Below are 115,343 nucleotides of genomic sequence, written 5' to 3' on the forward strand. Positions count from 1 at the left end.
CCCGTATCTAATAATCAGGAAATACCACCATATACTATTGCAACAGCCCATCAAGCTGGGTGGATTTGGGATATAGGGTTACAGACGAGACGAGGTACAGGTTTTGTATATTCATCAAAGCATTTATCACATGACCAAGCTCGAGCTAAATTTGAGAAGTATTTAGGGCTTTCTTTAGATTCGGTGATGACTAAACGTATTCCCATGAACATTGGTTATAGAGAACACTTTTGGAAGAAAAACTGTGTAGCTATAGGTCTGTCTCAGGGTTTTGTTGAGCCTTTAGAAGCAACGGCTATTCTTGTCACTGACTTTTGTGCAAGACACCTAGCTGAGCGTTTTCCGCATACATTATCAGAATCGGAAAATCGAGCGAAAACTTTCAATAGAAATGTAAAATATACTTGGGATAGGGTTGTAGATTTTATTCAGCTTCATTATTACTTGTCAGACAGAAATGACTCTCAATTTTGGCGAGACTGGAAGAACAAGGCACTTCTTTCGGACGATTTACTTGAGAAACTAGACTTATGGCGTACACACCCTCCTATATCGACTGATTTTTCTTCAAAGTTTGAAGTGTTTGACGTCGAAAATTACTTATATGTATTGTATGGGATGCGTTTTAATACACAATCTCCAAGTTTTAATGATAATGATGCAGCACTGGCGGATGATATTTTGGCAATGGTAGATCAACACGCTGAGGTATTAAAATCAAAATTACCTTCACATAGAGAGCTGTTAGAAAACATTAATAAATACCCAATGCCAAAGGTATAAAGTTATGCCCCATAAAGGGGCAAAACAACTTTATTTTATGTAGCTTTCTATGAGCTTTCGGTTAGAGTGTAACTTTTGTTTAGCACTTTCAACTTTAAGTTGAATTGACTCAAACGCTTTATCAATTAGCGCTTCTGGTAAGGGGGCGCTTTCTACATACTCTGGAAGGAATTCAAGACCATAGATGATATATTGCCAGCTTGCTAGCGTGAAAAGGTCATATTTATATGGTAAATCACCATCCGTAATTCCATAGTATTGCCAAGCTTGTAGCTTTTCATTTAGAGATTCAGGCAATGTTTCTTCAGAAGTATGCTCTTGCCAAAATTTTGAATCCCTTCTTTTAGATAAACAATAATGTAATTTAATAAAATCAATGATGTTATCCCAACGAGAGGTAAAAATTTCGTTGTATTGCTTTTGACGTGTCTCCATTGCAGCTCTATGTTCAGGAAAACGTGCAGCAAGTGATCTAATACCTGCTTCTACCATTGCTATAGCGGTAGCTTCAAGTGGTTCAACAAAACCACTTGAGAAACCGATAGCGCAACAGTTTTTATACCAAGACTTTTCTCTGTAACCTGTTTTGAAGCTGATATGTCTTAAAGGCGCTTGGTAATAATCTTGGCCTAAATAGCTCTTTAAAACATTTTCAGCTTGTTCTTTAGTTGAGTGTTTTGAAGAGTAAACATAGCCAGTGCCTCGCCTTGTTTGTAGAGCAATATCCCAAATCCATCCAGCTTCTTGAGCTGTAGAAATTGTATGAGTAGGGATGGCAATGGCTTCATCTGCGTAATTTATTTGGCAAGTTACAGCAGTATCTACAGGTAAATATTTAGATTTATCTACGAAAGGGACATTCAGTGCTTGAGATAATAGTAGAGAGCTAAAACCTGTACAGTCTACAAAGAAATCAGCAGCGTATTGTTTGCCTTCTGCACTGACTATTGAAGCAATGTAGCCTTCATCGTCTAATTCAGCACTTTCAATGTCATCAAGAATATGTGTTATTCCAAGTTTGTTTTTACCGTGATCTCTAAGTAGTATGCCTAATTTACTTGCATCTAGGTGATAAGCATACTTTGCTAGCCACGAATACTCAGGTGTTTGCAGTTGTTTAGGTGCTAGATTTTCATCACATAATGTTGCCTGTACACTGGTTGAGTGTGCAAAATCTAGTGGTGCTCTGTTTGCTTTTTTTCTTTCAACCCAATAAGCACTTAAATCTATACCTTTTGGCATCTCAGGGGGATCAAATGGATGGTAATAACTATGTGCCTTTTCTTCAGGATCGTGTAACCAATTTTTGAACAGTGCGCCTTGTTTAAAGCTTGCATCACAACAAGATAAAAACTCTTTCTCAGATAAACCTATCTCATAAAGGGTACTTACAATTGTAGGAAAGGTGCCTTCACCGACACCGATGGTAGGGATATTTTCAGATTCAATTAAAGTAACTTGAATATCTCTTCCAGTTTTTTTAAAACTGCTTGCTAGATAGTTAGCAGATAACCAACCTGAGGTGCCACCACCGACAACTATTACTTTTTCTACATTATTCATTCTGTCAGTCCGGATGTATTATTTTGATATTAGATTTAAGCACAGTTAGACAGCGTTGTCATAAATTTAAGCATCTTAAAATTATTTTGAATAATTACCAAAAAAGCGAAATTTTATCCTTCCATTTATCTTTTAAAACCTTTAGCCTAAGCGCACTAAAAGTAATAATTACGTAAATGAATGGAGTAGTATTATGGCGGAGCAACAAGTGCAGCCTCTACATAACGAGAAGCATGCCAACATTAAAGTAAAAAACGGCATCAACGTTGAATTTTTAAAATCACAGCACTTAATGCCAGTAGTAGCGCATGAGTTTGCGCGTGTTGCCACTGAATTCCCAATGGCGTTTGTTAAAAACACTGAGAATGGTCAATTCCAACCAGTTGTCATGTTTGGTCTTGAGCCTGGTGAAAACTTATTTGTACAAGACGGCAAATGGACAGCTGGTTTTGCACCTTTAGCTGCTGCTCGTTACCCGTTTGGTCTTGTGAAGCACCCTGAAGAAGATCAATTCGGTATTGTTATCGATGAAGCAAGCCCATTAGTTGGTGAAGAAGAAGGTAATGCGTTATTTGCTGACGGCAAAGAAACAGAATACCTTGAGCGTCGTAAAGAAGCACTAGTAAACTATGTTGAGTTTGCACGTGTAACTGAAGCGTTCACGGCTTACCTAGCTGAGAAAGAGCTTTTAGTTCAACAAACTTTAACAGTTGAAATCGCTGGTGAGAAAAAAGACATCAACGGTATCTACCTTGTTGACGAACGTAAACTAAACGAATTAAGCGATGAAGCATACCTAGAACTACGTAAGCGTGGTTACCTTGCTCCTATTTTTGCTTTCTTAACGTCTACTCATCAAGTAGCTCGTTTAGCGCGCTTAAAAGCACAGCGTCAAGCTAGCTAATTATAAAGCGTTTGAAAAAAAGCACCTGAAGGTGCTTTTTTTGTGCCTGCAATTTGGTTAATTAAGTTTGACTCGTTTTGTTGCTATTTAGTTACAAACTTCTCAAGATGAACTAAAAAAGTCCAAGGATAAAATATGAATAAGAAACCTCTATTAGCGGCTATTGGTTTTGCTATATCGAGTTTTGGTACGATGGCACAAACGCAACCTATTGCAATCGCTATTCATGGTGGTGCGGGTACAATTGAGAAAAGTCGTTTTACACCTGAACAAGAAAAAGCCTACAGAGCTAAATTAAGAGAAGCAGTGGAAATCGGTTATAAAGTACTTGAGTCGGGTGGTGAGAGCCTAGATGCGGTAACAGCGGCTATCAATATCTTAGAAGATTCGCCTTTTTTTAATGCCGGCAAGGGCGCTGTTTATACATATGATGGTTCTCATGAGTTAGATGCATCCATTATGGATGGCCGCAATCGTCAGGCAGGGGCAGTTGCGGGGGTAAGAACGGTTAAAAATCCGATAGATTTGGCTCGCTCAGTGATGGAAAACTCTGTGCATGTGATGCTGAGCGGATCAGGTGCCGAGCAATTTGCAAAACAACAAGGCTTCGATTTTGTAGACAATAGTTACTTTGATACTAAACATCGTTATGAAGCGCTTATCAAAGCCAAAAAAAAACTAGATGTGGCTAATAAAACCAGCAAAGCCTACCAGGCTGCACACCAAGCACTGGCGGACGAATATAAAATGGGCACAGTCGGTGCCGTTGCTTTAGATAAAAATGGCAACCTGGCTGCTGGCACATCAACGGGCGGAATGACTGCAAAGCGCTTTGGCCGCGTGGGTGATTCACCAGTAATAGGTGCGGGTACATTTGCTGATAACCGCTCATGTGCTGTTTCGGCGACTGGTCATGGCGAGTATTTTATTCGTTACAGCGTTGCCAGTGATATTTGTGCAAGGGTCCAGTATCAAAGAAAGTCAATTGAACAAGCGGGTAAAGAAGTGATCAACGATGTTCTCATGCCTATCGGTGGTACAGGGGGGGTGATCATTGTGGACACCAAAGGCAATATCAGTATGCCATTTAATACCAAAGGTATGTATCGAGCCAGTAAGTCGTCGTCACAAGATACTCAGATAGGTATTTTCAAAGACGATTAACCTTTAATTTTTTGAAAATACAGGCAACTCCATGATAGCCAGCTATATTTAACTTAGCTGGCTTTTTTAATGGAGCGAAATAATGCATTCAATCAAAGTAAAAGACTATCTAAATCATCGTCCAGTTACCTTCTCTCAAGATATGCGCATAGAAGCTGCAGTAGAAAAACTATTGCAAAGTGGTCAGTCGGGTGGCCCCGTTATTGATGAGAATAAGAAAGTAATAGGTTTTTTGTCAGAGCAAGATTGCTTAAAAAAAATGTTAGAAGCAACTTATCAAAACGAGTCTCACAGTGTGGTGTCTGATGTCATGAATGCAGAGCCTTTTTGCGTTTCGGCTGATGACAGCATTGTACAAATGGCCGACAGAATGACTGTGAATACTCCTAAACTGTATCCAGTTTGTGATAGTGATGGCATTTTAGTTGGGGTAATTACTCGGGCACATGTTTTGTTAGCACTTGATAAACATCTGCACGATAATTATGAGTCCGGTCATCGATATGTGTGATTTGCACGGATAGCAATTGATTAAATAATCGTTTAATAGAACAACGACTTCAGTAATAGGCTCAGTAAACGGTTTTTGATATACTTGCCGCTGTTTTATTTTTAAAAGAGTGTCGTGGAAGTGAGTGTAGGACCGTTATTTACTGAGCTAAAAACTTGCCTTAAGAAAGATCAGTTTATTTTTAAAAAACGCCTGCATGGTGTTAAAAAAATAAATGACGAGAATAAACAAACCAAAGTTATTGCTTCAATTAAGAAAGATATTGAGGCCAGTCAGTCGTTGCGTGTTACTCGCTTAGAAAACCTACCAAAAGTAGATTACCCTGAGCAACTTCCTGTTAGCCAGAAAAAAGATGAAATAAAAAAAGCCATCGCTGAAAATCAAGTTGTGATTGTGGCTGGTGAAACGGGCTCGGGTAAAACCACACAGTTACCAAAAATTTGCCTAGAGCTAGGTCGTGGAGTCGACGGCTATATTGGTCATACTCAGCCTCGTCGATTAGCAGCAAGAAGCGTTGCAAATCGTATTGCCGAAGAACTAAATTGTGATTTAGGTGAAGAGGTTGGTTTTAAAATTAGATTTAGCGATCAGGTTGGCGACAACTCGTACGTTAAACTTATGACCGATGGTATTTTGTTGGCGGAAATTCAAAATGATCGTTTTTTGAATCAGTACGATACGATTATTATTGATGAAGCCCACGAAAGAAGCCTTAACATTGATTTTATCTTAGGTTATCTAAAAAACCTTTTACCTAAGCGCCCTGATCTAAAAGTCATCATCACATCTGCAACCATTGACCCTGAACGTTTTTCAAAACACTTCAATAATGCACCTATTATTGAAGTATCAGGAAGAACCTACCCAGTTGAGGTACGATATAGGCCAACACTTGATTTAGCAGGCAATGAAAGCGAAGCAGAAAACGACCAACTGCAAGGCATTTTTGATGCGGTTGATGAGTTATGCACGGAAGGTCCGGGTGACATTCTTATTTTCATGAATGGTGAAAGAGAGATCAGAGATACCGCTGATGCGCTAGGTAAGCGAAATCTAAAGGGGGTCGAAGTCCTACCGTTATATGCCAGACTCTCAAATGCGGAGCAAAATCGTATTTTTGCCCCGCACAGCCATCGACGCATTGTCTTATCTACTAACGTAGCTGAAACATCACTGACTGTACCAGGCATTCGTTATGTGATTGACCCAGGTACTGCACGTATTAGTCGTTACAGTTACCGAACAAAAGTACAGCGTTTACCTATCGAGGCTATTTCTCAAGCCAGTGCTAATCAGCGTAAAGGCCGCTGTGGTCGTGTGGCTTCAGGTATTTGTATTCGCTTGTATTCAGAAGAAGACTTTTTAGGTCGTCCAGAGTTTACAGATCCTGAGATCCTTCGTACAAACTTAGCATCGGTTATCTTGCAAATGCTTGGCTTAGGACTGGGTGATATCAGTGAGTTTCCGTTTGTACAATCACCTGATAGCCGTAATATCAATGACGGTATTGCCTTACTAGAAGAACTCGAAGCGGTTCACCCTTCAAAAAGAAGACAGCAGACTAAGCTCACTCAATCTGGTCGTGCTTTGAGCCGCTTACCGATCGATCCTCGCTTGGCGAAAATGGTGTTGTCTGCTGAAAAGCTGGGCGCATTGCATGAAGTCATCGTCATAGTTGCTGCCTTATCGATTCAAGATCCTAGAGAGCGCCCACAAGATAAAAAAGGTGCATCAGATGAAAAACATGAGCGCTTTGCGCATCCTGATTCTGATTTTTTAGCATTCTTAAATTTATGGTATTACTTAGAGCAACAACAAGAAGAGTTAAGCCGTAGCCAATTCAGAAAGCTTTGTCAGAAAGAGTTCTTAGCCTATATGCGTATTCGTGAATGGCAAGATATTGTTTATCAGTTGACCACAGTCTGCGAAGAAATGGGGATGAAACTTACTGATAATCAAGCCGAAGTAGATAACATTCATCAAGCCTTGCTCAGCGGTATGTTGAGTCATATTGGCTTCAAAGATGAAAAGCAGGTCTATAAAGGGGCGCGTAATAGCCAATTCCATATTTTCCCAGGTTCTAGCCTTTTTAAAAAGTCGCCAAAGTGGCTGATGTCAGCAGAGTTGGTTGAAACCAGTAAGCTGTATGCCCGCATGAATGCGAAAATTGATGTGGCTTGGGTGCCACCGATTGCTCAGCATCTAGTGAAGCGTAGTTTTAGCGAGCCTCACTGGGAGAAAAAACCAGGCTGTGTGATTGCCTACGAGCAGCAAAGTCTATATGGCATGCTCATCGTCTCTAAGAAGCGTACCGTATATAGTCAAATTGACCCAGTTGTCAGCCGCGAATTATTCATTAAAGAAGCGCTGATTGCAGATCAACTCGGGCAACAAGAAGGCTTTTTGAAATATAACCAAGATTTAATTGATGAAATCCACACGCTTGAGAAAAAAGCCCGCCGTAGAGATATCTTAGTCGACGAAATTACTTTGTTTGAGTTCTACGATGAGAAAATTCCACAGGACGTTAATAACCGTGCTGCGTTCAACCATTGGTGGAAAAAACAAAAGCAAAAAGATAAGCGCTACCTACATATGTCTCGTGATTATTTGATGCAGCATGGGGCGGAGCAGATCACTGAGTTTGATTATCCTGATACGTGGCAACAAGGTAATTTGATTCTGCCGTTGAGTTATCATTTTGAGCCAGGACAGCCTGTTGATGGTGTTACGGTTAATATTCCTTTGGCACTGCTTAACCAAGTTCAAGATGAAGGGTTTGACTGGCATATTCCTGCACTCAGACACGAACTCATATGTGGTCTTATCAAAAGTTTGCCGAAAACGTTAAGAAGAAATTTTGTTCCAGCACCAAATTATGCTGATGCGGTTTTAGCGAGTGTTGAGCCGATGCAAGGGCGCTTAATTGATGCACTTAGCAATCGACTACTGAAAATGACAGGGGTTCGTGTTGCTGAAGAGCAATGGGATATCAGCACGTTAGATACCCATTTAGTGATGCAATTTGAAATCGTTGACGAGAAAAATAAAGTTTTAGCTCACGGTAAAGATTTGCTGAAATTAAAAGCGCAATTACAAGGTCAAGTAACAAGTACGCTGTCTAAAGTGGCAGAGCAGGGCATTGAACAAAGCGATCTCACACAATGGGAGTTTGGTGAGTTACCAAAAGAGTACACTAAGAAGCAGGGTAACTACGAAATCAAAGCATTCCCTGCGCTGGTAGATAAAAAGTCTAGTGCTGCCATTGAATTATTCGACAATGAATTAAAAGCACACGCTGCGCATCAGCAAGGGTTAAGGAGACTAGTGTTATTAAATGTACCGTCACCAATTAAATACTTGCAGCAGCATTTACCAAACAAGGCCAAACTGGGCTTGTACTTTAACCCATTTGGTAAAATACAAGACTTGATTGATGACTGTATTGCCTCTGGTGTGGATGCCTTGTTACAAAAACATGGTGATATTCGAGACGAGCAAGCGTTTGAGCAGGTAAAAGAGTTTGTCCGTGGTGAGCTAGGTGATGCCGTAGTTGAAATTGCCACTCAGGTAGAACAAGTGTTAAGCGTTGCACATGCTATTAATAAGCGTATGAAAGGCAAGGTTGATTTAACTATGATCACCGCTCACGGTGACATTAAATCCCAGCTCGAATCTCTAGTTTTTAGAGGGTTTGTAAGTAAACATGGTGCTGAGAAACTCAATGATTTACTGCGGTATATGAAAGCCATTGAGCGTCGTTTAGAAAAACTGCCCGTTGATCCAAATAGAGACAGATTGTGTACATTAGAGTTAGATAAAGTAGCTCAAGAGTACCAGAAAAAGCTGGCGAAAATTCCAAAGGGTTTACCGGTACCAAAAGAGCTTGAAAATATTTTTTGGATGCAGCAGGAACTAAGAGTGTCTTTGTTTGCTCAAACATTAGGAACACCTTATGCAATTTCAGCTAAGCGTGTACTTAATGCACTTAAAGAGTGTGATTAATTGTCAATTCGCCTTGCAATTTGAGCTAGGCGAATTACCTTAATAAGAGGAACTAAATTGAGTATTGAAAAGGAAGTAGCATTGCCAATGACAACTCAAGTAAAAGCAAAACCAACGCCGCATGTGTTGGTGGTTGATGATGAATATTTTAATTTTGAAATGCTCACCACAGCGCTATCGAGTAACTTTGAGCTCAGTTATGCTGACTCAGGCAAGTCGTGTTTGTCATCGGCTATCGCGAACCCACCTGATGCTATTTTACTAGATGTCTGTATGCCTGGTCTTGATGGCTATGATACTTGTCGGCTATTGAAAAATACGCCAGAAACAAAAGACATTCCAATAGTCATGTTATCAGGGCTTGAGTCTGAGCAAGAGCAACAAGCCGGATTCGAAGCTGGGTGCGATGCTTACGTAGTAAAACCTTTTTCAATGCAACAATTACTAGAAAAACTAAAATCAATGGTTTAGGAGTACTCTATGTTGCACGAAGATAAACGCCGCTTTATGCGTATGATGGTTAATGCTGAGGCAAAAATTTCAGTTTTAGAACAACAGCTCAATCTGGTTGGTAAATGCTTAGATTTGAGTGCGACAGGTCTTTCCATTGCGGTTGAACAACCATTAGAAGTCGATACCATACTAGATATTCATATTGACTCAAGCAGTGCCAGTATTCCACCTTTGAATGCCCACACTAAGGTTGTGCGTTGTGCGCAAGATGAGCAAGGTCAATATGTACTGGGTGTTGAAATCGTTCAATTCAATTAAGAAGATTCTTTTTGATTCAGGTGATTGAAGATGCTTCTTAAACTCTCAATCACCAAATCTTACTTAAAACGTTTCTTTTAACAAACCGAGTAATTCTTGCACACTCAGTGCATCTATTGCATTCCCCTCATCAAGTAACTTATCCGCAAGTTCTTTTTTATGTTCATGTAGGGCGAGGATTTTTTCTTCAATGGTTTGCTCTGCGACTAAGCGATAAACCGTGACAGGCTTTGTCTGTCCAATGCGGTGTGCGCGATCAGAAGCTTGCGCCTCAACCGCGGGGTTCCACCACGGATCAAGATGGATAACATAATCAGCTGCGGTAAGGTTTAATCCTGAGCCACCGGCTTTCAAACTTATTAAGAATATTTCACCTTCACCGCGTTGGAACGCATTAACACTTTGCTTGCGCTGCTCTGCAGGGGTTGCACCATCAATAAAATGAAAAGGTATTTGCTGTGCTTCTAATAGCGCTTTTACCGCTTGCAAGCTACCGATGAACTGGCTGAATATCAGGGCTTTGTGTTTATTTTCTCTAAGTTCACTCAGCAACAGAGCCAGTTGCTTCAACTTTGAACTTTCGATGTCGGCATTTGGTGATACTAAAGTGGGGTTACTACACGCTTGTCTTAGCTTGGTTAGCTCAGCAAAAATCTGCATACGCTGTGTTGCGATACTTTGCTCTTTTTGAATTGCAGCTAGTTTCTCGACGGCATTGACTCTTATTGCTTCATATAAATGTCTTTCTTGCTCATTAAGTGGCACATGAATATCTATATGTGTGCGTGGCGGCAGTTCAGTTAATACCTCAGATTTTAGTCGTCTAAGAATAAAAGGCTTAAGCAGAGTTTTTAAACCAAAGGCGGCTTTTTTGGCCTTTATTGGGTCCTCGTCACTTTGCTCAATAGGTTGAGCGAAACGGCGGTTAAAGGTTTTTAAGTTGCCTAATAAACCGGGGTTTACAAATCTGAATAAGCTCCATAGTTCACTTAAGTTGTTTTCAAGCGGCGTACCTGTGGTGATCATTCTAAACTCGGCCTTTAAAGCGCAAGCAGCTTGTGCTCTTTGCGATAACGGGTTTTTAAGTGCTTGTGCTTCATCGGCAACAACAGTTTGCCAGGTTACGGGTTTAAGTATATCAATATGGCGTTGCAACATGGCGTAGCTGATAATCAAACATTCATTGCCTGTGAGCGCTTCGACAAATTCAGAATTAGGGTTGTCAGCAAAATTAAAAACACTCAAAGTGGGTGTAAATTTCTTTGCTTCTTGTTGCCAATTAAAACAGACCGAAGTGGGTGCAATGATCAACGTTGCTCCCTGTGATGCGCGAGCTTGGATCACAGCTAGCGCTTGTAATGTTTTACCTAAGCCCATGTCATCCGCCAAACATGCGCCTGCACCCCAATGAGCTAACTTCATCGCCCACTGAAAGCCTTCAATTTGGTAGTGGCGTAAATCAGCATTTAAATAAGGCGAAAGCTTGGGTTGCAACTTTTCAGCTTCAAACATACGCTGGGTTTGCTGCTCCCAGCTATGTAAGGTTTTCATGCGCATACCAGACATGGCTTCATTCATCACTTTGCCTGCAAGGGGATGAAACTGTCCATGCTCACTAGCCATATTGATGGTATCGAGTCGAGCTTTTAATTGCTCTGACAAGCACAGTACTTGGGCAGACTCTAGCTTGATAAAGCGACTGCTACTTTGTTCGGCTAATTGCAGTAAATGCTTAACGGCTATGACTTTGTCATCATCTAGCTGAAGCTCGCCTTGCAAATTAAACCATTCATTTTGACGGTACATTGCAAGCTGTAAATGCTGCGTTTGTAGCTCTGGTGATAAAGAAAGAGTTTTACCTTTCGGCCATCTTAGTAATAAAGGTAAGGAAGCCTGCTCTTGTTTGCTTAACTCTTCAAGCTTTAATAACACTTCATACGCATCTTGAGGTACTGAAACTTTTAGCTGGTTATCTGCCATCGCCTGAAAGGCGGGGCAGAGTACATCTAAACGCTCCAGTAACTGCTGTTCAAGCGCTAAGTCTCGAGATGTGGTTAGCCGCTCATGCTTTATTAATGCAGAGATATGCTTTGCGCCGATAGCCGGTTTAAAAGCTGGACCTTCTTCACCTAAGGGCATCACGATACATGTAAACACTAAACCCTCTTGATAGGGTTTTATGTTGATGATGAGCTTATTATTCGCAGTGATTGGTTTGGTGGATGATGCTTGGCTATCTGCTACTGATTTATTGTCTAAACTACTTTGAATATCAATCAAAGGCGCTATGGCTTGCACACTTTGCATCAGCTCTACTTCGGCTGAAATAGGCAGAACAAGCCCTTCTTCGCGGATGATACGAGCCACTTTTAAATGTTCACTTTCATAGATGCTAAAGCCATATTCATCAGGCTGCATTTGATAAAAAGAGAAAACAGGGGCTTCGCGTTCTAATGATTTTGGTAAATGACTGATTGAAACATGGATCTCTTGTTGATGCTTGTCGATGAGCACAGCAGGGGAGTGCTCAGAAATACTGATTGGCATCGTAAAGTCATCGTTGAGATAAATGTTCGGTGCGCCTTTGATTGCCCTGAGGGCTTTAAGACCTGTTAACTGATACTGAGTGTCTGTACCTCGGTAATCTTCATAAGCAAGCTTTTCAATAGCTTGAATGATGGTTTTGTCTTTTGCAGTTAAGCAGTTTAATGAACTTGATGAATCTACTAACCGTTTGGCTGAAATTGGTTTTCCTTTACTCCACCCTTGAGCTGACCTTGTTTGTATTCGTGCGGTGAAATAGGAATGTTCACCTGCAAAGTGAAATTCCCATATTAAACGCTCATCGCTATTTGATTGAGCACTATCGGGTTGAGATAGGTTAGTTAACGCTTTCAGTTGCGATAAGGCTCTATCCCATCTTGGCTTGGCTTTAATGCTTTGGGTAAAATCAATCGCAAGTGGCGTCGGTTCATGACGTAACTGACGAGCAAGATTAGCAAATAGAGTCAGCTCGCATTGCTCAAAATTGCACACGAGCGTATTGATTTGTTCTTTATTTAAACTTGCAGTTTTAACAGTCCAGAGCTGAGCAAAGAGGGTGAGTAAAGCCGCGATATTCTCTGATAATGCCGAATGTTTAACGTTGTTTATCACGTCATGTAAATAAGCAGGTTCAGTCTTCTGAATAGCTTGAGTCAGTTCAATGAATATAGACGCTATGAGTATGTCGAATGAGTCTGAGTGCTTATTATTTTTCTGTTGTTTACACAACTCAACGAGTTTTATCAGCTTACTTGGCTGATTGTCGACACCTTGTGATAGCAGCGAAAACTTTTGGAATAACCCAAACACACCAAATAAGTAGTCTGACTTTTTCCCGTAGAGCTTATTTTTAAGTTTGATTGCTTGTTCGAATTCGTCGGCTGATTCATTGACTTTCCCGCTGAACAAATTAATCGTGGCCAGTATTTGTCTGTAATACACCGACTTAGCTTCGCCAGCTAATAAAGCTTCAGCTTGTTCAAATTTACCTTGGAGCACTAAATGCTCGACATAGAGCAATTTGAGCGGTAAGCATTTGCAATCTTGGAGCACACTTTTTAGCAAACTCAGCGGGTAGCTGAGTGATGCGCCTTTTTGCTTTCTAAACGCTAACCACGTCGCAAATGCTTGATATTGAATGTTTTCAGGAAGTTCTGTAAAAGCCGATTCATTGAACGGCATAAAACAACATTCAAGGAGGACTTGGTTTCGTTTATGGTCGATTACTTGGGGGTTTTTATCTAGACGAAGATGTTTTTCTAGGCTCTTAAACTCTTTGAGATAGAAATAGTCGCGGGCGAGCCTTTGCTCATCTTGGAAGGTTTTCTCCCAATCATATAGCTGTAAAACGGGCACAACGTCTTCAGCGAGCTTTAGAATGGGTAAAAAGCTCCCTTGATGAATACTGAGCTCTGTTAATTTATTTGCTAGAAGCGGGTTGACCTTGTGAACATCGTCTTTTGCACTGAATAGTCCACTTTGGGCTAACATTTCAATATCTTGATTGCTCAACCGTAATAAGCTAGCTGGCCAATCAATTTGAGTTTGGTTACTCAGCTTTCTGCAAAGTTGATTGATATGTCCGCGACTCAACGGTTTATAAACGACGGCTAATACCAGCAACAGCTTTTGTTGTTCAATATTGAGTGTTTCGTATAGTTGAAACAATAGATTTTGTTGCTGTGCAGTATGTTCTGAAATAAGCATGTGGGTTGGCGTCGTTTGAAAAAATAAACCCCAGCATGCTGGGGTTTAGAGTAATTATATTGTTTATCTGGCTTTATGCTTCATTAAGCGCTCTTTATCGCGTGACCAGTCTTTGTCTTTGATATCGGCGCGCTTATCGTGCATCTTCTTACCTTTGGCTAAATGGAACTCCAATTTAACCCAGCACTTTTTCCAATACATTGCAGTTGCAATAAGTGAAAAGCCATCGCGCTCAGTTGCACCAATCAATCTATCTAGTTCACGCTTCTTGAGAAGCAATTTACGATATCGCATTGGGTCACAAATCACGTGAGTTGATGCACTGTTTAATGGTTGGATCTGAGCACCAAGTAAAAATGCTTCGCCGTCTTTAAGATGAATATAAGTATCAGAGATATTTACTTTACCTGCTCGGATACTTTTAACTTCCCAGCCTTGTAGTTCAATACCTGCTTCGAACTTATCGTGTAAAAAATACTCGTGTCGCGCTTTTTTGTTTAGCGCGATGGTATTGCTGTTTGCTTTTGGTGATTTTTTCTTTGCCATAATGGCGTAGTCTACCTACAAATGATCTGATTAAACAGGGCTTTTTTAGCTTTGTTACTTATTTTTACCCACTCATGCTTTGTAAACAAGATAATTATTAAAAAGCTTGCTAAAATCGCGTCAAAGCAAGTGGAGTAGCTATGCCGCAGATTGAAAAAAGTGCGCTGGTGATGTACAGCAGCCAAGAAATGTTTGACCTAGTCAATGATGTAAATGCGTACCCTGCATTTTTACCAAATTGTTCCAACGCAAAAATTATTTCTGAGGATGAGTCTTCAATGACCGCCAGTTTAGAAATATCGAAAGCAGGCCTTAAAAAGTGGTTCACAACAAATAACCGTTTAGCAGGTAACAAAGTTGAGATGAAATTGGTCGACGGCCCTTTCAAATCATTAAATGGTTATTGGGAGTTTACAGCGCTTGATGAGCAAGCATGTAAAGTGTCTTTAAAACTAGAATTTGAATTTGCCAGTAAACTGATTGAAATGGCCTTCGGGAAGGTATTTAACGAAGTCGCCAAGAACATGGTTGTTGCGTTTACACAACGCGCTAAAACCGTATATGGGGTGAGATAATGATCAAGGTTGAAGTTGTTTTTGCATTACCAGACACTGCAACCTCGCTGTCTGTCGATGTGGCTGAAGGGTCGACGGCTGAGCAAGTTGTGTTGCAATCAAGTATTGCTGAGAAGTGCCCTGAAATCGATCTGTCCAACCTGTCACTCGGAATTTGGAACCGAACCGTAAAAAATCACCAGGTAGTGAAAGAAGGAGATAGAATTGAAATCTATCGCCCTTTAATTGCCGATCCTAAAGCGGCAAGAAGGCAAAGAGCTGAAAAAGCGAAAGAAGAAGGTCGTGCCAATAAAATAACGGGTGGTCGAGCGTGATACCAATCCTCAATAATACTTAATCATTTTAAGGGATTAAAGCTGCCGCTAACCACGTTAAAAACTTTTCATTTAGAACAACTAAATAGCAAAATTTCGCCTTGTTATCTACAAGCTTTCCTTGCCTCAAAATAGATCATTTAATTAAGAGGATTGGTATTAATAGCAATCCACAATACTCTTACAGTATCAAAAAAAGGGCTTAAGCCCTTTTTTCATTTATAAAATCAATTTAAAAAATCGATTATTGTTCTAGCGGAATATTAAACTCTTCTGGCTCTTCAAAATCACCACTAATTCTCGCAAGAAGGCCATTCTCAAAATAAACGACTAAAGATTTTCTATGCTCAGATTCACGACCAATATTTAGCGTGTAGCTATAGTGCCAGCTGTCATTTGAAAAAGCATCTTTAGCAACTGGACTACCCAAAACATAAAGCACTTGCTCTTGGGTCATCTGAACGCGTAGTTTATCTACGTCACTTTGTTCTAAAAAGTTGCCTTGTGGAATACTAATTCGATATACCCAACTTGAACAGCCAGACAACATAACAGTCATAACTACTGCACTTAGCCAAACAGTGAGGGATTTTTTTACTAGCATTTAATTTTTGATCCTTATTCTTTTATAGTTTGCATCATACCGATTGCGTACAGAAGGTAAAGTTTCTTGATACACTTTGACGGTATGAAGTTAAAAAAGTTTCTTAATAGGTAAAAAAATTGGCCCAAGATATAAAGGTTTGGTCTGTTTACATTGTCGAAAGTAGGCTGGGGCATTGGTATACAGGGATCACCAACAACGTTGACGCTCGAGTAGAGGCACACAATGCAGGTAAAGGCGCAAAAAACCTAAAAGGCAAAGCGCCCATCAAATTGATTTATAGTAAAGCAGTCGGTGATAAAAGTACTGCTGCTAAATTAGAATGGTATCTTAAAAAGCTAAACAAATTTCAAAAGATTCAATTCGTGGAGTCTAATGGTACTTGCGCTAATGAGACAATAAAGTCACTGATAGACTCAACCACGGTTTGATACTTTTCAAAGTTCATATTGTCTAGTGTATCTTTTTTAGTGTGGTGTTTATCATCCATCCCCATACCAAAGTAGATATATGGTATTTTCTTTAAACTAAAGGCGTAATGATCACTGGCTTTATGCCAGTTGATACGATTGTCATTGAGCTTTTTGTGTAGTCTAAACTGAGACGAAGTAGAAAATACCCTAAATGGATTTTCTTGTTGTTTAAATTGCTCAATGTATTTTTTCGCTTTTTTATCATGAAGTGCGTACAGGGTGTTTCTGTTATTAATGGCTAACATGTCTAAATTAATATTCAAGGCATAACTATTTGTGTCAGTCTCACTTACATAATGCTTGGCACCATAAAGTCCTTTTTCTTCTGCGTCGGTAGCTAAAATTATAACTTCACTAAAACGAGTATGTTCTTTTAAGGCTTCTGCTATTGCCAATAATGCAGCCGTTCCAGTTGCATTATCATTGGCGCCTGCATAGTAGCTATTTTCTCGCCCTCCTAGGTGATCATAGTGGGCGGTGATGATGAGCTTTTTACCACACTGTTTGACAGTGCAGGGTAACGTCGCGATGACATTGTGGCCTAGCTTTTTGCTAAAGAATCCACTTTTAAATTCAAAGCTTTGATAATTAACTTTAATACCTAAACTTTGAAAACGCCCGTATAAGAATTTAGCTGTAATATTGGGAGTCGGGCTGCCAGCTTCTCTTCCTTGATGCTTAGGGCTGGTCAAAACGCTCATATCTTCGTATAAACTTGCCGATGCGCGGGCAGTATTTGTGCTAGCGACTAGCCAAATACTTAAAAGCAGCCAGCTTACCTTCATAACGTCGTTTATCGTGAATGAACTCTGCATTTTTAAGCGCCAGTTTGAGATAACGTTCTGCACGACTAAGATTTCCTTTGTGGTAATAGACTTTAGCTAAGCCAAAATAACTGTGATGAAGGTCATTATCAAGCTTCCTCGCTTCATTAAAAAAGTATAGTGCTTTACTTAGCTCATTTTTGGCGATGGCTTCATTACCTTTAACTATCATATAAAAAGGATTATTTTTTCGCTTGTTTTCTAACTTAGTTTCTATTTCATGCGCTAATTTATCACGGTTAGTTAAACGGTATAATAGTGCGGTATTGCCTAAAGCTGTGTTGTTATTTGGGTCAATAATCAGAGCGTGTTGGTAAGTTTTTTCTGCAAGGTCGTGCATGTTATTTATACGATATAGTATCCCTAGATTTCCCCAAACACCAGAATAAGCAGGATCCAGTTCAATTGCCCCCTTAAAATAACTGTAAGTTAAGTCATACTCGGCTCTGATCATATGCATTGCACCGCGGTTGTTGTAAAACATAGCGGTGATCCTATCTTTACTGATTCTGCTCGTTTTAAATTTCTGCTCTCTACTATTTGGGTCAAAATCTACTGTGACCGAGGTGGGCTCTAAAAAGAATACTTTATTTGCTTTTTCTCTTTGAGGGGCTTTCTTTATAACAAGATTAACGTGACCAGTGAGCAGGCTATAACCTTGACTTTGATCCCAGTACTCTGGGATGTGAACACGTTGAAATTGTGTTGAAAGACCTAGATGTTCAGCAAGGCTATGCGCCAAAATCGAAAGAGAAAGACAATTTGCATTGAGGTTATAGAATGTATCAGATGCGACTAAATTGGCACCACTTTGATAGGCTAATGTGCTGTCACCATTGTCCATTAAAAATTTGAGTAGTTGTCTTGCTTGTCGTATTGGGGATGCTCTGTCATCTATATAGTGATCAAGTTGCGATTTTATGTCTTCACTGAGCGCAAAAATGTCATTTTGAGAAACAATCTTCTTTTGTTCAAATGTTGCTGTATTTAGTAAAGCGTAATTAATAACAGGTGTTTTGGATTGAGTGCTCTGACATCCTGCTAAAGTGATTAACAGCAGCAATGTAAATAGTTTTGATGAAATGTGCTTCATACATAACCCCTTACAGCTAGTTATTATTTAAGCCTAGATGAAGAAATGGGGTTGTCGTATTTTTAATCGTTACAAATTATTATTTGTTATGCTTTATTATATAAAGAAAGAGCAGTTCTAGTGCTGCTCTTTTTATAAAATGTAAATAGTTTTTAATTACTTACTATCGAAACTAACAACTAACCCATCGAGTGTTTTCGCTGACTCGGCAAGAGCTTCAATAGCTTGTGAAATTGCTTGTGTTTCATCAACAACGTTATCGCTAGCAGCGCTGATTTGCTCAATGTTTAATCCAACTTCAGCAACAACATTGCTCTGCTCTTCGGTCGCAGCAGCAATTAGGGTTGTCATATCATTTATCTGGTTTGATGTTTCGCTGACGTCTTTTAGAAGATCCACTGAGTTTTGCATACTCATAACACTATGCTCAGCTTGACTTCTAGACTGCGTGATCTGCGATACAATATTTTCTGCAGCTAGAGTGAGTTCATTAATGGTATTATGGATCTCATCAGTAGATTGAGATGTTCTGCTTGCCAATGCACGCACTTCATCTGCTACCACCGCAAAACCTCGACCGTGTTCACCAGCTCGAGCTGATTCAATCGCAGCATTGAGTGCCAGTAGGTTTGTTTGCTCTGAGATCCCTCTGATCACCTCTACAATGCTTGCAATTGAGCGGGTTCGCTCAACGAGTGAGTTAACTTGTTCTGCCATACTATTAATGTCATCGGCAAGTTGCCCTAATGTGATCTGAGATTGGGCAATTTCTTGTTCACTGTGCTTAACCGTATTTTTACTCGATTCAGTTAATTGTGCAGAGTTATTCGCATTGCCTGCAATCTCTTGCACCGTTGCGCCCATTTCATTAATCGCTGCCGCTACAGATAAGGTCTGAGATTTTTGTTCATTGAGGGCATGGCAAGTTCGATTGCTTTGCTCTGTGAGTTTTAGACTAGTGGCACGAATTTCATGGCTTTCATCTGCTACTTGTTTGATGGCTTGTTCTATCTTGGTAATGAACTGATTAAAGCCATTGCTTAACTCTTGAAGCTCGGGCTGAGTAGATTCTGGCAATCGATAATTTAATTTTGCATCGCCACTGCCTAAGTTGGCAAAAAGTACCGCAATTTTAGAAAGTGGCGCTGCCAATGTACGCGCTAAGAAAAAGCTGATTAAACAGGCAAAAATGGCAATGATACTGGCATACCCTACAATCTGCCATTGTAGACTGCGTATTTCTGTATAAACCTCATGCTCTGGTACTTGTGCTACGACATATAAGTTAGTGCCTTTAATTGGCTGACTTGCAATCACTTGCGCTTCGTTATTTAAAGTAACATTAATCAGGTTAGATGCGTTATTTTGTAACAGAGCGTTGGAGTTTGTACTGCCATACAAGTCTTTCAAGGACTGTGCTTGAGTTGAGCGACTATCAGGGAACAACTTAATTTCGCCAGTATTATCAACTACGAAAACAAACCCAGTTTGCTCAAGTGTGAATTGACTGAGCATGCTCTGCATATCAGTGACACTTTTCGCAAGGCCAGCCAAACCAGTACCATTCAACTGCTGGTGGTTCACGAACATATTCACAGCGCCAGTGGTTTCTCTGAAAATACTGATGGAGTAAGCTTCACCTGATTGCGTGAAGCCATAAAACCAGCCGTCTTCTTGATGGTTCAAAACGCGCAAGAATCCATGTTGATTCCAATACTCAGCAGTTTCACGGTTTGCCCATGACGCGGTTGCTAAGTCAAACTGTTTTGAAATACGTTGTAATTCAGAGACGAGCAGGGTGTCATCCTGTCGGTGGTTTTTAGCATTGGCTAGAATAAATTGATTGCTTGAAAGCAGCTCTGCAGCATCTTTCATTTGCGCAATTTGCTTTTCAATCGATTTGCTTATATTTTCAACTTTGCTTGGCAATTCAGAGTGTAACATGCGTCTTTCGACCATGCCTTTTGCCTGATAGGTAGAGATAGCCCCAATGAGTGTTGCAACGATAATTGCAATTAAGCTTCCAAGGAGTGAGATTTTTACTGTAATGGATAAACTATTCGCTTTCATATTACTTATTTTGATAACGAGTTAAGTAATTATTCTAGCATAGGAATTCTTATCTACTATTGAAGTTTATTTAAAATTGTAAACAAATAGTAAAAAAGCCCAAAACTTTGCAGTTATTGGGCTTGGTTTCTAACAAGCGAAACGTTTCTAAACAATCTTTTTCATTGCTGACATGTAACCGCGTAATGTCTCACCCACTTTTTCTACAGGGTGATTGCGAATTGCGCAATTTACCGAGATTAATGCTTGGTTATCAACAAAGTTATCTGAACTTAATCCTTCACCAATGACATCAGTTTCAATCTCTTTCATAAAATCTTGCAGCAAAGGTAAACATGCATGGTTATATAAATAACAACCGTATTCTGCCGTATCTGAAATAGTACGATTCATTTCGAATAGTTTCTTACGTGCAATTGTGTTTGCAATTAACGGCGTTTCGTGAAGCGACTCATAATATGCTGATTCTTCAATAATGCCTGCGGCTGTCATGGTCTCAAATGCAAGTTCAACACCTGCTTTTACCATAGCAACCATTAAAATACCTTTGTCGAAGAAAGCTTGTTCAGAAATTTCTTCAGCCGTATTTTCTTGCTTTTCGAATGCAGTTTCAGCGGTTTCTGCGCGCCACGAAAGTAGCTTGGCGTCGTCTTCTGCCCAATCGGTCATCATGCCGCTTGAGAATTCGCCGCTGATGATGTCGTCCATATGCTTGTTGTACAGTGGACGCATGATTTGCTTTAGTTCTTCACCTAGCTCAAATGCTTTCACTTTTGCTGGGTTACTTAAGCGGTCCATCATATTGGTGATACCGCCATGTTTTAGTGCTTCTGTAATGATTTCCCAACCGTATTGAATAAGTTTTGACGCATATGCCGCATCAACACCTTTTTCTACCATCTTATCGAAACAAAGTAATGAGCCTGTTTGTAACATACCGCAAAGGATAGTTTGTTCACCCATTAGGTCTGACTTTACCTCGGCAATAAACGATGACTTAAGTACGCCAGCTCTGTGACCACCGGTACCTGCCGCATAGGCTTTTGCTTGCTCAAGACCTTTACCTTCAGGATCATTTTCAGGATGAACGGCGATAAGTGTAGGTACACCAAATCCACGTTTATACTCTTCACGTACTTCAGTGCCCGGACACTTAGGTGCAACCATGATCACTGTGATGTCTTCACGTACCTGCATACCTTCTTCAACAATATTGAAGCCGTGAGAATATGCCAGTGTTGAGCCTTGTTTCATAAGTGGCATAACAGCTTCAACGACACTAGTATGTTGTTTATCTGGGGTAAGGTTAAGTACTAAGTCCGCAGTAGGAATAAGTTCTTCATAAGTGCCAACGGTAAAACCGTTTTCTGATGCATTAACGAATGAAGCACGTTTTTCTTCAATCGCAGAATCGCGTAGGGCATAACTGACATCTAGCCCTGAATCACGCAAGTTTAAACCTTGGTTTAGACCTTGTGCGCCACAACCAATGATAACCAGTTTTTTACCTTCTAGGGCTGCAACGCCGTTTTCAAATTCTTTTGGGTCCATAAACTCGCATTGAGCAAGTTGTGCTAACTGTTCGCGTAAAGGAAGAGTATTAAAATAATTCGCCATGTTAGAGCCTTAAAATAAATAAGTGTTTGTCTAGATACGAGTTTGAGAATAGAGGGTAGTTTAAATTTCGTAAAATGATATATTTGAATTACTGTATTTCAATTTTTGAAATGTAAAATGGACCATAAACAACTTAAGTATTTTTTAGCGCTAGCAGATACCTTACATTTTGGCCGAGCAAGTAACCTTTGCTTTATTAGTGCGCCAACACTGAGCCGACAAATAAAACAATTAGAAGAAGAAGTCGGCGTACCCTTATTTATTAGAGATAACCGCAGTGTGTCATTAACTTCTCAAGGAAAAGCCTTTGTTGACTATGCTAATGCAACGCTAAATCAATGGCGGCTTTTTAAAGGGCAATGTCAGACTGAACAACAGGTTTTATCGGGGGAAGCTGACTTATATTGCTCTGTGACGGCTAGTTATAGTTACATATATAAATTGTTTGCGGCATTTCGTAAAAGATACCCGGATGTAGAGTTGAATCTAAATACTGGCGACCCCGCGCTTTCAATATCGAACGTCCAAGCTGAAAAAGCGGATTTAGCTGTTGCAGTTAAGCCAAGAGAACTACCAGCAGGCCTTGTTTATACAAAACTAGGTGAAGCTAAGTTGCTGATGATAGCGCCGACAATGGAGTGTCCACTCTGTGAAACTATAAATGCAATGCCTATAGCGTCACTAAAGTGGTCAAAGCTCGAATATATTGTACCTGAGCAGGGTGTATTAAAAGAAAGATTAGATGAGTTCTGTGCCGAACAATGCTTTAAGCCGAAAGTCTATGCGCATGTATCAGGTCATGAGGCAATTGTGGCTCTTGTTAGTTTAGGGTTTGGTATCGCTTTAGTACCAGATGTTGTTTTATCTCAAAGCCCTTTTAAGCAGCAAGTGAGAGTATTGCCTATTAATAGCGGTAATACTGATATAGAAATTGGCTTAATAGCTAAATCTACAAGGTTAAAAGATCCTGTTAATTTGGCTATTTGGCAGACTGCTCAGCAAATATTTAATGATAGCATCGAGAATAATTGATAATAGCACAATAAATATAAAGTAATTGATATTGATTCTCATAAAGATTATTAAAATTTATTTTTTGAGTTTTTTGTTATTGTGTTGATTTTTAAGTGGTTAAATTGAACCTTTATCTGGGTTGGTTGTATTTTGCACACTCTTTTTGACAAAAGCACTATTTATGACAGTGTAAATAATATTGATTGTTATTTAGATACGTGTATACTTTGCTGCAATTAAAATTTAATAATATTTAATATTTTTCAAAGGACAATAAGAATGACCCTTCGTAAGTCTCTGTTAGCTACATCTATCCTAGCTGCAACATTAGGTTTAACTGCGTGTGGCGGTTCAAGCAACAAAACAACTACGCCAGATACAACTACGCCAACAAACGCAGCACCAACGAACATCACTCTAACAGCTTCTGAAGCTGGTGTTAAAGAAAACGTATCTGTTGCTCAAGAAGTAGGTACTTTAGCTGCAACTGATGCTGACTCGACCTCTTTCACATTTACAACAGCTGATGAGCGTTTCACAATTGAAGGTACTAAGTTATCTGTTAAAGAAGGCACTGTATTTGATTTTGAAACAGCCGCAACTGTTGAAGTTGAAGTAACGGTTAACGATGGTGAAAAAGATTTCACAAAGAAACTAGAAATCAGCATTGTAGATGAAATGGATTACGATTTCCGTAATGAATCATCTGGTGAGTCGAGTGTGGCTTACTCTGGTCAAGTAGCACGTCACGTTTTATTAAAAGAACTTTCAAATTATATCAAAGGTGATTTCGCAACTGATATAGCAAATAGCGAAGACAAAATTAGTCTTTATTACGATATCTCTTCAGATGATTATGAGAATGTTTGGGGTTCTAGAGAGCTAACGCTGTCTGCATTTGATGGTGCAGTTCAAACTACTCTTACTGAGATTTCAGGTTCTCACAAAAACCTGAAAGGTAAACTAGCTGGTAATGACGCAAAAGGTCAATACAAAGACTGGAATGCTGAAAACGCATTACACGGTTGGTCAGGTATAGAAGCAGCTCAAAATACGCCGACAGGTTTTACAGAGCATTTATTTACACTACTACGTGAAAACGCATTAGAAGTTCAAGCTGGTAAAGCGGTAACAACGCACGGTTTAGAAGTTGGTAAAGTATATGTAACGCCTGAAGGTGTTGACTTACAACAGTTAATAGAAAAATTCTTAAACGGTGCTGTGCTATTTTCACAATCGGCAGATGACTACCTAGACAATGATGGTGGTAAAACAACTAAAGGCCTACTTTCTGATAACCTTGAGTTTGGTGATAAAGCTTACACAGCATTAGAGCACCAATGGGATGAAGGTTATGGTTATTTTGGTGCTGCTCGTAACTACTTAAGCTACTCTGACGATGAATTAGCAAGTAAAGTGAAAGACGACGAAAGTAACGGTCGTTTAGCGTTTAATGGTAAAAACGATACAAATGCTGATGGCAAAATTGATTTACTTGCAGAGTACAACTGGGGTAATTCAACTAACGCGGGTAAACGTGACCGTACCGATGTTACAGATTTAAGCACGCAAGCTTTCACTGCATTTTATAATGGACGCAAGCTTTTAAGCGACAATGCCGGTACTGCGTTAACTGCTGAGCAAATGACTGAACTTGAAGGTTATGCAACTGAAGCACGATTAGTTTGGGAACAAGCAATTGTAGCCACATCAATTCATTATATTAATGATGTATTAAACAACGATGATGGTGATATAGATGACATTGCTTCAGGTGATTACACTCATGAACAATTCTATGCATTTGCTAAGCATTGGTCTGAGATGAAAGGTTTCGCACTAAACATGCAGTTTAACCCGGTATCACCATTCGTTAACGTTGACCGAGATGCAAATACTGGCTCAGTAACTGAACAGTTTACTAAATTGCACCAGTTCATGGCTAATGCACCTGTTATTGAAGGTGCTGATGCTGTTAATGCTTATAAAGATGGCTTGATTGAAGCTCGTAATATTCTTCGTGATGCTTATGAGTGGAAAGATAAAGACGGTAATGTTTTAACTGGTGATGCATTAGAGGCATTAGTTGCTGGTTGGTAATACCTTAACAGTTTTGATTTAGTAGAAAGGTTAGTTCTTTGGAGCTAACCTTTTGTCATATTTATCATTTGAAAAAAGAGGCTTTAAATGGCTTTGAGATTAAAACCTTTATTACTGGTAACTAGTATTGCGCTAGTGCTCAGTGGTTGTGGTGAGAGCGTGTCTAGTAATAATGGCGAAGGGCATGCTCAGCAAAAAGTGAATGAGAATCAGAACCAAGGGAATGGCGACAATAGCAGTAATGGTGGCGATAACGGCAGTGGTAGCCAGACTCCTATATTCGACGAAGCAAGTCTACTAACAAGTTTAGTTGATAACGTTATCACTCCAACTTTTACTGAGTTCGATAGCAAGGCTAAAGCGCAGCCCGCTATTGTGAAAGCGTATTGTGATTTAGAAGCAAGCTATGACCCAACAATGGGTGATGAGGAAGCTAAAACTGCATTAAATGATGCAAAAAATGCAGCTCAAAATGCATGGAAAGAAACCATGGTAAGTTGGCAACATGCAGAACTTATGATTGTGGGCCCGCTTTTAGCTAATGACAAATCACTAAGAAACCGTATCTACTCTTGGCCAAACGCCAGTACTTGTAGTGTTGATCAAGATGTTGTGTTTTTCTCAGCAGGTGACATTAATGGCAATGCTTACGACATCAGTAAGAGAAGTGATAAGCGACGTGGTTTAGATGCCATGGAATATTTACTATTTAATGAAAATATGGCGCATAGCTGTTCAGCTAATGCAGCAGAGTCATTAAATGATTGGAATACTCAATCTGAACAATCACGAAAAGTTGCACGTTGTCAGTTTGCTGTTGAAGTAGCAAAAGATTTATCGGATTCAGCTACTGAATTGCTGTATGAATGGTCGGGTGAAGATGGTTACTCTTCTAAGTTCAAAAATGCTGGACAGCCAGGCAACCCATACTCAACGACATTGAATGCGATTAACGAAATATCTGACGCATTGTTTTATATGACTGAAGAGTTGAAAGACTACAAGCTTGCTACGCCATTAGGTTTGTTTGATAACAGATGCGGTAACATTGCTTGTCCTGAAGAAGTAGAATCAATCTACGCAAAACATTCTATCGAAAACATTCGAGCAAACATTGCAGCGTTTGAAAAAATCTTCTTAGGTGGCACAAGTGATAATACGGGCTTTGATGATTTTCTTGATAGCAACGATGCAACAGACACAAAAGAGTTAATGCTTAAAGGGATCACAGATGCAAAAGCAGCGGCTGATGCGATTTCTACTGACCTTCAAACGGCATTAACTAACGACACAACTGCTGTTGAACATAACCATGCAAAAGTAAAAGATGTGACCGATCAATTAAAGAATGATTTCATCAATAAACTTGCTCTAGAACTACCTAAAACATCGGCGGGTGACAATGACTAATACTCATATTCTTAGAAAATCTGCGTTAGCAATCGCGTTGGGCTTAGCCTTACCTACTGCATTTGCGCAAGAGTTAAAATCTGATCAAGCTAACGATGAGCTAGAGCATATTCAGATCCTCAGTCACTACGATAAGCTTAGAACAGAGGCAGGCTCTGCAACGCTTATCACTGAAGCTGATTTAGAAAAATTTGAATATGACGATATTCACCGCCTTCTTTCTAAGGTACCGGGTGTTAACATTCGTGAAGAAGATGGTTACGGACTTCGTCCAAACATTGGTTTTCGTGGTGTTACACCAGAGCGTAGTAAGAAAATTACAATTTTAGAAGACGGTGTTTTGATTGGGCCTTCACCATATTCGGCTCCTGCTGCGTATTATTTTCCAGTTATTACACGTGTCACTGGGGTAGAAGTATTTAAAGGTCCTGCTGCAATTAAATATGGTCCACAAACGGTTGCGGGTACAATTAACCTAGTCACGCGTCAAATCCCGGAATTTACAGAAGGTGGCATTGATGTCGCTGTTGGCAGCGATGGATATCAAAAAGTTCATGGTCATTTTGGTTCTGTTGTAAATAATGTGGGCTTTTTACTCGAAGGTGTTTCACTAAAAGCGGATGGTTTCAAAGAAATTGACGGTGGTGGTGATTCAGGTTTTGAAAAAAATGACATCCTAGCTAAGTTTAACTATCAATTAAGCGAAGATGGCATTGATCATAAGTTTGGCTTAAAACTGTCATACGCTGATGAAGTTTCGAATGAAACTTATCTAGGCTTAACGGATGACGATTTTGCTCAGAATCCTTACCGTCGCTACGCGGCCACTCAGCCAGCTTTGATGGATACTAAACACACCCAAGTGATTTTTAGTCATAATCTTGAATATAAAGACTTAAGTGTCACATCTCGATTATACCGAAATGACTATGAGCGCGCTTGGCTTAAGTTAGGTGGTTTATTAGATCGTCGCTTAAATGCATTAGATGCATCATTATCAAGCATCTTAGCTAAACCAGAAAAATATGAGCTTGAATATGCGGTCATTACCGGTAAACAAGATTCAGTAAGCGATGGTCAGCCTGAAATTTACTTAAATATGGGCACTAATGACCGAGCTTATTATTCGCAAGGTTTACAAATTGATGCGACTTATGAGTTTAAGTTATTCGACACCGAGCATAAACTGTCATCTGGGTTACGTTTTCACCAAGATGAAATTGAGCGTAAGCATTTTGAAGAAACTTACGGTATGCGAGCAGGTAAAGCGTTTAATCTAGGTCAAGATATTCGCCCTACAACACGCAATGTTGAATCGACAGATGCATGGTCAGTTTATCTAGAAGATCAAATTACCTTTAATGCATTAACACTTGGATTAGGTGTGCGTGGTGAATTAATGAAAATGCATCACCATGAAAATACTGATGCAAGTAATTGGTTAGATAAAACAACGCGTATCTGGCTACCGGGCTTAAGCGGTTTTTACAAACTCAATGAAGAGTCAGGCTTGCTATTTGGTGTGCATAAAGGCTTTGTGCCTTCAGCACCTTCTCAAACAACGAATATTGAACTTGAAAAGAGTATCAATTATGAGTTTGGTGGTCGTTTTAACGATGGTGTGACTGAGTTTGAAGTGGTTGGCTTCTTTAATGATTATAGTAATCTTAAAGAAAGCTGTGGTTTCTCAAACTGTGGCAATATTAATCAGCTCGATCAAGAGTTTAATGGTGGAGAAGTTGACGTATATGGTGTTGAAACGCAATTTGCACAAACATACCCTTTAAACTTGCAAGTTGATATTCCATACAGCTTTGTTTACACCTATACCCATGGTGAATTTAAAAATAGTTTCAAATCTGACTTTGCTCAATGGGGCAACGTAACAGCTGGTGATTCATTACCTTATGTGCCTAAGCATCAATTTTCTTTTAACATAGGTTTAGAATCAAGTAATTGGAAGCTTAATATGGCTATCAGTAACATTGCTTCATTAGAGGAAATGGCAGGCACTGTGGCCGATATTGATAACCCAAGTGAACAAGTGCGAGCTGCAAAAACAGATCGAACAACAACGGTCGATTTATCTGCAAGTTATGATTTTGATAAATACGGTAGAATTTACGCAAAAATTGATAACTTATTTGATGAAGCAAACATTGTAAGTCGTCGTCCTTATGGTGCGAGACCGGGCAAACCTAGACAGTTTACAATTGGTTATAAATACCAATTTTAATACCTGTATTAATAAATATATTAAGGGCCATTCGTGGCCCTTTTTTGTAAAATAATACCAATCCTCTTAATTGAGTGATCTATTTTGAGACAAGAAAAGCTTGTCGATAACTAGGCGAAAAATTTGCTATTTAGTTGTTATAAAAGAGAAATTTTTAACGCCGTTAGCGGCAGCTTTAATCCCTCAAAATGATTAAGTATTATTGAGGATTGGTATATCCCTTAATAACAAAGCTGTCTTTCAACCCGATGTTGTGTTTTTCTTTAAGTGTTTTAGGAGAATGTGTGTTAGAGCAAATTTGGCAAGACTTATCAGCATTGCCTACCTATTTAATTGACGCAAATAAGCGCATATACATTCCATATTTACTTAGCGCGATAGTTATGGCGTTTTTTGTTTATGCACAAATTGAAAAATCAAAAAGTGGCAAAGGGTTTTTGCGTTTTTTATTTCCCAGAGATGTGTGGTTGTGTAGAAGTGCGAAATTAGATTACACACTGTTGATAACCAATAAAGTAATTAAAGCAGCAACGTTTGCACCCATTGTACTCACCATGGTGCCTGTCGCGATAACTGTAACAGATTTTCTGGAGTGGGGTCTCGGCAAACCACTTATGTTGCAATGGCCAGAAGCAAGTGTGATTGCTTTTTTTACACTCATACTATTTTTGCTCGATGATTTCACCCGATATTTACTGCATTTATTGCTTCATAAAGTCCCATTCTTATGGGAGTTTCATAAAGTTCATCACTCAGCAAAGGTGCTAACTCCATTTACTATTTATCGAACCCATCCTTTTGAGAGTTACTTATACGCCTGCAGAATGGCGGTGACTCAAGGTATCGCTGTTGGTGTGGGCTATCACCTATTTGGCACTTCGTTAAGCATGTTCGACATTCTAGGTGCAAATGCTTTTGTATTCTTGTTCAATATTTTTGGTGCTAATTTAAGACACTCCCACATTTGGGTTAGCTGGGGAGATAAATTAGAAGGGTGGTTTATTAGCCCAGCTCAACATCAGGTTCATCATAGCGATAACCCTAAACACTTTGATACTAACTTGGGCTCTGCATTGGCTATTTGGGATAGGCTAGGAGGGACTTTAATAAAAGCATCTGAGGCTGGTAAAGTAAGTATTGGCGTTGGTAAATATGACGCTAAACATGATTCTGTTTATGCTATTTATTGGTTACCAATAAAGCTCGCTGTTCTCAGTCTTATACCTAAGAAAATTATCAAAAAAGAAGTATTGAAAGAGAAAGAAATAAGCAAGTAATACTCAGTAAAAAGAAGATAGGCTGGCGACGGGCATTGCCAGCCTATGAGTCGGAGAGTAGGCTCCCCATTTAATTAATGAACGATTTTACTTCGCTTATAAAAACCAAGGTCATTCAGAGTTTCAATTATTTTCGGGTCATCTAATCTAGATGGGGCTGATTCTTTTCTCAAAAAATGATCGGCGGGAACACTGTGCATATCTAACATTTTATTAAATAAAACAGTGCGAATTGTCAGCGCTGTCATTCCATTGTCTTGCAACTCGTCAAGTCGGCTTTGCAAATCCATGAAAGGACTTGCTTTAACGTCATCCACCACGGCTGAAAAATTTAATTCTGCCTTACTTTTACGCATCAATGCCTCTCGCTTGCCAAAAAATCCAAAAAAAATACGAGCATAAGATTAATCATATTTAAACAAAAATTGTGTTTAAAATAGAGACTTAGCTCATAAGACCGTTCCAGTTTACTCTTTTTATGAGCATGATTTCTACGGCCGATGTAAAGCTTTGTAAATCGGCTTGCATTATTAGGAACAAGGGGAGTTAGACGTCTAGATGTAAGTTGTTGAGAGGAAAATAGAAATAGTTATCAGTACCTGCTATGGTACTGATAACTTTTTAAGTTATGAATTAAATATTTTTTGACTAACGTGTTCAGCGAAACCACTACCGGCTTCTAGATAGAAGTTATAGGTAAATTCTACGCCCATTTCTTCTAATTCACGTTGTTGATCTGGGTAATATGCGATGGCGCTTACACGGCCACTGAAACCCGATGCTCGAAGTTGCTCTAGCGCAAAAATGTTTTGCATATGTTTAGGCATGGCTAACATTACCATATCAACGTCAGAGTGGTTCATGCGTTGCCAGAAATCAGGATCGGTCGCATCGGCGAGTAAAACACGACGGTTGCGCTTCACATGCTTATCAACGACTTCCGGTTTGATATCAATACCAGCTACTTTACCTGGGTGCGACGCTTCTATTGTTTCATAAGCACCCGTTCCAATTCGGCCCATACCAAAAATAACGATTTTGGTATCTGTTAAATTAACAGGTAATTCTTCTTCTAAGCGTTTGTCACTCTCAAATTTTAATAGCCAAGGCTCTAGCTTAACGTATAACTCATTGGCACGTTTATTTAGCGGAGAAGCTATGACAAAGGTGATGGATACTGCAATGGCAACAACGGCTAACCAATCGCTGGTAATGAGGCCTGTTGAAGCTGCTACCGCACAAACGATTAATCCAAACTCACTGTAATTTGACAGCGTAAATGCACTCAGTAGAGACGTACGCGCCCTGAGTCTGAAGAAGTTAGTTAACAGGTAATAAAGCATAACCTTGATAGGCAACACTAAGATAAGCATGACCGCAACTAATAGTGCATTAGGTGTAATATTCGCATTTAAACCAATATTTAAGAAAAAGCCGACAAGTAAAATGTCTTTCACATTGAGTAATGATTTAGACAACTCACTGGCTTTTTTATGTGGGGCAAACATCATACCTATAATAAGTGCACCCAAATCACCTTTTAACCCTGCAAACTCGAAAGCATGGTAGCCAATTACCAAGGCGAAGAAAAAACCGAAGAGAGGTAAAAGTTCACCATGCTTAGAGCGATTAAGTACCCAGAACATGATAGGTCTAAATAAAGGCAGTGCGACTAAAAGTCCAAGCGCCCAGATATTTGGCATTTTACCTGTGCTGACAGCTAAAAAGATAACCGCGAAGATATCCTGCATAACCAAGATGCCAATGGCTATTTTGCCATGTAGGGCAGACATTTCACCGCGCTCTTCTAATACCTTTACTGCAAATACGGTACTAGAGAAACTAAAAGCAAAACCCACAAGCAAAGCACTTGAGGTATCTAATGAGCTAAAGAGGGGCAGTGAGGCTGCACCTAATAATAATAATAGGCTGGCAAAAAATGCAGTGCTTAAAACAATGTGAAGTGTTGCTGGACCCCACACTTGAGGCTTAACTAAATTACCAACTTTGAGTTTTAGGCCAATACTAAATAGTAGTATTGTAACACCCAGATCAGCTAACTGTGTGAGTAAGTCAGTTGTCTGGTGACCCATCAGGTTTAGGATAAAGCCGGCCATTAAAAATCCAATGAGTGGCGGTAGCTTGAGTTGGTAAATAGAAAATCCGCATGCAAATGCGACAGCAAAAAACAACAGTTCCATATTCAATATAATTAAGCGAAATTGATTTAGCATATTAGCAAAACTAACTGATTTATAAATCAAAACTTTAGGCTAATAGTGCGTAAAATTTGACTAACTTGTTATCAGTGAAAGATATTTGCATTAAAAACACAAATTTTCGCTGACAAGATTTAATAAATGTGGTTAAGATGCAGTTAGAAGGAATAATCTCTACAGGAGAGGCGATGTTTAAAAAAATCCTTGCATCTGTGGGTATCGGGGCTGCGAAGGTCGATACTATTTTAGAAACTGAACATTTATATCCAGGTCAAAAGTTTCAAGCACAAATTATTGTTGAAGGCGGAGATGTTGAGCAACAGGTTTCCGGCCTAGAATTAGCACTGATGACGCGAGTCAAAGTTGAGTCAGATGATGGTGAATATTTTACCAATCACGTTCTAGACAAATGGCGTATCTCAGAACAATTTGTAATCGCACCAGGTGAAAAGAAAGTCATCCCATTTGAAGCTAGATTGCATTCAGAAACCCCGATTACTGAGCTAAACGCTGGTTATAATCATTCGTTTGTTTGGGTTGAAACTGGTCTTGATATTGATTTGGCCATTGATCCTAATGACAAAGATACGTTGCACATTTACCCGAATGAAGCTGTCAAAGCCTGTATGCAGGCTATGGATAAGCTCGGATTTAGCTTAGTAAAAGCGGATGTTGAGAAAGGGTATCTAAGAGCCTCTAGTTTTCAATCAACGTCTGGTTGCTATCAAGAGTTAGAATATAGGCCGAATATGCGTTCGTTATTTGGCATTCAAGAGATAGAGTTATCATTTGTGCCTGAAGCTCACAAAACTCATGTGTTAATCGAACTTGATCGTGCATTTAGAGGTGATGGATATGTTGATTTAACTATCGAACATGACCATGTAAATGTGTCTCAACTGTGTGATCAATTAGAAAGACTATTTAACTAAATTCGTACGTTTTAATTTATTAAAAGCCTAGCTAGCATAGCTAGGCTTTTTTATCGGTGAAAAACATGAAATGGTATGTAAAAAAATTCTCTGAATTAGATACTTTAACATTCTTCAAATTAGCTAAAGCAAGGGTAGATATTTTTGTTGTTGAGCAAGAGTGTGCTTACCCTGAATTAGATGACGTTGACATTCTAGAAGAGGCTCGACACATTTATTGTTTAAATGGTGATGGAGAGGTTGTCGCTTATTCACGTTGTTATCTAAAAGCATCGCAAGTTACTGCGATTGGTAGAGTCATTATTACTGAGCCTAATAGAGGAAAGGGGCTAGCATCAAAATTAATGAATGAGTCATTAAATGTATGTAAGAGCCTGTGGCCTGACTGCAAAGTACAATTGAGTGCGCAAACACATCTAACCCTTTTTTATGGAAAGTTGGGGTTTAAAGCGATATCTGACAGTTATCTTGAAGATGGCATTCCACATACTGATATGGAATTAGCACAATAAAAAAGCGAGTTGGATACTCGCTTTTTTTATAGGTCGTGAGCTCTGATTAGAACGAATGTATAAACACCATAGCAATTGCTAATGGACATACAAACTTGATGTACCAAGGCCACACTTTCCAAAATAGTGTACTTTCAGCTTCTTCATGACCATTCTTAATCTCGGCGAGCAGTTTATTTCTGTGCCAGATCCAGCCAACAAAGATACAACAAAGCATACCAATTAATGGCTGAGAGAATTGTGTTGTCAGACTTACTACAAAACCAAACAATGCAGAGAAATTAAAAATAATAGTGAAACTGACAAGAGAAATGATCCCGCCAATTATCCAAGTTGCTTGGACTCGGCCTAAAGCAAATTTTTCAACAGCATAAGAAACGGGCGCTTCAAGCATTGAAATAGAAGACGTAAGGGCTGCAATACTCATCAGTGCAAAGAAAGCAAAGCCGATAAAGTAGCCAATATCACCCATGCTTGAGAACAGAGCAGGCAATACTTGGAATACTAATGTATCTTCAGATAGTAGGGCGCCAGATTCTGAGAAAATAGCCACGCCTTGCGCCTGTGCAACATACATAGCAGGAATAATCAAAAGGCCTGCTACGAATGCAATCAGTACATCGATAAGTGTGACGTACGCACCCAATGAAACTAAGTTTTCTTTTTTGCTTATATAAGAGCCATAAATAATCATCACACTTGTACCTAAAGACAGTGAGAAAAACGCTTGTCCAAGTGCGCTAACCAAAAGTTGCGGATCTAACAAAGAGTTAAAATCTGGCACTAAATAAGCCTTTAAGCCTTCCATTGCGCCTTCTTGAGTCATTACATAGATGATAAGTAGTCCTAAAATACTCAGTAGAGCTGGCATTAGGCGCTTTGACCACTTTTCAATGCCGTTTTCAACGCCTTTACTGATGATGGCAATGGTTAAGATAATGAATAAGCTAGTAAATATAAGGTCGCGTGGAAATGACTGAGTGTTAAGCCAAGTTGATGTACTTTCTAGGCCTGTCACTGCAGCAATTGGCTCTGCGGTAGCACTGAACATCCAACCTGCAACAATGGCGTAGAAGCTAAGGATCAAACCCGCACAAATAATACCGCCAAAACCGACGATGAACGCGAATTTTTTCTGTAATGGTGAGTTAGCTAATTTTTGTAAAGATGACACGGCGTTCGCTTGGCCATGACGACCAATGACTAGCTCGGCCATTAATGCCGGGTAAGCTAAACAAAAAGCCAAAATTAGATAAACTAGGACGAATGCAGCGCCACCGTTAGAGGCAGTTTGAGTTGGAAAGCCCCAAATGTTACCAAGTCCAACAGCCGATCCTGCTGCAGCCATAATAAAGCCAAAGCGAGAACTGAACTCGCCTCTAATACTACTCATATGTTGTTATTCTTTTATATTCTAAGGGATGGCTGACAATCTACTGCAAATGATGAAAAATAAAAAGACCTTGTCTGAAATCAATACACCATAAATGATGATCAGTTAGATCTTTTTGGCAGTTGTATTGTAAATTTAGCACCGCCTAAGCTCCCAGACTGAGAAACAGAGACTTTCCCATGGTGCCAATCTACCACTTTACTGACAATCGCAAGTCCAAGTCCATAGCTTTTCCCTGCACGATTTCGGTGATTTTCTTCTTGAAAGAAAGGACTAAATACTTTGTGCCAGTTCTCTGGTGCTATACCTGGGCCATCATCTTCTATTTCTATATATATGTATTGTGAGTCATAGTAACTAGAAATTTGAATGTGCTTGGCTGCAAAATCACAAGCATTACTGAGTAAGTTAGTAATGGCACGTGCTAACCAATGCAAGTCTGCGGTTATTTCGAATTTGGCATTTAGTTCTGTAAGTAACGACAATTCAGCTTTTTGTAATTTAGGCTGTATTTGCAAGCTTACATCATGTAAATAATGAGAGGCTTGTGTCGTTTCGAAATTTAATAAATGAGACTTTTGCTCTAAGGTTGCAAAGGATAAATATGACTTCAGCATATCTTCCATTTGATCTAAATCTTTTTCCATTCTAAGCAGAATTTCATTCACCTTTTTATTGTCAGGCTCGTCTATGGCTGCATCTAAAGCGAAACGCATACAGGCAACAGGTGTTCTAATGTCATGAGATAAACTTGAAGCCATAAGTTTGTTTTCTGCCATCAGCTTTTCAATTTTGCTCGCCATGCCATTAAATGTAAGCTCTACGTCTTTAATATAAGTAAAATGGTTTGGCTCAATACGAGCCGAAAAATCACCGGCAGCAAACTGTTTCGCTTTACTCGTTAATACGTTTAACCTTTTTGCAAGCGGTGACAATATGAACCACATAAAAGTACAAACGCCAGAATAAAATAACAAGGTCAGTAATACATCACTGTTTTGCTCTTGTTCTGGTTTGGTTAGACGCAACTCGACATAATCTGGCATAAGACTTTTAGATGACTTAAGTAGGTAAAAGCCTATCTCGTCTTCAAGCAATAAACCTTGTGGGGTAAACATTTCGTCTTTTAACTCAGAGGGCAGAGCAAGACTTTGCCCATCTTTATAACTTACATCTAGTGAAAACTCTTGACTGATGGTGTTGGCAAATGAAGCTCGTAGCTTAGCAGGTTGTCTTTCTAACTGTTTGATAAACCCACCCGTGATATTACGTTGCCACATGAAGTTATCATCTGGTGAGAAAGCTTGTTGATTAAACGTATCGATTAACCATCCAAGAACCACAATAGACAATAGCGCACTAGCGAGTAAATAAAGGTAAAGTTTTTTCAAATTGGCAACACCAAATTATAGATAGAAAAAACCAACATGATTAAGCATGTTGGTTATAATGAATGTGGCAGGCTTACCAAGCCGTAGGGACCATCAAGTAGCCTTTTCCCCAAACAGTTTTGAATTTTTCTGGATGCTGAGGGTCGTCATTAAACTTCTTCCTAAGTGCAGAGATAAGAACATCGACACTTCTGTCTAAGCCATCATATTCTCGGCCTTTAGTGGCTTTAAATACTGCATCTCGAGAAACGACTTCCCCCGCATTACTTGCTAAAAAGTGCAGCAATAAGTACTCAGCGCTAGAAATTGCAACTTCAGTTCCGTCAATCGTTACTTTTCGTGCGAGTGTATCTATGTGTAATGCACCCACTTGAATGTTGTCATCATCGACCTCGGTTGTGGAAGATGATTGTTCTGCAGCTCTGAGTAGAGATTTGATCCTTGCAAGCAGCGCACGAGGTCTAACAGGTTTGATAACATAATCGCTTGCACCTACTTCTAACCCAATGACTTCATCCATCTCTTCATCTTTGGCAGTCATCATTACGATAGGTTTGTTATAGAATTGACGCAGATCTCGACAAACGCTTATGCCATCTTGCCCAGGCAGCATAATATCAAGCAATACAATATCTGGAGAGACGTCTTTTACCATAGCAACAGCTTTATCGCCTCTGTGGCAAATATGTGTTGTATAGCCTTGATTATCTAGGTATTCAGCAACCCATTGAGCCAAAGATTCATCATCTTCAACAAGTAAAATAGTGGCGTAGTTTTCCATGTTTCCCTCACTAAAACCAATCACTTAAAAATGTTCTATACATTTACAGTGAAAGTATTCAGGCAATTTTATTGTGGCTTAATTATAAGAATTATAAGCAATAAAACCGCTTGAATACTGTAAAAAAATGTTTAGCGCACCTTTAGCTTGCCCATTAACTCGGCAATGAGGTGAGCTTCGATGTCATTTGTCACTGCAGAAACTTCTTGATTAGTGCACAAACCAGACACTTTAATTAAAGGTGAGGTTTGATAAGCGACTTGATATTTAGGTATAGATACTTTTTGCTCAAATCGCTGTTTACGTGCAGTTTCTGTATTATGCAGATTGATGAAATCTACAACGGCCTGTTCATTTTTAACTACCTGTTGCTGAGTAAACTTGTATATTACGGGCTTATTAATAAATGCATGGCTGGATATACTCGCTTGTGCAATCCAAACTACATCAGCACTTTGCTTGTGATTTAAGCGAAAGCTTACTTTGACTTCATAGTTGCTGCATTGTTTTGATTGATTACTTTCTATAACTGGCGCAGTGTGAGACATAATCTTTTTATTTGTTTCGAGCTGTAAGTCTATGTCATTGGTTCTTTCTACTGAAAGTTGCTGCACGTTTAAAATGTAATCGGCATCTTTACTATCGGCTACTACTAATCCGAGCTCAGATAGCTGCTTTACTACAAGTTGGTATTGTAACTGCGTTAATTGAAGAGACTTCGGATCAACCCAAACACGGTTGTTTTTGTAAATAGGGTGTGCTGGAAGCTGCACAGATTTTATTTTTACAGGGTTTTGCTTAGCGTTGTAGGTTAGGAAAACAACTTCTTTTTTTAATAAAGGCTTTTTAGGTAAAGTAAGTTCTGGCGCCAACTGAGGGGTAAAACTACATGCAGAACTAAGTAATAAACCAACTCCAAGTATCGATAACTTACGCATTAAAATTCCTCAGATTAATAATTTATGCCCAAACACAAGACAACAAACGACAAAATGTTAGAATGCCGTTATGAAAACAGGAGCAATTTTTATGAAGACCCTGATTTACGCAGTTATGGGGCTCTTCACCGTTGAATGTTTGGCATTAAATAAAAACAACAACGCCGAGCAGCAACAGTGGCAGCAATTTGTAAATCGCTATTCTAAGCAAGTCGAAACAAAACTAAAAGAAAAATCCATTCCTGGTGCGGCATTAAGTATCGTTCAAGGTGATGATAGTTATTTTCAAAAAGGATTTGGTCGAACAAAAGTCAAAAAAGGCAGAAAAGTTGATGCGCATACACGATTTCGTTTGGCGTCAGTATCCAAAACCTTTGCAGGATCTCTGACCGCTAAATTAGCAACAGAAGGGAAAATCGACCTAGACCGTGAAATCAGTCATTACCTACCACAAGCGCGCGAGTCAAAGTTTGAAGATTTAAAAGTTTACAATTTATTGAGTCATTCTAGCGGCATAGTGCCTAATGCCTACGATAATCTAGTTGAATCTAGAATGAGTTATTTAGATATCACAGATAAGCTTTTTGATATTCAACCAATATGTAAACCCAGTATCTGTTACGGCTATCAAAATGTTATGTTCAGTCTTATTGATAGGGTAATACAAACAAAAACAGGGTTAGATTACAAAACCTGGGTTGAAGAGTTTTTATTTGCGCCTTTGGGTATGCGAGATGGTGGTGTTGGTTTAGAAAATTTAACCAAAGACAAAAATTTTGCAGCGCCTCACGTGTTAGGTAGAAAACGTTGGCATACAGCTAGATTAAAGAGCAACTATTACAAGGTACTGCCTGCAGCCGGTGTAAATGCGAGCGCTGCTGATATGGTCTTTTGGCTAAAAGCGCAACTTGGGCATTTTCCGGAAGTACTTTCATTAGATGCATTGACTGTGCAATCTAGACCTTACGTGCAAACAAAAAGAGAGCTTAAAAGAAGAATTTGGCGCAAGCACGTTAAAGAAGCGCATTATGGTCTAGGTTGGCGCATCTATGACTTTGAAGGTACTTTAATGTTCTATCATAGTGGCTGGGTACAGGGTTATCGGACTGACATTGTGGTCATCCCGTCAATGAACATAGGCTATAGTATGTTACTTAACGCTGAGAGTGGTTTGATAAATGAATTAACAGTTGAGTTTATTAAGCAGGCGATTGAGTGGAAGGAGACGTCAACAGCAAATGCTGTTGACGAGGAAGCTTAGCGAGGAAGTTGAATTTTTTTCTCTTCGCTTTGGCGATATAACACGATAACGTGACCAATCACTTGTACTTTATGCGCTTTTGTTTCTCTTACAATTGCGTCAAAAATGAGTTGTTTTGTCTCTCTGTCATTCGTAGGTACTTTCACTTTGATTAATTCGTGAATGTCCAAAGAATGATCAATTTCTAACATTACGCCTTCAGTTAGCCCATTTGCACCAAGCAAAACAACTGGTTTTAGTGGGTGAGCTAGACCTTTTAGGTACTGTTTCTGTTTATTTGATAATGTCATATTGGTAATATTTACTAATCTTAGGCTTGAATTATCGCTATTCTACCGCCATCTACAGAATATTACTAATGAGTTGCAGTTAATATGGCAAATAAAAAGCACTCAGCGAGCTCAAAACGCTGGTTAAAAGAACATGTTGATGACCCTTATGTTCATGAAGCACAAAAACGTGGTTTCCGTTCACGTGCGATTTTCAAATTAGAAGAAATACAGCAAAAAGATAAATTGCTCAGACCTGGTATGACTGTAGTGGATCTGGGAGCTGCGCCAGGAAGTTGGTCGCAATATTTAGCTGAAGAAGTGAGTGATAAAGGCCAGGTCATAGCATGTGATATCTTACCAATGGACTCACTGGCAGGCGTAGACTTTTTACAAGGTGACTTTAGAGAAGAATCTGTACTCGATGCATTATTAGAACGTATTAACGGTAAAAATGTTGATGTTGTCTTTTCTGATATGGCACCGAATATGAGTGGCAACATGAGCACTGACCAAGCTGGCAGTATGTATTTAGTTGAGCTAGCGTTAGATATGTGCCATCAGGTATTAAAACCAAATGGTGCATTTGCAGTAAAAGTGTTCCAAGGTGAAGGTTTTGATCAATTTGTACAAGAAGTACGTAATTGTTTTAAAGTAGTCAAAATTCGTAAACCTAAAGCATCGCGTCCACGATCTAGGGAAGTATATATAGTGGCGACAGGCTACAAACTGTAGTACAGTTGAAGTGCATTATAGTTGAATTTAAATAATTTTTAGATACAAGAGGTTAACTCCTTGAGCGACATGGCAAAGAACTTAATACTCTGGTTGGTTATCGCAGTAGTGCTGATGACAGTGTTCCAGAGCTTCAATGGAAACGATCAAATCGATCGTCAAACGAGTTACACGCAGTTTGTTAAAGAAGTGCGTAGTGGTGCAGTACGTGATGTCAATATCGACAGAAGTACAGGCACTATCTCAGGTGTTAAAGGAAACGGTGAACGCTTCCAGACGATCATGCCTATGTATGATGAGGATTTAATTAATGACTTGCTTAAAAATGATGTGAACGTTAAAGGTGTTGCACCTGAAGAGCAGTCATTCCTAGCAAATATCTTTATCTCATGGTTCCCAATGTTACTGCTTATTGGTGTATGGATTTTCTTCATGCGTCAGATGCAAGGCGGTGGCGGCAAAGGTGCTATGTCATTTGGTAAGAGTAAAGCGCGTCTAATGGGTGAAGATCAAGTTAAGACGACATTTGCTGATGTTGCTGGCTGTGACGAAGCAAAAGAAGATGTTACAGAGCTTGTAGACTTCTTGCGTGATCCTTCTAAATTCCAAAAATTAGGTGGTAGCATTCCTAAGGGCGTATTGATGGTTGGCCCTCCTGGTACAGGTAAAACACTACTTGCAAAAGCCGTTGCTGGTGAAGCAAAAGTACCTTTCTTCACAATTTCAGGTTCTGACTTTGTAGAAATGTTCGTCGGTGTTGGTGCATCACGTGTTCGTGATATGTTCGAACAAGCTAAAAAAGCCGCGCCTTGTATCATCTTCATCGATGAGATCGATGCAGTTGGTCGTAAGCGTGGTGCTGGCATGGGCGGTGGTCACGATGAGCGTGAACAAACACTTAACCAGATGCTAGTAGAGATGGATGGTTTTGAAGGTAATGAAGGTATTATTGTTATTGCTGCGACTAACCGCCCAGACGTACTTGACCCTGCACTACTTCGTCCTGGTCGTTTTGACCGTCAAGTTGTGGTTGGTTTACCAGACATCAGAGGTCGTGAGCAAATCCTTAATGTTCACATGCGCAAAGTACCTCTTGATGAGAATGTACAAGCATCAGTGATTGCACGTGGTACACCTGGTTTCTCAGGTGCAGACCTCGCAAACCTTGTTAACGAAGCCGCATTATTTGCTGCTCGTGGTAACAAGCGAAAAGTGAGCATGGCTGAATTTGATGCTGCAAAAGATAAGATCATGATGGGTGCTGAGCGTAAGTCTATGGTGATGAGCGAGCACGAGAAAGAAATGACTGCTTATCACGAAGCAGGTCACGCAATTGTTGGTCGTCTAGTGCCAGAGCATGACCCAGTTTACAAAGTATCAATCATTCCTCGTGGCCGCGCACTGGGTGTGACAATGTACTTACCTGAGCAAGACCGAGTAAGTCATTCTAAAGAACATTTAGAATCTATGCTTTCAAGCCTATATGGCGGTCGAATTGCAGAAGCATTGATTTATGGTGATGACAAAGTAACGACTGGTGCGAGTAACGATATCGAGCGTGCAACTGATATCGCTAAGAAAATGGTTACTCAATGGGGTCTGAGCTCTAAACTTGGTCCGCAAATGTACTTAGAAGAGCAAGGCGAAATGTACATGGGTGGCGGTTCTCATCGCATGTCAGGTATGTCTGATGAAACAGCTAAGCTGATTGATGCTGAAATCAAAGACTTTGTTACTCGTAACTACGACCGTGCAGAACAAATCCTAAAAGACAATATGGATATCCTGCACAGCATGAAAGATGCGTTAATGAAATATGAAACCATCGATGCGGGTCAAATTGACGACTTGATGGAACGTAAAGAGGTTCGTCCTCCTCGTGATGCGCATGATCAGAAACCGGAGCCGAAAGCGAAGGTTGACTCTAAGCCTGAGCCTGAATCAAACGAGCCAGAGCCAGCATCGAGACCAACAAATGAGCTTGATGATAGCAAAGAGTAATTAATCTCAATAAGAGCCCCGATTTATCGGGGCTTTTTATTTTAATTTCTTCACTTAACATATAGAATTGCGTTTAGTAATTTTTACCTTTTATTTCGAAACTTCTTTTGAGAATTAGGTGAAATAAATACGTTAAAGGACGCTTCTAAATCACATGATCCAATTATCTCTTCCAAGAAACAGAACGCTTGATTTAACCAAACCGATTATCATGGGTATTGTTAATGTTACACCTGATTCATTTTCAGATGGTGGCAATTACAATTCTGTTGAGGATGCGTTTAAACAAGCTATGCGTTTAATTGAGGAAGGGGCAGAAATTCTAGATATTGGTGGTGAATCGACTCGACCCGGTGCACCAGACGTTGCCCTTCAAGAAGAGCTTCAACGTGTTATACCGGTAATCAAGCGTATTCGAGAAGCCTCTGATTGTGTGATTTCAATTGACACCAGTAAAGCTGCTGTCATGGAAGCGGCCATTGAAGCCGGTGCAGACATTATTAATGATGTAAGAGCGCTTCAAGAGCCTGGTGCATTAGAAGTTGCAGCAAAACATTCCGATGTACCTGTCTGTTTAATGCATATGCAAGGTCAACCTCGCACGATGCAAACAAACCCAACTTATGAAAACCTTATTTCAGAGATAAATCAGTTTTTTGAAGAGCGAGTTTTAACGTGCAGTAAAGCTGGCATTAATCAAAACAGGATTATACTTGACCCCGGCTTTGGTTTCGGCAAGACACTGAATCATAACTTTGAAATTTTAGAAAAATTCAATGAATTTTCGACACTAGGTTTGCCACTATTGGCAGGGCTATCTCGAAAATCTATGTTTGGACAACTTTTGAATAGAGAAACAAGTGAACGTGTTGCCGCCAGTTTAGCTGGTGCATTGTTATGTGCTCAAAAAGGCGCGCATATAATTCGCGTTCATGATGTGAAAGAAACGGCTGATGTCATTGGTGTATGGCAGGCAGCAAGAAATGGAGTAACACCCTTATGACAACAAGAAAGTATTTCGGCACTGACGGTGTTCGAGGTCTAGTCGGCGAATTTCCAATTACGCCTGAGTTCGCACTTAAATTAGGCTGGGCAGCTGGTAAGGTTTTATCTAAATCTGGCACTAAAAAAGTAATTATCGGTAAAGACACCCGTATTTCTGGTTATCTTCTTGAAACATCACTAGAAGCAGGGCTAATTGCTGCGGGTATTGATGTTGTATTACTTGGCCCAATGCCGACGCCAGCTGTTGCGTATTTAACACAAACATTTCGTGCCGAAGCCGGTATTGTGATCAGTGCATCTCACAATCCATACCATGACAATGGAATTAAGTTTTTCAATGGTAAAGGTTTAAAGCTTGGCGATGAAGTCGAGCTTGAAATTGAGGCTATGCTGGATGAAGAAATGACGTGTGTGCCTTCTGAGAAGCTGGGCAAAGCACGTCGCCTGGACAACGCAGATGGCCGTTATATTGAATTTTGTAAGGGCTTATTCCCAAATGAATTGTCTCTTGAAGGTTTAAAAATTGTTTTAGATTGCGCAAACGGTGCAACTTACCACATTGCACCTGACGTAATGCGTGAATTAGGCGCAGAAGTCATTTGTCATGCCTGTGAGCCAAACGGCACAAACATCAATCTAGAGTGCGGTGCAACGCATGTTGATAGTTTAAAGCAAAAAGTGTTAGAGCATAAAGCGGATGTCGGTATTGCATACGATGGTGATGGTGACCGTGTAATGATGGTTGATCACAATGGCCGAGTATTTGATGGCGATGACATCGTGTATATCATCGCTTGTCAGGCACACCAAGAGAATAATTTAGGCGGTGGTGTTGTTGGTACTGTGATGTCAAATATGGGCCTTGAAAACGCATTGAAAGCCAAAGGTATTGATTTTGCACGAAGTAAAGTTGGTGATCGTTACGTTATTGAGCTTCTGAAAGAAAAAGGCTGGAAAATTGGTGGTGAAAGTTCAGGTCACGTACTGAATCTCGACCTTATTTCGACTGGTGACGGTATTGTCTCAAGTTTGCAGGTATTGACGGCCATGGTCTCGCAAAATAAGACATTGAAAGACTTAGGTGCGGGTTTCCAGAAGTACCCAATGAAAATGATCAATGTAAAGTATCAAGCTGGTACTGATCCAACACAAGCCGACGAAGTAAAAGCTGCAGTAAAAGAAGTAGAAGCTGACCTTGCTGGCAAAGGTCGAGTTCTTCTTCGCAAATCTGGTACAGAGCCTGTTGTACGCGTCATGGTAGAGGCGGAGCAAGAGAAGCAAGTACTAGACTTCGCTCAAAAAATTGCCGAAGTTGTTGAAACTGTGAGCAATTAAACAAAATTTCAATTTTATTTCTTGTAACTTTGGGTGAGGCGAGTTAGTATCTCACCCGCTTTTGATGCGGAGTATCGTATGTCGCAACGTAAGCCAATTGTCGCTGGTAATTGGAAAATGAATGGTTCAGTAGAACTTGTTGAAGAAATTTCTTCAAAGGTACTAAGCCAAATAGAAGAAAAAGCATCTCTTATTGTTTTTCCTCCAGCAATGCTTTTAAGCTCGGCAATTGAAAAAGGTTTTGTAACTGGCACGCAAACTGTATCTGAAAACAACTCAGGTGCATTTACAGGCGAAACTAGCGCAGAACTAGCAAAGCAACTTGGTGCAGAGTTTTCTCTTGTAGGACACTCTGAAAGACGTAGCCTTTTTGGTGAGTCAAACGAAGTTGTAGCAAAAAAATTTAGCAAAGCACAAGAAAATGCCTTAACACCGGTTTTATGTGTAGGTGAAACAGAATCTCAAAGAGAGTCTGGACAAACAGAACAAGTTGTTGCTGAGCAAATTAAAGCTGTAATTGAGCATTCAGGTATAGCATCACTGTCAAACTCTGTGATAGCATACGAGCCCGTTTGGGCAATTGGTACTGGTAAGACAGCATCACCTGAACAAGCACAAGCAGTGCATAAATTTATTCGAGATATGATTGCCGAGTATGATGGTCATATCGCAAATGAGCTTCGTATCCTATACGGTGGAAGCGTTAATGATTCTAACAGTGATTTGTTATTTGCACAGCCAGATATAGATGGTGGCCTAATTGGTGGCGCAAGTCTTAAGGCGGATGCTTTTTTAAGTATTTACAAAAGTGCATTAGGGAACGTATAAAATGTACGAGATATTATTGGTTGTTTACCTAATTATTTCTTTAGCTTTAGTTGGTATGATCTTAATCCAACAAGGTAAAGGCGCAGACATGGGCTCTTCATTCGGTGCAGGTGCTTCTGCGACAGTTTTCGGCTCTTCAGGTGCAGGAAACTTCATGACGAAGACAACAACAATCCTAGCGACTGTTTTCTTTGTACTGAGCATCATTTTAGGTAACTTAACAGCTGGTCAAATTAAAAAGACTGATGAGTGGGAAAACCTTTCAGCACCTGTTGCTACAGAAGCAGCTCCTACTGATACAGACGTACCAGCTTCGAACAATAATAACTCTGACGTTCCTAACTAAAGAATTTGCGGATGTGGTGGAATTGGTAGACACGCCATCTTGAGGGGGTGGTGGCTTCGGCCGTGGGGGTTCAAGTCCCCCCATCCGCACCAATTTTAAAAACCAGCTTAGAGCTGGTTTTTTTGTGCCTGAAATTTACTAATGTCGAAATCGATAAAAATACTTTGACTATTCAATAGCCTTGATTAACATAAGACACCAAATTGCTCATTAAACTGTTATCTTGATCTTCCAAAATACTGCTGTATCACTTAGAAATAACCTCAAGGCGATTGAGTTAAATGAAAGCCATCTCATTTTACAATTACATAACGATACGCTTGCTTATTCATGGCAGGTTTTACAGTGTGCGCCTAAATTACATAAAACCCCTTTTAGCCATGTGATTGAGATACAGCTCAATGCTGATGATACTTCTTACAAGCACCGTTTTGCAGCTCACAGTGATTGCCAAGGCCAACTAGACAACTATTGGTGTAATGCAAATAAAGCGGATTTGGTTAATACAATTTCTAAAATTGAAGCACTGTTAAAGCAGTCATTTTTGTCACATCGAAAATGGTTAGCAATAAAAGATAAAGTGAATGCCTTGGCTGTAAACTGGCTTGCTCGAGATCTAAAGTGCCAATTAACGTGGGATATACAAAAAGCACTGGCATCTTTAAAAGAATTAGTTAGTTGGACTGAAACAGATATTTCAGAGTTTAAAAACAGCTTTATTAATTACAAAATGCAGGAGCATAGCTCCTTTTTTGATAGGCTTGAGCAACATCCGCTGACTGAAGCGCAGCAGCGTGCCTGCATCATTCAAGATGATAGACAGTTGTTGTTAGCAGGCGCGGGTACAGGAAAAACCAGTGTCATTACAGCGAAATTTAAATACTTACTTCACACCAAGCAAGCCGAAGCAGCAGACCTATTGGTATTAGCTTATGGCAGCGATGCCAGTGAAGAATTGCAAGCGAGACTTGAAGAAAAAGATCAAGTAATGACTTTTCACAGTTTGGGCAAGCAAATCATAGCTGATGTTGAAGGTAGTGTGCCTAAGGTGTCTGAATTATCTACTAATCTACAGGCTAAAACTGCGTTTATACTCGATACTTTACAAGCGCTATACCCTGACAATTCATTTAAGCAGCTGTTAGTTGCATTTTTGCGAAACAACTTTGCCTACAAATTTGATGGTGAAGTAAGTACATTTTTAAACTCGCCATTAAAAAATAAGTTTGTACAAACCATTTTCACGCTGATAAGTTTCTACAAACAAGCACATGCACTTGACAAAATATCAGAGCTAGAGACGACGTTTTCAGATGATTTAACCCTACTGAGACATTTTCTAGCCGAATATAATCTCTATTTATCAAATGAAAATAGCATCGATTTTGATGACATGATCATTCGTGCCAGACAATATACGCTAGGTGGTCAATATACTCCGCAATGGAAGTTTATTTTAGTTGATGAGTTCCAAGATATTTCACCAATTCGTGCTGAATTGGTGAAAGACTTATTGGCTAATAAGTCGGGTAGCCAATTATTTGCAGTGGGAGATGATTGGCAATCAATTTACCGCTTTAATGGCGGCGATATTCGTTTTACCACAGAGTTTGCAAAACACTTTGGCCATGCAACGACTACCCAACTCGACAAAACATTTCGTTATTCTCAGGCTTTACTTGATTTATCTACTGAGTTTGTCTGTGCTAATCCACATCAAATTACCAAATCAATACAAGCTTTCTCATCAAGCCCATTGCCTGCTATTAAAGAAGTCAATTACACTTATCAAATGCAAGGGGTGTCAGAAGCATTCGGGTACATTGCAAATCAAGCACCGACCAATGCCAGTGTATTAATCTTAGCGAGAAGTCATGCTGCGCTACTAGATAAATCAACTCTACAAGCAATTGAGAGCCACTATCAGCAACTTTCTATAAAACAGATGACATTCCATGCTGCAAAAGGAAAAGAGGCCGATTACGCGGTTTTAATTGGCTTAGACAAGAAGTCATTGCCTTCAAGAGTAAAATCAGCACCTTTAGTTGAGGCTTTACTGCCTCAAGTAGAGCGATTCAAAGATGCAGAAGAGAGAAGACTGTTCTATGTCGCATTAACACGTGCCAAAAAGCAGTTAGTGCTACTTATTCCTGAGCAGTCTCCGAGTGAGTTTGTGATGGAGTTAAACTACTAATACCAAGCCGCAGTAACACATTATTATGTTGAGGGAGGGAAACTGACGTTAACTTCGTTAAAAGTTTCTTATTTAGAATAACTAAATAGCAAAACTTTTGCGTCGCTATCGACAAATTTCTCTTCCCTCAAAATAAAGCACTTAGTCAAGCAGATAGGTATCACTTACAAAATCACAAATTACTGATCTTTTTGTCGAGTTGATAACCTTCATCAGTCACAATTTTTTCTAGTGTTTCAATGCGGCTTTTCAAAGATGCGATTTCATTTTTCATTTCATCTGTGCCCGCGGTATGTTTAAGTGTTTTTTCTTTGAATGCGAGATAGCGTTTTACCCACTCTCCAACCATCCCTAATCCGACACAAATGAAAACGATCATCACGACCATGGTTGTTCCTGACATAACTGACTCCTACTAACAATTCTAATTTTAGAATAGCAGTCTTATTGATTTAAGTTAGTGACAAAAGTCAAAGAAGGGAAGGTGATAACTAGAATGAGGTTAACGGATTGTGCAACTGCAGTAGGTGATTGCAATTGCACAAAATTGATAATTAAGCTTCGTAAGGAAGAGGGTCGCTTGCGTTATTTAATGAAAATGCTTCTAAGCGCTCTTGGCATGCACCACATTTACCACAGGCTTTTTCACGACCGTTATAGCAAGTCCATGTGTTGCTATAATCTAAGCCCATTTTTAGACCATCGGTTAAAATTTCAATCTTTGAATTATTTAAATACGGACAAACAATTTCAACTTCTTCGTAGTTAGCGATGCGACACACGTCACTCATCTTTTCAACGAACTCTGGGCGACAGTCAGGGTAAATTGCATGATCACCCGAGTGTGCACCATAAAATACTTTGTTAGCTTTTAGTGATACCGCATAGCCAACAGCCAAAGACAGTAAGATCATATTACGGTTAGGCACAACCGTACTTTTCATACTTTCTTCTTCGTAATGGCCTTCTGGCACTTCAATATCATCGGTAAGTGATGAGCCACCAATAAGCTGATTGATTGCAGAAATATCAACAACCTTATGGTGTACATTTAAATCAGCACAGACACTCGCAGCGACTTCTAGCTCTTTAACATGGCGTTGGCCATAGTTGAACGATAACGCATACACGTCAAAGCCAGACTTAATTGCTTTGTTTAACACTGTGTAAGAGTCCATTCCACCAGAATAGATTACGACGACTTTTTCACTCATAAGATTATTGCCTCGAATTTGATAGAGGTTTGCTTCAGGGCGCGATATACTACACGGCCGCTGAAAAAATAACAATTTTCACGGCCGATTTTTTGAGTTTGCTATGTTGTATTGGAGCTGCTTTGTACAAAGTTAATGAGATTTTTGAAACCATCCAGGGTGAAGCAAGTTTTACTGGTGTGCCATCGATATTTTTGCGTTTGCAGGGCTGCCCAGTGGGTTGTGCTTGGTGTGATACTAAACAAACGTGGGAAACAAATGACACTTATCTTGTAACTTTAGGCGAAACAGTCGAAAAGAAAGCAGATTCTGAAAAGTGGGCCAATGCCAGCATTGATGACATTATCAATTTGTTCAAAGAACGTGGCTATCTTGCTAAGCATGTTGTTATTACAGGTGGCGAACCCTGTATGTACGATTTAGTGCCTCTTTGCGAGCAACTACATGAGGCCGGTTACACCACACAAATAGAAACCAGTGGCACCTTTGAAATATTAGCACCTGAATCAACCTGGGTAACTGTATCGCCAAAAATCAACATGCGCGGCGGCTATGATGTACTGACGTCAGCCATGCTAAGAGCAAATGAAATCAAACACCCAATCGCGATGCAAAAGCACGTTGATGAACTTGAAGCGCTATTCGAGCAAACAGGTGTGAGACCAGAACTGATTTACTTACAGCCAATCAGCCAAAAAGCCAAAGCAACTAAACTGGCCATCGAAACTTGTTTAAAGAAAAACTGGCGTTTATCGGTGCAAGTACACAAATACATTGGCATAAATTAATTATTATTTTGCTTAATGCTCAAAAAGAGAAAGCCCGTTTTAAACGGGCTTTTTTGTGTAAGATTTAAATTGAGTAAGCGCTTAGAGGCTTTGAGCGTACATGTACAAAGATTTTAATATGCTCATTTTCTTTTCATTACCATCATGCTGATGCAATAAATTCTCTAGCGTTAACATAAAGTCTTCTGCGCCGATAGAAGGATTATCTTCACCATGCATCAACTTATTCTGGCAATATTTACGCCATACATCTAACTCGTGTGGTGTGAGCGTGTGCGGCCAGTTACGCGCTCTGTATCTAAATAGCATAGCGGTGAATTTGGCGTCATCAAACTCTAAATCGAATGAACCCAGTGACTCAGGCGCTGCGTCTCTGATCATCGCAAACTTGGCTTTATCTGCTTTTGACGTAAAGCCGTTATAAAGCTGGTAATCAGGATTAGTCGTGCTGCTAAAGTCCGCTTTATCGTTAAACACTTCTGCTACTTTGTCTCTTAATTCAGGGTGCGCTTTTAGCACTTTTAAATTCTCAAGACACTTTTCTCTGTCTATGCCTAAACGTGCTGCATTTTCAGGAAGCAGAGTTTTAGCAGGCGCCAAAATAGGGCACTTGTTTAAATGCACCAACTTAAGACCTACCGGTAATTCATCTTCGCCTAAATCAGCATGCTTTGTATAAAGACGCTCACGCAACTGCTCAACGTCTAAATCAAGCAGTACTTGAGGGTCCTCTGTTAAGTTAAAGCACACCACGGCATTTTTATTAACTGGGTGAAAGCTCATTGGTGCGATCCAGCTTGTACAGCCTTGAGTCGCAGGAATACGCGAAGAGGTATGTACCAGTGGTTGCATGTTATAGACATCAACAAGATCAGCTAACGCCTTCTTGTTTCTTAACCCAAAGAAGAAGTTGAATAGTTTTGGCTGTTTTTCTTTGATTAACTTAGCCAGCGCAATCGTCGCAGTTACATCACTCAGCGCGTCGTGCGCAGCTGCGTGTTCGATGCCATTGGCAACGGTTAGCTCTTCTAATTTAAAACTTGGCGAACCATCTTCTTTTAATGGCCACTCGATACCTTCAGGTCTTAATGCGTAACAGGCACGCACTAAATCAATAATATCCCAGCGGCTATTACCGTTTTGCCATTCTCGCTCGTAGGGGTCATAAAAGTTTCTATACAGAGAGTAACGCGTTACTTCATCATCAAAGCGAATGCTGTTGTAGCCAGCCACACAGGTATTAGGGCGGCTAAACTCAGCATGGATCTTCGCCATAAATTCAGCTTCAACCAGACCATGTTTAAGTGCATGTTGCGGTGTAATGCCAGTGATCAAACATGCTTCAGGATGAGGCAAATAATCAGGAGCAGGTTTGCAGTATTCTATTAAAGGCTCACCGATAATATTTAAGTTGTAATCGGTGCGAATACCTGCAAATTGACTCGGGCGGTCTTTTTGTGGGCTAGCCCCCCAAGTTTCATAGTCATGCCAATAGATAGTAGGGATATCTTCAACGTTTTCTTGTGTGTGTAATTGATTGTTTTCTTGCATAAATCTTTAGCTATCTATGGTGCTTAATTGTTGGTATTTAACAAAAGCATAGTAACACATATGAAAAATAGCTTCGATTCTAAATGAGCTAACCTTCTTGCATTAAACAACGCTTGCTTTAAGCAAATAGAGTAAAAAGCGACTAGACGGTATATACCAAACTTTTTACCAGATACACTTAGGCCAGTTTATTTTTTTGGCCACCAAGCCAAAATCATAGAGCCTAAAAAAGAATACACCGAGCATTTTGCGCATTCGCTCGCCCAAAAACAAGCCGATGCCGAGCGGTACTAGGTACAACAAACAGCAAAAGCGAATTGGGACGTACTCAACGACGAGCAATTAGCAGAACTGCAGCATAAAGGCCATGTGCTAGTTGGCCGCAGGCTTACCACATGCAAGACGGTAAATTAACTTCGTTCAAAAAAGTTGAGTTTAATGACCTAGAACAATTTATTCCTGCTCAACCAACAACAGAGCATTGGTCACACGCAAGAGAAGTGATAGAGTTGGCTTTTTCCTCTGTAGAACAAGAACAAAGGGAATTACCGAACTTGAGTTGGCTGAGTTGGTTCTACAAGGTAGAGCTTCAGCAATAGGCCAAGACGACTGGTGGGATGTGGGGCTAATGGCTTAATAAAGGAACATTAATGAGCATAGATGAAATTTTAATTAAGTTGCTTAGTTTCATTTTAGTTATTTTGCTTCTTCAGATTGTCTTTGAATTCTTTATTCGTTTAGGAACAAAACTGAATTTTAAGAAAAATACTAAAAAGTTTAAGGAAGTTAACTTGAGTTTCTATAAAAATTTAAACATAAAATTAGCAGCTTAAATTTATCAAAGGTAGTATCTTATTTTTTTATTTTTTCAGTCATTTCATTTGGGTTTTGGGGCGGCGCTAAAACCTTTATTAATGGAGATGACTTTTCCAGTAGAATGTCTGCTACAGGAGGGTGGCTCGGTGGCTACTTTACTACAGTTGTATTCTTTTTTGTTGTTTTTGAGTACTTTAAATATACAAAAAATAGAGCTGAAGAAGAAAAGTATCAAATACTAGAGTTAATTGATGATTTAAATAGGAACATAGATGTTTTCAAATCGTTAAGAGAGTTGTTTATATTAGCTAAGGTAGCTAAAAGTATTTTTGATCCTGGAAATACTCATAAAGTACTTTCCTGTGAAGAGAAAATAACTAAACTGAATTCTTACAAGGAAGAGTTTGTTTATATAAAGGAGGATTTGGATTACTTAAGAGAAAAAGTTACGCATAATAAAAAACAAAAAATTCTCTCGCTTTTAGCTAAAATCAAATACTTGAATCCACATGACAAGATTTTAGCTGCTCAGTTTTTGTTAAATTCTTAATTAACGAAGCGGCCATTTGAGCAGTATCTTTTCTTGGTGGGTTTAAGAAATGTTTGAAAGCAATTGTAGTTACAAATGTTGCCCCGCATTCTTTAGTATTTGTACATGTACAATATAAATCAGCAATGTCAGCTGATTGATTCTCTCTCGATGTAATGATTGCTTTGCTTTCACAGTAGGGCAATTCAATCTCATAACTCTGCACCAAATACCACAAAATAACTTGTAATTTTATACAGTGTTTGATGTGCTGGCAAACAACTGCTAGAGCATCTAGCCAGAAACCAACGTGCCGAAAAAATCACTCCTCCTCGCCTTCCGCTTTCGCACAAAGAATGCGTCAAATTGACAAGCCTAGTGACAGTTATATTAAAGCTAAGCCAAGTTAATAAAGGTTCTAGAAGATTGTTGAAGAGGATCTGAATGTCAAAGTTGTGACATGAACGTGACTACAAAAACTTAAAAATCATTGTAAAAACTGAAAATCAAAAAAACTAAAATAATTATGACTTTAGTCATAACTATTTTATGAAATACTTGTTTAAAGCTATATAAACTCAAGATCGCTTTGAACTTCTTTTAGGTTAACTCGAATTCAAAGTGAGAGTGTGTTCAATGCACTGAGTGATGACTTACTGAGAAATGCATAAGAAAGCGGCGACACTTGCAAATGGTGTTCAAATGACAAATTTTTCTGCGGCGCATAATAAACTTGAAAAAAAAGCTAATGTTGATGATAAAATAAAAGTTATACGCTGGTTTTAATACCCAAATTAAATATAAAGCTAATCTGGGTATGTTTAATCATTTAGCTCTTTAAGTTAAATGCATCGATATTCTGGTACTGAGAAAGCACATCCTCGGGTACCAGGATCACATAGCAAATGATCACCATAAGTAAGCACTTTGGCATCTCGAGCACCACCTCCTACTTCCTTAGTTAGCTCCGCTGGTAAAGCATGAGAATCACGACTTAAGGACTTAATTTTCTTTTTATTTAATTTTAATTTCATAAATCATTTCCTTTTGTTAAATATAGTTGAGTAGTATCTGAGTGACACTTTAAACAAACTATCAATACTTTAACTACACAGTCAATGCTAATAAAGCTTTGTTTTTTTGTTATCAGGTTGTATTTTGGGTTTCTTGGGTGTTAAGTGTAAACTTTGAAGTCAGGCTAATTATTATCAGTATTACTGATTTTAATTGCTGTTAACTTAGACGATAGAACCTTACTTACTCCCTTCGTTTCTTTAGTTTACGCAACCAAGTAAGTCCAAGCATTGCAAGCGTAAGTTCAAGAACCTAGTGACGTAGTCGAATTGCATTTAGGCTATGAACTCACGAACATGACCCCGTACTTTTTAGGCGTGATTGAATCAAAACACCAAGCCAATGGCCGTTGGTACCTAACTTGCCGATAGCTACTAGGCGCACTCGCATTTCAATCAGCTTTATTAATTCGCCATGACACTATAAGCCAGGTATTAAACGAGCTAGATAATCGAATAAAGTTTATTACGTCTGATGCTGATTATATGCAAACCATGTAACCATGTTTTGTCATGCTGGCACGGCCATTTAAGCGCTAAAACAAATAGGGCAGTACAAGTAAATGCCTGAGTTTATTTATCAGCATTTTGCCATGGCAAAGCCTGCTACCAGAGCATAAACACACCGATGTCAGCCTAAAGCAAAATAGCCGCTCTCAGATAAAAGGCAGCAACGGCAATTGGCACATTGAAACTGATGGCGATATCACCCAAAGCAGTGACAAAAGCACAGTAAAAACAAGAGAGCGAAACGAGCAATACCATACTCGAAAAACCGAAATTGCCAGCCACGATACAACCCAAATAGACGGCAACCAAATCAATGAAATCATGGGCGCGCTTAAAACCATCGTAGGTGAAAAGGCACTATTCGTTGCACTTGAAGGACTCATGCTAGGCACTCAAAAACAGCTAGATATCAAAGCCCATGAGAATATGAATTTAGAGTCACTTCGAACCCTTCACGCCAAAGCCACAGCGCTGGCAAAAGTAGAAGGTGCAACGGTTTGGCTAGGTAATAACTCAGTCAATGCCATGCAAATACTTCTCGACCTCATTAACCTGGTTAAAGACTTAAGCGCCAGCCTAGAGAACCACGATCATAAAGACCAAGGGGCAGGACCACCCATTACTAAACCCGAGTTTACCAACCACAAAAACACAGCTGATGATTTAAAAAGTACCCTTGAGCCAGTGGTTGAATGACTTATGCACAGATTTTGTTTGAAAGCTGTTCATAGTTAAAAGAATGAATAATTAATACTAGTTTAAATGAGGGGGAACAAATATATTGATTTGCAATAAGGTTTATATTTCTTTTACTCAGAAATAGTGGGTTAAAATAAGGCTGAAAATAGAGTAGCTAATTAATTTAGCTACTCTAAATACTGAAGAAGGTTGAATTATTTTGGTTGACAGTTACTACAAGGTGGTTTCGTAGTTCCAGGAACTCTAACCCAACCAGCATCTTTGGTATGAGAGTAAGTGCCATCAAAAATACGAACACTTACCTTATAAAGACCTCCACCTAAATGAGGTGTTACAGATACTGTTTTATTACCTCTTAGCATTCCGCGGTTTGAAAATGAAACTGATGCACTACTCGTTGTTAAATAAAGCTCATCTAACAAGGTGATAGATACTCTAACAGGTGAGTTTTCTGTTATGGCTTTTGAGTGTGTATCTAGTTTGAACCTGACATTTGTACTAATCTTCCCACGAGAGTATGAAGGAGTAGTATTAGATGTTACTTCTGGTTTTTCTTGCACGATTACAGGAATAGCTTGGCACCTTCCTGAAGATCTTGCCCACATTAACCCACTACCATAAGTAGAAGAGAATTTCATGCGAAAATATGCGTTAGAATCCCAATCCGAACGATCTTGTCCTAAAAAGCCTCTTTCTGAGTTGTAAAAATTAACATCTCTTAACTTGTCATTAAAATCTAAAAAGTCTAAGTCGGCCTTGTAACGGTAATTTACACCCCTTAAAACATAAGACGGGCCTGATACTTTAAAGCTATCACCAGTACTTAAACCTTGAAGAGACATTAAAAAAGTTCCCAAGCTTGTCCAAGATTGAGATCCATAATATCCCCAACCAGCAGAAATAGCATCGGGTAATTTATGAAGATTTAGAGTATTGGATTCATGATTTGAATATTTGCAATCATAAGGCAGCTCATTAGAGAGCACATTTATAGATGAGAAGAGTAATGCGATCGCAGTAAGATTTTTTATTTTCATTTATATTCCTTTGTTAAAATTTCACACATACCTTTAAGTGCGAAATTATCGTAAAAAATTAAATCAATTAAGTCAATGACTTACTTTTTATTGTGTCTTAGTCTGTTTAAAACGATGTGAAGATATTTGAGCCGGGGAATTAGTTTTATCGTTTTCTTTTGAGGCTTTACCTTTTCAAAATTTTTTGAAAATTGAAATTATCTATTAATAAAATTGTAAATTAATAATTATGAGGCAGGAATGAGATTTACTGAAGTTGACTTTACCAATCATAAAAACTCCGCAAACGATTCAAAAAGTACCCTAGAGCTAGTGGTTGAATGACTAATGCACAGATTTTTTTTGAAAGTTGTGCGTAGTTGATCAAATACTAAAATCAAATATACTGATTATATATACAGTGATCGTCGTGTATATTATGAAGGTCATCCCAATCAAAGCAAGTTGTGGTTTCAATAATGGTGTTGAAACCCTTGCGTCAACATACCCCGAGCTAGGCAAAACATTAGACCAACTCATTATGCCAAATAGAGTTGCTACCTTTATAGGTCTAGCTTCTGGCGATTCAATGAAAGACATAGGCCTATTCGATGGTGATTTAATCATTGTAGATAGAGCTGTAGACATTAAAGACGGTGATGTGATCGTTGCCAATCTTAACGGGGAGTTTGTCTGTAAAATCCTTGATTATATAAACGGGCGCTTAATATCAGCATCAGACCAATACAAACCATTAGTAATCAAAGACTGTGATGTATTTAGTTGTGAAGGGGTGGTGACTTCTTCAATTCGTTTGTTCAGACAACGAGAATGTTTTAAGTCGAAATTGTTTTAGTGTTGAGCTATTTAGACATAGTTTCTAGATATCATGATCAATTAAGCTTTTTAGTGGAATTGTTTTATATTGATGGTTATTCTCACTTTAAACAGACTTGTAATTGATTTTTATTACAAATTTTGATTTAGACTCATCTAAAAAGCTTCTTATAACCAAACTATCATCTTCATTAAATTTACCTTTGTTGCCATTGTGCTGAATCTTTAAAGCTTCTTGGCCTTCACCTAATTGAGTAAGGCTTAGGATGTAACGAGAACCTATGTTTTCAAGAATTAAATTTTCTAATGCCTTGTACTCGATTTGCTTTCCATCCCAATAATAGTCATATGCTTTAACTATTGCAGGACCCAAACCTTTATTGCATATAGAAAAAGTAGCTGTTCCAAAATCCAACTCTAAAAGGTTGAGTTTATCTGCTATGTATGGAACGACAGATGCTTCTTGATGTAACTTATTTGAATAACTTTGATAAATAGCTATAGCAGCACTGATAATTGCAGCAATGCAAGAAGCAACAGCTGTTATTAATGTATATATTTCAATCATGTCCTTTGCTTAATATATCGAGTGTGTGTATTGATGTGTGTATCAGTTTTTTCTTGCTTAAAAAATTTCAATTAAAATAGTCGCTTGCAAGCTCTTTCTAATAGTCATGCCAATAGATAGTAGGGATATCTTCAACGTTTTCTTGTGTGTGTAATTGATTGTTCTCTTGCAGAAATCTTTAGCTATCTATTGTGCTTAATTGTTGGATTTTAACAAAAGCACAGTAACACATATGAAAAATAGCTTCGATTCTAAATGAGCCTGCCTTCTTGCATTGAACACAGCTTGTATTAAAGCAAATAGAGTATAAAAGTTACTAGGCGGAAAGAATTAAACTTTTAACCAGACACGCTCGGGCCAGTTTATCGTTTTAGGCCACCAAACCAAAATTAAACATTGAAAAAAGAATATACCGAGCATCTGGCATATTCGCTCGCCCAAAAATACACTGGCTCTTTGCTAAATATTTTTGCCAATTTTTTCAAACCAATCTTATCGTGAAGTAAATATCGACGCCCATCATGTTTTCTGATGGGCTATTTAGGGGAGTCTTATGTAAATAATTAGATTAATGACTCAGTAAAAAACGATTTAAGTTAGAAGAATGAACACTAGAACTAGTCTTTTTATATCTAAGGTTAAGTTGATTAGATGCAATTTCCTCGTCTCCGATCACAATACTGAAATTACATTTTTTCTTGAATGCATCTCTAACTCGATAGCCAACGCTATTATTTGAGTCATCGATAAAGCAAGAAATATTGGCACACTTCAATTGAGATTTAAGTTCCTGACAATAATCAATATGTTCTTTCGAAACAGGTAACAGTACAATTGAATAAGGGTTTAAAGCGACAGGCAGACGACCATGGTAGTGTTCAAGCAAGACTGCGATAAAACGCTCAAGTGATCCCAGCACTGCTCTATGTAAAATAACAGGGTGCTCCTTTTCACCTGCTTCGTTAATAAATGCACAGTCGAATTTTTCTGCGAGAAAGTAGTCCAGTTGAAATGTTCCACATTGCCAGTCTCTACCCAGTGAGTCTTTAAGAATAAATTCTATTTTTGCACCGTAAAAAGCACCTTCGCCTTCTACAAGTTCAAAAACAATATCTTGTTCAGCCAACCCTTCTTGTAAGAGCATTTCAGAACGATCCCATAATTTATCAGACCCTAGCTTATTATCGGGCCGTAATGAAACTTTAACTTTAATCAACTCTCTGCTAAATCCGAAGAATTGGTACATCTCGAAAAGTAACTGACAGTAGAGTTTTAATTCATTCTTAATCTGTGCTTCACGACAAAATATATGCCCATCATCTTGGTTAAATGCTCTGAGCCTAAAAAGACCGTTTAATGCACCTGAAGGTTCATTTCTGTGGCAAAGACCAAACTCAGCAACACGAAAAGGTAGCTCTTTGTAGGAGTGAACCATGTCGTTGAATATATTAATGTGAAAGGGGCAACTCATCGGTTTAACAGAAAGGTTATTTTGCGAGAGATGGAACATGTTGTCGCTATACTTCTCACTATGTCCCGAGTTTTGCCAAAGAGAATCGTTTGCAATAACAGGACTTTTTACTTCTTTGTAGTCATATCTATCTAACATTGAGCGTATATAGCCCTCAATACGCCTATACAATTCATGTCCTTTAGGATACCAGTCAACCATACCTGCGGAGTTTTCTGAAATATTGAAAAGCTGGAGCTGTTTACCAAGTTTGCGGTGCTCATTAATCATTGTTGTCTCACTTTAAGTTTCGTTAATGTGTGACATGAACTGAACATACTAAAAAGGCTGACAATTCATGTCAGCCTTTTTTAATCAAACAAGTGCTAACACGACAATTAGGTGGTTGTCGTGGTGGTTGTGTTTTTAAAAATTGAAAAGCTTGATTTCACAAAAATACACTGTGTGTTGATATAACATATCAAGACTATTTAAGAGTTGGTTTTAAGTCAATACTGAATCAAATCTTTTTATAAAAATGGCTGCTTACAGCTTCAATTTACTTGTTCAGACCAAGTAAGTGTTCTGAATCAAAGCTGTCTTGATCTTCTTTCTATTACAGCGTTTTAACCTAGCTTCCAAATTTGAGAGGTAAAAGTACATTTTTTTAGGTGTTTTTATACATGAAATCTAATTTATATATTGAAAGGGACTTTTGCTCTATAAAGTTACAAAGTTATATAAAACAATGTGTTATTGGTTTTATCAAATAGTTTTGTAAAAATAGCAGGGATGCTCTTAACGACATTTTATACGTAACTGATTATTTTTAGCTGATTAATTTTTATCTTTCTACTGCGTCATACACTAAAAAATATCAAACCTAACTAATAATTTCGATTTTATAATTTTTTTAGGTAGGCAGCCGAACCGAGAATTGAGGTTTTTATAATTGAATGCAAAAAATAAGTTGCTATGTTTTGCATCCAAACATTTAGCAGAGAATTGTTATTTGATTATCTCGATATCTCTTTGATGATGTAGTGTGATTTGAAGTTCACCTCTGACTTCTTCTACAACACCTGAAGCACAGATAGTTTGCCCTTGTGTGTTTTTAAAGCCTCCCCACTTTTTTTGAAGCTTTTTAGCGATATGTGAATTAACGGAAAAGCTAATATTAGAGTTTGGGTATTTTCCATCTACATCGAGTTTGATATTTTCTCTTAATTTTCTGACATCACTTAATTGTCCACATACAGTGACAAGTGAATTTAGATGATTGTAACCTTCGTGAGAAGCAATTTTATCAGGAGATGAGAATGCAGAAAAAGAAAGCAAAGATATGCAAATTAGAGTTAGCTTGTTCATTATAAATCCTTTATTTACATTGCCTTACAAAAATAAGTTTAGAGCTTGAATTCTAAATTTCAAGCTAGTTTATTTTCAAACTAATAAAGTGTTCGTGTAAATACATCATTAGGTGTCAAATTTAATTTTTACGTAAAATTAGCAACTAGCATTTAGACACAAAAAAAGCGCCATTCGGCGCTTTGTACTTTAACTTACATTACTTTGGGATAATGGGTAAATCAAATCTCTGTGTGATGAAGTAGGGTATCTACAATGTCACTGAATTTATTTGCGCGCTTCACTGTGTACAAATTTAAGCCAACCACTTTTGCTAAATCAATCAACCCAAAATAGCCGATAAAATTTGTTTGTGTGTCATCAGTCACAAGCAAGAACTCTGAGCCAGTTTGTTCCATGGTTTTGGTTATACTGCCAACGGTTGACTGCTCAACTTGCTTCAGATTAGTTTGTTGTAGCGTATTGATTGGTAGCATAACATCGCCAATTGTAAGCTCTTTACGATGGCAATTTAATCTGTCTGCGGTCGCTAATATATGACGGCTACCTAGTCTGGCATTTGAAATTAGGCCAACTATTTTATCTTTGGCATCAATAACAAAACTCATTTTATGATGTGTTTTGTTAAGTATTAGCTCTACCTCATCAAGACGCGTATCTATTTCAATATGCTGAATTGGGTTAAGCACAAGGTTATGCATTAGCTGCAAAGCTGGTTCATTTTCATCAATTAATTGATTATATGTGTTAGCAAATTTAATAGGAGCAAAAGTTATGTTAGATGCAGTTTGTGTTTCTAATGGTGTAAATGCGTTCATGAGTCACCTCTTTAAAAAATTAATAAGCACGAAAGTTCTATATTAATTTTTGATAGGTGGTGCTCTTATTGGTGAAAACTCAATTTGTACTGTAGTAGCAGAAATTGAAAGAACAAACTCAGAATAGTTTATCGGGCCTTTGATTATATCTGCTGAAGAAATGATTGTGTCGTCTAGATCGTCGATGACATTAACATTATCTTGATCTATCGCCACAGAATTTACAGACAAAAGAGTGTCGTGCTCGGCAGCTTGCGCGGTCGAGACATTAACTAAGCTGAAAACGCAAAGAAGCGTAAATATCTTAATTATGTTCATACTTCACCGTATCTAACACTCTAATAAACCCATAACTTCAATTTATGGGCGACCCAAATAAAAAACAAGACTTAATATGTAACAACGTATAAATCTTAGTTGAGTATGATACGCCTTGAATCTGAACTGGTTATGAATTGAACAGGTTTTTGGAGGGGTTAATAAATTAAAAGGTAGATGCTTGCCCAAGGGAGCTAAAAACCCCAGCAATTAAAATACTGGGGCTTGAGAGTCTTAATCTAGCTTTTCTAAATTCTTAGCAGCGTTCGGGTCATTGAAAACATGTGTATCAAATTCGTTTTCAGACTTAGCAACAACACACGTTACCATACAGTCGCCCGTTACATTTACTGCTGTGCGCGTCATATCAAGCAGTCGGTCAACACCCATGATGATAGCAATACCTTCAACTGGCAGACCTACTTGGTTAAGTACCATTGCAAGCATGATAAGACCCACACCAGGCACACCTGCAGTACCTACAGAAGCAAGTGTAGCGGTTAGGATAACCATTAGGTAATCACTAATTGTTAAATCAACAGCGAAAACTTGCGCGATAAATACAGTCGCAACACCTTGCATGATGGCAGTACCATCCATGTTAATTGTCGCCCCAAGAGGCACGGTGAAAGACGCAACAGAGTTATGCGCACCAAGCTTTTTAGTGGCTGTTTCGAGGGTTACTGGCATAGTCGCACTCGAGCTTGATGTACTGAATGCAAACATACATGCGTCTTTCATCTTAGTTAGGAAGGTAACTGGGCTTAGACCCGTTAGAACTTTTAAAAGTGCAGAGTAGTTGATGAGTGCGTGAATAAATAAAGCCGCTAAAACAGTAAAGAAATATTTTGCTAGACCAAGGATTAAACCCATCTCAATGGTTGTAAATAACTTAGCCATTAAACAGAAAACACCAATTGGCGCTAGGTTCATTAAAATAGTCACAAGTTTAAGCACAACCGTGTTTAAATCATCAAACACTTTAGCAATTCGTTTACCCGGCTCACCACTTAGTGCCATTGCAATACCAAATAGAAGGGCAAATACGATAACTTGTAACATGTTACCTTCAGCCATCGCATTGATAGGGTTAGTAGGGAACATATTAATGATAACTTGAGTCAGCGTTGGTGCTTGTTTAGCGTCAAATGCTGCTTCTGTCGGTACGTCATACCCCACACCTGGGCTAACTAATAATGCAAGTGATATTGCGACGGTAATCGCTACAGCTGTAGTGGTTAAGTAAAGTGCGATTGATTTACCACCTAAACGACCTAACTTCTTTGGGTCACTTAAGCTACATGTACCACACACCAAAGAAATGAAAACCAAAGGCACAACCAGCATTTTTAAGCTGGCAATGAAAATTTGACCGCCGATGTGAAATAAGCCGTCTACGAAGAAACCTTTAACGGCTAGATCAAATACCCCAAGAGGGATTAAAACGTCTTCTTTATCACCAATAATAAATTGGAAAAGCAGGCCTAGAAAAACACCTGCGACCATGCCGAGCATGATGCGAGTGGTTAAACTCATCTTGTTATTTTGTGTCATATCGATTGTTAGATTTTTTTAAATTCATAATAGCCTACCAGCATGGTGCTCTTAGGCCAAAAAAAAACGTTAAATAGTTAAGAAAAAGTTGTGATTTTTAATCACTTTATAAGGTAATATGAGGAGATAATAATTTTAATTCAGCTAGGGAGAGGGGGTAATGCCTTTGATGCGCTGGTTTAGCATTTTGTTGTTTTCCTTATTAGCCACAGCTTGTGGCGGCGGTGGAACAATAGATAAAACGAACAATAATACTGGAGATGGTAGTTCTTCAAGCGATTATCAACTTACGTTATCGATTTTAGAGCAAACGACACAGCTTTCTCTAGAGACACCCCTAACAATTGAAGCAACGCTGAGGAATGACGGAACGGCTGTAGCCAATACTCGAATTAACTTCGCGGCTGACGAATATGCGCGTTTTGATGGTCCTGCATCTGTGTTGACCAACAGTGAAGGTAAAGCAACGGTCAAGCTACTACCAACAAATCAGGAAGGTGCTGGTGAAATCACGGCTTCTGCATCAGTGTCTGAAGTTACAGTAGAACAAAGCATTGATTATTCAGGCATGGGCGATGGTGGGCTGCGGATAACAACAGATATTGTTGATCTTTCAGGAAACCTAATAAGCGCGGAAAATCCACTAAGCCAAACGAAAAGCGCTTTAGTTCGTACTACACTCTTATTTGACGGCAATCCTCGAGTAGGCGAGACGATAGATTTCCAATTAGACTCACTTGCAGCTACAAATAGTAACGCTAAAGTTGAGACCAATTCTCAGGGTATTGCTGTTTTAGCAATTCATGCTACGAAAGAAGTCGGTGTCGGTGAGGTTATCGCCAGCTACCAAGAAGCGCAATCAGTGGCCAACTTTACAACTTCAGGTAACCCTTTTTATGGTGAAGAAATTTATGCTATTAACTTAAGTGGTACCAACGCTGCAACTGGTGAATCTCTTTCTAATTTAAGTGTTGCAACCCCCATCACTTTAGAGGCTACGCTTCTATTAAACGGTCAAGCTTTAAGTAATCAAACAGTTGAATTTTCAGGGGATAACACTTCTGAGCTACAAAGAACATCTGGGTTAACAGATGCTGATGGAAAAACATCAACGGTTTTAAAGGCAAATACGGTTAAAGGCTTTGGTATTGTTAATGTTACTTTTACGCCTCAATCTGGCGCACCAGTTACTGAAAGCTTTAACTATACATCCATAGGGGATGGTGGCATTCAAATGAGCCTGTCAGTGCTTGACAGTGAAGGGAATGAGATAAATGAGACTAATCCTCTCAGTGTGTCAAAACCTGCAATTGTAACTGTTAAAGTAGTTGAAGATCAGGTTGAAAAACCTGGCGCTATTGTAGAAGTGGATTCAGGAACTCAAGCTTCATTAGACTTCTCAAGCCGATTAACGCAAGCAAATGGCGAGGCTATGTTTATTCTAAAGCCTAATACAGAAAAAGGGCTTGGAATTATTACTGCGACTTACAAAGGTACAAGTCAATCACCTTCTACAGACAGTATTAATGTACAAAATACGTACTTTTCTATGGGGTTTAGTACAGATAGTATTGCCATTGATATTATGATTACTGACTCAACTGGTAATGCAATAACAGATACGAATAGAATTGGTGAAAACAAAGATGCATTTGTAACTATTTCTCTCACTGAAGGTAACACCCCTCTTGCCAACAAATTCATTACTGTTGATGTGGGTGAAAAAGGCGTTACCGTCCCGAGTGATGGCCTAGTTGTGACCGACACGAATGGACAGGCCAGACTAGTACTACAAGCTAACACCCAAACTGGTGCTGAAGCACTAACCGCTACATATACGCATAATGATGATTCAGACGTTGTGGGTGTTGAACCGTATTATACTGATGGTAATCCAAAGTTTGATATTGACCCTTACAAATTTGTATTCGTAGCAAAAAACGAAAGTGACTCGAATGTTTCTAATCAGTTATCAGGAACTAATCCGCTCATTTTAGAAGCTCAACTACTTTTCAATAACTCACCAGTAGCAAACAGCCGAGTTAGGTTTACGGTTGATGAGTTTGCAACGTTGGATCACAAATCAGGTTCAATTTTGACTGATAGCCAAGGTGTCGCATCAGTTCGTTTGCTTGATAACGACCTCGAAGGTGCTGGTCGGGCAACAGTGACCTTTGAAAAAGAAGATGGTGACTTAGAAGCAACGCTTGATTTCAACAGTGCTGGCACTGGTGGTATTAAGTTAACTGTCGGCCTAGTATTAGACGAGGACGGTCAGCCGATTACTTCTGAAAACCCAGTTTCAGCAAGAACTAATGGCTATGTTACAGTCACTCTGACTGAAAACAACCAACCCATAGACAATGCCTTAATCCTAGTTCAAGGAGATGCTATTGCAACTACTCGCCCTAGCAACGGTAAAATTGCGACTGACTCAAATGGTGAAGCGACTTTTGAGCTTATACCAACAACTGAAGCTGGTTTAGGTGAATTTACTGTAACCTATCAACAAACCGAAAATCTTAGTTTTACTGAAGGTGCGTTTTTTCATTCTTCTGGTAACCCAAGAGAAGAAACAAGTACTTACGACATAGACATTAGAATATTGACTGGTTGTAATGACGATTGGGATGCAAATCGTGAAACAGCAGAGCTAGACCCTAATGACGTAAATACTGGCTGCACTGACTCTAGCCGAATTAGTTCCAATGAACTTGCTGAGGTATTTGTTAAGCTTTCATCTAAACAAAGCGGTACAGCTTTAACTCGTGAAATTGTAAATGTATCAACAACCATTGGTCAGATCTTACCAAGTAGTGGCACAGCCTTGACCGATGAATTTGGTGTAGCTTTATTAAAGCTTCAGCCAGGTGATAGCGGTGGTGCAGGTACTGTATCTGCAACTTATGATGGTGAGACAAACACCAGTAACTTCTCTGTAGGGGTGGTCGATTTAGAAATCAGTCTAGATAACGGACTAGATGAGGGCGTTACCGAACTTAAATCTGGTGGAAGTACAGTTATTACAGCAACGCTTCGTGATGAAGAAGGTAATTTATATCTAACTCCAGCCGACGTAAACTTCTCTTCTGTCTGTGCTGCGAATGAAGAAGCACAACTTGATGCGCAAGTTAAATCATCAAATGGTGAGGCTACAGCAACCTACCGAGCGAATGGTTGTAGCATTACAGATACGATTACTGCAACTGTCGAAGCGGGTGGAAATAACTTTGTTAATTCAATCGAATTGACAGTCAGCGAGTCGCCAGCGCAAGCCCTCAAGTTTTTAACCACCAATGAAAACTTTGAGCAGTTTATTGCACTACCGCCAGGTGAAGGTGGCGCGCCAACATTATCAGTCGTAGAATTTCAACTTTTAGATGAAGACACAAATCCGATTAAACAAAAGCGTATCGACTTCAGGCTTACTGACAGTATTGGTGCTGCAGGCTTAACACAATCGTCTAGCAGTACTGATAATGAAGGTAAAGCGCAAACGACAGTGACGTCAGGTCTAGTACCTGGACCATTAGTGGTCCAAGCTTGTTATATTCCTGACAACTTAATTGAGCAAGTTGAGGGCACAAATCAACAAGTAACTTGTTGGCCAGATGAGTTTGATCGCTGTGATGCTGATCCTCGCCCTGATGATTGCCCTGAGGGGGGTTATGTACTTGTGCCAGTTTCTGAGCAAATTACAGGCGTGTCTTCAAGAATTCTTTTAAGTTCTGGTGTTACAGACCAAGATAGCTTTGACGCAGCACCAGTGACACTCAACCTAAACTCTTTATCACATGTTGGTGCTACAGTAGACATTAACATCTTCTTTGGTGATCAATTTAACCAACTAAGTGGTGATGGGGTTACTGCGACCGTTCAGTCTGAAACAGGAGTGGTGGGTACGTTCGATGGTGAGCAATTTAATGAGCTTTATAATTGCCAAAGTACAGATGCAACGTGTACTTTAACGTGGCGAAATCAAGGCGATGCCCCATTCTCTGGAAGTGAATGGCAAAATACCATCGCAGATGTTTGCGATACCTACTTTGGCGTGTCTGCCCCATGTATTGGCACTTATCCAACCACAAAAGATGGCAGAAACATCATCCGCGGTGGCCGAGTAAGCTTCTTAGTGACAGCAAAAGGGCAAGAAACGTTTGTTGATAAGCCGGGCACAAATAACCGTAATGGTCGATTTGATGAAGGTGAATACCACTCTGCATTTGATCTGCCTGAAGCATTTTTAGACATAAATGATAACGGCACTTTTGATGCACAAAGCTGTATAGAATCTGATCCTGATAATGACCCTTGTGCGCCAGCAAACAGTGACGGTGGGCATAATGAGATTTTCAGAGACATCAATAACAATGGTACTTATGATAGTGCTGACGGTATTTACAATGGTCTATTGTGTAGCGAGGGTGCTCAAGAAGCGGGGGCTTGTTCAAAAGAGCTAATTGAGGTTCGCAAACAATTCAGCATTGTAATGTCAGGTGATACGCCTTATGTGCGTTTTGCAGTTCCGGCTTCTTATGGTGGTGCGGATTGTGCTTCTCAAAACGGACTTACCCTTGAGGCATCAGACAACTCAACTTACTGTGACATCTCGTCTGTAACATTAGGCGATGCTGGTGTTGAAAGTGTGCCTGTTTATATCTTTTATTCGGATATAAACGGAAATCCATTGCCAGCCGGTACTGAAATAGAGATATCAACCACCAATGGTAAATTAGATTTAGCAGGTGGTGATGCAGTTGTACCTAATGAATTTAGCAACCAAACAAGCTTTTCAATTGCAAACTTGAGCCGTGAAGTAGAGTCAAACGGTCAAGAAGTAGGTCTTCTGTCTGTTCAGTTTACCTTCACTAAACCTGATGGCACTAATGAGGTAATATCCTACTCACTAGGCGTGAATGACGCCAACCCATAACCCTACTTGAAAAAATGCCAACCTAACGGTTGGCATTTTTGTATTGTTTCTATTATATTGCGCAGCTTAGTTATTGCTTGATACATTTTTGCTTAAAATTGCAACAAAAATTGTGTAATTAATCATTAATCAGCTAAAACTTTGTATTAAAAGCTTGTAACAATAGGTGTTTGTAGATATACCTATAAATATTCACGCCCGATGGGCATACACCAAGATGAGTCAGAATAGGCAGCTATGGGCAAATCGTTAGTAATTGTAGAGTCACCTGCAAAGGCGAAAACAATTAATAAATACTTAGGCAAAGACTACATTGTTAAATCAAGTGTAGGTCATGTGCGCGACCTTCCGACCTCAGGTGCAGGTAAAACAAAAGGGGTTGCGACCAAATCTCCGGCAGAAGTAAGAAAAATGTCGCCGGAAGAAAAAGCCACATATAAGAAGAACAAAGATTACGCAAATCTAGTCGCTCGTATGGGTATCGACCCTGAACAAGGGTGGGAGCCACATTACGAAGTACTTCCAGGCAAAGAAAAAGTCGTACAAGAACTTAAAAAACTCGCAGAAAATGCTGACCACATCTATCTCGCAACCGATTTGGATAGAGAGGGAGAGGCAATTGCTTGGCACCTTGAAGAAATCATTGGTGGTGAGCCAGAAAAGTATAAGCGGGTTGTTTTCAACGAAATTACCAAAAACGCGATTCAGCAAGCTTTCGAAGCACCTGGGCAACTCAATACAGACATGGTCTATGCGCAACAAGCACGCCGTTTCTTGGACCGTGTTGTTGGTTTCATGGTTTCACCTTTATTATGGCAGAAAGTCGCTCGTGGTTTGTCTGCGGGCCGAGTACAGTCAGTTGCAGTAAGACTATTGGTAGAACGTGAACGTGAAATCAAAGCGTTTATTCCAGAAGAGTATTGGGATATTCACGCTGATACAAAAACCAAAGCTGAAGATGTTCGCTTTGCTGTGACTAAGTTCCAAGGCCAAGCGTTTAAGCCAGTAAACGAAGCTCAAGCTATGGCGGCGGTTAATACTATCGAGTCTTCTTCATTAAGTGTTGTTAAAGTAGAAGAAAAGCCAAGCAAGAGTAAGCCAAGCGCGCCATTCATCACATCGACGATGCAGCAGGCTGCAAGTACGCGCTTAGGTTATGGTGTTAAGAAGACCATGATGTTGGCTCAGCGTCTTTATGAAGCTGGTTACATTACGTATATGCGTACTGATTCAACCAACCTTTCGAATGACGCGGTTGCAATGTGTCGTAACTATATTACTGACAACTTTGGTAATAAGTACTTACCAGAGAATCCGATAAAATACAGTGCAAAAGGCAATGCGCAGGAAGCGCACGAAGCAATTCGCCCATCTGATGTAAATGTATTGTCAGGCCATGTAGAAGGCGTTGATGCTGATGCTAAAAAGCTATATGAGCTTATTTGGCGTCAATTCGTAGCGTGTCAAATGACGCCAGCAGAATACGACTTAACAACCATTACGGTTGGTGCGGGTGATTACACGCTAAAAGCCCGTGGTCGAGTACTACGTTTTGATGGTTGGACTAAAGTACAGCCGTCAGTGCGTAAGAAAAATGAAGAAGATCAATCGCTACCAGCGGTAGAGGTGGGTGATAATGTTGACCTAATTGCTTTAGACCCTAAGCAGCACTTTACTAAGCCACCTGCACGTTACTCTGAAGCAAGTTTAGTAAAAGAGCTTGAAAAACGTGGTATCGGTCGTCCTTCAACATACGCAGCAATTATTTCAACCATTCAAGACCGTGGTTATGTACGGGTTGAAAACCGTCGCTTCTTTGCTGAAAAAATGGGTGAGATCGTTACTGACCGATTAGTAGAGAACTTCAACGATCTAATGAACTTCGACTTCACCGCGAAGATGGAAGGGCGCTTAGATGACATCGCTGAAGGCGAGCGTATTTGGACTCAGGTACTTGATAAATTTTACGCTGATTTCAAAGAGCAGTTAGAAGTTGCTGGTGGTGATGAAGAAAATGGCGGTATGCGTCAGAACGTCATGGTTGAGACGGATATTGATTGTCCGACCTGTAATCGCAAGATGGGTATTCGCACGGCTTCTACAGGAGTTTTCTTAGGCTGTACAGGTTATAATTTACCGCCGAAAGAGCGCTGTACGACAACTATGAACTTAGTTTCTGGTGATGAAGCGGTTGCGGCAGATGTAGAAGACGTTGAAACTGAAACCCTGATGCAGATGAAACGTTGCCCAATTTGTGAAACAGCGATGGATTCTTATCTAATTGATGAAACCCGTAAGCTTCATGTTTGTGGTAACAACCCAGGTTGTAGCGGTTATATCGTTGAACAAGGCACGTTTAAGATCAAAGGCTATGACGGTCCAGTTATTGACTGTGATAAGTGTGGTTCAGAGATGCAGCTTAAATCAGGTCGATTTGGTAAGTATTTCGGTTGTACTAACGAAGACTGTAAAAACACGCGTAAACTTCTTAAAAGCGGTGAGCCAGCGCCACCGAAAGAAGATCCCGTTCATTTACCAGAACTACCTTGTGAAAAGTCTGAAGCGTATTTTGTATTACGTGATGGTGCCTCGGGTATCTTCTTAGCGGCACACACATTCCCTAAATCTAGGGAGACACGTGCGCCTAAAGTCGCAGAGCTAAAACAGTTTAGAGATAGAATTTCACCTAAGTTCTATTACCTTGCGGATGCACCTGAAAAAGATTCAGATGGTAATTTAGCCGTTGTTCGCTACTCGCGTAAAACTAAGACACAGTATGTAATGACTGAAGTTGAAGGTAAAGCGACTGGCTGGAAAGCAACGTATGAAAACGGTAAATGGGTTGAAGAAGATAAGCCAAAAAAGAAAAAGGCTGCTAAGTAATACTCTTTAGCTTTTAATTGTTAAAACCCGAGCTCAGCTCGGGTTTTTTATATGTGTTGTTACGTCATCGCATACTAATCCATTTGATCAATTGAGCTATTTTGAGGTAAGGAAAAGATGCCGATAACCCCGAGCACTACTCCAGCTATCCATGGGGCAACTACTTTCATAAAGGTAAGAAAAATTTATATGTAGTGTTGGAGTGGAACATTCGCGTAACAGCGTATACTTTTCAACAACATTATTTCGCTGACGTTGGGGTAGTTTAAAAGTTTGTGTAGATATGAACCTTTGTTTAAATCGTTAAGTTAGCGGCCATATAGACCGCTTAAATTGAGAAAAATATTGGCTAAAGGTTGGTATATAAGTGTTTAGACGAATTACGATTGGCAAAACAGGCAACGATAAAATAGCAGCAAGCTAAAGCAAGACTCCCTGTTGAGACCTCTTCTGTCTCAACAACAACACCAGTAATTGCCAGTACAAAGCCCAATGTAAAGACCAGAGCAATACTAAAGAAAGCTGTCTTTTTACAATAGTTACCCACTGAAAAACATAAGAGTACGCCTGCGGTATTTACCAATGCATAAGCAGCAGTTAATCTGAAATTCGGCTCATCGAATCTGAGAAACTCTATGGTTCCAGCCAGTGACAAAGAGCAAACCAGTATACAAAGCGCATACTTTTCACATGCTTTTGCATAGGCTGTTTTCGCTTCATTGACACTGCTGTAAATGGGTAAAGTGATCAATGTTCCCCATGCTTGTTGCCTCTGTATTCTTGTCCATAAGATCATAAAAGCAAGAATGCACACAAGATTAGAAAATATAAACAAGCTAGGTCTGCCCGCTACATAAAAGTAATTTAAGGTAAGTAAGGCAACAAATATTATTAGCAAGAGTACAGTGTATTGTATGAGCGAGCGGCCCATAAAATAGCTCAATGGGAAAAAGAGTTTATTTAATCCTTGTCCATATCCCTTTAAAAAACCTTTAGGAATAGGAGACCAACCTGATTGAAGTGCATGCTTATAGTCAACGAGCGCTTGAGCTTGCCATTTGAACGCTGTACCAAAGTGTTTTCTAAACAGCACTAAATTAATGTTTAAGATCACAGCTAAAACGGCTAACCAAGTAGGTACTTCTTTAAAAGCAACTGTAAAACCAATTATTGCAAAGAAAAAATAGGCACTCGAGTTAAACATTTTGCTCGTAACTCGGCACTTTAAATAAAACAAAGTGCCTATTAAAACCGAGACACTTAGCAATTTAAGTACGTCATATTGTTCAAAAATAATTGCACTTGCAAGCAAGACTACATGTGGCGCAAAAATAATGATATTGCCTTGTTTAACTATGTGGTCAGTATAACCAGGTACTAAACTATGCCACTCTGTGGCTTGCAGGCGAATGCTTTGCCAAGAGACTGAAGCGAAAGCACAAATACTGGTAAAACAGATTGTAAATGGCAGCGCCTCGCTTACCCCTTTCGCCATAACAAGAACACTGATAATGACAAAAATAAACATGGGTAGCAGGTAGTTTAAGCTGCCGCACTCTTTGAACCAATAGGCATAAAATCCTTTATGCCAAGTGCGGTTTAGCGTATTACTCATGCGTGCAACTCCACAAATAACTGCTCAAGAGATAATGTCGAAACATGATTTACACCAGCAATATTTTGGTCTTGGTATCCCGAGATGATTGCTGCGTTATTCTGTTTGTTAAGAATATCAAAGTCACTTAAATTGACCGACGATTCGTTGGAGAAACTTATTTTCCGTACTGATGTCTTGAGTTCATCTAATTCGTTAAAGAGTTTGATTTCGCCGTCTTTAACAAGTGCAACATGGGTCGCGACTCGTTCAATATCTGAAGTGATATGTGTTGAGAAGATAACTCCAGAGCCTGATTCGAGCGATAGGTCAAAAAGATCAAGCATAAACTCTCGACGTGCGATAGGGTCTAAGCTGGCCACAGGTTCATCTAAAATAAGTAGTTTAGGCCGATATGCCATAGCCATGATTAAAGCAAGTGCTTGCCGTTGGCCAATTGATTGGTTTTCAACCATATCATCAGGATTTAATTCAAAACGTTTTAGCCAATCTAGCTCGAGTGTATTATCCCACTTGCTATAAAAACTTGAGTGTAAATCTAACGCTTCTCTAATCGAAAAACCTTCATATCCAAATGCTTGTTGTGGTACATAGCCTACTTGTGATTTTAATTCTGCATTTAATTGAGTTGGGTCTTCCCCGAGGGTAAATACTTCGCCCGTATCTACCTCAATAAGTCCAAGGGCACTGCGCAAAAGGGTGGTTTTACCAGCGCCATTTTTACCAAGTAAACCCACAACCATGCCAGGCTCTATGATTAGATCGATATTTTTTAACACCATTTTTTGATTAAATATCTTATGAACGTTTTTATATTCTAAAAGGGCGGTTGTCATTATTATTGCTCCCATCTTTGTGAGATTATGTCATTTAGTTCGTTCACGGTTACACCAAGCTGTTTTGCCTGCTGTATTAGTTGATCTACCCCTTCATAAAGAAGTGTTTGACCTTGTTCTGTTGATTGAGGTTGCTGCTCTGCAACTCGTGTAGGTTGGCCCCTTCGCCTTTCTAACCAACCTTGATCTACAAGCATGCCAATAGCCCGTGACACTGTCATCGGGTTCACGGTGAAATATTCTGCAATTTTTCTAACGGATGGCAACTCTTCTCCAGCTTGTATTTGGCCACCAACAATTAAACGCACGACTTGTTCGTGTAACTGCTTATAAATTGGATCGCCACTACTGGGGTTGACATTAATAAATTCTAGCATTAATCTAAACTCACTGTATTAATACAATAATACACCAATACACTAAGTTAAAAGTATCATAGTGTGTGTAAAAAGCAACAAGGAACTCAATGATGAGCAGAAGTAACATGACAAAAATAGGTCTTTTTAAGTTAGCGGCTTTGCCGTTAATGATGGGGCTTTCATCTTCAGCTAATGCAGAGCAAGATAACAAAGTAAAACCAGAACTTACTCCATGTTATGCAAAGGGTTTAGATGACAGATTATTATGCGGGAGTATTAAGCAGCCAGTTTCAGACAACCCTGCGGACGGTGAAATAGACATTCATTTTGCAATCATTCCTGCAATCAAGCCGAGTAAACCTGATGAAGCCGTACTTGGTTTTGCTGGTGGTCCAGGCCAATCAGCCACAGAGTTAGCGGCTATTTTTGATAGAAACTTGCGTTTTGCACGTGAATCTAGAGATATATTATTAGTTGATCAACGTGGCACAGGTAAATCTAATAAACTGCAATGCGATGGAGCAGACTTAATATCTCAATTTGAGTTCAATGATTTAACCGAAGATATGGTTGCTTTTGGCAAAGAAGACACACAAAAGTGTAAAGACAAACTGAATACTGATTTATCTCATTATTCAACTGTTGCGGCGGCAAAAGACTTCGAAGCAGTTAAAGAAGCGTTAGGTTATAAAGGCCTTCATCTATACGGCGTGTCGTATGGTACACGTATAGCGCAAGAATACACTCGTCAATTCCCGGGTTCAGTGCTTACCAGTACGCTAGATGGTGTTGTGCCTATGCAGCAAAGCCTAGCGGCAATAGGTAAGGCGATTGATGATTCGATGAATGCTTTACTTGATAGATGTGAAGCAGATGCAAATTGCTCAAAAAGTTACCCGAATCTTAAAGCGAACTTCTACAAGTTACTTGATAAATTAGATGAACAAGCCATTGAAACAACCGTTCGTCATCCAAGAACACATAAGAAGATAAACTTAGTACTGACCAAAATGAAGGTATTTAGCACTGTACGTATGGCCTTATACAGTCACACCACGCGTGCATTAGTACCTTTAGCAATTAGTGAAGCCTTGAATGGTGATTATTCACCGATTGTAGGTCTACTTTCTTCGACAGATATGATGGATAGTATGGCGATGGGCATGCACAGTGCAATAGTTTGCTCTGAAGATTGGCCAAGCTTAACCGATGCATCTCGCGCAGAACACGGTCAAGCCTATACGGGACGAATGATGATTGAAGGGTTTGATTTAGCTTGTCCTATTTGGGATGCCAAACCGGTAGATAAATCTTTCTATGAACCAGTTAAAACAGATATTCCTACGCTCTTATTATCAGGTGGTTTAGATCCGGCTACACCGGTAAGTTGGGCTGAAATGGCAATGGTTGAAATGAGTAATGCTAAACACCTGATTGCTGAGAGCGCAACTCACGGTGTGGTATCACAAACCTGTGCTGCGAGTATCGTCGGTAAATTCATTGGCTCGAATGGGACTGAAGAATTAGACGCGACTTGTTTAGAAAAAGACAATCGCAAACAGTTTTTTATGAACTTAAATGGTGTTGCATTTCATGCAGACAGTGGTTCTGAATCGGGTACAAAGGAGTAAGAGATGATTTCTGTAAATAACCTAGAAAAGAAAATCGGTTCAGTAAAAGCCATGAATAACCTGAGCTTTACTGCACAAAATGGCAAAATTACAGGTTTGCTGGGACCAAATGGTGCAGGCAAAACCACCTGTTTACGTACCGTATTTGGTTTATTAAAAGCTGACAGTGGCAATGCGGAGATTGACGGCATTGATGTCGCAAAAGAGCCGATGGCTGCAAAACAAAAATTGGGCTTGTTTCCAGATCCATGTGGTTTATACGAGCGTTTAACACCGCGCGAGTACATTCAATTCTATGCTGAACTAAGTGGCATGGAAACGGGTGTTGCAAAAGCTGCAACCCAAGATGTTTTAAGTAAATTAAAAATGGACGACATTGCTGACAGACGTTGCCAAGGCTTTTCACAAGGTCAGCATATGAAAACGGCGCTGGCACAAGCAATCGTACATAAACCAACCAATATTATTCTTGATGAGCCAACTCGAGGTCTTGACGTAATGAGCACGCGTATTCTTCGTGAGTTATTACTAATGCTGAAAGAGCAGGGGCACTGCGTGCTGTTTTCAAGCCATGTAATGCAAGAAGTGGCAGCACTGTGTGATCATGTTGTGGTAATGGCGAAAGGGCAAGTTGTGGCAGAAGGCTCGCCAGCTGAATTATGCGAGCGAACCGGCAAAGAAAGCCTAGAAGAAGCGTTTATTGAATTAATAGGTAGTGATGAAGGAATTGCAGCATGATGAAGTTACTGTCAGTTTTATTTAAAAAAGAAGTATTGGATGCGAGCCGTGACAAGCGTTCGGTAATGGCAGGTTTATACTATGCTATTGGTTCACCCATCCTTATGTGTTTACTATTTTCAGTGATGTTAAAGCAAATTGCCTCACCAGAAGATTTAAAAATTACTATTAAAAACGCAGAGCAGGCTCCTAACCTAGTTCAATATCTTGAAAGTAAAGAAATTGTGCATGGTACAGGCGACGACGTTAAAGATATCGTGTTAGAGATTAGCGATGATTTTGCTGTAAAGATGTCTGAAGGCCGCCCTGCAACGGTTACTGTTATTGCAGATAAGTCTAATGATAAGTTACGTAAGTCAATTTCACGATTAGAGCGCTCACTCGCACGTTATAACTCTGAAGTGGCAGGTTTACGTCTATTGGCAAGAGGTGTTGACCCAACGCTTATGAGAGCCGTTGATGTACAAGTGCATGATCAAGCAACACCTGATTCTAAAGGCGGTATCTTCTTAGGTGTTGCGACGCTATCGATTGTATTGACGCTGTTTTATGCGGCAATGAACCTAGCTATTGATACCAGTGCCGGTGAACGTGAGCGTAATTCAATCGCGCTTCTTTTAAGTCACCCAATTAGTACATTACAAATTGTAATGGCTAAGTCTGGCGCGATTGCAACATTCTCGATGCTAGGTCTTGCACTTATCTTAGTGGTTTCAAAGTTTGCCTATGGCATGGTGCCTTGGGAACAGCTTGGTTTCAGTGTTAACTTAAGCATTGAATTTATGTTGTTCTGCTTTGTGATTGGTTTACCAATTGCGTTGATGTCAGCAAGCTTACAAGTATTTGTGTCTTTTATGGCTAAGTCGTTCAAAGAAGCGCAAACCTATGTAACCATGGTTTTATTCGTACCTATGGGTCTAAGCATGATAACTACCTATGATGTCGCCATAGACTTTGTACAGTGGCTACCAATCGCGGCACAGCAATACGCTATGATTGAATTTATCAAAGGTAATGATATTCCTGTCGCACAGCTGGCATTATCAACATTGGTTACTTTAGGACTATTCGGTGTATTTAGTTACCTAAGTAGCCGCATGCTGAAAAGTGAAAAAGTGGTATTCGGTTTATAGTCAATTAAAAACTCTCCCAACCAGCCCCGTGTTTTACGGGGCTTTTTTATAAGCTCGATTAATTGGTTATATAAACCTTAACTTTCCTAGTGTTAACCCTTTTCGAATACTGTCATAATATGCGTGGTTTTATTTGTTTTTGGATTTATTAAATGTGTGAACTTCTTGGCATGTCAGCTAATGTGCCTACGGACATTTGTTTTAGTTTTTCTGGTCTCTTAGAGCGCGGTGGTAATACAGGTCCTCATAAAGATGGCTGGGGTATTACATTTTATGAGGGCAAAGGGTGTCGTACTTTTAAAGATCCAGAGCCAAGTTGCACATCTGAAATTGCAAAACTAGTCAAAGCTTACCCGATTAAAAGTGTTTCGGTAATTAGCCATATTCGTCAGGGTAATCGTGGTCGCACGTGTTTAGAAAATACACATCCGTTCACACGAGAGCTTTGGGGTCGCGAAATTACCTATGCACACAATGGCCAACTTTCGAATTACCAAGATTTAAAACCAGAATTTTATAAACCTGTTGGCAATACCGACAGTGAGCTGGCATTTTGTTGGATCTTAGACAAAATCCGCGAGAAGTATCCAAAACGTCCTTCGAATATGGCGTCGGTGTTTCGCTATGCTGCCAAGCTCGCTAACGAATTAAGAGAGAAGGGCGTCTTCAACATGCTACTGACAGATGGTGTGTTTGTTTTGGCATTCTGTACAAATAATTTGCATTGGATCACCCGAAGAGCACCATTTGGTAAAGCGACTTTAATTGATGCAGATATGGTTGTTGATTTTCAACAAGAGACGACACCAAACGATGTGGTTACTGTGATTGCAACTCGGCCACTGACTAACGATGAGCAATGGCAAAAGATGGAGCCTGGCGAATTTGCGTTGTTTAAGTTAGGCGAAAAAATCTAGCATTTTACAGTGCCAAAAAAGCAAAAAGCCAAGCGAATGCTTGGCTTTTTACTATCTCTGTAAGTCTCTCTATTTGTCATACTGTTTTAGCTGGACTTGGAATTGTTCAATCCCCTCTTTACCCTTATACATTTTTACAAGTAAGTAATCATACTCTGGGGCAAACCAAGCTGTTGCTTGTCTTTTGTTATTATCATAGAGACGCTTAACTCTAATTGTTTCAACATTACCAATAGGCAGTGTAATGGTTTCTTTTCCATCAACTTCAAAATCATAATTACGCTGATTGCCATTTTTATCTATGATCGGATAACTAAATGAAGTTTTTCCAGCTTTTAAATCTTGTCGCAATTGAAATTGATAAGTGAGTAGATCTTTTTGGTCTGCTTTCCAGTCAATTTTTAGCGGATGTTTATTTTTGCTTGAAAAGATTTGCTTCTTATTTTGATCAAATACTAGGTTGTATTGTTTATCTGGCCCAGTACCTTTTCGCGACATTGAGTATTCAAGTGGGATTGCCTGATTTTCACTCATTTTGAACTTTGCGCGTTCGTTTCGTTCATCAGAGAAAATCATCCACTCAATATCACTCTGATAAGTCAGTACATAAGTATTGTCAGTGTTCTTTGTTAATTCACGAAGTGCGCTGCCTTGAACTGAACCTTTGCGGCTCACTTCATATTCTGCGCGATAGGGAGTAAGCGTATCGGCAAAAACCGATGTTGAGAAAATAGCGCTTAGTGCAATAAACCAAGCGCTAATATTTTTATTCTGGGTAGTGCGCGCCTTGCGGTGGAAGGGGTTGATTGTCAAAAACGGCATAGTCTGCTTCCATTGTTAGTCTCTGTTCGCTGAACCATTGGACCGCCAAAGGATAGATTATATGTTCTTGTTCGTGAACCCGCTGGGCAAGTGACTCTGCCGTATCATCTGCTAAAATTGGTACTTTAGCTTGTAAAACAACAGGTCCACCGTCTAATTCTTCTGTTACAAAGTGGACACTTACGCCATGCACGTCGTCTTTTGCATCTATTGCTCTTTGGTGGGTATTCAGCCCTTGGTACTTAGGCAACAAAGAAGGATGAATGTTCAACATTTTTCCTTTAAATTTTTGCACTAAGCTAGGAGTAAGAATACGCATAAATCCAGCTAATACAACTAGAGCCGGGTCAAAAGAGTCAATTAATTGTGCAAGTTGTGCATCATAGTCTTCGCGTGATGCGAAATCTTTGTGGCTAAGAACACAGGTTTCAATGCCTGCGTTCTCTGCGCGTGTTAGGCCGTAAGCATCGGCCTTATTGCTGATAACAGATACAACATCACCACTAATTTGCTTACTTTGGCAAGCATCCATAATGGCTTGCAGGTTTGACCCGCTGCCTGAAATCAAAACAACAATACGCGATGCTGACATTACTCAGCACCACCAATGATTTCTACTTGTTCTTCACCTGCAGCAGCAGTTTGAATTTCACCGATGTGCCACGCGTCTTCACCTTGTGCTTTTAATATCTCAAGGCTCTGCTCAAGTTTGTCAGCAGGAACAACTAAGATCATACCAACACCACAGTTGAAAGTACGGTACATTTCGTGCGTTTCAATGTTGCCGTTTTCTTGTAGCCAGTTGAACACTGCAGGCCATTGCCAGCTATCACCTTTAACAACTGCTTTTGCTGATTCAGGCAATACACGAGGAATGTTTTCCCAGAAACCACCACCAGTGATGTGAGAAAGTGCGTGTACGTCTACGTCTTTTAGTAGTTCTAAGATAGATTTAACGTAGATACGCGTAGGTTCCATTAGGTGCTCGCCTAATGTTTTGCCTTCGAATTCTGAATTTGTATCTGCGCCTGATACTTCTAGCACTTTACGAATAAGCGAGTAACCGTTTGAGTGAGGGCCGCTTGAAGCAAGTGCGATAAGTTGGTCGCCAGCTGCTACTTTAGTACCGTCGATGATTTTTGATTTCTCTACAACACCAGTACAGAAGCCTGCCATGTCATAATCATCACCTTCGTACATACCTGGCATTTCAGCAGTTTCACCACCGATAAGTGCACAGCCAGAAAGCTCACAACCTTTACCAATGCCAGTTACTACATCAGCAGCAACGTCAACGTCTAGTTTGCCTGTCGCATAGTAGTCAAGGAAAAATAGTGGCTCAGCACCTTGAACGATAAGGTCGTTTACACACATTGCAACTAGGTCGATACCTACTGTGTCGTGCTTTTTAAGATCGATAGCAAGGCGAAGTTTTGTACCAACACCATCTGTGCCAGCAACTAATACAGGCTCTTTATAACCAGTTGGAAGTTCGCATAGTGCACCAAAACCACCGATGCCACCCATTACTTCTGGGCGACGAGTTTTTTTCACTACGCCTTTAATGCGCTCAACTAGTGCGTTACCCGCATCAATATCAACGCCAGCGTCTTTGTAGCTAAGAGACTGTTTATTCTCGCTCACAGGTTTTCCTCAAATTTGCTAATAGGGGTTGCTTAGAAACGCGCGTATTTTACAACAATTGCTTAAGTGGGGCTAGTTGAATCTAAGTGGTAAGGACAGATATCCTTCACAAATAAAATACGCAGCCAATTATGCTGCGTATTTTTAAAGCAATATGTACTTAGATAATGTTTATTAAGCTTCGGCGATAATTATCGCGCGAAGTGGTGCAGGGTAACCCTCAATGGTTTTAGTTGGGTCGTTCGGGTCAAGGAAATCAGCCAGAGACTCTGTTTCCATCCACTCAGTACGTCTTTGCTCATCTAATGATGTTATGTCTTCATTCACAACTCGAATATTTTTGAACCCGACGCGCTCAAGCCATAAGGTTAATGCTGCTGCGCTTGGAATAAACCAGACATTACGCATTTTCGCATAGCGATCTGTAGGTACTAATACAGTATGTACATCGCCTTCAACCACCAGTGTTTCTAATACAAGTTCGCCACCTTTGCGTAATTGGGCTTTCAGCTGCGCTAGAAAATCAATCGGAGAGCGTCTGTGGTATAAAACACCCATTGAAAAAACCGTATCAAAGGCTTTGAGTTCAGGTAATTGTTCAACACCTAGGGGTAAAAGGTGTACGTTTTCATCTCGGTTAAAATGTTTTATGGCTTGGAATTGCGATAAAAATAAGTCTGATGGGTCAATACCAACGACAAATTCAGCACCCGCACCTTTCATGCGCCATAAATGATAACCTGAGCCACAGCCGATATCTAAAACAGTACGTCTATGAAGTGGGCTGATGTGCTGAACTAAGCGGTCCCATTTCCAATCACTGCGCCACTCAGTATCAATGTGAATACCATGGATATGAAAGGGGCCTTTTCGCCACGGCATCATGCGCTTTAGTAAGTGAGTAAGTTGCTTTGTGTGACCTTCAGATAACTCTGTTTCTAAACCAAACTCGACTTTATCGGTGATATTAACATGCTGCGTGTTTGATTCTGGTAGGTTCTTAAGTACCTTTTCCCATTTCGGCCAATCACCATGTTGGGCTTCTTTTTGCCAATGTGTTAATTGCGCCGGAAGTGTATTTAACCAGTGACTAAGAGGCCCTTTAGCAATGGCCGCATAAAAATCTGTAAACCAAGTATTCATTTTAATTCCGTTATTTAATCGCAACCATTGAGCAAAAGTTGAAGCATTGATACCAAACCTGAGTTTGACTGAAGCCAATATCAGATAAGCGCGTCAAATGAGTGCTCAATAAATCTGTGCGCATCACATTTTCTATAGCTGTACGTTTTTGACTTATTTCTAATTCTGAATAGCCGTTATGACGTTTAAAATCGTGATGCAAGTCAATGAGTAAATTATCAACCTGTTCATTTTCTCCACGAAATTTCTCGCTGAGAAGAAGCACACCTCCAGGCTTAAGGCTGTTGTAAATCTTCTCTAGTAATGCTCGGCGCTGTTCTGGTGGAATAAATTGTAAGGTAAAGTTCATAGCAACAACGCTGGCATTTTCAAGATTAATATCATTGATATCGGCTAAGTTTACATCAACAGGCACGTCGGATTTAAAACCTTTTAGATGAAGTTTACAGCGCTCTACCATAGGTTCAGAGTTATCAATGGCGATAATCGTACAGTTTTCTTTTTCGATATTGCGACGCATGCTCAAAGTCACCGCACCCAAAGAGCAACCTAAATCGTATAAATTAGAATTACTTTGTGCAAATTGACCTGCAAGTTTGCCCATGGTGCTGACGATTGTTGCATAACCAGGCACGGAGCGTTGGATCATGTCCGGAAAAACTTCGACGACATTGGCATCGAAAGTAAAGTCTTTCACTTCAATTTGATTGGCGTAAATGCTGTCTTTGCCAGTCACTGTTTGTCTCTCTTTAAAAATAATGTGGGTATTTTAGCATTTTTGAAAAATTAGTCAGGGGTAAATTGCGTAAGAGTAAATAGGTTAAAAAATTGAATTGTTTTATTAAAAATTTGCTTAAAATGTCGATGTGATCAATTATTAATCTACTGAAGTGGGCTATTCTCTAGTCATGTAATGCGATGCAAGGAACTCAGCATGTTGTTTTTAAAACTATGCGATTTTTTTCACAAATTTCGATCTCTTTACATAGCTCTTTGGCTTTTAATTATATTTACAATTATAGGCAGTACTTATTATTCAATCGCATTAGATAAAACTGAAAGTATCGCCGTTATGGTGGTTTGTTTATTGATGACTTGGCCACTTGCAAGAATTTCACGACTAAACAAGACAAGATACAAATAAACGCTAACGCAATTTTCAGATATGAAGGGTTTAGTCACTATTTAATAGTTTCAGAGCCTAAGCTAGTTTAATAATTGTTCTATTAGTGTAACGAATGACTTTATTCGCTACATTATTGTTGTAAGTTATTAACTTGTCACATATCTTATCTGTAAGTTCGGTTAGATAAGAAAGAGAAAAAAATGGCGAGAAACAAAGTGATTAGCACAGAAGATATTTTATCAACCCTGTGTCACTCGGTGACCGAAGTTTTATCCTCAGCAAGTGGCAATCAAATTTCATATTCAGCAATGGTACAAAAAATTACGCGTACTTGCATGCGACCTGATATTGGTTGTTTTGTACTTTTTGATGGTGGCTTTACAGGACTTGTTGTGATGAACTTCACCCAGCAAGCTGCGATGGAAATTTACCAAGATTACATGCGCAACATGGGTATGCCTGAAGAAGAAATTGCACACAGCCACTTGTCTGATGACGTATCAAACGTGTTAGGTGAATTAATGAACCAAATGGTCGGTGATTTCACTGGTAAGGTTCGTGAACAACTTCATACCTCTATTACACAGAATCAGCCGAAGATGATGGCGATTAACAAACAGGTGCAAATTTCTGTAGACACGACGATGGACCGCCCTCAAGCGCGTCGTGTAACGTTTACTACACAAAATCAAAATATCTTCTATCTTGAACTAGCGATGGACAAGACTGAGTTTATTAAACTGCATGATTTTGATATTACCGAATCTGTTGACCCAGATTCAATTATTGAAAGTCAAGCTAAAGTTAATAAAGCGAAGAAAGATACTTCTAAAACAAAAGCAGCTGCCAACAATGATGTGAGCGATGATGCTGATGATGACTTTTTAGCTGAGTTAGGTTTGTAATAAGTTAAAGTTTAAACAGATAAGCAGGCGCAGCCTGCTTTTTTTGTGCTTAATAAAAACTGAGTTGCTCTTGCTGAAGTACTAAAAATAACCTCAACTCTAGTTCAAGCTGGTGATATTCAGGTTCTATATGGCAACACAGGTTATAAAAACTCTTATTGTGTTCTTTCTCTTTGAAGTGCGCTAATTCATGAACAACTAAAGCTTTTAAAAGTGGCTCAGGTGCTAAACGAAGTTGCTCAGCAATGGTTATTTCATGCTTGGCTTTTAACTTGCCACCGTGTTGTTGTCGCTTAAAGGTATGTGTTCCCAGTGCATTTTGTACTAAATCTTTCTGCTTCTTGTACTGTACCTGTTGCAACTTAGGAGCATTCTTTAAATATCGTTGCTTGAGTTCATTCGTAAATTCAAAAAGTAATTTATCGTTTTTCAGAGTATGACCGACAGGGTATTTGTTTTTGAAAAACGAAAGTAGCTTATTATTACTGATAAGCATATTAACTTGTGCTTGAATATTTTCAGGGTAATGACTGAAATAGTGTGTGTAAGGGTGAGGCACGATTTGTTCTCTATTCTAATTTGATTCAATTCTAAAACAATGAGTTTTGCTTTGCTTCTTTTTCAGCAGGGAATGGTAAGCTGACAGTATGCTCAAGACCTAAATCAGCAATAAACTGTCTAGCTAGAAGAGGTGAGTCATAGTTATCAGCGGTATGGAAAAACACATAGGGGGTTTTGCCTTCTTCAAGCCACACACGAATTTTATTTAACCAAGGTTTGTAAAAAGCTCTATTATCTTCAAGGTTTGATGTGCCAACATATCTGATGATAGGCGCATTGCTGGTGGCTAATACGTGAAGAGGTACTTTAGGCTTTTTAGCTTGAGCATCAATGATGGCTTCTGTGTTTGGTATTTCACTAAAAAGAGGGCGTGTATCCATCATGATGCGGTTGTAATTATGTTTCATTAAGAATTGGTTATAACTGCGTTCATTATCGCCTTTATCAAAAAAGCCTAAATGTCTTACTTCAACGCCAAGATTAAGTTCATCTGGTAATAAAGCACAGAATTTTTCAATGCGATGCAAATATTCGGGGGAACATGACTTGGGAAGCTGTAACATGACTTGCCCGATTTTAGGAAAAAGTGGGCTAAACAAATCAAGCCAAACTTTTAAGTCATTTTGGCAATGTTGTAACGCCATGTCATGACTAAAGCGTCTCGGTATCTTAAAGGTAAATTTAAAATCTTCGGGTACTGCCTGATACCATTTTCTTATAGTGTCAGGTTTGGGATCTGCATAAAAACTGGTATTACCTTCAACGGTGTTAAAGATTTGGCCATATTCGGAGAGCATATTGCTTGGCGCACAGTTAGACGAAAAAAAACGACCTTTCCAGTGAGTGCTACTCCATTGTGGACAACCTAAATAAAGCATATTTTTGAATAAATGACTTAATATGAGCACGAGAGTGTAGCAAATAGGTGCATTAGTTGGAAAATTTACAAACTATTGCGAAAGCTCGGCACTTCAAGGATGACATTAACGGCGATTTTTATATAATTGGACCAATTTTTCATTAAACGAAGTTCAGCACTATGCTTGCTGAACAAACAGGAATGCTATGCGCTCTATATACTGCGGAAATTTAAACAGCAGCCATGTTGGTCAAGAAGTAGAACTATGTGGTTGGATCAACAAACGTCGTGACTTGGGTGGTCTAATTTTCATCGACTTACGTGACCGTGAAGGGTTAGTTCAGGTGGTATTTGACCCTGAAGTTGAAGGTCTGATGGATGTGGCGAATACGTTACGTCAAGAGTTCTGTGTAAAAGTAACAGGTACTGTTCGTGCGCGTCCTGAAAGCCAAATTAACAAAGATATGGCAACGGGTGAAGTTGAAATTTTAGGTACTGGTTTAACGGTAATTAACCGCGCTGAGCCATTACCACTAGACTTTAACCAGCAAAACTCTGAAGAGCGTCGTTTAAAGTATCGCTATCTAGATCTGCGTCGTCTTGAAATGTCAGACAGAATTAAGCTTCGTGCTAAAGCAAGCAGCTTTGTACGTCGTTTCTTAGACGCAAATGACTTCTTAGACATCGAAACGCCAGTGCTTACTAAAGCAACGCCAGAAGGTGCGCGTGACTATTTAGTACCGAGTCGTGTGCATAAAGGTAGCTTTTATGCGTTACCTCAGTCTCCTCAGCTATTCAAGCAATTACTGATGATGTCTGGTTTCGATCGTTACTATCAAATCGTTAAGTGTTTCCGTGATGAAGATTTGCGTGCTGATCGTCAGCCTGAATTTACACAAATCGATTTAGAAACGTCATTCATGACGTCTGATCAAGTTCGTGAAGTAACAGAGCGTTTAATTCGTGAAATGTGGCAAGAACTACTAAACGTTGATTTAGGTGCTTTCCCGGTAATGCCTTACAGCGAAGCAATGAGCCGTTTTGGTTCAGACAAGCCAGACCTACGTAACCCGTTAGAGCTTGTTGATGTGGCTGACATTGTTAAAGATGTAGAGTTCAAAGTATTAGCAGCCCCTGCAAATGATGAAAAAGGTCGTGTTGCTGTGCTAACTGTGCCAGGCGGTGCAAAACTGTCTCGTAAGCAAATTGACGAATATACAAAGTTTGTAGGCATTTACGGTGCGAAAGGTCTGGCTTGGATGAAAGTCAATGACCGTGACGCAGGCGTTGAGGGCGTTCAATCTCCAATTGCTAAATTCTTAAATGAAGAAGTTATTAATTCACTGCTTGAGCGTACAAATGCACAAACTGGTGACATCATCCTTTTTGGTGCTGACAAGCGCAATGTTGTCAACGAAGCCATGGGCGCGTTACGTCTGAAAGTGGGTTTAGACCTTGAACTTACAGATTTGAACAAGTGGGCACCATTATGGGTTGTAGACTTCCCGATGTTCGAAGAAGACGACGAAGGCAACCTTCATGCAGTACACCACCCATTTACTGCTCCAAAAGATATCTCTGCAGCAGAACTTGAAGCTAACCCAGCAGCGGCTATCAGCGATGCATACGATATGGTACTGAATGGCTATGAAGTCGGTGGTGGTTCTGTTCGTATTCACAATAATGATATGCAACAAGCTGCATTCCGCATTCTAGGTATTGAAGAGCAAGAGCAAGAAGATAAGTTTGGTTTCTTACTTGATGCACTTAAGTACGGTACACCGCCACATGCAGGTCTTGCATTCGGTCTTGACCGTCTAGTTATGTTACTTTGCGGCACAGACAACATTCGTGATGTGATTGCATTCCCTAAAACAACGCAGGCATCTTGCTTAATGACAAATGCACCAAGCGTTGCAAACCCAGATGCATTAACTGAACTTGCTATTTCAGTTGAAAAAGCTCAAGAAGAACAAAACGACGCTTAATCGTTGTTGTTAATAAAGAAAGCGGCCAATAGGTCGCTTTTTTTGTACCTGAAATTTATGAACAGGTTTAATACCAATCCTCAATCTTTTTGAGGGACTAAAACTGACGCTAGCGTCGTTGAAAATTTCTTATTTAGAACAACTAAATAGCAAAATTTTCGCATTGATATCTACAAGTTTTTCTCGATTCAAAATAGATCGCTTAATTTAGAGTATTGGTATAAAGCCAATTTAGACTAGTTCGCCTAACAAAATCTTTAAGTTATGAATTTAGGTGAGTAGTAATTAAGTGAAGAGTTGTAGCTGTGATTTAAGATTTGTGATGTATAAAGCCGCTAAGTGAATTAGCGGCTTTTTTAAAAAGCTTAAACCAACTCGATTGGTTGGATTTTTACTGAGTTTTCTTCTTCTTCCTGTTCCATCGCTGGCTCTTTAAACTCAGGTTTATCAAGGGCAATATCACCGCCGTCAATCACTTCACCTGTTTGCAGGTTTTTAAAATCAAACAACTCACCATCTGCTAAATGCGAGGGGACGACGTTTTGCATTGCAGTGAAGATACTCTCAATACGACCAGGATTTGATTTATTCCACTCGTGTAACATGGCTTTAACGTGTTTGCGCTGAAGATTTTCTTGAGAGCCACACAAGTTACAAGGAATAATCGGGAACGCTTGTGCTGTTGCGTACTGCTCAATATCAGCTTCTTTACAGTAAGCCAGAGGGCGGATCACCATATGCTGGCCGTCATCACTCATGAGCTTAGCAGGCATGCCTTTTAACTTACCGCCGTAGAACATGTTTAAAAACATGGTTTCGATCATGTCATCGCGGTGATGACCAAGCGCGATTTTAGTCGCGCCCATTTCTTTTGCTGTACGGTACAAAATACCTCGGCGAAGACGTGAGCATAGTGAGCAAGTTGTTTTACCCTCAGGGATCTTATCTTTTACGATGCTATAAGTGTCTTCTTCAATGATCTTATATTCAATGCCTAGACCATCTAAATACTCAGGCAGTATGTGTTCTGGAAAGCCGGGTTGCTTTTGATCAAGGTTGATCGCAAACACGTCAAATTTAATAGGGGCAACGCGTTGAAGGTGCTGAAGCACATCTAATAGGGTGTAACTATCTTTACCGCCAGAAAGGCAAACCATGACACGATCGCCTTCTTCGATCATGTTAAAATCACCAATAGCTTGACCAGCTAATCGACGCAGACGCTTTTGAAGTTTATTCAGATTATAAGCGGTTTTGGCTTCTTTTGAGTGAGACACTCGGCCCCCTATTTAAATGACGGAAAAAATAAGGGCGCATTATACCCAAACCACCTTAAATTGCACGTCTAAGGTGGTTTGGTAAAGTATAATTAATCTTCTAATGGGCTTTTATATCCATCAGGTTTGAGCGCTAAAACATCACAATCTAAACTATCGATTACGTGTTCTGCAGTATTCCCGACTAAAGCTGCACTTAGACCAGTTCTGCCAACAGTACCAATCACTACTAGTTCTGATTTAAACTCTTTCGCGACATATGGAATTACATCTTCAGGTAACCCTTCTTTGATGATGCATTGCTCCGGTGCTAATGCGAAACGTTCAGCGAGTGCATAGGTTTCATCTTTATGATGCTTTTTAACAGCTTCGTTATATTGAGAGGGGTTAAATTCTGGTATTTCAATCGCAATATTAACAGGCGTAGCAGGGTACGTGTTCACAATGCTGAGAGTGGCGTTTGCTATTTGGCAAATGAATTTAGCATCTGTGATAATTCTATTGTTAAGTGCTTGATGTTGTTCATTATCAGAAGCGGCATTCACGGCAGCAAGCACATGTCCTTGCTCTGGCCAAGCATGATCTTTAACAAGCAGCACAGGAGCAGGGCACTTACGAATAAGATGCCAATCAGTGGGCGTAAAAATAACAGATTTTAACGTATCATGTTGATGAGTACTTTTTACAACTAAGTCGAAATCACTGTTAATCACGTTTTTGATGATGGCTTCAAATGGACGGTTATGCCAAACTACTTTTTTGTTAATTTCTATATCAACAAAGGAAGCTGTTAACTCATCTAGCCATGCTTCTCTGTCTTTAACTACAGCGTCTCGCATAGCATCACGCTCTTCTTTAGATAGCATAGTAGTCATTTCATAGGAAAAGTCGTAAATGGATAGGAAAGCGGTGATCTTGGCGCCAGTTTTTTTTGCTAAACTGACCGCGCGTTGCAAACTATGTTGTTGTTCTTTGGTTGGGTCTACAACTGCTAATATGTGTTTAATTTGGTCCATGGAATTCACCTTTTTTGGCTAAATTGTACACTTTTAGTGTAACGCATCTAGCCAAAGGTGAAAGTATAAAGGCTTTAAAAGTTGTACTAGATCAACAACTAATTGCAGCCGTTTTAGCCAAACCTGGTATGTCTAAAATGGTAATAAATTTACCTTCAACTTTAATAATTTCAGCTTTTTGGAAACGACTTAAAAGGCGGCTGATGGTTTCAACCGTTAGGCCTAAGTAATTACCAATTTCACCGCGTGTCATGGTGAATCTAAACTCTTTGCGTGAAAAACCACGTTCACCGAAACGATTAGATAAATTATAAATGAATGTCGCTAAGCGTTCTTCGGCGGTCTTTTTATTTAAAAGTAATAGCATTTCTTGATCGTAATTGATCTCATTACTCATAAGGCGCATGATTTGTTGACGAAGCTTTGGTAATTTTCCAGCTAATTCGTCAAGTGTATCGAACGGGATTTCACATACCATTGATGTTTCAAGTGCTTGAGCAAAGCTTTGATGTTGCATCTTGTTAATGGCATCGAATCCCACAAGATCACCTGCTAAGTGGAATCCTGTGATTTGCTCATCACCTTGCTCAGAAAGTGTGTAGGATTTAAACGAACCAGATCTTAAAGCGAAGATAGAGTTTAGCGCATTACCCGATTCGAAGAGAAAGTCGCCTTTGTGAAGCGGTTTTTTACGCTCAATAATTTCATCTAGTTTGTCCATTTCGCTGCCATTTAAAGAGAACGGTAAGCATAACTGACTGATGCTGCAGTTGTTGCAACTGATAGTACAGTTACCTTTAGAACGGTTTTGATTGCTTAAATCCATTATAAATCCATTAAAATTAGATGCATGACATAGGTTAATGTACTAATTTATCAGTTGCAATGATTAGTAGATAGAATCCATACCATACAAAAATACTGCCTAGCGCTAATCTTACCAGATTGTGATTTAAAAAGCGGCTAAGATGTTGGGCTGATTGCCCAATGGTTAACATAGCTGGTAAAGTACCAAAGGCGAATGCCATCATAATGCTTGCACCATGCAATGTTGACTCTGCTTGCAAAGTCCAAATTAAAGCTGAATACACTAACCCGCAAGGTAGCCACCCCCATAACATGCCATAGCCAAATGCTTTTTTTAAACTATCAACGGGCAAGAAAAGTTTATTAAATTTGACGATATGTTGCCAGAGTAGGGTTTTACCCATGCTTTCAACAAATTTGAGTGTGTTAGCAAGGCGCATCACGTAAAGCGCAAGCAAGATCATAAAGATCCCACTAAAAATTTTAACGCCTAGGGCAAAGTGGGTGTTTTGTTTGGCAAAACTCGCACCTAGGGTCGCGACCAGCATACCGGCAATACAGTAACTTGCTAGACGACCAAAATTATAAGCAAGACTGACTTTGATAGCCGATAGGTTTTTACTTGCAAGCTGCAGACTAGAAGCGACACCACCACACATGACAATGCAGTGACCGCTTCCAACTAGACCCATAATAAATGCACTGAATAAACTAATCTCGTTCATTACTACTTTTAGTATGCTTGTCTTTGTCGTCTTCGAATAAAATACTGTGGCCTTGCTTATTCAGATCTGAAAACTGTTCGCTTCTCACAGCCCAGAAGAAAATGCCAATTGCGATGATCACAAACAGAATCGCAATTGGGATTAAGATATATATGATACTCATAGTTTTAATAACCTTAAAGAGTTACAGATCACTACAATCGAACTTGTTGTCATGCCTATTACAGCAATCCAAGGTGGAATTAACCCAAATGCAGCCAGCGGTAAGATTGAACCGTTATAACACAGTGAAATAGCGAGGTTTTGCTTTACTATACGACGAGTGGTAATTGCGACTTCTCTCAATGTGTTTATTGAGTTTAAATCACTTTTCAGTAACACGACATCAGCGGTATTTTTTGATATGTCAGCGCCTGTTTCCATAGCAACTGATAAATGCGCACTATTAAACACCGGACTGTCATTAACTCCATCGCCGATCATGGCCACGACTTCATTGTTTTTTGACCAAGACTCAACGGCTTTTTGTTTCTCTCCTGGTGAGCAGTTTGATTGAAAACTATCTAAATTAAGTTGTTTTGATAAGGTCTCACCAGCGTTCGAGCTATCGCCTGTTAACATATGACAAGTTAAACCAGAGCCTTTTAGGTGCTTGATAACACTTGAAGCATTACTTCTGACTTTATCAGTGAGATAAAAATCAGCAATTGGTTGTTGATTTATAAACAACGTAGCTTGAGCTTGGCTGTCTCTTACTCCAAACCAACCAGTTTTTCCGAGTGAAAGCTCGTTTGTACCAAGTTTGGCACTGATCCCAATACCAGGGTGAACAGTCACGTCGTTAAGCTCGTGATATTCAGAAGCATGCTCTAAAAAGGCTGCGGCAATAGGGTGCTCAGAGTATTTTTCTAAGCTAGCACTTAGGGCGAGTACTTTTTCTTCTGTGAATTCAGATGAAAACAGCTCTGTTTTTGCGATTGAAAACTTACCTTCGGTCAAAGTGCCTGTTTTATCAAATGCAACACGAGTTAATTTTGTTAGTGTTTCGAGCACATGGGCTTCTTTGATTAATATGCCTTTTTTGGTCAACGTGGCAACAGCACAGGTCAATGCGGTAGGAATAGCCAAACTGAGTGCGCAAGGACAGGTGGCGACAAGCACGGCGATTGTCACCCAAAAAGCTTGTTCAGGATCAATCTGATACCAGCCAATCGCGGTCATTGAAGCAAATACTAGTAAACACGCAACAAACCATTGGGCTACTTTGTCTGTTACTTCAACCAACTTTGGTCTTTTGCTTAATGCATTATGCTGCAGGCGGATGATTTGGTTCAGCAGCGTATTTTGGCCAATTTTATTGATTTCGATTGTTATTAGACCATCGTGATTGACTGTACCCGCAAATACTTGGTTGTTTACTTGTTTTTTAACAGGTAGGTGCTCACCGGTCATCATAGACTCATCAACTGTACTGCTGCCATCAATGACAATACCATCTGCAGCAATGGTCTCACCGGCCTTAATGAGTACTCTGTCATTTAATTTTAGATTACGAGCAGCGACAACGTCTTCAGTGCCATCTTCCAACAGTTTTCTGGCTGTTAAAGGTAATAGTTTTTGCAGGTTTGCAGTGAACTCAGAAGCTTTAAGTCTGGCTCTAAACTCAAGGTATTTGCCCAGTAAGAGCAAAAAGGTAAACATACAAATAGATTCGAAGTAAACTTCACCCACTTCCATGACAGTTGCGTAAGCACTGGCACCATAAGCACCAAATATTGCCAGTGAGACAGGCAGATCCATGTTTAACTGTTTAGCTTTTAGGCCATTGACTGCATTGGTTAAGAAGGGGAGAGCTGAGTAGAGGATCACAGGGGTAGCCAGAACAAGACTGATCCACCTGAAATATTGTTCGAAGTCTTCTTCCATGCCTGAAAACATGCCAAAGTACATAGCAAAAGCGAACATCATGACTTGCATTGTCATAAGGCCAGCAACACCTAACCTTCTAATGTACGCTTTTGCAGTGGCTTGTTTTTGTGCGGCTTCATCATCAGCTTGGAAAGGGTAAGCTTTATAACCTATTTCCATTAATGCTTTGATGATTTCACTGAGCAATATTTTCTCTTTGTTCCATAAAATCATTGCTCGGTAAGTCGATGTATTCACGTCAACACGGGCAACACCTGGCAGTGCTAAAAGTTGCTTTTCTATCAACCATGCACACGCTGCACAGCTGATCCCTTCAACACTTAATAGTACCTCAGATAAGTCACCTTGATGTGTGACAAAATCATCTTGAATTTCTTGATTATCATAGCTTTTTATAAAATTGAGCTGTTCAGGGACTAAGGTTTCAACCTTGCCTGCACTATCAGTTCTGAACTTATAATAGTCGGTCATGCCCTGACTAATGATGGTTTCAGCGACAGCTTTACAGCCAATACAACACACTGCTTCATTTTTTCCCTCAAACTCTATATGGTCATCGAAACCAGCAGGAATTGGTTCTAAGCAATGAAAACAAGAATTAGACATAGAAATTACTTCAGTGATTTATTGTATTCAGGTGATACTTCAATGGTTTCTGTCGTTGGAATAAGTAGATCTTCTTTCATTTTCCAACTGCCGTCCATAGGCTCAATAAATATGGTGTAAGCGCCTAATTGGATATCTTCAAGAATAGCGGTGAAACTACCGTTTGCATTGGCAAGGAGGTTAACTTCGAAATCATGTTTTTTAATTGTACGGTGATAAAAAGATGCTTTGAGAGCAGTAACTTTGCTAAAATCACCTTTGGTAAATTTAAATTCGACGAAATCACTTTCGACGCTTAAATCACCATGTAGATATAAGGCTTTTGCTTTGTTGAATTTACTTAATTCAAGGTCAATTGCTTTACCTTTTTTATAATAATCATCTACCACCATATCTGGGCCATTACCAACCGCAAATACAACTAGACCAATACATGCAACGATGGTTGCAACAGGGAAGAACATTAAAAACCAAGGCCAAAAATGCTTATACCAAGGGGTAGGTTTCATAGTGTACTCATAGCTAAAAAACAGTGCTGATATAGTATCTTATTTGCCTATAAAAACCTAAAAAAAAGCCTCCAAATGGAGGCTTTTTTGATCTCAAATAATCTTAGCGATTCGCTTATTTATTCTGAGATAAGCTATATACATATGCTGTAAGTAAGTGAACTTTGTCTTCACCAAGAATATCTTTCCAAGCAGGCATTACACCAGCACGGCCATTTATTAATGTTTCTTCAACTGCACGTTGAGAACCACCATATAGCCAGATATTGTCAGTTAGGTTAGGCGCACCGAAAGGATTGTTGTTAGCAACAGAACCTTTACCGTCCATACCGTGACACGCTGCACACATTGCAAACTTAGTTTGACCTGCTTGAGCGTCTTTTGCATTTACTTTACGACCCGAAAGACTTAATACGTAAGCTGTCATTTCTTTAATGCCTTGCTCACCTAGTGCACTTTCCCAACCTGGCATCGCAGCTACACGACCGTGAAGAAGTGTTGCTTTGATTTGATCAGGGTTGCCGCCGTATAGCCAATCGTTGTCAGTTAGGTTAGGGAAGCCCATACCACCACGTGCATCAGAGCCGTGACATTGAGAACAGTTTTGCGCATATAAACGTTGACCAATCTCAAGTGCTTCTTCGTTCGTTGCAAGTGTTTCGATGTCTTGCTTTGCAAACGCTTGGAAGATAGGACCAAAACGCTCATCAGCTGCAACATACTCTTGGTCTAACTGAACCCATTCACCATTGGCTTTAGCTTCTTCAATCGCCTTTTTAGACTCTTCCATTGAAGTTACGCCTTGGTTAGAACTTGTCCATTTTAGGAAACCTTGGAAGTTACCAAGACCAGGGTACATTGCTAGGTAGTAAACTGCCCAAATAAAAGTTGCGAAAAATAAGTAAGTCCACCACTTTGGCAGTGGATTGTTTAATTCTTCAATACCGTCGAACTCATGGCCACAGCTTTCACCTTCTTTTACACCTGCGTAGTTTTTCAGGTTCCATAGAAGTAAGCCGAAGATTAGAGCTAGACACGCTAAGGTCAATACGATGACCCAAATACTCCAAAAGCTAGTCATTTTTCAGACTCCTTTTCCTCATTAGAGATTGTGTTGTTGTGCTTTTTTTCATCTTCAAAGATAGCATTAGCAGCGTCGTCGAAACGATTTTTTGTGCGCTTACTATATGCCCACACAACAATCACAACAAATAGTACCAAAATTACCAGAGTCAAAATGCCTCTGTATGTGCCGTAATCCATAATAAATTACTTCAAGTGAGTGCCAAGTTGCTGCAAGTAAGCAATAAGGGCTTGCATTTCTGTCTTGCCTTTAACTGCTTCTGATGCGCCTGCAATGTCTTCATCGGTGTATGGCACGCCAAAACCTTTGAACACTTCAAGCTTCTTAGCTGTGTCTTTACCATCTAGTACATTTTCATCTAACCAAGGATAGCCAGGCATGTTTGACTCTGGAACCACCGAACGCGGGTCCATTAAGTGTGCATAATGCCAGTCATCAGAGTAACGCTCACCAACGCGAGCAAGGTCAGGACCTGTACGCTTAGAACCCCATTGGAAAGGATGATCCCAAACAGATTCACCAGCTACAGAGTAATGTCCATAACGCTCAACTTCGTCACGGAATGGACGGATCATTTGTGAGTGACAGTTGTAACAACCTTCACGCACATAAATATCACGACCTTCCATTTCTAAAGCTGTAAGAGGGCGAAGGCCATCAACAGGTTTAGTAGTATCGTCTTGGAACATCAGTGGTGTAATTTCTACAAGTGCACCAAAGCTGATTGCGAAAACAGTTAGGATAGCCATAAGGCCAACGTTCTTTTCGACAATCTCATGTTTGTTGGTAGAGTTATTATTGCTCATACATTACACCCCACTTAAGCCATTTGAGTATTAGCGTCAGCAGTTAAAGAACCGCTCTTCGCTGCAACTGTACGGTAAACGTTATATGCCATAACTAACATACCCGCTACGATGAATACACCACCCATGAAGCGCATGATGTAGAAAGGCTTAGATGCTTCAAGAGATTGTACGAAGCTGTACATTAATGTACCGTCAGAGTTAACTGCACGCCACATTAGGCCTTGCATTACACCTGAGATCCACATTGCTACGATGTAAAGAACTACACCCACAGTGTGTAACCAGAAATGCGTGTTAACTAGCTTAACGCTGTACATGTTACCGTGACCAAATAGTGCAGGGATTAGATGATAGATAGCACCGATAGAGATCATAGCAACCCAACCAAGTGCACCTGAGTGTACGTGACCAACTGTCCAGTCTGTGTAGTGTGATAATGCATTAACAGACTTAATAGCCATCATTGGGCCTTCGAACGTTGACATACCGTAGAATGACAGTGAAACAACTAAGAAACGAAGAACAGGATCAGTACGTAGTTTGTGCCATGCGCCAGATAGCGTCATGATACCGTTGATCATACCACCCCAAGATGGAACGAATAGGATTACAGACATAACCATACCTAAAGACTGAGTCCAGTCAGGTAATGCTGTGTAATGTAGGTGGTGAGGACCAGCCCAAATATAAAGAGAAACAAGTGCCCAGAAGTGAACTACTGATAAACGGTAAGAGTAAACAGGACGACCTGCTTGTTTTGGTACGAAGTAGTACATCATACCTAAGAAACCAGCTGTAAGTAGGAAACCTACTGCGTTGTGACCGTACCACCACTGAACCATTGCATCTACTGCACCTGCGTAAATTGAATAAGATTTACCTAGAGACACAGGAACTGCCATGCTGTTAACGATGTGAAGAACAGCAACAGTAATGATGAAACCGGCATAGAACCAGTTAGCTACGTAGATGTGTGATACTTTACGCTTAATAAGAGTACCGAAGAATACGACTGCATAGCTTACCCAAACTACCGCGATAGCGATATCGATTGGCCACTCAAGCTCAGCGTATTCTTTACCACTTGTATAACCAAGAGGAAGAGTAATTGCTGCAGCTAAGATGATAGCTTGCCAACCCCAGAAGGTGAAAGCGGCTAGTTTGTCAGAGAAAAGACGCGTTTGACAGGTACGTTGTACAACATAATAAGATGTTGCAAATAGCGCACTAGTACCAAATGCGAAGATAACAGCGTTCGTATGTAACGGACGAAGTCGAGAGTACGTTAACCATGGAGTGTCAAAGTTCAAAGCTGGCCAAGCAAGCTGTGCTGCAATAAGCACACCTACACCCATACCAACAATGCCCCAAATCACTGTCATGATAGCGAATTGGCGTACAACCGTGTAGTTGTACTCAGATTGTGATGCTACTGATTGGCTCATTTTCTGGATTCCGCTGCAATTGTTGCGATTAGAAATGAATTACCTGCAAGCAGGCCCTATTATTTATTTCACAAACTCGTCATAAAAACGTTTGAAATTTGATAAAAACGCTTAAAAAACAAGCTTGAGAAACCCTTTTTTTTGCATGGTAATAGTAATTTTTTTGCAAAAAAAAAGATACCTAAAAGAAGTGAAATCATGACATCAATCAATTTTTTGCAGTTATCGCAAATAATGACAGCTTCTAGTAGAGTTAAATTTTAGAAAAGCTTAGACTTGCCTTTTAAAATCCAACCTAAAACTAGTATGACAAAGACTTTTCATCACTTCTTTATATTGGTTTCGAGCCTGTTAGCAATTGCTTGTTCAGACTCAGATACAATTATACATGAAAGTTCAGAAAAAAGTGAAAGTTATCTTCCTCCTCAAAACTGCGCCGACGTTTCAACCTGTCATTTAGCGGATAAGGTCATGCTTTGGGTCGATGATAATTTGAAGTTACATGCAGAATCTGAGTTTTTAATTCGTCTTCAAGTAGAACAAGATAGGTCCTTTGAGATTAGAAGTGCAAAAATTGAAGGTAAGTCAATGAATATGGGCTATATCCCATTATTCTTTTCACAATTAAATAAAGATACATACATAGCGCAGGGTATTGTTGGCGCATGTGACACCGACGATATGGTCTGGCAAATCGTTATTGATTATTCTATTGATGACGTTGTAAAGCAAATTAGCCTTACATTACCAATGATTTGACCATTTAAGCAGTAAGATAATATGAACAAACAGCATTTCATCGAACATCTAAAATTTGCACTTGAAGCAAAACTTCAAGAGGCAGTACAAGCTGCAAATTCTGCGAGAGAAGATGCGACGCACGAACAAAGTGCAGCCGAAACACAATATGATTCTCTGAGTATTGAATCAGCCTATTTAGCACAGGGTCAGAGTGAGCGTGTTGACGACGCGCACAAAGCAATTAAAGCTTTTGAGGAGATTTATGAGTTGTGTCCTTCTGAATCGATTGTCATTGGTAGTTTAGTAAGTTGTGAGAACGAAGAGGGTGATATTTCTTGGTACTTTATTGGGCCAACAGAAGGTGGTTTAAAACTAGATATTAAAAGCACAGTCGTTTGGACAATCACACCGGCATCGCCACTTGGTAAGGTACTCATGAATAAAAAAGTGCACGATGAATTTGAATGGACTATGCATGGGGCAACACAGGAATTCGAAATTACAAGAATTCTTTAATTGATATGAAAGCACTTATTAAATCTGTGGTTTAATATTAATCAATGTAATCTTAAGCTTATTAACTATGTCATCGGAAATAACCCTAAAAGCAAACGAGCAATTAGACTTTTTATGCGAATTACTAAACTCTCATGGTTTGGTGCCAATTTGCTCTAAGTTAAATGACTTTCAGCGAGATACGTATATAGAGGTCATGGGAGAGAGCCCGCTTAAGATACACTGCCATTTTTATGCTCAAAACGAAGTTAGGTTTAGCTATATGAAGTCGAAGAGTCGGGTTCAGATGCGCTTAGTGTTAAGTGAAACAGGGTTTAAAATCTTTGGAAAAGAAGAGTTTTTTAAGCACTTACTTACATTAATTGAGGGAAATGCGAATTAGGTTTATAACTCGCAAACATTACTCACGAAACGCTCATGTAGACTGGGCATATTTTCAATAAGTATATTGTGGCCAAGTACATTTGATGCTTTTAGAGCTTGATTGATATTTTCAATATTCTGATATTCAAACAAATCTTTACTACATGCTATGTGGCTTATATGCCAAGGTTCTTCAGCTACCCCACCTTGAAACTCTTTGTAAGGACGATAAAAGCCAAACTTAGAAAGGTTCTCGTCTAGCCAGGTATTAAGCGTATAAAATGGCCCATTAAGCTGATACTCCCACGGTTCGAGCTGCAATCTTTGACCTGGCTTTAATAGGTTAGGTGCGAACACATCTAGGTCAGTGCCAAAGTGATGTCTGCTCGCTCCAGGCATTGCCGAGAAAAGCATAATAGCTTGTATAATCTCGATTTCTGAGAGGTTAGCAATTTCAACAGGTTTGTTATTCGCATTTAAAATAGGGCGTTTACCTGAAAACTTGTTATTCCAGATAAGAGATTGACGTTCGAAGCTTCGATAAGCAGATGCAATTTCTAAATCGAACCCAGCATTCTTTGCGGCTAATTCTAAAGCAAGGAAATCATCGATGATACCTTGATGAAGTTGTTTGCCTTTGTATTCGGTCAAATGCGCTTCAGAAAGGCCGCAAGCGCAAGCGGCCATATCAGATAAAGTCATTAGCTAAGTAACTTCTCGAGTATCTTCTCGTAAACTAAAGCCAGTTTGTCTAAATCATCACAGCTAACGTGTTCATCAACTTGATGTATGGTCGCATTAATTGGCCCGAGCTCTATAACTTTACAGCCAGTTTGCGCAATAAAACGACCATCGGATGTGCCGCCAGTTGTTTCTGGTGTACTCGGCAAACCGGTTACTTCTTCGATGGCAGCCAAAGTCACATCAAGCAAGTCACCAGGCTCAGTTAAAAATGGTAGGCCATTTACAATCCAGTTTAGCTCGTACTCTAAGCCGAACTTATCTAGAATTGCGATTGCGCGTTGTTGTAGCTGTTCAACCGTTGATTCTGTTGAAAAACGAAAATTGAACTGCACATACACACTGCCAGGGATGACGTTAGATGCGCCAGTGCCGCCTTGAATGTTTGATATTTGAAAACTGGTTGCCGGGAAAAACGCATTGCCCTTATCCCATTCAGTTTGACTCAGCTCTGCTAAAGCAGGAGACACCGCATGAATAGGGTTATGCGCTAAGTGAGGATATGCAACGTGCCCTTGTTTGCCCTTTACAGTTAAATGTCCTGTTAAAGAACCTCGACGGCCATTTTTTACTACATCACCGAGTCGGTCACGAGAAGAAGGCTCACCGACCAAACACATGTCGATTTTTTCATTTCTGGCTTCAAGTAGATCGACTACCTTTGTGGTGCCATTAATGAATGGACCTTCTTCATCCGATGTAATTAGAAACGAAATAGAGCCTTTATGATCAGGGTGCTTTTCTACAAACCGCTCAGTTGCAACCACCATAGCCGCCAATGACCCTTTCATGTCAGCGGCACCACGGCCATGTAATATGCCATTTTCAATGACACCGTCAAAAGGAGGATGTTGCCAGTCAGTCTCATCGCCTGTAGGCACAACATCAGTGTGACCGGCAAAGCAAAAATGTGGGCTATCAGTGCCTTTTCTTGCCCAAGTATTTAATGTATCGACAAAAAAATGCTCTTCAATGTTAAAACCAAGTTTAGCTAAGCGCTCGTTCATTAAGGCTTGGCAGTTAGCATCTTCTGGGGTCACTGATTTTTTTTGGATCAATGCTTGGGCTAGTGAGACAACCTCAGAATGTTGAGGTGCGTTATTGTGACTACCCATTAAGCGAAAATCTCATCATACTGGGCTGCTTTAAAACCAAGGTGTAGTTTACCATTCACCTCAAGAATAGGGCGTTTGATCATCGCTGGAGCCGCAACTAAATGAGTAATGGCAGATGTTTCAGATAGGTTGCTCTTTTCATCATCTGATAAAGCACGGTAGGTTGTTCCGCGTTTGTTTAATACCTGCTCCCAGCCTAAGCTTTTGCAAAATTCAGTAACTAACTCTTCTGAAACACCATCTTTACGGTAATCATGAAAAGTAAATTCAATATTGTTGTCACTAAGGTATTTTTTTGCTTTTTTAATAGTGTCACAGTTCGGAATGCCATACATAGTGATCATAAGAGCCTCTTAAATATTCTGGTTTTGAGTAATTGTAATGAGTGGATCTAGCCCAGTACGCACTTGCTTCAACGGGTAAAAGCAAGGACCTAATCTATCGGCGTTAACAATAAGTAAACTACCGAGCAATGGTTTTTCTAGGTGCGTGGTTTCGAAGTAAGCAAGTAATTCTCCTTGCTTGACTTCTTTTTTGCCGAAGGCACTGTTTATTTGCAAACTTGTATTGGCTTGCTCTGAAGGTGGATGAATATGAATGAGTAATTTCAAGCCATTTTTTGCAACCAGTATAATCTCGTAGCCATGTCGTTTAACTTGTTCGATTTTACCGTCAAATGGTGCGGAAACTTTTCCTTGGGTTAACTCTACAGTCACGCCTCTTCCAATCATGCCAGAAGAAAATAAGGCAAGCGGATGCTGTTTTAAAGACTGTACTTTGCCGCTGAACGGACTGGCGAGATGTAAAACTGGATCAACAATTTCATTGATAGGTGCAAAAGGGACTGATTGAGAAAACTGCATTAAAGAACCGTGTATCCGTCTTTTTTCAGCGCATTAATTGCGTCTTGAATTTGTTGTTCTTTGACTAAAACATAGTCGGTGTCATAGGTAGAAATAGCAAAAATGGAAATTTTAGCATTAGCTAAAACTCCAGAAATATTTGCCATGATCCCTGTTAAAGAAAAACCAAGTGGACCTATCACTTCTAATGCTCGCCAATGTGCTTCAGTTGCAAAACTATCAATTTCAATATCTGAAGGGCAAACAATAGAGAGTTCTTCAAGTGTTTTAGAAATAAAGAAGATATCACACGCTAACACTTGGTTAGGAATTGTTTGGTCAACGTCAAGGCTATGTATTGAAAAGTCCTGTTTTAACAATTGTAATGTTTGCTTTGACATAGTCGCTTATGTTTATTGGGCTATATGCCTATAGTATAGCTAAGTGTTAAAAAGTTAAACCCTCAACACTTAGCTAAGTTTTACAATTGTACAAACAGTGTTATTTTGTTTGTTCTGCTAATTGCTTTGACTGAATAGCCGTAAGTGCAATGGTATAAACGATATCTTCTACCAGTGCACCACGGCTTAAGTCGTTCACAGGTTTGCGCATACCTTGCAGCATAGGACCAATACTTACCAGTTCAGCACTTCTTTGTACTGCTTTGTAAGTTGTGTTACCAGTATTTAAGTCAGGGAATACAAACACCGTTGCTTTACCTGCGACTTTACTGTTTGGGGCTTTTTTGCGCGCTACATTTTCCATAATCGCTGCGTCGTACTGTAGTGGGCCATCAATTTCAAGATCTGGACGTTTCTGCTGGGCAATTTTAGTGGCTTCACGTACTTTATCTACATCCGCACCTTGGCCCGACTCACCCGTAGAGTAGCTGATCATGGCCACTCGCGGCTCAATACCAAATGCCGCAGCAGAGTCAGCTGACTGAATGGCGATATCGGCAAGTTGCTCAGCAGTAGGGTCTGGGTTAATCGCGCAGTCGCCATAAACCAATACTTGATCAGGTAGTAACATAAAGAACACAGAGCTCACTAAAGATGAACCCGGCGCTGTTTTAATGAGCTGCAGAGGAGGGCGGATAGTATTCGCTGTGGTATTCACCGCACCAGATACAAGGCCATCGACTTCGTCTTCAGCGAGCATCATAGTGCCTAATACTACGTTGTCTTGCAGTTGCTCTTTAGCAACCACAGGGGTAAGACCTTTGTTCTTACGCAGTTCAACCATAGGTGCAACGTAACTATCTTGTATCTCACTCGGATCTTTAATAATAACGTTTTCGTTGAGCTCTACACCTTGTTGAAGCGCAATACGCTCAATTTCTTCTCTTTCACCTAATAGAACCGTTTTAGCTATACCACGTTCACCACAAATTGCAGCAGCTTTAATTGTGCGAGGCTCATTGCCCTCAGGAAGCACAATGGTTTTCTTTGCTTGACGAGCTAAATCGGTCAACAAGAATCTAAATGCTGGAGGAGAAAGCTTGCGCGTTTTAGCAACATCTTTGGCTAAAGTATCTAACCAATCTGAGTCGATGTTCGCTGCGTTATGCTCTTTTACTTTTTCAATACGCTGTTCGTCATCACTTGGTACTTCCATATTGAAGTTATGAAGTAACAAAGATGTACGCCATGTATCGGCTTCGGTTGCTAGAATAGGTAGACCCGTTTCCATTGCTTGCTCACATAAAGTCATGATACGCGGCTCAGGTTTAAAACCACCCGTCAATAAAATAGCACCTAACTTAGTGCCATTCATAGCGGACAAGCACGCCGCCACTAACACGTCTGAGCGGTCTCCCGGCGTAACCAATAATGCACCCGGGGTAAAGTGATTCAAGATATTTGAAACTGTTCGGGCACAGAATGTCACACGGCGTAAACGCCTATGAGCCATGTCACCGGCATTGATCACTTCGGCTTTTAGGTAATCACTTAAGTCTGCTACACGTGGCGCGACCAGATCGAAATCCCAAGGAATTGCGCCAAGTAACATAAACGGGTGTTTTCTGAAAATAGGCAATGACGCCAAACGGTTCATTTCATTTTCAAGTTCTTCAGGTTCATGCTGGTCAACTAAATCAGCACGCGCACGGCCTTCTTCATCAAGCGGAGCATTTACTTTGTTGAAAATACAACCCAGTACACGACTGTGATCTATGCCGCCGTAGTTACCTGAGGCAATTTCTAATCTATCTTCTAACTGTTCGTTCGTGTCATTTCCTGGTGTTAATACAAATACGATATCAGCCCCAAGTGTTTGAGCTATTTCACGGTTTACACGACCAGCATAAGGCTGAAGGCGAGTAGGCACCATACCTTCGATAATCGCAACTTCATCATCACTGATGGCACTTTCGAAGCGCTCAACGATTTCTTCAAGTAGATCATTGCCTCTACCATCACCAATCATTTGTTCAGCATAACTGAGTTCAAAAGGCATTGGAGGCTGGATGGTTGAACCTTGTTGCACAATAACCGTCGATTTCTCAGGGCCTATATCATCTTTACGAGGTTGCGCAATGGGTTTGAAAAAGTTTACTTTTACCGCTTTTTGCTCAAGCGCACGTACAAGACCAACAGAGACAGATGTTAAACCAACCCCAGTAGAGATGGGGATTAACATGATCCTACGGCTCATTATTTTTGCTCCTGTGCAATGTTTGCTGCATCGTTGGCAATCATCCATTCTTCATTGGTAGGCACCACAATGGCACATGGCGCTGTCTGCTTTGTGATCACACCTTCAGAACCAAAGCGTGCCGCAAGGTTCTTATCATTGTCGATTTCTAAACCTAAGAAAGATAAATGTGCAACGACCTTAGCGCGAATTACATCTGAGTTTTCACCAATGCCACCAGTGAAAATCAGTGCGTCTAACCCACCTAATGGCACTACAAACGCTGCAATTTGTTTTGCTAAACGATAACAGAATATATCTAATGCAAGTGCTGCTTGCTGATGCCCATCAGCCGCAGTTTCTTCAATGGTTCTACAATCATTAGAAAGTTCACTAATGCCAAGTAAGCCACTTTCTTTGTTCAAGAGCGTATCTATTTGCTTTGCTGAGTAATTCAGTTGCTCAGTAAGGTAGTTGAAAATGCCTGGGTCAATATCGCCACTGCGGGTGCCCATCACCAAGCCTTCAAGTGGTGTCATACCCATACTGGTATCTACCGATTTACCATTTTTAATAGCAGTAACAGAGCAACCATTGCCTAAATGCGCACTGATAACCTTTGAGTTTGTTTCGTCAAGGTTTAAGGTCTTGATTGCTTCTGCCGATACAAAAGCATGACTGGTGCCATGGAAACCATAGCGTCTGATCCCATGTTGTTTGTAAAGCGTATAAGGCAGCGCATATAAGAAAGCTTCTGGCGACATGCTTTGATGAAATGCGGTATCAAACACTGCAATTTGAGGCAGTTGTGAAAACGCAGATTGCGCCGCTTCGATACCAAGCAAGTTAGCTGGGTTATGCAATGGCGCAAGTGAAGAAGTTTGTGTGATTGCTTCTATCACATCAGGTATGATTAATGCAGACTCTGTGAAGTGCTCGCCTCCATGAACAACACGGTGTCCAACAGCAACTAGGCTTGAATCTAATTGTAGTTGTTTTACGAGTTCAACTAACTTTGCAATTGCAGTTTGATGAGCATCGTTTGGTGATAGCGCGATAAGTTGCTTGTCACCATTAAACTTGTACTTGATTTGCGGATCTAGCTCGCCTAAACGTTCAGCAAGACCTGAAAGAAGCTCGTCACCCGACACTGTGTCGATGATGGCAAACTTTAAACTAGAGCTTCCGCAATTTAAAACCAGTACATGAGATGAGGGCATATGCATTTCCAATTTTGACAATAACAGTAAATGCGTATTAAGCTTAAAGCGAAGTCGCGGTTTAAGCTACGCAGTAATACAAAGGTATAATAGACAATGATAACTGTTTATTTTACCCCAATTTTGACCGAATAGTTAGCTTCTAGGAGTCCTAATGCAAAAAAGTCTCATTTCTCAAATGCAACTTGGACGACAGTACGCCAAAGAATGGCCTATGCGCAAAGAGCTTGCGCCTATGTTTGCAGAATTTAGAGTCATAAAAGCCACTGAACTTGCGATCAGTGTTATGCCTTTACTTGCTGTGATTACTTTAGTATTGCAAACCAATTGGTTGGGAAATCAGTATGTACCTCAATCTTTAGCCATTGCACTTTTCTTTATATCTTTGCCTGCTCAAGGTTTACTTTGGTTAGGGAAGCGTGCTGATACGCCGCTTAATCCATCTTTAAATACTTGGTATCAAGAATTGTTTAATAAGATGGTGGCCAATGGCTATGATGCGCCCATGCAATTACAGTCGCGCAGACCCACTTATCGAACTTTGGCAAAACTGTTAAAAGACATGTTTGAGAAAATGGATAAAGCATTTACAAAAGAGCAGTTTTAAACTGCTCTTTTCAGTTGTACCCACCCTCAAAGTAATCATTTAATTAAAGGGGGGGGTGTACAAGATAGTTTTATTTAAACCTTCTGATATTCGCTTAAATAAAATGATAGGGTGATTGTATGGCTCTGCTTTTCCTTTAAAGCGTCATAGTGACTTTCTTTAAACTTCCAAGCAAATGGTGTCATTTGTATTAAATGCTCAATGATTTCTGTTTTAATCTCTATTTGTTTTTCAAGCTCATGGTGTTTAACTAATTTGAACCCAGCAGGGGTATCTGGATGTGTATGTAAATTCACATTAGGGTAAATTAACGATTTCAGTTCGAATAAATGCTTAGGGCCCGGGTTCACTAGAATTACTTTACCTGTGCTCTTCACCAGCCTTTGTAATTCTTTTTCAAAAACTGGGGCAAACACAGTGACAACACAGTCCATACTTTCATCTGCAAATGGTGCTTGTTTAGCTGAGGCAACACTAAAATTAGCCTCTTTATATCGCTTAGCCGCATATTTAACGGCTGATTTAGAAATATCGAGCCCATATACATCACATTCGGGCAGTTCATTGGCAAATAAGTGCGTATAAAATCCTTCACCACAGCCTAAATCGAGCAATGTTTGAGGAGAAGATAGTGAAATTAGATTGGCAATCTCTTGTCTCAAAAAGTGATAATGGTCAGTTGCAAAAAAGGCACGACGCGCTTGAACCATATCTAAATTATCACCGGGTTGTTTTGATTTTTTATTCTGAACAGGCAATAAGTTGACATAGCCTTCTTTGGCGAAATCAAATTGATGTCTGTTTTCGCAAGACATGCTATTGCCAGTTTTATTTAACGGAGCCTGACAAAGCGGACAGTGATAAATTAGCGTCATTTATCTAAGTATTCCTTATCATAAAAGGTTTTAACCCAGTGGGGTTTATAAGTAATAAGTAAAGTGATTGCCATACCATTTAACATGGCTTCGGGAAACCAAATTAACGTTGCATAAAATAAATAGTTATCTAATAACTGTTGGAATGTGTACGTATCAATTAGCCAATAATATACACCTGACGACAATATTTTGAATGCGCCAATACAGCCTGCGCATAAAAATGCACAGACAAAAATATACACAAAAAAATGTCTTGGTAATTTGCTGTAACACAGTACAAAAAGGGCGTAACTGACCAATATGGGAAGTAGCGCAGTAAAAAGATAAAAGTCGGCAAATTCATAAGATTGAATGGTGCCAAAAGTAAGTAATAAGAGACTGGTAAGTAGAGCACTTAAACTTGCTAACCGCCAGCCAAGAACCAAAGTAATTGCGGTTATTCCCAATATATGAATATTTAGATAGGGCAAAATCCCCGCTTTAATTTGCCAAAGCAGAGCCAGTACAACTGAACAAGCAAGTACACCAGTTTGTCGGATAGGCCTATGCCAAAGCGTTAAATATTCGCGTTTATCGATAGTAAACGCGAATATGATTAAGGTAACAAGCGGGGTCAATAACATAGAGTGAGTTCTAATTAAAATTTAAACTCGGCCCAAATTGGCGCGTGATCAGAAGGCTTTTCGATGCCTCTTAAATCGTAATCGATTTCACTTTCTACACATTTGGCCATCAATGATTCAGTCGCTAACACTACATCAATGCGAAGGCCTCGGTTATCATCAAAACCTTTTGAGCGATAGTCGAACCACGAGTAACGTTCTGTCTTTTCTGGTGTTAATTCGCGGAAAGTATCTTTAAATCCCCAATCCATTAACGTCGCAAGCCATTCACGTTCTTCTGGTTGGAATGAACATTTACCCGTTTTAAGCCAACGCTTCTTATTTGGCTCACCAATACCTATATCTAAATCTATCGGTGAGATATTGATATCACCCATCACAATGACATTTTCTTCAGGCGTGTGATTTTCATTTAAGTGTGTCATTAAGTCTTTATAGAACTGACGCTTGTATGGGAACTTGGTTTCATGATTTATGTTATCACCTTGAGGGAAGTAGCCATTATGAATGATCACATCTTCACCTTTATCATTCTCGAATACACCTGAAATCATACGTTTTTGGGATTCTTCTGTATCAGTCGAAAACCCTTTTTTGATTGATTTAGCAGGTTTCTTCGACATCAGTGCGACACCATAATGTGCCTTTTGACCATGGAAATAAACGTGGTAGCCCATAGCTTCTACATCTTCAACCGGAAACGCTTCATCGTGAACTTTGATTTCCTGTAAACCAATTACGTCAGGTTGATGTTTGTCGATTAATGCTTGTAATTGATGAAGACGAGCACGAAGGCCATTAATGTTAAATGAGATTACTTTCATAATTTGAGCTTATAGTTCTATGTAATTTACGTACCATTTTAACATTGAAAGGGAGTTGCGAAAGCCCGAGATAGCAATTTAATTATCTATCACTTTTTTCGGTTTGGGAGATATGTTATTTATTGGTCAATACACTCAAGTTTTGGTGAAAAAGCAACCTAACTAGAAGTGCAGTCCGAACTAGTGCATTGAATTATAATGACTTTATTTCTGGTTCGGTTATTGCTTTGAATTTAATAAATACAATTTTAATGGTACAGCTTATTGAATGCTTAAGTTGAACCTTTCATTCACTTATACCAATCAGCTTAATTAAGTGTTATTGCAGATTGGTATTATATAGTAGGGAAATATCATGAGCGTCGTATTAGAAGATAGACCAATTGAACAAGTCAGAGAAGAAGTAATAGACAACCTAATTTACAACTATAGCCATGGTGTTATTTCCGCAGAGGCATTTGAAAGACGTTTAGACAAAGCAATGAGTACACAGGTTCATGCTGAAATCGTCGCCTTAACAGCAGATCTTACTATGCAAGCAGACGAGAAGTATACGGCACAAAAAGATGCTAGCTTGAATATTAATTACGGACAAAAATCTGCAGGCGACAAGCTAGATATTAAAACGGTTTTAGGAAACAGCTCTCGAACAGGTAAATGGGCGGTACCGAAAGAAATTAATTTATTAAATGTATTGGGTTCTACAACCTTAGACTTTTCCGATGCTGTATTTGAGCACCAAGAAGTAACTGTAAATGTAAATTGCATACTGGGTTCAGAGAAAATTTTGATCCCCGAAGGTGTAAATGTGATCTGCGAGGCGTTTTGTATTCTAGGTAATGTAGAAAATAAAGCGCCATCTATTGCGCCAAAACAAGCACCGACTATAAAGATTAAAGGCAAACTTTGGTTAGGTTCAGTTGACGTTGAAATTAAGCGCACGATTAAAGAAAAGTTTGTGAGTTTTGCCAATGAACTTAAATCATTATTTGATGATGGTAGTTATGGTAAATATAAATAAGCAGGATATGAGAGGGCACCTTTAAACGTGCCCTTTTTATCATACTTTTTGTTCGGTAAACTTTAAAAAGAAAATTAAATTCGCGATAAACCACAAGTCTTTTATTAAAAAGTGACCAGTCGTAGATAAAATAGTTGATGAAGTAACTGCGCCTGGGGTTGTAGCTAAAAATGTTTGTGTCATGACAAAAACTGCAAGTGACATTAACAGGCCAATCCAAAGTGCTTTTCTGTTATAAATGGCTGCAATCAAAAGTGCGACAGCTAACAAATCATAAACGCCAATTAAATTCGAGGCAGTTTGTAAATCCCAAACACTATACATCCAAGACATAAATGGTGAAGTTTGCAGTAAATCTTCGATCCCTTGTGCTTCTATCAAGGTAAACTTCATACCCCCGATCCAAACGAGTACCACCAAAACTGGGAATATCGCTATCCACTGCATTACATGATTAGAAAGGTTTGGGTTAAGTAGACAGATGCCAATAGAAAGTAACGCAAAATACTTAATGACGTTTTGGCCTGCTCCGATGACAGGAAAACCGCCCATGCTTTCAATCCACATACCCGTTGAAAAAAGGCTTAGTAAAGGCACTACAGACACAATAATGAGTAAATATGCTAAAGTCGGTTTTGCTTTTTCAAAGTACATAGAAAGTATCGCAAATACAGCAAGTAAAGAAAAGCATAAAGCAGCCAGCATGTTAGCAAGTTCATAACTTAGGAGTGAGTTGAAGCCAAAAAAATTGACTGTTTTTTCGATATGTCTATGACTGCCCATTAGCAACATACTCGTGCTCATCAATAAACTTGATAATACAACGAGTAAAAGCGCCATCTTGGTACTGCAATACAACTTTTTCATTTAACAACCTTTATAATTAGGAATACGCAATAAGACCGAGATAAAGAAGATTTCTTTCATTTTATAAATATCTTTTATCGAAAATTGTTTCTTTTGTCATTTTAAGCAACCAAAATAAAAGCGCACTTAAACACGGGAATTTTAAATGATCAAAACACTTTTTTATTGTGTCTTATTGCTTATAGCCATACCCAGTATCGCAAAGCAACAAACTGTCGTCCTTATCTCACTTGATGGTTTTCGGTGGGATTATATTGAAAAACATAACGCTCAAAATATTAAACACATCGCCGATGGCGGTGTTCGAGCCACTAAAATGTGGCCTGTATATCCAAGTAAAACCTTTCCAAATCATATATCCATAATTACCGGCTTACTACCGGTCAATCACGGTATTATCGACAATAAGTTCTGTGATAAACAAAGAGGTGATTGTTATAAGATGGGTAAAGGGCAAGGAGATAGTACTTGGCTTAATGGCATACCTTTATGGAATCTGGCAAAAATGCAAGGGCTCAAATCAGCTGCCTATTTCTGGCCAGAATCCGATGCACGCTTTAATGGCATGACCCCTGACTATTACTATCATTACTCAAAACATAGTGATTACCAAACGCGTATCGACCAAATGGTTGAGTGGTTAAAGTTACCAAAAGAACAAAGACCAAGTTTTGTTGCAGGGTATTTTTCATTAGTCGATAGTATGGGTCATGACTTTGGACCTGATAGCAAAGAAGTTTATGATGCCGTGCAAACAATGGATAAGTTAATCGGGCAGTTTGATGAGCGCTTAAAAAAGCTGCCTCATGATGTAAACTTAGTGCTGGTGGCTGATCATGGTATGTCCTCATTAAAAGAAGACAAAACAATCACGATTAGCAGCCTGAATATTCCAAAGTCTTGGACGGTGAAAAACACAGGACCAAGAGTACTTATTTATGCGAATGACGCTTCAATTGAAAACGTTAATTCAGCAAAGCAACAGTTACGTCTTATCTCAAACAATCGATATGCAGTGCTAGATGATACGATCTTAAAGCAGCGTCATTACCATGGCACTCCAAGGATCCCAGATATTATTTTAGAAACCAAAGCTCCGAGTGTTTTTAGCTTTGATGGCAAACTAGATTATAAAGGTACTCATGGTTTTGCAAATACAGATGATATGGCTGCTATGTTTGTTGCAACTGGGCCAGCTTTTAAAAAGGGCTATCAAATTAAAGAAATGAGTAATTTAGAAATATACCCAACAATAGCTAAAATACTGGGTTTAGAGCTGATAAGGAATGTAGACTCAGATGGCAAAACACTACTTAAAGCGCTAAACGAATAATTAGAATAAAATTCGGAAACTAAGCGTTTTAAATAAAAAGAGTAACCATGAGGTTACTCTTTTCTGGTTGGAAACTTTTTATCACCATTGTTTTGCTTGAAGCTTGCTGATTGAGAGTGACTTTTATCTAGCTTACTCAGATGAGAGACTGGCTCTGCTAACGCCGAGGTTGAGCCAAAACATAAAACTAAACTAAAAATCTTTTTATACGCTGATGCAAACATAACAATTCCCTGAGCCTAAGCTACTTTTGATATGTTTTAATTTTAGCAATGAAGAGTGGAAATGTGTGTGTCGAAGTGTAGCGAAATGTAAGAGAATGTAAGACCAGTTAATCTGGCCTTACATTTACAGAATAACTATTTTATAAGTTATTTTTTCCTGCTAAATCTAGGAAGAATGCATACTCTAGAGCAGTATCATGTAAGCGTTTGAAGCGACCTGATGCACCACCGTGACCCGCTTCCATATCTACTTTAAACAATAACTTATTGTCGTTTGTCTTATAGTCGCGCAGTTTTGCTACCCACTTTGCAGGCTCAAAGTACTGTACTTGAGAATCATGTAGGCCAGTCGTTACAAGAATATGAGGGTAATCTTGCTTCTTAACCTGATCATAAGGCGAATAGCTTAGCATGTAGTCGTAATAAGCTTTGTCGTTTGGGTTACCCCATTCGTCATATTCACCGGTAGTAAGTGGAATGCTTTCATCAAGCATAGTTGTAACTACGTCAACAAAAGGAACATGTGCAGCAATGCCTTTATATAAATCAGGTGCTTGGTTGATCACCGCACCCATTAACAGACCGCCAGCACTGCCACCTACAGCGTAAACTTGATCTTTATGGCCATAACCTTGTTCAACTAGCTGTTTTGTTACGTCTACAAAATCATTAAAGGTATTTTGCTTGGTCAGCTTTTTACCATCTTCATACCATGGACGGCCTAGCATTTGTGAACCACGGATATGGGCAATTGCGAAAACAAAACCGCGGTCTAATAAGCTAAGTCGATTGCTTGAAAAGCTTGGATCCATTGTTGCGCCGTAAGAGCCATAACCATATTGGTATAATGGATTTGTGCCATCTTTTTTGAATTTGTCTTTGCGGTAAACAAGAGAAACGGGCACTTTAACGCCGTCTCTTGCTGTAACAAAAATACGTTCTGAAGCGTAATTTTCAACTTTGAAGTCACCCAGAACTTTATTTTGCTTAAGAATACTTGGTTCACCTGATTCTAGATTAAAGTCATAGTGAGTACCTGGTGTTGTCATGCTTGTGTAGTAAATACGGATTGAGTCATTGTCTAATTCGTTATTGCCATATAAATATGCAGCAAATGCGTCATCATTAAATTTAAGTGCTTTTTCACTGCCATCTTTAAGAGAACGAACGATGACTTTTACCTGACCCATTTCACGTTCTTGATAAACAAGATGGTTATCGAAAAGTTCGATACCTTCTAGTTTAACTGCAGGGCGGTGTGCAATGACTTCTTTCCATTTAGATTTATCACCTAAGTCTTTTTCGTTAACTTGCATTAGTTTGAAGTTAACCGCATTTAGATTGGTCAAAATATAGTAGGTGTCTTTATGTTTCGAAACATTATATTCAAGACCTTTCTCACGAGGAATAAAGCGTTTGGCCTTAGCTTTACTATCGTTTGCGTCTATGAAAGACATTCCTGAAGACTCGGTGCTTGAATGGTAAATGACAACATTCGAACCATCTTTTGTTTTACCTATATAGGTATAATAAGTATTATCTGCTTCTTCGTAGATCAGTTCATCTGCTGATTGCGGTGTGCCTAACTTATGGCGGTAAACTTGATAGCCTAATAAAGTTTGCGGATCTTTCTTAACATAATAGAAATGTTGATTATCGTTAGCCCACACAACACTTGCTTGCGCGCCTTCAATTTTATCGTCTAAAAGTTTGCCTGTTTTTAAATCTTTAACTTGAATAGTATAAATTCTGCGGCTGACTGTATCTTCACCATAAGCGAGTAGTTGGTCATTTGGACTCGCAGATAAGCCCGATGCACTATAGTATTCATGGCCTTTTGCAAGTTCATTAACGTCAAGAAGGATCTCTTTATCAGATCCTTTGAAGTCACTGCTACGAACATAAATAGGGTATTCGTTATTACCACGCATTTCCGAAGAGTAGAAATAGTTACCGCGTTTGGTCGGTACAGAATTGTCGTCTTTTTGGATCCGAGACTTAAGTTCTTCAAATAGTGTTTCTTGAAGCTTTTCTGTGTTACTAAGTTGCGCGGCAGTATAAGCGTTTTCGGCTTCTAAGTGAGCAATGATTTCAGGATCTTTTCGCTCGTCATCACGCATCCAATAGTAATTATCAACACGTTTATGGCCGTGTATTTCCATTTCGTGTGGAATTTTTTTGGCTATCGGTGCTGCAACAGCTTTCTCTTGTACTTGAGCAGTAGATTGCTGAGTTTGAGTGTTATTGTCATTATTACAACCAGCTAATACTGCCAAAGAAATGATGCTTAAAGCATGAGGTAGAAATCGTTTCATAGTAATCCTTGTTATAAATTATTCCTTTTGATGCTAACTCAGATTTTACAGTCTCACCAGCCAAGATTGTAAAGACATGTAAAGTAGTAAAAGCATGCGTTAAGTTTTAAACAAATTGTACAAATTAGATAAACTTTTAAATGCTTTGAACACGACATTTAATCAAATGTAAACTGTTTATTAAATGTACAAAATAAATGATTTATTGCATTTACAAGAATAAAAGTGGCTATATAATGCGCGCAAACTCGTTCTTATTAGGTGTATTATGCTTAAATCTATCTCACTTTTGGCTTTTGGTTTAACTGTTTCTTTGAATGCTCAAGCATCAGCATTCGTGTCAGCTGATAACTCAGCAGAAACTAAAGTATGTGTTATTGCTTCAACAGAAGGCTTCTCAGCAGCTCGTAAAGAAGCAAGCAAACATGGCTTAAACGTGTCTCGTTTTTCACCGAGCTTATTATGTAATGGCGAAGATATTCGTAAAGTTGCGAAACGTGCTGAGCTTGAAGCAAATACATCTTCAGAAAAGAAAGTAACACTAGTTGCTAAAAACCAAACTTTAGAAACGTCTTTATGTATGACAGCGGCGAGAAAAGGAATTAAAGAAATCGGTTACAAAGCACGTAGCTTACGTTGTAACGATATTCCAGTACGAGAATTTGTAAAAGAGTTTGCGAAAACTGCAATCTAATATTGCTTTAGAAAAGATTTCAAAAAAAGCCGTTGGAATACTTCAACGGCTTTTTTAATGTTTATGAATTATTTAGTCCATATACCTTTAGGTAATGTCGCTTTAATTTTCTCATTACTATTAGGGTC

At 39.5% G+C, this 115,343-nt stretch carries 108 protein-coding genes and 1 tRNA gene (2 of these 109 only partly in view); 47 read left to right on the forward strand and 62 right to left on the reverse strand.

Annotated features, from left to right (window positions below):
* Positions 1-783: the 3' portion of a tryptophan halogenase family protein gene (locus ACGHEH_RS12395; RefSeq protein WP_390445804.1), read on the forward strand. Its footprint begins 741 nt before the window's first position; 783 of the gene's 1,524 nt are visible here — the last part of the coding sequence; its start codon lies off the left edge, out of view; it ends in the stop codon at positions 781-783.
* A 30-nt stretch (positions 784-813) separates the two neighbouring features.
* Here the strand turns inward: ACGHEH_RS12395 and ACGHEH_RS12400 are convergent, their stop codons facing one another.
* On the reverse strand, positions 814-2,346 hold the full coding sequence (locus tag ACGHEH_RS12400; RefSeq protein WP_390445806.1) for a tryptophan halogenase family protein: 1,533 nt from the start codon (positions 2,344-2,346) through the stop codon (positions 814-816).
* A 193-nt stretch (positions 2,347-2,539) separates the two neighbouring features.
* Between ACGHEH_RS12400 and ACGHEH_RS12405 the strand changes: the two genes are divergently transcribed.
* The 6 genes from ACGHEH_RS12405 (at position 2,540) to ACGHEH_RS12430 (ending at position 9,701) form a co-directional block, all read left to right on the forward strand.
* A complete protein-coding gene (locus ACGHEH_RS12405) occupies positions 2,540-3,250 on the forward strand; it encodes a SapC family protein (protein ID WP_390445809.1) in 711 nt (236 codons plus the stop codon).
* 135 nt (positions 3,251-3,385) lie between these two features.
* Positions 3,386-4,414 carry an isoaspartyl peptidase/L-asparaginase family protein gene (locus tag ACGHEH_RS12410; protein ID WP_390445811.1) on the forward strand — a complete coding sequence of 343 codons (1,029 nt, stop codon included), beginning with the start codon at positions 3,386-3,388 and terminating at the stop codon, positions 4,412-4,414.
* Positions 4,415-4,496: 82 nt separating this feature from the next.
* Positions 4,497-4,925, forward strand: coding sequence for a CBS domain-containing protein (locus ACGHEH_RS12415; protein WP_138482875.1), 429 nt, complete (start codon positions 4,497-4,499; stop codon positions 4,923-4,925).
* Positions 4,926-5,045: 120 nt separating this feature from the next.
* The gene (gene hrpA, locus ACGHEH_RS12420) at positions 5,046-8,930 is read left to right on the forward strand and encodes an ATP-dependent RNA helicase HrpA (protein ID WP_390446028.1); all 3,885 of its coding nucleotides are present in this window, start codon (positions 5,046-5,048) and stop codon (positions 8,928-8,930) included.
* A gap of 87 nt (positions 8,931-9,017) precedes the next feature.
* Positions 9,018-9,401 (forward strand): PleD family two-component system response regulator, encoded by a 384-nt coding sequence (locus ACGHEH_RS12425; RefSeq protein WP_138483044.1) that lies wholly within the window; start codon positions 9,018-9,020, stop codon positions 9,399-9,401.
* A gap of 9 nt (positions 9,402-9,410) precedes the next feature.
* Positions 9,411-9,701, forward strand: coding sequence for a PilZ domain-containing protein (locus ACGHEH_RS12430; RefSeq protein ID WP_390445813.1), 291 nt, complete (start codon positions 9,411-9,413; stop codon positions 9,699-9,701).
* Between the two features lie 63 nt (positions 9,702-9,764).
* Here the strand turns inward: ACGHEH_RS12430 and ACGHEH_RS12435 are convergent, their stop codons facing one another.
* Both ACGHEH_RS12435 and smpB read right to left on the reverse strand, forming a co-directional pair.
* Entirely contained in the window at positions 9,765-13,952 is a 4,188-nt protein-coding gene (locus tag ACGHEH_RS12435; RefSeq protein WP_390445815.1) for a DEAD/DEAH box helicase, read from the reverse strand.
* A gap of 63 nt (positions 13,953-14,015) precedes the next feature.
* Positions 14,016-14,498, reverse strand: coding sequence for an SsrA-binding protein SmpB (gene smpB / locus ACGHEH_RS12440; protein WP_058029532.1), 483 nt, complete (start codon positions 14,496-14,498; stop codon positions 14,016-14,018).
* Between the two features lie 140 nt (positions 14,499-14,638).
* Between smpB and ACGHEH_RS12445 the strand changes: the two genes are divergently transcribed.
* Positions 14,639-15,073, forward strand: coding sequence for a type II toxin-antitoxin system RatA family toxin (locus ACGHEH_RS12445; protein ID WP_138482883.1), 435 nt, complete (start codon positions 14,639-14,641; stop codon positions 15,071-15,073).
* A complete protein-coding gene (locus ACGHEH_RS12450) occupies positions 15,073-15,387 on the forward strand; it encodes an RnfH family protein (RefSeq protein WP_390445817.1) in 315 nt (104 codons plus the stop codon). Before ACGHEH_RS12445 ends, ACGHEH_RS12450 begins: the two co-directional genes overlap by 1 nt.
* A 244-nt stretch (positions 15,388-15,631) precedes the next feature.
* Here the strand turns inward: ACGHEH_RS12450 and ACGHEH_RS12455 are convergent, their stop codons facing one another.
* Complete coding sequence (locus ACGHEH_RS12455) at positions 15,632-15,991, reverse strand: outer membrane protein assembly factor BamE (protein ID WP_390445820.1); 360 nt, start codon at positions 15,989-15,991, stop codon at positions 15,632-15,634.
* Between the two features lie 119 nt (positions 15,992-16,110).
* Between ACGHEH_RS12455 and ACGHEH_RS12460 the strand changes: the two genes are divergently transcribed.
* Positions 16,111-16,422 carry a GIY-YIG nuclease family protein gene (locus tag ACGHEH_RS12460; RefSeq protein ID WP_390445822.1) on the forward strand — a complete coding sequence of 104 codons (312 nt, stop codon included), beginning with the start codon at positions 16,111-16,113 and terminating at the stop codon, positions 16,420-16,422.
* Here ACGHEH_RS12460 and ACGHEH_RS12465 read toward each other — a convergent pair.
* The 4 genes from ACGHEH_RS12465 to ilvC all read right to left on the reverse strand — a co-directional run bounded on the left by ACGHEH_RS12465 (position 16,350) and on the right by ilvC (position 22,068).
* Positions 16,350-17,249 (reverse strand): M28 family peptidase, encoded by a 900-nt coding sequence (locus ACGHEH_RS12465; RefSeq protein ID WP_390445825.1) that lies wholly within the window; start codon positions 17,247-17,249, stop codon positions 16,350-16,352. The genes ACGHEH_RS12460 and ACGHEH_RS12465 overlap by 73 nt on opposite strands.
* Positions 17,206-18,381 (reverse strand): tetratricopeptide repeat protein, encoded by a 1,176-nt coding sequence (locus tag ACGHEH_RS12470; protein ID WP_390445828.1) that lies wholly within the window; start codon positions 18,379-18,381, stop codon positions 17,206-17,208. Before ACGHEH_RS12470 ends, ACGHEH_RS12465 begins: the two co-directional genes overlap by 44 nt.
* 156 nt (positions 18,382-18,537) lie before the next feature.
* Entirely contained in the window at positions 18,538-20,451 is a 1,914-nt protein-coding gene (locus tag ACGHEH_RS12475; RefSeq protein ID WP_390445831.1) for a methyl-accepting chemotaxis protein, read from the reverse strand.
* A gap of 147 nt (positions 20,452-20,598) precedes the next feature.
* On the reverse strand, positions 20,599-22,068 hold the full coding sequence (gene ilvC, locus ACGHEH_RS12480; RefSeq protein ID WP_390445834.1) for a ketol-acid reductoisomerase: 1,470 nt from the start codon (positions 22,066-22,068) through the stop codon (positions 20,599-20,601).
* 117 nt (positions 22,069-22,185) lie between these two features.
* On the opposite strand from ilvC, the gene ilvY reads away from it, so the two are divergent.
* The 5 genes from ilvY to ACGHEH_RS12505 all read left to right on the forward strand — a co-directional run bounded on the left by ilvY (position 22,186) and on the right by ACGHEH_RS12505 (position 30,105).
* Positions 22,186-23,100 (forward strand): HTH-type transcriptional activator IlvY, encoded by a 915-nt coding sequence (ilvY, locus tag ACGHEH_RS12485; RefSeq protein ID WP_390445835.1) that lies wholly within the window; start codon positions 22,186-22,188, stop codon positions 23,098-23,100.
* Between the two features lie 261 nt (positions 23,101-23,361).
* Positions 23,362-25,182: a DUF4856 domain-containing protein gene (locus ACGHEH_RS12490; protein WP_390445837.1), complete on the forward strand. Its 1,821-nt coding sequence runs from the start codon at positions 23,362-23,364 to the stop codon at positions 25,180-25,182.
* An 87-nt stretch (positions 25,183-25,269) separates the two neighbouring features.
* Entirely contained in the window at positions 25,270-26,592 is a 1,323-nt protein-coding gene (locus tag ACGHEH_RS12495) for an imelysin family protein (protein ID WP_390445840.1), read from the forward strand.
* Entirely contained in the window at positions 26,585-28,828 is a 2,244-nt protein-coding gene (locus ACGHEH_RS12500; protein ID WP_390445842.1) for a TonB-dependent receptor family protein, read from the forward strand. Before ACGHEH_RS12495 ends, ACGHEH_RS12500 begins: the two co-directional genes overlap by 8 nt.
* A 284-nt stretch (positions 28,829-29,112) precedes the next feature.
* Positions 29,113-30,105: a sterol desaturase family protein gene (locus ACGHEH_RS12505; protein ID WP_390445845.1), complete on the forward strand. Its 993-nt coding sequence runs from the start codon at positions 29,113-29,115 to the stop codon at positions 30,103-30,105.
* A gap of 74 nt (positions 30,106-30,179) precedes the next feature.
* On the opposite strand, the gene ACGHEH_RS12510 is transcribed toward ACGHEH_RS12505, so the two are convergent.
* Entirely contained in the window at positions 30,180-30,461 is a 282-nt protein-coding gene (locus ACGHEH_RS12510) for a hypothetical protein (protein WP_390445847.1), read from the reverse strand.
* Between the two features lie 270 nt (positions 30,462-30,731).
* Positions 30,732-32,306 (reverse strand): cation:proton antiporter, encoded by a 1,575-nt coding sequence (locus ACGHEH_RS12515; protein ID WP_390446031.1) that lies wholly within the window; start codon positions 32,304-32,306, stop codon positions 30,732-30,734.
* Between the two features lie 206 nt (positions 32,307-32,512).
* Here ACGHEH_RS12515 and ACGHEH_RS12520 point away from each other — a divergent pair, with 206 nt between their 5' ends.
* Positions 32,513-33,256, forward strand: coding sequence for a sporulation protein (locus tag ACGHEH_RS12520; protein ID WP_390445849.1), 744 nt, complete (start codon positions 32,513-32,515; stop codon positions 33,254-33,256).
* A 65-nt stretch (positions 33,257-33,321) separates the two neighbouring features.
* Positions 33,322-33,768, forward strand: coding sequence for a GNAT family N-acetyltransferase (locus tag ACGHEH_RS12525; protein WP_390445851.1), 447 nt, complete (start codon positions 33,322-33,324; stop codon positions 33,766-33,768).
* 46 nt (positions 33,769-33,814) lie between these two features.
* On the opposite strand, the gene ACGHEH_RS12530 is transcribed toward ACGHEH_RS12525, so the two are convergent.
* The 4 genes from ACGHEH_RS12530 to ACGHEH_RS12545 all read right to left on the reverse strand — a co-directional run bounded on the left by ACGHEH_RS12530 (position 33,815) and on the right by ACGHEH_RS12545 (position 38,271).
* Positions 33,815-35,161 (reverse strand): sodium-dependent transporter, encoded by a 1,347-nt coding sequence (locus ACGHEH_RS12530; protein ID WP_390445854.1) that lies wholly within the window; start codon positions 35,159-35,161, stop codon positions 33,815-33,817.
* A gap of 101 nt (positions 35,162-35,262) precedes the next feature.
* Positions 35,263-36,552, reverse strand: coding sequence for a sensor histidine kinase (locus tag ACGHEH_RS12535; RefSeq protein ID WP_390445857.1), 1,290 nt, complete (start codon positions 36,550-36,552; stop codon positions 35,263-35,265).
* 73 nt (positions 36,553-36,625) lie between these two features.
* Positions 36,626-37,333: a response regulator gene (locus ACGHEH_RS12540; RefSeq protein WP_390445860.1), complete on the reverse strand. Its 708-nt coding sequence runs from the start codon at positions 37,331-37,333 to the stop codon at positions 36,626-36,628.
* A 131-nt stretch (positions 37,334-37,464) separates the two neighbouring features.
* On the reverse strand, positions 37,465-38,271 hold the full coding sequence (locus tag ACGHEH_RS12545; protein ID WP_390445862.1) for a hypothetical protein: 807 nt from the start codon (positions 38,269-38,271) through the stop codon (positions 37,465-37,467).
* Positions 38,272-38,362: 91 nt separating this feature from the next.
* Here ACGHEH_RS12545 and ACGHEH_RS12550 point away from each other — a divergent pair, with 91 nt between their 5' ends.
* Entirely contained in the window at positions 38,363-39,532 is a 1,170-nt protein-coding gene (locus ACGHEH_RS12550; protein ID WP_390445865.1) for a serine hydrolase domain-containing protein, read from the forward strand.
* Here ACGHEH_RS12550 and yhbY read toward each other — a convergent pair.
* Positions 39,529-39,822, reverse strand: coding sequence for a ribosome assembly RNA-binding protein YhbY (gene yhbY, locus ACGHEH_RS12555; RefSeq protein ID WP_138482925.1), 294 nt, complete (start codon positions 39,820-39,822; stop codon positions 39,529-39,531). The two genes, ACGHEH_RS12550 and yhbY, sit on opposite strands and share 4 nt — an antisense overlap.
* A gap of 84 nt (positions 39,823-39,906) precedes the next feature.
* Here yhbY and rlmE point away from each other — a divergent pair, with 84 nt between their 5' ends.
* The 8 genes from rlmE (at position 39,907) to ACGHEH_RS12595 (ending at position 48,245) form a co-directional block, all read left to right on the forward strand.
* Positions 39,907-40,536, forward strand: coding sequence for a 23S rRNA (uridine(2552)-2'-O)-methyltransferase RlmE (rlmE, locus tag ACGHEH_RS12560; protein WP_390445868.1), 630 nt, complete (start codon positions 39,907-39,909; stop codon positions 40,534-40,536).
* A gap of 69 nt (positions 40,537-40,605) precedes the next feature.
* Positions 40,606-42,537, forward strand: coding sequence for an ATP-dependent zinc metalloprotease FtsH (gene ftsH, locus ACGHEH_RS12565; protein WP_390445870.1), 1,932 nt, complete (start codon positions 40,606-40,608; stop codon positions 42,535-42,537).
* Positions 42,538-42,691: 154 nt separating this feature from the next.
* Positions 42,692-43,540, forward strand: coding sequence for a dihydropteroate synthase (folP, locus tag ACGHEH_RS12570; protein ID WP_390445872.1), 849 nt, complete (start codon positions 42,692-42,694; stop codon positions 43,538-43,540).
* Positions 43,537-44,877: a phosphoglucosamine mutase gene (gene glmM, locus ACGHEH_RS12575; protein WP_390445875.1), complete on the forward strand. Its 1,341-nt coding sequence runs from the start codon at positions 43,537-43,539 to the stop codon at positions 44,875-44,877. The genes folP and glmM overlap by 4 nt, the downstream gene beginning before the upstream one ends.
* 78 nt (positions 44,878-44,955) lie before the next feature.
* Positions 44,956-45,705, forward strand: coding sequence for a triose-phosphate isomerase (tpiA, locus tag ACGHEH_RS12580; protein WP_390445877.1), 750 nt, complete (start codon positions 44,956-44,958; stop codon positions 45,703-45,705).
* A 1-nt stretch (position 45,706) separates the two neighbouring features.
* Positions 45,707-46,051, forward strand: a complete 345-nt coding sequence (gene secG, locus ACGHEH_RS12585; protein ID WP_390445880.1) for a preprotein translocase subunit SecG — start codon at positions 45,707-45,709, stop codon at positions 46,049-46,051.
* A 7-nt stretch (positions 46,052-46,058) separates the two neighbouring features.
* Positions 46,059-46,143: transfer RNA gene (locus ACGHEH_RS12590), tRNA-Leu, on the forward strand.
* A 131-nt stretch (positions 46,144-46,274) separates the two neighbouring features.
* On the forward strand, positions 46,275-48,245 hold the full coding sequence (locus ACGHEH_RS12595) for a UvrD-helicase domain-containing protein (protein WP_390445883.1): 1,971 nt from the start codon (positions 46,275-46,277) through the stop codon (positions 48,243-48,245).
* Positions 48,246-48,417: 172 nt separating this feature from the next.
* On the opposite strand, the gene ACGHEH_RS12600 is transcribed toward ACGHEH_RS12595, so the two are convergent.
* Positions 48,418-48,648, reverse strand: a complete 231-nt coding sequence (locus ACGHEH_RS12600) for a hypothetical protein (RefSeq protein ID WP_390445886.1) — start codon at positions 48,646-48,648, stop codon at positions 48,418-48,420.
* Positions 48,649-48,799: 151 nt separating this feature from the next.
* Entirely contained in the window at positions 48,800-49,459 is a 660-nt protein-coding gene (queC, locus tag ACGHEH_RS12605; RefSeq protein ID WP_138631017.1) for a 7-cyano-7-deazaguanine synthase QueC, read from the reverse strand.
* Positions 49,460-49,581: 122 nt separating this feature from the next.
* Between queC and queE the strand changes: the two genes are divergently transcribed.
* Positions 49,582-50,247 carry a 7-carboxy-7-deazaguanine synthase QueE gene (queE, locus tag ACGHEH_RS12610; protein ID WP_390445889.1) on the forward strand — a complete coding sequence of 222 codons (666 nt, stop codon included), beginning with the start codon at positions 49,582-49,584 and terminating at the stop codon, positions 50,245-50,247.
* Positions 50,248-50,328: 81 nt separating this feature from the next.
* Here queE and sbcB read toward each other — a convergent pair whose 3' ends face one another.
* Positions 50,329-51,798: an exodeoxyribonuclease I gene (sbcB, locus tag ACGHEH_RS12615; protein WP_390445891.1), complete on the reverse strand. Its 1,470-nt coding sequence runs from the start codon at positions 51,796-51,798 to the stop codon at positions 50,329-50,331.
* Between the two features lie 395 nt (positions 51,799-52,193).
* Between sbcB and ACGHEH_RS12620 the strand changes: the two genes are divergently transcribed.
* The 3 genes from ACGHEH_RS12620 (at position 52,194) to ACGHEH_RS12630 (ending at position 53,164) form a co-directional block, all read left to right on the forward strand.
* On the forward strand, positions 52,194-52,397 hold the full coding sequence (locus ACGHEH_RS12620; RefSeq protein ID WP_390445894.1) for a hypothetical protein: 204 nt from the start codon (positions 52,194-52,196) through the stop codon (positions 52,395-52,397).
* Between the two features lie 51 nt (positions 52,398-52,448).
* Entirely contained in the window at positions 52,449-52,631 is a 183-nt protein-coding gene (locus ACGHEH_RS12625) for a hypothetical protein (protein WP_390445897.1), read from the forward strand.
* 104 nt (positions 52,632-52,735) lie between these two features.
* The gene (locus ACGHEH_RS12630) at positions 52,736-53,164 is read left to right on the forward strand and encodes a hypothetical protein (RefSeq protein WP_390445900.1); all 429 of its coding nucleotides are present in this window, start codon (positions 52,736-52,738) and stop codon (positions 53,162-53,164) included.
* On the opposite strand, the gene ACGHEH_RS12635 is transcribed toward ACGHEH_RS12630, so the two are convergent.
* Together ACGHEH_RS12635 and ACGHEH_RS12640 are read right to left on the reverse strand one after the other, a co-directional pair.
* Positions 53,106-53,369, reverse strand: a complete 264-nt coding sequence (locus ACGHEH_RS12635) for an ogr/Delta-like zinc finger family protein (RefSeq protein ID WP_390445901.1) — start codon at positions 53,367-53,369, stop codon at positions 53,106-53,108. The genes ACGHEH_RS12630 and ACGHEH_RS12635 overlap by 59 nt on opposite strands.
* A gap of 616 nt (positions 53,370-53,985) precedes the next feature.
* A complete protein-coding gene (locus ACGHEH_RS12640; RefSeq protein ID WP_390445903.1) occupies positions 53,986-54,177 on the reverse strand; it encodes a hypothetical protein in 192 nt (63 codons plus the stop codon).
* A 627-nt stretch (positions 54,178-54,804) separates the two neighbouring features.
* Between ACGHEH_RS12640 and ACGHEH_RS12645 the strand changes: the two genes are divergently transcribed.
* Positions 54,805-55,422, forward strand: coding sequence for a hypothetical protein (locus tag ACGHEH_RS12645; protein ID WP_390445906.1), 618 nt, complete (start codon positions 54,805-54,807; stop codon positions 55,420-55,422).
* Positions 55,423-55,619: 197 nt separating this feature from the next.
* Here ACGHEH_RS12645 and ACGHEH_RS12650 read toward each other — a convergent pair whose 3' ends face one another.
* Positions 55,620-56,462 (reverse strand): hypothetical protein, encoded by an 843-nt coding sequence (locus ACGHEH_RS12650; RefSeq protein ID WP_390445909.1) that lies wholly within the window; start codon positions 56,460-56,462, stop codon positions 55,620-55,622.
* Positions 56,463-56,880: 418 nt separating this feature from the next.
* On the opposite strand from ACGHEH_RS12650, the gene ACGHEH_RS12655 reads away from it, so the two are divergent.
* Positions 56,881-57,297: a LexA family protein gene (locus ACGHEH_RS12655; RefSeq protein ID WP_390445912.1), complete on the forward strand. Its 417-nt coding sequence runs from the start codon at positions 56,881-56,883 to the stop codon at positions 57,295-57,297.
* An 87-nt stretch (positions 57,298-57,384) separates the two neighbouring features.
* Here ACGHEH_RS12655 and ACGHEH_RS12660 read toward each other — a convergent pair whose 3' ends face one another.
* The 6 genes from ACGHEH_RS12660 to ACGHEH_RS12685 form a co-directional block, all read right to left on the reverse strand.
* Positions 57,385-57,846 carry a hypothetical protein gene (locus ACGHEH_RS12660; RefSeq protein ID WP_390445915.1) on the reverse strand — a complete coding sequence of 154 codons (462 nt, stop codon included), beginning with the start codon at positions 57,844-57,846 and terminating at the stop codon, positions 57,385-57,387.
* A 568-nt stretch (positions 57,847-58,414) separates the two neighbouring features.
* Entirely contained in the window at positions 58,415-59,587 is a 1,173-nt protein-coding gene (gene thrS / locus ACGHEH_RS12665; protein ID WP_390445918.1) for a threonine--tRNA ligase, read from the reverse strand.
* Between the two features lie 717 nt (positions 59,588-60,304).
* A complete protein-coding gene (locus ACGHEH_RS12670) occupies positions 60,305-60,664 on the reverse strand; it encodes a hypothetical protein (RefSeq protein ID WP_390445920.1) in 360 nt (119 codons plus the stop codon).
* A gap of 221 nt (positions 60,665-60,885) precedes the next feature.
* Positions 60,886-61,482: a hypothetical protein gene (locus ACGHEH_RS12675; protein WP_390445923.1), complete on the reverse strand. Its 597-nt coding sequence runs from the start codon at positions 61,480-61,482 to the stop codon at positions 60,886-60,888.
* A 42-nt stretch (positions 61,483-61,524) separates the two neighbouring features.
* Complete coding sequence (locus tag ACGHEH_RS12680) at positions 61,525-61,800, reverse strand: hypothetical protein (protein ID WP_390445926.1); 276 nt, start codon at positions 61,798-61,800, stop codon at positions 61,525-61,527.
* 234 nt (positions 61,801-62,034) lie between these two features.
* A complete protein-coding gene (locus ACGHEH_RS12685; protein ID WP_390445929.1) occupies positions 62,035-63,354 on the reverse strand; it encodes a dicarboxylate/amino acid:cation symporter in 1,320 nt (439 codons plus the stop codon).
* A gap of 160 nt (positions 63,355-63,514) precedes the next feature.
* Here ACGHEH_RS12685 and ACGHEH_RS12690 point away from each other — a divergent pair, with 160 nt between their 5' ends.
* Both ACGHEH_RS12690 and topA read left to right on the forward strand, forming a co-directional pair.
* Entirely contained in the window at positions 63,515-68,287 is a 4,773-nt protein-coding gene (locus tag ACGHEH_RS12690; protein WP_390445932.1) for a hypothetical protein, read from the forward strand.
* Positions 68,288-68,524: 237 nt separating this feature from the next.
* The gene (topA, locus tag ACGHEH_RS12695; protein WP_390445935.1) at positions 68,525-71,170 is read left to right on the forward strand and encodes a type I DNA topoisomerase; all 2,646 of its coding nucleotides are present in this window, start codon (positions 68,525-68,527) and stop codon (positions 71,168-71,170) included.
* A 349-nt stretch (positions 71,171-71,519) separates the two neighbouring features.
* Here topA and ACGHEH_RS12700 read toward each other — a convergent pair whose 3' ends face one another.
* Genes ACGHEH_RS12700 through ACGHEH_RS12710 form a run of 3 tightly spaced genes read right to left on the reverse strand, consistent with a single transcriptional unit; the run spans position 71,520 to position 73,998 of the window.
* A complete protein-coding gene (locus ACGHEH_RS12700; protein WP_390445938.1) occupies positions 71,520-72,785 on the reverse strand; it encodes a hypothetical protein in 1,266 nt (421 codons plus the stop codon).
* The gene (locus tag ACGHEH_RS12705) at positions 72,782-73,621 is read right to left on the reverse strand and encodes an ABC transporter ATP-binding protein (RefSeq protein WP_390445941.1); all 840 of its coding nucleotides are present in this window, start codon (positions 73,619-73,621) and stop codon (positions 72,782-72,784) included. Before ACGHEH_RS12705 ends, ACGHEH_RS12700 begins: the two co-directional genes overlap by 4 nt.
* A gap of 2 nt (positions 73,622-73,623) precedes the next feature.
* Positions 73,624-73,998, reverse strand: coding sequence for a GntR family transcriptional regulator (locus ACGHEH_RS12710; RefSeq protein ID WP_390445944.1), 375 nt, complete (start codon positions 73,996-73,998; stop codon positions 73,624-73,626).
* Between the two features lie 92 nt (positions 73,999-74,090).
* Here ACGHEH_RS12710 and ACGHEH_RS12715 point away from each other — a divergent pair, with 92 nt between their 5' ends.
* The 4 genes from ACGHEH_RS12715 to ACGHEH_RS12730 all read left to right on the forward strand — a co-directional run bounded on the left by ACGHEH_RS12715 (position 74,091) and on the right by ACGHEH_RS12730 (position 78,399).
* A complete protein-coding gene (locus ACGHEH_RS12715; protein WP_390446033.1) occupies positions 74,091-75,611 on the forward strand; it encodes an alpha/beta fold hydrolase in 1,521 nt (506 codons plus the stop codon).
* Positions 75,612-75,614: 3 nt separating this feature from the next.
* A complete protein-coding gene (locus ACGHEH_RS12720; RefSeq protein WP_349286042.1) occupies positions 75,615-76,349 on the forward strand; it encodes an ATP-binding cassette domain-containing protein in 735 nt (244 codons plus the stop codon).
* Positions 76,346-77,482, forward strand: coding sequence for an ABC transporter permease (locus tag ACGHEH_RS12725; RefSeq protein ID WP_390445947.1), 1,137 nt, complete (start codon positions 76,346-76,348; stop codon positions 77,480-77,482). The genes ACGHEH_RS12720 and ACGHEH_RS12725 overlap by 4 nt, the downstream gene beginning before the upstream one ends.
* A gap of 152 nt (positions 77,483-77,634) precedes the next feature.
* Positions 77,635-78,399, forward strand: a complete 765-nt coding sequence (locus tag ACGHEH_RS12730; protein ID WP_349286090.1) for a class II glutamine amidotransferase — start codon at positions 77,635-77,637, stop codon at positions 78,397-78,399.
* Between the two features lie 69 nt (positions 78,400-78,468).
* Here the strand turns inward: ACGHEH_RS12730 and ACGHEH_RS12735 are convergent, their stop codons facing one another.
* The 5 genes from ACGHEH_RS12735 to cmoA form a co-directional block, all read right to left on the reverse strand.
* Entirely contained in the window at positions 78,469-79,221 is a 753-nt protein-coding gene (locus ACGHEH_RS12735) for a DUF3108 domain-containing protein (RefSeq protein WP_390445950.1), read from the reverse strand.
* On the reverse strand, positions 79,166-79,813 hold the full coding sequence (gene purN / locus ACGHEH_RS12740) for a phosphoribosylglycinamide formyltransferase (RefSeq protein ID WP_390445952.1): 648 nt from the start codon (positions 79,811-79,813) through the stop codon (positions 79,166-79,168). Before purN ends, ACGHEH_RS12735 begins: the two co-directional genes overlap by 56 nt.
* Complete coding sequence (gene purM, locus ACGHEH_RS12745; protein ID WP_058029576.1) at positions 79,813-80,865, reverse strand: phosphoribosylformylglycinamidine cyclo-ligase; 1,053 nt, start codon at positions 80,863-80,865, stop codon at positions 79,813-79,815. The genes purN and purM overlap by 1 nt, the downstream gene beginning before the upstream one ends.
* Positions 80,866-81,039: 174 nt before the next feature.
* The gene (cmoB, locus tag ACGHEH_RS12750) at positions 81,040-82,008 is read right to left on the reverse strand and encodes a tRNA 5-methoxyuridine(34)/uridine 5-oxyacetic acid(34) synthase CmoB (RefSeq protein WP_390445954.1); all 969 of its coding nucleotides are present in this window, start codon (positions 82,006-82,008) and stop codon (positions 81,040-81,042) included.
* Between the two features lie 10 nt (positions 82,009-82,018).
* A complete protein-coding gene (gene cmoA, locus ACGHEH_RS12755; protein WP_390445956.1) occupies positions 82,019-82,744 on the reverse strand; it encodes a carboxy-S-adenosyl-L-methionine synthase CmoA in 726 nt (241 codons plus the stop codon).
* Between the two features lie 590 nt (positions 82,745-83,334).
* On the opposite strand from cmoA, the gene ACGHEH_RS12760 reads away from it, so the two are divergent.
* The gene (locus ACGHEH_RS12760) at positions 83,335-84,039 is read left to right on the forward strand and encodes a DUF3334 family protein (RefSeq protein ID WP_390445958.1); all 705 of its coding nucleotides are present in this window, start codon (positions 83,335-83,337) and stop codon (positions 84,037-84,039) included.
* 49 nt (positions 84,040-84,088) lie between these two features.
* Here the strand turns inward: ACGHEH_RS12760 and ACGHEH_RS12765 are convergent, their stop codons facing one another.
* Together ACGHEH_RS12765 and ACGHEH_RS12770 are read right to left on the reverse strand one after the other, a co-directional pair.
* Positions 84,089-84,598: a M48 family metallopeptidase gene (locus tag ACGHEH_RS12765; protein ID WP_390445960.1), complete on the reverse strand. Its 510-nt coding sequence runs from the start codon at positions 84,596-84,598 to the stop codon at positions 84,089-84,091.
* A 31-nt stretch (positions 84,599-84,629) separates the two neighbouring features.
* A complete protein-coding gene (locus tag ACGHEH_RS12770; protein ID WP_390446035.1) occupies positions 84,630-85,478 on the reverse strand; it encodes a DUF72 domain-containing protein in 849 nt (282 codons plus the stop codon).
* Between the two features lie 187 nt (positions 85,479-85,665).
* Between ACGHEH_RS12770 and aspS the strand changes: the two genes are divergently transcribed.
* The gene (gene aspS, locus ACGHEH_RS12775) at positions 85,666-87,447 is read left to right on the forward strand and encodes an aspartate--tRNA ligase (protein ID WP_390445962.1); all 1,782 of its coding nucleotides are present in this window, start codon (positions 85,666-85,668) and stop codon (positions 87,445-87,447) included.
* Positions 87,448-87,812: 365 nt separating this feature from the next.
* On the opposite strand, the gene ttcA is transcribed toward aspS, so the two are convergent.
* The 11 genes from ttcA to ccoN form a co-directional block, all read right to left on the reverse strand.
* The gene (gene ttcA, locus ACGHEH_RS12780) at positions 87,813-88,724 is read right to left on the reverse strand and encodes a tRNA 2-thiocytidine(32) synthetase TtcA (protein WP_390445964.1); all 912 of its coding nucleotides are present in this window, start codon (positions 88,722-88,724) and stop codon (positions 87,813-87,815) included.
* A gap of 92 nt (positions 88,725-88,816) precedes the next feature.
* Positions 88,817-89,740, reverse strand: coding sequence for a universal stress protein UspE (gene uspE, locus ACGHEH_RS12785; protein WP_390445966.1), 924 nt, complete (start codon positions 89,738-89,740; stop codon positions 88,817-88,819).
* A gap of 91 nt (positions 89,741-89,831) precedes the next feature.
* Positions 89,832-90,566 (reverse strand): FNR family transcription factor, encoded by a 735-nt coding sequence (locus tag ACGHEH_RS12790; RefSeq protein ID WP_390445968.1) that lies wholly within the window; start codon positions 90,564-90,566, stop codon positions 89,832-89,834.
* A gap of 34 nt (positions 90,567-90,600) precedes the next feature.
* Positions 90,601-91,272: a sulfite exporter TauE/SafE family protein gene (locus ACGHEH_RS12795; protein WP_390445970.1), complete on the reverse strand. Its 672-nt coding sequence runs from the start codon at positions 91,270-91,272 to the stop codon at positions 90,601-90,603.
* Positions 91,259-91,435 (reverse strand): cbb3-type cytochrome oxidase assembly protein CcoS, encoded by a 177-nt coding sequence (gene ccoS / locus ACGHEH_RS12800; RefSeq protein ID WP_130254465.1) that lies wholly within the window; start codon positions 91,433-91,435, stop codon positions 91,259-91,261. Before ccoS ends, ACGHEH_RS12795 begins: the two co-directional genes overlap by 14 nt.
* Positions 91,432-93,807 (reverse strand): heavy metal translocating P-type ATPase, encoded by a 2,376-nt coding sequence (locus ACGHEH_RS12805; RefSeq protein ID WP_390445971.1) that lies wholly within the window; start codon positions 93,805-93,807, stop codon positions 91,432-91,434. Before ACGHEH_RS12805 ends, ccoS begins: the two co-directional genes overlap by 4 nt.
* 5 nt (positions 93,808-93,812) lie before the next feature.
* Positions 93,813-94,316 carry a FixH family protein gene (locus ACGHEH_RS12810; protein WP_390445973.1) on the reverse strand — a complete coding sequence of 168 codons (504 nt, stop codon included), beginning with the start codon at positions 94,314-94,316 and terminating at the stop codon, positions 93,813-93,815.
* Between the two features lie 115 nt (positions 94,317-94,431).
* Complete coding sequence (gene ccoP, locus ACGHEH_RS12815) at positions 94,432-95,397, reverse strand: cytochrome-c oxidase, cbb3-type subunit III (protein WP_349286103.1); 966 nt, start codon at positions 95,395-95,397, stop codon at positions 94,432-94,434.
* Complete coding sequence (locus ACGHEH_RS12820) at positions 95,394-95,579, reverse strand: cbb3-type cytochrome c oxidase subunit 3 (RefSeq protein ID WP_058029591.1); 186 nt, start codon at positions 95,577-95,579, stop codon at positions 95,394-95,396. The genes ccoP and ACGHEH_RS12820 overlap by 4 nt, the downstream gene beginning before the upstream one ends.
* Positions 95,580-95,585: 6 nt before the next feature.
* Positions 95,586-96,206, reverse strand: a complete 621-nt coding sequence (gene ccoO, locus ACGHEH_RS12825) for a cytochrome-c oxidase, cbb3-type subunit II (protein ID WP_130254460.1) — start codon at positions 96,204-96,206, stop codon at positions 95,586-95,588.
* A gap of 14 nt (positions 96,207-96,220) precedes the next feature.
* Positions 96,221-97,654, reverse strand: a complete 1,434-nt coding sequence (ccoN, locus tag ACGHEH_RS12830; protein ID WP_349286104.1) for a cytochrome-c oxidase, cbb3-type subunit I — start codon at positions 97,652-97,654, stop codon at positions 96,221-96,223.
* 306 nt (positions 97,655-97,960) lie between these two features.
* Here ccoN and ACGHEH_RS12835 point away from each other — a divergent pair, with 306 nt between their 5' ends.
* The 3 genes from ACGHEH_RS12835 (at position 97,961) to ACGHEH_RS12845 (ending at position 99,293) form a co-directional block, all read left to right on the forward strand.
* On the forward strand, positions 97,961-98,413 hold the full coding sequence (locus ACGHEH_RS12835) for a hypothetical protein (RefSeq protein ID WP_390445976.1): 453 nt from the start codon (positions 97,961-97,963) through the stop codon (positions 98,411-98,413).
* 21 nt (positions 98,414-98,434) lie between these two features.
* Positions 98,435-98,911, forward strand: a complete 477-nt coding sequence (locus ACGHEH_RS12840) for a GreA/GreB family elongation factor (RefSeq protein ID WP_390445978.1) — start codon at positions 98,435-98,437, stop codon at positions 98,909-98,911.
* A gap of 67 nt (positions 98,912-98,978) precedes the next feature.
* Positions 98,979-99,293, forward strand: a complete 315-nt coding sequence (locus ACGHEH_RS12845; RefSeq protein WP_390445980.1) for a hypothetical protein — start codon at positions 98,979-98,981, stop codon at positions 99,291-99,293.
* A 2-nt stretch (positions 99,294-99,295) separates the two neighbouring features.
* On the opposite strand, the gene ACGHEH_RS12850 is transcribed toward ACGHEH_RS12845, so the two are convergent.
* The 7 genes from ACGHEH_RS12850 to ACGHEH_RS12880 form a co-directional block, all read right to left on the reverse strand.
* A complete protein-coding gene (locus ACGHEH_RS12850; RefSeq protein WP_390445982.1) occupies positions 99,296-99,976 on the reverse strand; it encodes a M15 family metallopeptidase in 681 nt (226 codons plus the stop codon).
* Positions 99,976-101,130 carry a succinyl-diaminopimelate desuccinylase gene (gene dapE, locus ACGHEH_RS12855; RefSeq protein ID WP_390445984.1) on the reverse strand — a complete coding sequence of 385 codons (1,155 nt, stop codon included), beginning with the start codon at positions 101,128-101,130 and terminating at the stop codon, positions 99,976-99,978. Before dapE ends, ACGHEH_RS12850 begins: the two co-directional genes overlap by 1 nt.
* Entirely contained in the window at positions 101,130-101,474 is a 345-nt protein-coding gene (locus ACGHEH_RS12860) for an ArsC family reductase (protein ID WP_390445986.1), read from the reverse strand. Before ACGHEH_RS12860 ends, dapE begins: the two co-directional genes overlap by 1 nt.
* A gap of 9 nt (positions 101,475-101,483) precedes the next feature.
* Entirely contained in the window at positions 101,484-101,993 is a 510-nt protein-coding gene (locus ACGHEH_RS12865; RefSeq protein ID WP_390445988.1) for a PTS glucose transporter subunit IIA, read from the reverse strand.
* Positions 101,993-102,373, reverse strand: coding sequence for an ACT domain-containing protein (locus tag ACGHEH_RS12870; RefSeq protein ID WP_390445990.1), 381 nt, complete (start codon positions 102,371-102,373; stop codon positions 101,993-101,995). The genes ACGHEH_RS12865 and ACGHEH_RS12870 overlap by 1 nt, the downstream gene beginning before the upstream one ends.
* 100 nt (positions 102,374-102,473) lie before the next feature.
* Positions 102,474-104,630 carry a phosphate acetyltransferase gene (gene pta, locus ACGHEH_RS12875; RefSeq protein ID WP_390445992.1) on the reverse strand — a complete coding sequence of 719 codons (2,157 nt, stop codon included), beginning with the start codon at positions 104,628-104,630 and terminating at the stop codon, positions 102,474-102,476.
* The gene (locus tag ACGHEH_RS12880) at positions 104,630-105,829 is read right to left on the reverse strand and encodes an acetate kinase (RefSeq protein WP_390445994.1); all 1,200 of its coding nucleotides are present in this window, start codon (positions 105,827-105,829) and stop codon (positions 104,630-104,632) included. The genes pta and ACGHEH_RS12880 overlap by 1 nt, the downstream gene beginning before the upstream one ends.
* Before the next feature lie 154 nt (positions 105,830-105,983).
* Between ACGHEH_RS12880 and yfbV the strand changes: the two genes are divergently transcribed.
* Positions 105,984-106,436 (forward strand): terminus macrodomain insulation protein YfbV, encoded by a 453-nt coding sequence (gene yfbV / locus ACGHEH_RS12885; RefSeq protein ID WP_058029604.1) that lies wholly within the window; start codon positions 105,984-105,986, stop codon positions 106,434-106,436.
* A gap of 74 nt (positions 106,437-106,510) precedes the next feature.
* Here the strand turns inward: yfbV and rlmA are convergent, their stop codons facing one another.
* From rlmA to xthA, 3 genes are read right to left on the reverse strand one after another with little or no spacing between them, the layout of a single operon-like run.
* On the reverse strand, positions 106,511-107,311 hold the full coding sequence (gene rlmA, locus ACGHEH_RS12890) for a 23S rRNA (guanine(745)-N(1))-methyltransferase (RefSeq protein WP_390445996.1): 801 nt from the start codon (positions 107,309-107,311) through the stop codon (positions 106,511-106,513).
* Positions 107,308-107,937 carry an energy-coupling factor ABC transporter permease gene (locus ACGHEH_RS12895; protein ID WP_390445998.1) on the reverse strand — a complete coding sequence of 210 codons (630 nt, stop codon included), beginning with the start codon at positions 107,935-107,937 and terminating at the stop codon, positions 107,308-107,310. The genes rlmA and ACGHEH_RS12895 overlap by 4 nt, the downstream gene beginning before the upstream one ends.
* 14 nt (positions 107,938-107,951) lie before the next feature.
* A complete protein-coding gene (gene xthA / locus ACGHEH_RS12900) occupies positions 107,952-108,761 on the reverse strand; it encodes an exodeoxyribonuclease III (RefSeq protein ID WP_390446000.1) in 810 nt (269 codons plus the stop codon).
* A gap of 355 nt (positions 108,762-109,116) precedes the next feature.
* Here xthA and ACGHEH_RS12905 point away from each other — a divergent pair, with 355 nt between their 5' ends.
* Entirely contained in the window at positions 109,117-109,782 is a 666-nt protein-coding gene (locus ACGHEH_RS12905) for a LiaF domain-containing protein (RefSeq protein WP_138483025.1), read from the forward strand.
* A gap of 39 nt (positions 109,783-109,821) precedes the next feature.
* On the opposite strand, the gene ACGHEH_RS12910 is transcribed toward ACGHEH_RS12905, so the two are convergent.
* Positions 109,822-110,649: a DUF417 family protein gene (locus tag ACGHEH_RS12910; RefSeq protein ID WP_390446002.1), complete on the reverse strand. Its 828-nt coding sequence runs from the start codon at positions 110,647-110,649 to the stop codon at positions 109,822-109,824.
* A 145-nt stretch (positions 110,650-110,794) separates the two neighbouring features.
* Here ACGHEH_RS12910 and ACGHEH_RS12915 point away from each other — a divergent pair, with 145 nt between their 5' ends.
* Complete coding sequence (locus ACGHEH_RS12915; RefSeq protein WP_390446004.1) at positions 110,795-111,982, forward strand: alkaline phosphatase family protein; 1,188 nt, start codon at positions 110,795-110,797, stop codon at positions 111,980-111,982.
* Positions 111,983-112,035: 53 nt separating this feature from the next.
* Here the strand turns inward: ACGHEH_RS12915 and ACGHEH_RS12920 are convergent, their stop codons facing one another.
* On the reverse strand, positions 112,036-112,206 hold the full coding sequence (locus ACGHEH_RS12920) for a hypothetical protein (protein ID WP_390446006.1): 171 nt from the start codon (positions 112,204-112,206) through the stop codon (positions 112,036-112,038).
* Between the two features lie 140 nt (positions 112,207-112,346).
* On the reverse strand, positions 112,347-114,521 hold the full coding sequence (locus tag ACGHEH_RS12925) for a S9 family peptidase (protein ID WP_390446008.1): 2,175 nt from the start codon (positions 114,519-114,521) through the stop codon (positions 112,347-112,349).
* 268 nt (positions 114,522-114,789) lie between these two features.
* Between ACGHEH_RS12925 and ACGHEH_RS12930 the strand changes: the two genes are divergently transcribed.
* Entirely contained in the window at positions 114,790-115,215 is a 426-nt protein-coding gene (locus ACGHEH_RS12930) for an exonuclease III (protein WP_390446010.1), read from the forward strand.
* A gap of 68 nt (positions 115,216-115,283) precedes the next feature.
* Here the strand turns inward: ACGHEH_RS12930 and ACGHEH_RS12935 are convergent, their stop codons facing one another.
* Positions 115,284-115,343 carry the end of an alanine/glycine:cation symporter family protein gene (locus tag ACGHEH_RS12935; RefSeq protein WP_390446012.1) on the reverse strand. 1,359 nt of this gene lie beyond the right edge of the window, so 60 of the gene's 1,419 nt are visible here — the last part of the coding sequence; its start codon lies beyond the right edge, outside the window; the stop codon is at positions 115,284-115,286.

The organism is Pseudoalteromonas sp. MTN2-4 (assembly GCF_042848605.1).
In the GTDB taxonomy this organism is placed as follows: domain Bacteria; phylum Pseudomonadota; class Gammaproteobacteria; order Enterobacterales; family Alteromonadaceae; genus Pseudoalteromonas.

Coding starts and splice junctions, on each gene's coding strand:
- ACGHEH_RS12400 (WP_390445806.1), bottom strand. CDS start 2,346: ATGAATAATGTAGAAAAAGTAATAGTTGTCGGTGGTGGCACCTCAGGT.
- ACGHEH_RS12405 (WP_390445809.1), top strand. CDS start 2,540: ATGGCGGAGCAACAAGTGCAGCCTCTACATAACGAGAAGCATGCCAAC.
- ACGHEH_RS12410 (WP_390445811.1), top strand. CDS start 3,386: ATGAATAAGAAACCTCTATTAGCGGCTATTGGTTTTGCTATATCGAGT.
- ACGHEH_RS12415 (WP_138482875.1), top strand. CDS start 4,497: ATGCATTCAATCAAAGTAAAAGACTATCTAAATCATCGTCCAGTTACC.
- ACGHEH_RS12425 (WP_138483044.1), top strand. CDS start 9,018: ATGACAACTCAAGTAAAAGCAAAACCAACGCCGCATGTGTTGGTGGTT.
- ACGHEH_RS12430 (WP_390445813.1), top strand. CDS start 9,411: ATGTTGCACGAAGATAAACGCCGCTTTATGCGTATGATGGTTAATGCT.
- ACGHEH_RS12435 (WP_390445815.1), bottom strand. CDS start 13,952: ATGCTTATTTCAGAACATACTGCACAGCAACAAAATCTATTGTTTCAA.
- smpB (WP_058029532.1), bottom strand. CDS start 14,498: ATGGCAAAGAAAAAATCACCAAAAGCAAACAGCAATACCATCGCGCTA.
- ACGHEH_RS12445 (WP_138482883.1), top strand. CDS start 14,639: ATGCCGCAGATTGAAAAAAGTGCGCTGGTGATGTACAGCAGCCAAGAA.
- ACGHEH_RS12450 (WP_390445817.1), top strand. CDS start 15,073: ATGATCAAGGTTGAAGTTGTTTTTGCATTACCAGACACTGCAACCTCG.
- ACGHEH_RS12455 (WP_390445820.1), bottom strand. CDS start 15,991: ATGCTAGTAAAAAAATCCCTCACTGTTTGGCTAAGTGCAGTAGTTATG.
- ACGHEH_RS12465 (WP_390445825.1), bottom strand. CDS start 17,249: ATGAAGGTAAGCTGGCTGCTTTTAAGTATTTGGCTAGTCGCTAGCACA.
- ACGHEH_RS12470 (WP_390445828.1), bottom strand. CDS start 18,381: ATGAAGCACATTTCATCAAAACTATTTACATTGCTGCTGTTAATCACT.
- ACGHEH_RS12475 (WP_390445831.1), bottom strand. CDS start 20,451: ATGAAAGCGAATAGTTTATCCATTACAGTAAAAATCTCACTCCTTGGA.
- ilvC (WP_390445834.1), bottom strand. CDS start 22,068: ATGGCGAATTATTTTAATACTCTTCCTTTACGCGAACAGTTAGCACAA.
- ilvY (WP_390445835.1), top strand. CDS start 22,186: ATGGACCATAAACAACTTAAGTATTTTTTAGCGCTAGCAGATACCTTA.
- ACGHEH_RS12490 (WP_390445837.1), top strand. CDS start 23,362: ATGACCCTTCGTAAGTCTCTGTTAGCTACATCTATCCTAGCTGCAACA.
- ACGHEH_RS12495 (WP_390445840.1), top strand. CDS start 25,270: ATGGCTTTGAGATTAAAACCTTTATTACTGGTAACTAGTATTGCGCTA.
- ACGHEH_RS12500 (WP_390445842.1), top strand. CDS start 26,585: ATGACTAATACTCATATTCTTAGAAAATCTGCGTTAGCAATCGCGTTG.
- ACGHEH_RS12510 (WP_390445847.1), bottom strand. CDS start 30,461: ATGCGTAAAAGTAAGGCAGAATTAAATTTTTCAGCCGTGGTGGATGAC.
- ACGHEH_RS12515 (WP_390446031.1), bottom strand. CDS start 32,306: ATGGAACTGTTGTTTTTTGCTGTCGCATTTGCATGCGGATTTTCTATT.
- ACGHEH_RS12520 (WP_390445849.1), top strand. CDS start 32,513: ATGTTTAAAAAAATCCTTGCATCTGTGGGTATCGGGGCTGCGAAGGTC.
- ACGHEH_RS12525 (WP_390445851.1), top strand. CDS start 33,322: ATGAAATGGTATGTAAAAAAATTCTCTGAATTAGATACTTTAACATTC.
- ACGHEH_RS12530 (WP_390445854.1), bottom strand. CDS start 35,161: ATGAGTAGTATTAGAGGCGAGTTCAGTTCTCGCTTTGGCTTTATTATG.
- ACGHEH_RS12540 (WP_390445860.1), bottom strand. CDS start 37,333: ATGGAAAACTACGCCACTATTTTACTTGTTGAAGATGATGAATCTTTG.
- ACGHEH_RS12545 (WP_390445862.1), bottom strand. CDS start 38,271: ATGCGTAAGTTATCGATACTTGGAGTTGGTTTATTACTTAGTTCTGCA.
- ACGHEH_RS12550 (WP_390445865.1), top strand. CDS start 38,363: ATGAAGACCCTGATTTACGCAGTTATGGGGCTCTTCACCGTTGAATGT.
- yhbY (WP_138482925.1), bottom strand. CDS start 39,822: ATGACATTATCAAATAAACAGAAACAGTACCTAAAAGGTCTAGCTCAC.
- rlmE (WP_390445868.1), top strand. CDS start 39,907: ATGGCAAATAAAAAGCACTCAGCGAGCTCAAAACGCTGGTTAAAAGAA.
- ftsH (WP_390445870.1), top strand. CDS start 40,606: ATGGCAAAGAACTTAATACTCTGGTTGGTTATCGCAGTAGTGCTGATG.
- folP (WP_390445872.1), top strand. CDS start 42,692: ATGATCCAATTATCTCTTCCAAGAAACAGAACGCTTGATTTAACCAAA.
- glmM (WP_390445875.1), top strand. CDS start 43,537: ATGACAACAAGAAAGTATTTCGGCACTGACGGTGTTCGAGGTCTAGTC.
- tpiA (WP_390445877.1), top strand. CDS start 44,956: ATGTCGCAACGTAAGCCAATTGTCGCTGGTAATTGGAAAATGAATGGT.
- secG (WP_390445880.1), top strand. CDS start 45,707: ATGTACGAGATATTATTGGTTGTTTACCTAATTATTTCTTTAGCTTTA.
- ACGHEH_RS12600 (WP_390445886.1), bottom strand. CDS start 48,648: ATGTCAGGAACAACCATGGTCGTGATGATCGTTTTCATTTGTGTCGGA.
- queC (WP_138631017.1), bottom strand. CDS start 49,459: ATGAGTGAAAAAGTCGTCGTAATCTATTCTGGTGGAATGGACTCTTAC.
- sbcB (WP_390445891.1), bottom strand. CDS start 51,798: ATGCAAGAAAACAATCAATTACACACACAAGAAAACGTTGAAGATATC.
- ACGHEH_RS12620 (WP_390445894.1), top strand. CDS start 52,194: ATGCAAGACGGTAAATTAACTTCGTTCAAAAAAGTTGAGTTTAATGAC.
- ACGHEH_RS12625 (WP_390445897.1), top strand. CDS start 52,449: ATGAGCATAGATGAAATTTTAATTAAGTTGCTTAGTTTCATTTTAGTT.
- ACGHEH_RS12630 (WP_390445900.1), top strand. CDS start 52,736: ATGTCTGCTACAGGAGGGTGGCTCGGTGGCTACTTTACTACAGTTGTA.
- ACGHEH_RS12640 (WP_390445903.1), bottom strand. CDS start 54,177: ATGAAATTAAAATTAAATAAAAAGAAAATTAAGTCCTTAAGTCGTGAT.
- ACGHEH_RS12650 (WP_390445909.1), bottom strand. CDS start 56,462: ATGAAAATAAAAAATCTTACTGCGATCGCATTACTCTTCTCATCTATA.
- ACGHEH_RS12655 (WP_390445912.1), top strand. CDS start 56,881: ATGAAGGTCATCCCAATCAAAGCAAGTTGTGGTTTCAATAATGGTGTT.
- ACGHEH_RS12660 (WP_390445915.1), bottom strand. CDS start 57,846: ATGATTGAAATATATACATTAATAACAGCTGTTGCTTCTTGCATTGCT.
- thrS (WP_390445918.1), bottom strand. CDS start 59,587: ATGATTAATGAGCACCGCAAACTTGGTAAACAGCTCCAGCTTTTCAAT.
- ACGHEH_RS12670 (WP_390445920.1), bottom strand. CDS start 60,664: ATGAACAAGCTAACTCTAATTTGCATATCTTTGCTTTCTTTTTCTGCA.
- ACGHEH_RS12675 (WP_390445923.1), bottom strand. CDS start 61,482: ATGAACGCATTTACACCATTAGAAACACAAACTGCATCTAACATAACT.
- ACGHEH_RS12680 (WP_390445926.1), bottom strand. CDS start 61,800: ATGAACATAATTAAGATATTTACGCTTCTTTGCGTTTTCAGCTTAGTT.
- ACGHEH_RS12685 (WP_390445929.1), bottom strand. CDS start 63,354: ATGACACAAAATAACAAGATGAGTTTAACCACTCGCATCATGCTCGGC.
- ACGHEH_RS12690 (WP_390445932.1), top strand. CDS start 63,515: ATGCCTTTGATGCGCTGGTTTAGCATTTTGTTGTTTTCCTTATTAGCC.
- topA (WP_390445935.1), top strand. CDS start 68,525: ATGGGCAAATCGTTAGTAATTGTAGAGTCACCTGCAAAGGCGAAAACA.
- ACGHEH_RS12700 (WP_390445938.1), bottom strand. CDS start 72,785: ATGAGTAATACGCTAAACCGCACTTGGCATAAAGGATTTTATGCCTAT.
- ACGHEH_RS12705 (WP_390445941.1), bottom strand. CDS start 73,621: ATGACAACCGCCCTTTTAGAATATAAAAACGTTCATAAGATATTTAAT.
- ACGHEH_RS12710 (WP_390445944.1), bottom strand. CDS start 73,998: ATGCTAGAATTTATTAATGTCAACCCCAGTAGTGGCGATCCAATTTAT.
- ACGHEH_RS12715 (WP_390446033.1), top strand. CDS start 74,091: ATGAGCAGAAGTAACATGACAAAAATAGGTCTTTTTAAGTTAGCGGCT.
- ACGHEH_RS12720 (WP_349286042.1), top strand. CDS start 75,615: ATGATTTCTGTAAATAACCTAGAAAAGAAAATCGGTTCAGTAAAAGCC.
- ACGHEH_RS12725 (WP_390445947.1), top strand. CDS start 76,346: ATGATGAAGTTACTGTCAGTTTTATTTAAAAAAGAAGTATTGGATGCG.
- ACGHEH_RS12730 (WP_349286090.1), top strand. CDS start 77,635: ATGTGTGAACTTCTTGGCATGTCAGCTAATGTGCCTACGGACATTTGT.
- ACGHEH_RS12735 (WP_390445950.1), bottom strand. CDS start 79,221: ATGCCGTTTTTGACAATCAACCCCTTCCACCGCAAGGCGCGCACTACC.
- purN (WP_390445952.1), bottom strand. CDS start 79,813: ATGTCAGCATCGCGTATTGTTGTTTTGATTTCAGGCAGCGGGTCAAAC.
- cmoB (WP_390445954.1), bottom strand. CDS start 82,008: ATGAATACTTGGTTTACAGATTTTTATGCGGCCATTGCTAAAGGGCCT.
- ACGHEH_RS12760 (WP_390445958.1), top strand. CDS start 83,335: ATGGCGAGAAACAAAGTGATTAGCACAGAAGATATTTTATCAACCCTG.
- ACGHEH_RS12770 (WP_390446035.1), bottom strand. CDS start 85,478: ATGCTTTATTTAGGTTGTCCACAATGGAGTAGCACTCACTGGAAAGGT.
- aspS (WP_390445962.1), top strand. CDS start 85,666: ATGCGCTCTATATACTGCGGAAATTTAAACAGCAGCCATGTTGGTCAA.
- uspE (WP_390445966.1), bottom strand. CDS start 89,740: ATGGACCAAATTAAACACATATTAGCAGTTGTAGACCCAACCAAAGAA.
- ACGHEH_RS12790 (WP_390445968.1), bottom strand. CDS start 90,566: ATGGATTTAAGCAATCAAAACCGTTCTAAAGGTAACTGTACTATCAGT.
- ACGHEH_RS12795 (WP_390445970.1), bottom strand. CDS start 91,272: ATGAACGAGATTAGTTTATTCAGTGCATTTATTATGGGTCTAGTTGGA.
- ccoS (WP_130254465.1), bottom strand. CDS start 91,435: ATGAGTATCATATATATCTTAATCCCAATTGCGATTCTGTTTGTGATC.
- ACGHEH_RS12805 (WP_390445971.1), bottom strand. CDS start 93,807: ATGTCTAATTCTTGTTTTCATTGCTTAGAACCAATTCCTGCTGGTTTC.
- ACGHEH_RS12810 (WP_390445973.1), bottom strand. CDS start 94,316: ATGAAACCTACCCCTTGGTATAAGCATTTTTGGCCTTGGTTTTTAATG.
- ccoP (WP_349286103.1), bottom strand. CDS start 95,397: ATGACTAGCTTTTGGAGTATTTGGGTCATCGTATTGACCTTAGCGTGT.
- ACGHEH_RS12820 (WP_058029591.1), bottom strand. CDS start 95,579: ATGGATTACGGCACATACAGAGGCATTTTGACTCTGGTAATTTTGGTA.
- ccoO (WP_130254460.1), bottom strand. CDS start 96,206: ATGAGCAATAATAACTCTACCAACAAACATGAGATTGTCGAAAAGAAC.
- ccoN (WP_349286104.1), bottom strand. CDS start 97,654: ATGAGCCAATCAGTAGCATCACAATCTGAGTACAACTACACGGTTGTA.
- ACGHEH_RS12835 (WP_390445976.1), top strand. CDS start 97,961: ATGACAAAGACTTTTCATCACTTCTTTATATTGGTTTCGAGCCTGTTA.
- ACGHEH_RS12840 (WP_390445978.1), top strand. CDS start 98,435: ATGAACAAACAGCATTTCATCGAACATCTAAAATTTGCACTTGAAGCA.
- ACGHEH_RS12845 (WP_390445980.1), top strand. CDS start 98,979: ATGTCATCGGAAATAACCCTAAAAGCAAACGAGCAATTAGACTTTTTA.
- ACGHEH_RS12850 (WP_390445982.1), bottom strand. CDS start 99,976: ATGACTTTATCTGATATGGCCGCTTGCGCTTGCGGCCTTTCTGAAGCG.
- dapE (WP_390445984.1), bottom strand. CDS start 101,130: ATGGGTAGTCACAATAACGCACCTCAACATTCTGAGGTTGTCTCACTA.
- ACGHEH_RS12860 (WP_390445986.1), bottom strand. CDS start 101,474: ATGATCACTATGTATGGCATTCCGAACTGTGACACTATTAAAAAAGCA.
- ACGHEH_RS12865 (WP_390445988.1), bottom strand. CDS start 101,993: ATGCAGTTTTCTCAATCAGTCCCTTTTGCACCTATCAATGAAATTGTT.
- ACGHEH_RS12870 (WP_390445990.1), bottom strand. CDS start 102,373: ATGTCAAAGCAAACATTACAATTGTTAAAACAGGACTTTTCAATACAT.
- pta (WP_390445992.1), bottom strand. CDS start 104,630: ATGAGCCGTAGGATCATGTTAATCCCCATCTCTACTGGGGTTGGTTTA.
- ACGHEH_RS12880 (WP_390445994.1), bottom strand. CDS start 105,829: ATGCCCTCATCTCATGTACTGGTTTTAAATTGCGGAAGCTCTAGTTTA.
- yfbV (WP_058029604.1), top strand. CDS start 105,984: ATGCAAAAAAGTCTCATTTCTCAAATGCAACTTGGACGACAGTACGCC.
- rlmA (WP_390445996.1), bottom strand. CDS start 107,311: ATGACGCTAATTTATCACTGTCCGCTTTGTCAGGCTCCGTTAAATAAA.
- ACGHEH_RS12895 (WP_390445998.1), bottom strand. CDS start 107,937: ATGTTATTGACCCCGCTTGTTACCTTAATCATATTCGCGTTTACTATC.
- xthA (WP_390446000.1), bottom strand. CDS start 108,761: ATGAAAGTAATCTCATTTAACATTAATGGCCTTCGTGCTCGTCTTCAT.
- ACGHEH_RS12905 (WP_138483025.1), top strand. CDS start 109,117: ATGAGCGTCGTATTAGAAGATAGACCAATTGAACAAGTCAGAGAAGAA.
- ACGHEH_RS12910 (WP_390446002.1), bottom strand. CDS start 110,649: ATGAAAAAGTTGTATTGCAGTACCAAGATGGCGCTTTTACTCGTTGTA.
- ACGHEH_RS12915 (WP_390446004.1), top strand. CDS start 110,795: ATGATCAAAACACTTTTTTATTGTGTCTTATTGCTTATAGCCATACCC.
- ACGHEH_RS12920 (WP_390446006.1), bottom strand. CDS start 112,206: ATGTTTGCATCAGCGTATAAAAAGATTTTTAGTTTAGTTTTATGTTTT.
- ACGHEH_RS12925 (WP_390446008.1), bottom strand. CDS start 114,521: ATGAAACGATTTCTACCTCATGCTTTAAGCATCATTTCTTTGGCAGTA.
- ACGHEH_RS12930 (WP_390446010.1), top strand. CDS start 114,790: ATGCTTAAATCTATCTCACTTTTGGCTTTTGGTTTAACTGTTTCTTTG.